Annotated in this window: 114 protein-coding genes, 4 tRNA genes and 1 pseudogene (2 of these 119 only partly in view); 35 read left to right on the plus strand and 84 right to left on the minus strand. The window is 71.9% G+C overall.

The annotated features are described in order from the left end of the window. Both J3P30_RS05060 and J3P30_RS15085 read right to left on the minus strand, forming a co-directional pair. A protein-coding gene (locus tag J3P30_RS05060; RefSeq protein ID WP_210479870.1) for a hypothetical protein crosses the window boundary here: on the minus strand, positions 1-316 show its beginning. 329 nt of this gene lie to the left of the window's left edge; 316 of the gene's 645 nt are visible here — the first part of the coding sequence; it begins with the start codon at positions 314-316; the stop codon falls past the left edge of the window. A 59-nt stretch (positions 317-375) separates the two neighbouring features. After that, on the minus strand, positions 376-882 hold the full coding sequence (locus tag J3P30_RS15085) for an amino-acid N-acetyltransferase (RefSeq protein WP_307807400.1): 507 nt from the start codon (positions 880-882) through the stop codon (positions 376-378). A 153-nt stretch (positions 883-1,035) separates the two neighbouring features. Between J3P30_RS15085 and J3P30_RS05070 the strand changes: the two genes are divergently transcribed. Next, positions 1,036-2,712: an amylo-alpha-1,6-glucosidase gene (locus J3P30_RS05070; protein ID WP_246852710.1), complete on the plus strand. Its 1,677-nt coding sequence runs from the start codon at positions 1,036-1,038 to the stop codon at positions 2,710-2,712. On the opposite strand, the gene J3P30_RS05075 is transcribed toward J3P30_RS05070, so the two are convergent. From J3P30_RS05075 to tilS, 16 genes are all read right to left on the minus strand, one after another. Further along, a complete protein-coding gene (locus J3P30_RS05075) occupies positions 2,702-3,673 on the minus strand; it encodes a helix-turn-helix transcriptional regulator (RefSeq protein WP_210479873.1) in 972 nt (323 codons plus the stop codon). The genes J3P30_RS05070 and J3P30_RS05075 overlap by 11 nt on opposite strands. 161 nt (positions 3,674-3,834) lie before the next feature. Next, positions 3,835-6,327 (minus strand): ATP-dependent Clp protease ATP-binding subunit, encoded by a 2,493-nt coding sequence (locus J3P30_RS05080; RefSeq protein WP_210479874.1) that lies wholly within the window; start codon positions 6,325-6,327, stop codon positions 3,835-3,837. A gap of 132 nt (positions 6,328-6,459) precedes the next feature. After that, positions 6,460-6,633 (minus strand): hypothetical protein, encoded by a 174-nt coding sequence (locus J3P30_RS05085; protein ID WP_210479875.1) that lies wholly within the window; start codon positions 6,631-6,633, stop codon positions 6,460-6,462. A 50-nt stretch (positions 6,634-6,683) separates the two neighbouring features. After that, complete coding sequence (locus J3P30_RS05090) at positions 6,684-6,830, minus strand: hypothetical protein (protein ID WP_210479876.1); 147 nt, start codon at positions 6,828-6,830, stop codon at positions 6,684-6,686. A gap of 13 nt (positions 6,831-6,843) precedes the next feature. Next, complete coding sequence (gene lysS / locus J3P30_RS05095; RefSeq protein ID WP_210481872.1) at positions 6,844-8,289, minus strand: lysine--tRNA ligase; 1,446 nt, start codon at positions 8,287-8,289, stop codon at positions 6,844-6,846. A 158-nt stretch (positions 8,290-8,447) separates the two neighbouring features. Next, positions 8,448-9,323, minus strand: a complete 876-nt coding sequence (gene panC, locus J3P30_RS05100) for a pantoate--beta-alanine ligase (RefSeq protein WP_374058540.1) — start codon at positions 9,321-9,323, stop codon at positions 8,448-8,450. After that, complete coding sequence (locus J3P30_RS05105) at positions 9,320-10,066, minus strand: DUF2520 domain-containing protein (protein WP_210479877.1); 747 nt, start codon at positions 10,064-10,066, stop codon at positions 9,320-9,322. The genes panC and J3P30_RS05105 overlap by 4 nt, the downstream gene beginning before the upstream one ends. Then, positions 10,066-11,613: a PH domain-containing protein gene (locus J3P30_RS05110; RefSeq protein ID WP_307807401.1), complete on the minus strand. Its 1,548-nt coding sequence runs from the start codon at positions 11,611-11,613 to the stop codon at positions 10,066-10,068. Before J3P30_RS05110 ends, J3P30_RS05105 begins: the two co-directional genes overlap by 1 nt. Beyond that, a complete protein-coding gene (locus tag J3P30_RS05115; protein ID WP_210479878.1) occupies positions 11,610-12,092 on the minus strand; it encodes a PH domain-containing protein in 483 nt (160 codons plus the stop codon). Before J3P30_RS05115 ends, J3P30_RS05110 begins: the two co-directional genes overlap by 4 nt. Positions 12,093-12,096: 4 nt before the next feature. Beyond that, positions 12,097-12,576 (minus strand): DUF3180 domain-containing protein, encoded by a 480-nt coding sequence (locus J3P30_RS05120; RefSeq protein ID WP_210479879.1) that lies wholly within the window; start codon positions 12,574-12,576, stop codon positions 12,097-12,099. Continuing rightward, on the minus strand, positions 12,573-13,409 hold the full coding sequence (gene folB / locus J3P30_RS05125; protein WP_210479880.1) for a dihydroneopterin aldolase: 837 nt from the start codon (positions 13,407-13,409) through the stop codon (positions 12,573-12,575). Before folB ends, J3P30_RS05120 begins: the two co-directional genes overlap by 4 nt. After that, complete coding sequence (gene folP / locus J3P30_RS05130) at positions 13,406-14,221, minus strand: dihydropteroate synthase (protein WP_210479881.1); 816 nt, start codon at positions 14,219-14,221, stop codon at positions 13,406-13,408. The genes folB and folP overlap by 4 nt, the downstream gene beginning before the upstream one ends. Then, positions 14,214-14,789: a GTP cyclohydrolase I gene (gene folE, locus J3P30_RS05135; protein ID WP_210479882.1), complete on the minus strand. Its 576-nt coding sequence runs from the start codon at positions 14,787-14,789 to the stop codon at positions 14,214-14,216. Before folE ends, folP begins: the two co-directional genes overlap by 8 nt. Then, the gene (gene ftsH / locus J3P30_RS05140; protein WP_210479883.1) at positions 14,789-16,795 is read right to left on the minus strand and encodes an ATP-dependent zinc metalloprotease FtsH; all 2,007 of its coding nucleotides are present in this window, start codon (positions 16,793-16,795) and stop codon (positions 14,789-14,791) included. The genes folE and ftsH overlap by 1 nt, the downstream gene beginning before the upstream one ends. Before the next feature lie 74 nt (positions 16,796-16,869). Continuing rightward, on the minus strand, positions 16,870-17,433 hold the full coding sequence (gene hpt / locus J3P30_RS05145) for a hypoxanthine phosphoribosyltransferase (protein WP_210479884.1): 564 nt from the start codon (positions 17,431-17,433) through the stop codon (positions 16,870-16,872). Then, positions 17,420-18,457: a tRNA lysidine(34) synthetase TilS gene (tilS, locus tag J3P30_RS05150; RefSeq protein ID WP_210479885.1), complete on the minus strand. Its 1,038-nt coding sequence runs from the start codon at positions 18,455-18,457 to the stop codon at positions 17,420-17,422. Before tilS ends, hpt begins: the two co-directional genes overlap by 14 nt. Before the next feature lie 68 nt (positions 18,458-18,525). Here tilS and ppa point away from each other — a divergent pair, with 68 nt between their 5' ends. Then, the gene (ppa, locus tag J3P30_RS05155) at positions 18,526-19,032 is read left to right on the plus strand and encodes an inorganic diphosphatase (protein ID WP_210479886.1); all 507 of its coding nucleotides are present in this window, start codon (positions 18,526-18,528) and stop codon (positions 19,030-19,032) included. A gap of 181 nt (positions 19,033-19,213) precedes the next feature. On the opposite strand, the gene J3P30_RS15090 is transcribed toward ppa, so the two are convergent. Together J3P30_RS15090 and J3P30_RS15535 are read right to left on the minus strand one after the other, a co-directional pair. After that, positions 19,214-20,731 carry a C40 family peptidase gene (locus tag J3P30_RS15090; RefSeq protein WP_246852711.1) on the minus strand — a complete coding sequence of 506 codons (1,518 nt, stop codon included), beginning with the start codon at positions 20,729-20,731 and terminating at the stop codon, positions 19,214-19,216. After that, entirely contained in the window at positions 20,724-22,001 is a 1,278-nt protein-coding gene (locus J3P30_RS15535; protein WP_210479887.1) for a peptidoglycan DD-metalloendopeptidase family protein, read from the minus strand. Before J3P30_RS15535 ends, J3P30_RS15090 begins: the two co-directional genes overlap by 8 nt. Before the next feature lie 171 nt (positions 22,002-22,172). Between J3P30_RS15535 and J3P30_RS05170 the strand changes: the two genes are divergently transcribed. The 3 genes from J3P30_RS05170 (at position 22,173) to J3P30_RS05180 (ending at position 22,476) form a co-directional block, all read left to right on the plus strand. Then, a tRNA-Glu gene (locus tag J3P30_RS05170) sits at positions 22,173-22,245 on the plus strand. Positions 22,246-22,279: 34 nt separating this feature from the next. Continuing rightward, a tRNA-Asp gene (locus J3P30_RS05175) sits at positions 22,280-22,353 on the plus strand. A gap of 47 nt (positions 22,354-22,400) precedes the next feature. Beyond that, positions 22,401-22,476 (plus strand) — tRNA-Phe (locus J3P30_RS05180). Between the two features lie 427 nt (positions 22,477-22,903). On the opposite strand, the gene J3P30_RS05185 is transcribed toward J3P30_RS05180, so the two are convergent. The 3 genes from J3P30_RS05185 to J3P30_RS05195 all read right to left on the minus strand — a co-directional run bounded on the left by J3P30_RS05185 (position 22,904) and on the right by J3P30_RS05195 (position 25,147). Next, on the minus strand, positions 22,904-23,560 hold the full coding sequence (locus J3P30_RS05185) for a hypothetical protein (RefSeq protein ID WP_210479888.1): 657 nt from the start codon (positions 23,558-23,560) through the stop codon (positions 22,904-22,906). 142 nt (positions 23,561-23,702) lie between these two features. Continuing rightward, the gene (locus tag J3P30_RS05190) at positions 23,703-24,989 is read right to left on the minus strand and encodes an FAD-dependent oxidoreductase (protein WP_307807402.1); all 1,287 of its coding nucleotides are present in this window, start codon (positions 24,987-24,989) and stop codon (positions 23,703-23,705) included. Continuing rightward, complete coding sequence (locus J3P30_RS05195; protein ID WP_210479890.1) at positions 24,950-25,147, minus strand: ferredoxin; 198 nt, start codon at positions 25,145-25,147, stop codon at positions 24,950-24,952. The genes J3P30_RS05190 and J3P30_RS05195 overlap by 40 nt, the downstream gene beginning before the upstream one ends. A 176-nt stretch (positions 25,148-25,323) precedes the next feature. Between J3P30_RS05195 and J3P30_RS05200 the strand changes: the two genes are divergently transcribed. Next, a complete protein-coding gene (locus J3P30_RS05200; RefSeq protein ID WP_210479891.1) occupies positions 25,324-25,605 on the plus strand; it encodes a hypothetical protein in 282 nt (93 codons plus the stop codon). 15 nt (positions 25,606-25,620) lie between these two features. Here the strand turns inward: J3P30_RS05200 and J3P30_RS05205 are convergent, their stop codons facing one another. Continuing rightward, positions 25,621-26,907: a glycosyltransferase family 2 protein gene (locus J3P30_RS05205; RefSeq protein WP_246853014.1), complete on the minus strand. Its 1,287-nt coding sequence runs from the start codon at positions 26,905-26,907 to the stop codon at positions 25,621-25,623. 436 nt (positions 26,908-27,343) lie between these two features. Here J3P30_RS05205 and J3P30_RS05210 point away from each other — a divergent pair, with 436 nt between their 5' ends. Continuing rightward, positions 27,344-28,501 carry an SDR family oxidoreductase gene (locus J3P30_RS05210; RefSeq protein ID WP_210479893.1) on the plus strand — a complete coding sequence of 386 codons (1,158 nt, stop codon included), beginning with the start codon at positions 27,344-27,346 and terminating at the stop codon, positions 28,499-28,501. Between the two features lie 3 nt (positions 28,502-28,504). Here the strand turns inward: J3P30_RS05210 and epsC are convergent, their stop codons facing one another. From epsC to recQ, 8 genes are all read right to left on the minus strand, one after another. After that, on the minus strand, positions 28,505-29,041 hold the full coding sequence (gene epsC / locus J3P30_RS05215) for a serine O-acetyltransferase EpsC (RefSeq protein WP_210479894.1): 537 nt from the start codon (positions 29,039-29,041) through the stop codon (positions 28,505-28,507). Then, positions 29,042-29,977 (minus strand): cysteine synthase A, encoded by a 936-nt coding sequence (cysK, locus tag J3P30_RS05220; protein ID WP_210479895.1) that lies wholly within the window; start codon positions 29,975-29,977, stop codon positions 29,042-29,044. A 41-nt stretch (positions 29,978-30,018) separates the two neighbouring features. Then, positions 30,019-30,540, minus strand: coding sequence for a DUF308 domain-containing protein (locus J3P30_RS05225; protein ID WP_282593763.1), 522 nt, complete (start codon positions 30,538-30,540; stop codon positions 30,019-30,021). A gap of 274 nt (positions 30,541-30,814) precedes the next feature. Then, entirely contained in the window at positions 30,815-31,735 is a 921-nt protein-coding gene (locus tag J3P30_RS05230) for a cation diffusion facilitator family transporter (protein ID WP_210479897.1), read from the minus strand. Between the two features lie 38 nt (positions 31,736-31,773). Then, the gene (locus tag J3P30_RS05235; protein WP_210479898.1) at positions 31,774-32,649 is read right to left on the minus strand and encodes a neutral zinc metallopeptidase; all 876 of its coding nucleotides are present in this window, start codon (positions 32,647-32,649) and stop codon (positions 31,774-31,776) included. A gap of 109 nt (positions 32,650-32,758) precedes the next feature. Further along, positions 32,759-34,306, minus strand: a complete 1,548-nt coding sequence (locus J3P30_RS05240) for an ATP-dependent DNA ligase (RefSeq protein ID WP_210479899.1) — start codon at positions 34,304-34,306, stop codon at positions 32,759-32,761. A gap of 69 nt (positions 34,307-34,375) precedes the next feature. Continuing rightward, positions 34,376-34,948, minus strand: a complete 573-nt coding sequence (locus J3P30_RS05245; RefSeq protein WP_246852712.1) for a GNAT family N-acetyltransferase — start codon at positions 34,946-34,948, stop codon at positions 34,376-34,378. After that, on the minus strand, positions 34,948-36,792 hold the full coding sequence (gene recQ / locus J3P30_RS05250; protein WP_210479900.1) for a DNA helicase RecQ: 1,845 nt from the start codon (positions 36,790-36,792) through the stop codon (positions 34,948-34,950). The genes J3P30_RS05245 and recQ overlap by 1 nt, the downstream gene beginning before the upstream one ends. Before the next feature lie 111 nt (positions 36,793-36,903). Between recQ and J3P30_RS15540 the strand changes: the two genes are divergently transcribed. After that, the gene (locus J3P30_RS15540) at positions 36,904-37,764 is read left to right on the plus strand and encodes an EamA family transporter (RefSeq protein ID WP_210479901.1); all 861 of its coding nucleotides are present in this window, start codon (positions 36,904-36,906) and stop codon (positions 37,762-37,764) included. A gap of 2 nt (positions 37,765-37,766) precedes the next feature. Here the strand turns inward: J3P30_RS15540 and J3P30_RS05260 are convergent, their stop codons facing one another. The 3 genes from J3P30_RS05260 to J3P30_RS05270 all read right to left on the minus strand — a co-directional run bounded on the left by J3P30_RS05260 (position 37,767) and on the right by J3P30_RS05270 (position 44,768). Then, a complete protein-coding gene (locus J3P30_RS05260; RefSeq protein ID WP_210479902.1) occupies positions 37,767-39,395 on the minus strand; it encodes a hypothetical protein in 1,629 nt (542 codons plus the stop codon). An 82-nt stretch (positions 39,396-39,477) separates the two neighbouring features. Then, positions 39,478-41,487: a DEAD/DEAH box helicase gene (locus J3P30_RS05265; protein ID WP_210479903.1), complete on the minus strand. Its 2,010-nt coding sequence runs from the start codon at positions 41,485-41,487 to the stop codon at positions 39,478-39,480. 206 nt (positions 41,488-41,693) lie between these two features. After that, a complete protein-coding gene (locus tag J3P30_RS05270) occupies positions 41,694-44,768 on the minus strand; it encodes an efflux RND transporter permease subunit (protein ID WP_210479904.1) in 3,075 nt (1,024 codons plus the stop codon). A 103-nt stretch (positions 44,769-44,871) separates the two neighbouring features. On the opposite strand from J3P30_RS05270, the gene J3P30_RS05275 reads away from it, so the two are divergent. Continuing rightward, complete coding sequence (locus J3P30_RS05275) at positions 44,872-45,693, plus strand: DUF4097 family beta strand repeat-containing protein (RefSeq protein WP_210479905.1); 822 nt, start codon at positions 44,872-44,874, stop codon at positions 45,691-45,693. Further along, positions 45,690-46,316, plus strand: a complete 627-nt coding sequence (locus J3P30_RS05280; protein WP_210479906.1) for a PadR family transcriptional regulator — start codon at positions 45,690-45,692, stop codon at positions 46,314-46,316. Before J3P30_RS05275 ends, J3P30_RS05280 begins: the two co-directional genes overlap by 4 nt. Positions 46,317-46,458: 142 nt before the next feature. Here J3P30_RS05280 and J3P30_RS05285 read toward each other — a convergent pair whose 3' ends face one another. After that, positions 46,459-47,688, minus strand: a complete 1,230-nt coding sequence (locus tag J3P30_RS05285) for an NAD(P)-binding domain-containing protein (protein ID WP_210479907.1) — start codon at positions 47,686-47,688, stop codon at positions 46,459-46,461. A gap of 150 nt (positions 47,689-47,838) precedes the next feature. On the opposite strand from J3P30_RS05285, the gene J3P30_RS05290 reads away from it, so the two are divergent. Both J3P30_RS05290 and J3P30_RS05295 read left to right on the plus strand, forming a co-directional pair. Then, entirely contained in the window at positions 47,839-48,030 is a 192-nt protein-coding gene (locus J3P30_RS05290; protein WP_210479908.1) for a DUF3073 domain-containing protein, read from the plus strand. Positions 48,031-48,117: 87 nt separating this feature from the next. Next, a complete protein-coding gene (locus J3P30_RS05295) occupies positions 48,118-48,762 on the plus strand; it encodes a DUF6518 family protein (protein WP_210479909.1) in 645 nt (214 codons plus the stop codon). Between the two features lies 1 nt (position 48,763). Here J3P30_RS05295 and purM read toward each other — a convergent pair whose 3' ends face one another. Beyond that, on the minus strand, positions 48,764-49,867 hold the full coding sequence (purM, locus tag J3P30_RS05300; protein WP_210479910.1) for a phosphoribosylformylglycinamidine cyclo-ligase: 1,104 nt from the start codon (positions 49,865-49,867) through the stop codon (positions 48,764-48,766). A gap of 88 nt (positions 49,868-49,955) precedes the next feature. On the opposite strand from purM, the gene purF reads away from it, so the two are divergent. Beyond that, positions 49,956-51,413, plus strand: a complete 1,458-nt coding sequence (gene purF / locus J3P30_RS05305) for an amidophosphoribosyltransferase (protein WP_210479911.1) — start codon at positions 49,956-49,958, stop codon at positions 51,411-51,413. A gap of 127 nt (positions 51,414-51,540) precedes the next feature. Here the strand turns inward: purF and J3P30_RS05310 are convergent, their stop codons facing one another. Beyond that, on the minus strand, positions 51,541-51,969 hold the full coding sequence (locus J3P30_RS05310) for a hypothetical protein (protein ID WP_210479912.1): 429 nt from the start codon (positions 51,967-51,969) through the stop codon (positions 51,541-51,543). Beyond that, positions 51,966-52,346: a sterol carrier family protein gene (locus J3P30_RS05315; protein WP_210479913.1), complete on the minus strand. Its 381-nt coding sequence runs from the start codon at positions 52,344-52,346 to the stop codon at positions 51,966-51,968. The genes J3P30_RS05310 and J3P30_RS05315 overlap by 4 nt, the downstream gene beginning before the upstream one ends. Positions 52,347-52,416: 70 nt before the next feature. Here J3P30_RS05315 and purD point away from each other — a divergent pair, with 70 nt between their 5' ends. The 5 genes from purD to purQ all read left to right on the plus strand — a co-directional run bounded on the left by purD (position 52,417) and on the right by purQ (position 56,594). Beyond that, a complete protein-coding gene (gene purD, locus J3P30_RS05320; protein WP_210479914.1) occupies positions 52,417-53,694 on the plus strand; it encodes a phosphoribosylamine--glycine ligase in 1,278 nt (425 codons plus the stop codon). Next, on the plus strand, positions 53,688-54,533 hold the full coding sequence (locus J3P30_RS05325) for a phosphoribosylaminoimidazolesuccinocarboxamide synthase (RefSeq protein WP_210481877.1): 846 nt from the start codon (positions 53,688-53,690) through the stop codon (positions 54,531-54,533). The genes purD and J3P30_RS05325 overlap by 7 nt, the downstream gene beginning before the upstream one ends. A 91-nt stretch (positions 54,534-54,624) precedes the next feature. Further along, positions 54,625-55,518 carry a VOC family protein gene (locus J3P30_RS05330; protein ID WP_246852713.1) on the plus strand — a complete coding sequence of 298 codons (894 nt, stop codon included), beginning with the start codon at positions 54,625-54,627 and terminating at the stop codon, positions 55,516-55,518. Between the two features lie 132 nt (positions 55,519-55,650). After that, complete coding sequence (gene purS / locus J3P30_RS05335) at positions 55,651-55,905, plus strand: phosphoribosylformylglycinamidine synthase subunit PurS (RefSeq protein ID WP_210479915.1); 255 nt, start codon at positions 55,651-55,653, stop codon at positions 55,903-55,905. Then, positions 55,902-56,594: a phosphoribosylformylglycinamidine synthase subunit PurQ gene (purQ, locus tag J3P30_RS05340; RefSeq protein WP_210479916.1), complete on the plus strand. Its 693-nt coding sequence runs from the start codon at positions 55,902-55,904 to the stop codon at positions 56,592-56,594. The genes purS and purQ overlap by 4 nt, the downstream gene beginning before the upstream one ends. Here purQ and J3P30_RS05345 read toward each other — a convergent pair. Next, the gene (locus J3P30_RS05345; protein ID WP_210479917.1) at positions 56,591-57,010 is read right to left on the minus strand and encodes a DUF1801 domain-containing protein; all 420 of its coding nucleotides are present in this window, start codon (positions 57,008-57,010) and stop codon (positions 56,591-56,593) included. The two genes, purQ and J3P30_RS05345, sit on opposite strands and share 4 nt — an antisense overlap. 64 nt (positions 57,011-57,074) lie before the next feature. Between J3P30_RS05345 and J3P30_RS05350 the strand changes: the two genes are divergently transcribed. Then, the gene (locus J3P30_RS05350) at positions 57,075-57,824 is read left to right on the plus strand and encodes an HpcH/HpaI aldolase/citrate lyase family protein (RefSeq protein ID WP_210479918.1); all 750 of its coding nucleotides are present in this window, start codon (positions 57,075-57,077) and stop codon (positions 57,822-57,824) included. Between the two features lie 126 nt (positions 57,825-57,950). Here J3P30_RS05350 and J3P30_RS05355 read toward each other — a convergent pair whose 3' ends face one another. Next, a complete protein-coding gene (locus J3P30_RS05355; protein WP_210479919.1) occupies positions 57,951-58,550 on the minus strand; it encodes a PadR family transcriptional regulator in 600 nt (199 codons plus the stop codon). Positions 58,551-58,694: 144 nt separating this feature from the next. Between J3P30_RS05355 and purL the strand changes: the two genes are divergently transcribed. Then, positions 58,695-61,001, plus strand: a complete 2,307-nt coding sequence (gene purL, locus J3P30_RS05360) for a phosphoribosylformylglycinamidine synthase subunit PurL (RefSeq protein ID WP_210479920.1) — start codon at positions 58,695-58,697, stop codon at positions 60,999-61,001. 106 nt (positions 61,002-61,107) lie between these two features. Here the strand turns inward: purL and J3P30_RS05365 are convergent, their stop codons facing one another. The 7 genes from J3P30_RS05365 to J3P30_RS05395 form a co-directional block, all read right to left on the minus strand. Continuing rightward, positions 61,108-61,542 carry an ester cyclase gene (locus tag J3P30_RS05365; RefSeq protein ID WP_210479921.1) on the minus strand — a complete coding sequence of 145 codons (435 nt, stop codon included), beginning with the start codon at positions 61,540-61,542 and terminating at the stop codon, positions 61,108-61,110. 200 nt (positions 61,543-61,742) lie between these two features. Further along, positions 61,743-63,185 carry a DHA2 family efflux MFS transporter permease subunit gene (locus tag J3P30_RS05370; protein ID WP_246853025.1) on the minus strand — a complete coding sequence of 481 codons (1,443 nt, stop codon included), beginning with the start codon at positions 63,183-63,185 and terminating at the stop codon, positions 61,743-61,745. Positions 63,186-63,244: 59 nt separating this feature from the next. Then, complete coding sequence (locus J3P30_RS05375; RefSeq protein ID WP_210479923.1) at positions 63,245-63,814, minus strand: PadR family transcriptional regulator; 570 nt, start codon at positions 63,812-63,814, stop codon at positions 63,245-63,247. Between the two features lie 30 nt (positions 63,815-63,844). Beyond that, on the minus strand, positions 63,845-64,165 hold the full coding sequence (locus J3P30_RS05380) for a chorismate mutase (protein WP_246853026.1): 321 nt from the start codon (positions 64,163-64,165) through the stop codon (positions 63,845-63,847). A gap of 30 nt (positions 64,166-64,195) precedes the next feature. Beyond that, positions 64,196-64,828: a GNAT family N-acetyltransferase gene (locus tag J3P30_RS05385; protein ID WP_210479925.1), complete on the minus strand. Its 633-nt coding sequence runs from the start codon at positions 64,826-64,828 to the stop codon at positions 64,196-64,198. A gap of 1 nt (position 64,829) precedes the next feature. Further along, positions 64,830-66,116, minus strand: a complete 1,287-nt coding sequence (locus J3P30_RS05390) for an adenylosuccinate synthase (RefSeq protein WP_210479926.1) — start codon at positions 66,114-66,116, stop codon at positions 64,830-64,832. After that, on the minus strand, positions 66,098-66,817 hold the full coding sequence (locus tag J3P30_RS05395) for a TrmH family RNA methyltransferase (protein ID WP_210479927.1): 720 nt from the start codon (positions 66,815-66,817) through the stop codon (positions 66,098-66,100). The genes J3P30_RS05390 and J3P30_RS05395 overlap by 19 nt, the downstream gene beginning before the upstream one ends. Positions 66,818-66,874: 57 nt before the next feature. Between J3P30_RS05395 and J3P30_RS05400 the strand changes: the two genes are divergently transcribed. From J3P30_RS05400 to J3P30_RS05410, 3 genes are all read left to right on the plus strand, one after another. Next, positions 66,875-67,837 carry a quinone oxidoreductase gene (locus J3P30_RS05400; protein ID WP_210479928.1) on the plus strand — a complete coding sequence of 321 codons (963 nt, stop codon included), beginning with the start codon at positions 66,875-66,877 and terminating at the stop codon, positions 67,835-67,837. Positions 67,838-67,855: 18 nt separating this feature from the next. After that, positions 67,856-68,734, plus strand: coding sequence for a site-specific DNA-methyltransferase (locus J3P30_RS05405; RefSeq protein WP_210479929.1), 879 nt, complete (start codon positions 67,856-67,858; stop codon positions 68,732-68,734). A 119-nt stretch (positions 68,735-68,853) separates the two neighbouring features. Then, positions 68,854-69,651, plus strand: a complete 798-nt coding sequence (locus J3P30_RS05410; protein ID WP_210479930.1) for an HAD-IIA family hydrolase — start codon at positions 68,854-68,856, stop codon at positions 69,649-69,651. A gap of 9 nt (positions 69,652-69,660) precedes the next feature. Here J3P30_RS05410 and J3P30_RS05415 read toward each other — a convergent pair whose 3' ends face one another. Both J3P30_RS05415 and pyrE read right to left on the minus strand, forming a co-directional pair. Then, positions 69,661-70,323 (minus strand): hypothetical protein, encoded by a 663-nt coding sequence (locus J3P30_RS05415; RefSeq protein WP_210479931.1) that lies wholly within the window; start codon positions 70,321-70,323, stop codon positions 69,661-69,663. A gap of 2 nt (positions 70,324-70,325) precedes the next feature. Further along, positions 70,326-70,874, minus strand: a complete 549-nt coding sequence (gene pyrE, locus J3P30_RS05420) for an orotate phosphoribosyltransferase (RefSeq protein WP_210479932.1) — start codon at positions 70,872-70,874, stop codon at positions 70,326-70,328. Positions 70,875-70,933: 59 nt separating this feature from the next. On the opposite strand from pyrE, the gene J3P30_RS05425 reads away from it, so the two are divergent. Then, positions 70,934-71,770: an exodeoxyribonuclease III gene (locus J3P30_RS05425; protein WP_210479933.1), complete on the plus strand. Its 837-nt coding sequence runs from the start codon at positions 70,934-70,936 to the stop codon at positions 71,768-71,770. Positions 71,771-71,866: 96 nt separating this feature from the next. On the opposite strand, the gene J3P30_RS05430 is transcribed toward J3P30_RS05425, so the two are convergent. After that, entirely contained in the window at positions 71,867-72,253 is a 387-nt protein-coding gene (locus J3P30_RS05430) for a hypothetical protein (RefSeq protein WP_210479934.1), read from the minus strand. A gap of 20 nt (positions 72,254-72,273) precedes the next feature. Then, the gene (locus tag J3P30_RS05435) at positions 72,274-73,194 is read right to left on the minus strand and encodes an AEC family transporter (protein WP_210479935.1); all 921 of its coding nucleotides are present in this window, start codon (positions 73,192-73,194) and stop codon (positions 72,274-72,276) included. Here J3P30_RS05435 and J3P30_RS05440 point away from each other — a divergent pair. The 3 genes and pseudogenes from J3P30_RS05440 to J3P30_RS05450 all read left to right on the plus strand — a co-directional run. After that, positions 73,132-73,635 (plus strand): annotated as a pseudogene (locus J3P30_RS05440) (DUF6264 family protein); the annotation flags it as partial. The gene J3P30_RS05435 and the pseudogene J3P30_RS05440 overlap by 63 nt on opposite strands. Positions 73,636-73,784: 149 nt before the next feature. After that, positions 73,785-75,161: a DUF6421 family protein gene (locus tag J3P30_RS05445; RefSeq protein ID WP_246852715.1), complete on the plus strand. Its 1,377-nt coding sequence runs from the start codon at positions 73,785-73,787 to the stop codon at positions 75,159-75,161. A gap of 49 nt (positions 75,162-75,210) precedes the next feature. Then, entirely contained in the window at positions 75,211-76,257 is a 1,047-nt protein-coding gene (locus J3P30_RS05450) for a low specificity L-threonine aldolase (protein WP_307807405.1), read from the plus strand. Positions 76,258-76,327: 70 nt separating this feature from the next. On the opposite strand, the gene J3P30_RS05455 is transcribed toward J3P30_RS05450, so the two are convergent. The 3 genes from J3P30_RS05455 to J3P30_RS05465 all read right to left on the minus strand — a co-directional run bounded on the left by J3P30_RS05455 (position 76,328) and on the right by J3P30_RS05465 (position 78,365). After that, a complete protein-coding gene (locus tag J3P30_RS05455; RefSeq protein WP_210479936.1) occupies positions 76,328-77,380 on the minus strand; it encodes a zinc-dependent alcohol dehydrogenase family protein in 1,053 nt (350 codons plus the stop codon). A gap of 107 nt (positions 77,381-77,487) precedes the next feature. Further along, positions 77,488-77,892 (minus strand): DUF1304 family protein, encoded by a 405-nt coding sequence (locus J3P30_RS05460; protein ID WP_210479937.1) that lies wholly within the window; start codon positions 77,890-77,892, stop codon positions 77,488-77,490. Then, on the minus strand, positions 77,889-78,365 hold the full coding sequence (locus tag J3P30_RS05465) for a cupin domain-containing protein (RefSeq protein ID WP_210479938.1): 477 nt from the start codon (positions 78,363-78,365) through the stop codon (positions 77,889-77,891). The genes J3P30_RS05460 and J3P30_RS05465 overlap by 4 nt, the downstream gene beginning before the upstream one ends. A gap of 88 nt (positions 78,366-78,453) precedes the next feature. Between J3P30_RS05465 and J3P30_RS05470 the strand changes: the two genes are divergently transcribed. Next, on the plus strand, positions 78,454-79,488 hold the full coding sequence (locus J3P30_RS05470; protein WP_210479939.1) for a helix-turn-helix transcriptional regulator: 1,035 nt from the start codon (positions 78,454-78,456) through the stop codon (positions 79,486-79,488). A gap of 14 nt (positions 79,489-79,502) precedes the next feature. Here the strand turns inward: J3P30_RS05470 and J3P30_RS05475 are convergent, their stop codons facing one another. Next, a complete protein-coding gene (locus tag J3P30_RS05475) occupies positions 79,503-80,231 on the minus strand; it encodes an aspartate/glutamate racemase family protein (protein ID WP_210479940.1) in 729 nt (242 codons plus the stop codon). Position 80,232: 1 nt separating this feature from the next. Then, positions 80,233-81,837 (minus strand): NCS1 family nucleobase:cation symporter-1, encoded by a 1,605-nt coding sequence (locus tag J3P30_RS05480; protein WP_210479941.1) that lies wholly within the window; start codon positions 81,835-81,837, stop codon positions 80,233-80,235. Between the two features lie 108 nt (positions 81,838-81,945). Between J3P30_RS05480 and J3P30_RS05485 the strand changes: the two genes are divergently transcribed. Beyond that, positions 81,946-82,623: a helix-turn-helix domain-containing protein gene (locus J3P30_RS05485; RefSeq protein ID WP_210479942.1), complete on the plus strand. Its 678-nt coding sequence runs from the start codon at positions 81,946-81,948 to the stop codon at positions 82,621-82,623. 40 nt (positions 82,624-82,663) lie between these two features. Here the strand turns inward: J3P30_RS05485 and J3P30_RS05490 are convergent, their stop codons facing one another. The 7 genes from J3P30_RS05490 to dnaK form a co-directional block, all read right to left on the minus strand. Then, entirely contained in the window at positions 82,664-84,829 is a 2,166-nt protein-coding gene (locus J3P30_RS05490; RefSeq protein WP_210479943.1) for an ATP-dependent Clp protease ATP-binding subunit, read from the minus strand. A gap of 62 nt (positions 84,830-84,891) precedes the next feature. Continuing rightward, on the minus strand, positions 84,892-85,365 hold the full coding sequence (locus J3P30_RS05495; protein ID WP_210479944.1) for a DUF2017 family protein: 474 nt from the start codon (positions 85,363-85,365) through the stop codon (positions 84,892-84,894). Continuing rightward, complete coding sequence (clpS, locus tag J3P30_RS05500; protein WP_210479945.1) at positions 85,362-85,646, minus strand: ATP-dependent Clp protease adapter ClpS; 285 nt, start codon at positions 85,644-85,646, stop codon at positions 85,362-85,364. The genes J3P30_RS05495 and clpS overlap by 4 nt, the downstream gene beginning before the upstream one ends. Before the next feature lie 11 nt (positions 85,647-85,657). Further along, complete coding sequence (locus J3P30_RS05505; RefSeq protein ID WP_210479946.1) at positions 85,658-86,086, minus strand: heat shock protein transcriptional repressor HspR; 429 nt, start codon at positions 86,084-86,086, stop codon at positions 85,658-85,660. A gap of 3 nt (positions 86,087-86,089) precedes the next feature. Next, positions 86,090-87,076: a DnaJ C-terminal domain-containing protein gene (locus J3P30_RS05510; RefSeq protein ID WP_210479947.1), complete on the minus strand. Its 987-nt coding sequence runs from the start codon at positions 87,074-87,076 to the stop codon at positions 86,090-86,092. Between the two features lie 25 nt (positions 87,077-87,101). Next, positions 87,102-87,737, minus strand: coding sequence for a nucleotide exchange factor GrpE (locus J3P30_RS05515; protein ID WP_210479948.1), 636 nt, complete (start codon positions 87,735-87,737; stop codon positions 87,102-87,104). A gap of 3 nt (positions 87,738-87,740) precedes the next feature. After that, complete coding sequence (dnaK, locus tag J3P30_RS05520) at positions 87,741-89,594, minus strand: molecular chaperone DnaK (protein ID WP_210479949.1); 1,854 nt, start codon at positions 89,592-89,594, stop codon at positions 87,741-87,743. 237 nt (positions 89,595-89,831) lie between these two features. On the opposite strand from dnaK, the gene J3P30_RS05525 reads away from it, so the two are divergent. Then, positions 89,832-91,208, plus strand: a complete 1,377-nt coding sequence (locus J3P30_RS05525) for an MFS transporter (RefSeq protein ID WP_210479950.1) — start codon at positions 89,832-89,834, stop codon at positions 91,206-91,208. Positions 91,209-91,299: 91 nt separating this feature from the next. On the opposite strand, the gene J3P30_RS05530 is transcribed toward J3P30_RS05525, so the two are convergent. Genes J3P30_RS05530 through J3P30_RS05555 form a run of 6 tightly spaced genes read right to left on the minus strand, consistent with a single transcriptional unit; the run spans position 91,300 to position 96,276 of the window. Beyond that, complete coding sequence (locus J3P30_RS05530; protein WP_210479951.1) at positions 91,300-92,157, minus strand: prenyltransferase; 858 nt, start codon at positions 92,155-92,157, stop codon at positions 91,300-91,302. Further along, positions 92,150-92,467: a lycopene cyclase domain-containing protein gene (locus J3P30_RS05535; protein ID WP_210479952.1), complete on the minus strand. Its 318-nt coding sequence runs from the start codon at positions 92,465-92,467 to the stop codon at positions 92,150-92,152. The genes J3P30_RS05530 and J3P30_RS05535 overlap by 8 nt, the downstream gene beginning before the upstream one ends. Further along, positions 92,464-92,784: a lycopene cyclase domain-containing protein gene (locus tag J3P30_RS05540; protein ID WP_210479953.1), complete on the minus strand. Its 321-nt coding sequence runs from the start codon at positions 92,782-92,784 to the stop codon at positions 92,464-92,466. Before J3P30_RS05540 ends, J3P30_RS05535 begins: the two co-directional genes overlap by 4 nt. After that, positions 92,781-94,355, minus strand: a complete 1,575-nt coding sequence (crtI, locus tag J3P30_RS05545) for a phytoene desaturase family protein (RefSeq protein WP_210479954.1) — start codon at positions 94,353-94,355, stop codon at positions 92,781-92,783. The genes J3P30_RS05540 and crtI overlap by 4 nt, the downstream gene beginning before the upstream one ends. After that, complete coding sequence (locus J3P30_RS05550) at positions 94,352-95,215, minus strand: squalene/phytoene synthase family protein (protein ID WP_307807406.1); 864 nt, start codon at positions 95,213-95,215, stop codon at positions 94,352-94,354. Before J3P30_RS05550 ends, crtI begins: the two co-directional genes overlap by 4 nt. Beyond that, a complete protein-coding gene (locus tag J3P30_RS05555) occupies positions 95,212-96,276 on the minus strand; it encodes a polyprenyl synthetase family protein (protein ID WP_307807407.1) in 1,065 nt (354 codons plus the stop codon). Before J3P30_RS05555 ends, J3P30_RS05550 begins: the two co-directional genes overlap by 4 nt. 28 nt (positions 96,277-96,304) lie before the next feature. Between J3P30_RS05555 and idi the strand changes: the two genes are divergently transcribed. Then, entirely contained in the window at positions 96,305-96,844 is a 540-nt protein-coding gene (gene idi / locus J3P30_RS05560) for an isopentenyl-diphosphate Delta-isomerase (RefSeq protein WP_210479955.1), read from the plus strand. A gap of 1 nt (position 96,845) precedes the next feature. Here the strand turns inward: idi and dcd are convergent, their stop codons facing one another. Then, positions 96,846-97,451, minus strand: a complete 606-nt coding sequence (dcd, locus tag J3P30_RS05565; protein ID WP_210479956.1) for a dCTP deaminase — start codon at positions 97,449-97,451, stop codon at positions 96,846-96,848. Between the two features lie 57 nt (positions 97,452-97,508). Between dcd and J3P30_RS05570 the strand changes: the two genes are divergently transcribed. Next, a tRNA-Gly gene (locus J3P30_RS05570) sits at positions 97,509-97,579 on the plus strand. 24 nt (positions 97,580-97,603) lie between these two features. Here the strand turns inward: J3P30_RS05570 and J3P30_RS05575 are convergent. From J3P30_RS05575 to J3P30_RS15105, 3 genes are read right to left on the minus strand one after another with little or no spacing between them, the layout of a single operon-like run. Beyond that, entirely contained in the window at positions 97,604-98,878 is a 1,275-nt protein-coding gene (locus J3P30_RS05575; protein ID WP_307807408.1) for a nucleotide sugar dehydrogenase, read from the minus strand. A 28-nt stretch (positions 98,879-98,906) separates the two neighbouring features. Beyond that, the gene (locus J3P30_RS05580) at positions 98,907-99,641 is read right to left on the minus strand and encodes a polysaccharide deacetylase family protein (protein WP_307807409.1); all 735 of its coding nucleotides are present in this window, start codon (positions 99,639-99,641) and stop codon (positions 98,907-98,909) included. Then, complete coding sequence (locus J3P30_RS15105) at positions 99,638-100,624, minus strand: glycosyltransferase family 2 protein (RefSeq protein ID WP_246852716.1); 987 nt, start codon at positions 100,622-100,624, stop codon at positions 99,638-99,640. Before J3P30_RS15105 ends, J3P30_RS05580 begins: the two co-directional genes overlap by 4 nt. 321 nt (positions 100,625-100,945) lie before the next feature. Here J3P30_RS15105 and J3P30_RS05585 point away from each other — a divergent pair, with 321 nt between their 5' ends. Together J3P30_RS05585 and J3P30_RS05590 are read left to right on the plus strand one after the other, a co-directional pair. Next, positions 100,946-101,392 carry a DUF4383 domain-containing protein gene (locus J3P30_RS05585; RefSeq protein WP_210479959.1) on the plus strand — a complete coding sequence of 149 codons (447 nt, stop codon included), beginning with the start codon at positions 100,946-100,948 and terminating at the stop codon, positions 101,390-101,392. Between the two features lie 73 nt (positions 101,393-101,465). Next, the gene (locus J3P30_RS05590) at positions 101,466-102,011 is read left to right on the plus strand and encodes a hypothetical protein (RefSeq protein WP_210479960.1); all 546 of its coding nucleotides are present in this window, start codon (positions 101,466-101,468) and stop codon (positions 102,009-102,011) included. Here J3P30_RS05590 and J3P30_RS05595 read toward each other — a convergent pair. Further along, positions 102,005-103,309 (minus strand): ATP-dependent RecD-like DNA helicase, encoded by a 1,305-nt coding sequence (locus J3P30_RS05595; RefSeq protein ID WP_210479961.1) that lies wholly within the window; start codon positions 103,307-103,309, stop codon positions 102,005-102,007. The two genes, J3P30_RS05590 and J3P30_RS05595, sit on opposite strands and share 7 nt — an antisense overlap. Before the next feature lie 68 nt (positions 103,310-103,377). Here J3P30_RS05595 and J3P30_RS05600 point away from each other — a divergent pair, with 68 nt between their 5' ends. Next, the gene (locus tag J3P30_RS05600) at positions 103,378-104,400 is read left to right on the plus strand and encodes a hypothetical protein (protein ID WP_210479962.1); all 1,023 of its coding nucleotides are present in this window, start codon (positions 103,378-103,380) and stop codon (positions 104,398-104,400) included. Positions 104,401-104,412: 12 nt separating this feature from the next. On the opposite strand, the gene J3P30_RS15545 is transcribed toward J3P30_RS05600, so the two are convergent. The 9 genes from J3P30_RS15545 to J3P30_RS05645 all read right to left on the minus strand — a co-directional run. Next, positions 104,413-106,320: a cytochrome c oxidase assembly protein gene (locus J3P30_RS15545; protein WP_210479963.1), complete on the minus strand. Its 1,908-nt coding sequence runs from the start codon at positions 106,318-106,320 to the stop codon at positions 104,413-104,415. Between the two features lie 86 nt (positions 106,321-106,406). After that, a complete protein-coding gene (locus J3P30_RS05610) occupies positions 106,407-106,688 on the minus strand; it encodes an HU family DNA-binding protein (protein ID WP_210479964.1) in 282 nt (93 codons plus the stop codon). A gap of 108 nt (positions 106,689-106,796) precedes the next feature. Then, positions 106,797-107,102, minus strand: coding sequence for a 30S ribosomal protein S14 (rpsN, locus tag J3P30_RS05615; RefSeq protein WP_210479965.1), 306 nt, complete (start codon positions 107,100-107,102; stop codon positions 106,797-106,799). Positions 107,103-107,105: 3 nt separating this feature from the next. Further along, positions 107,106-107,273 carry a 50S ribosomal protein L33 gene (rpmG, locus tag J3P30_RS05620; protein ID WP_210479966.1) on the minus strand — a complete coding sequence of 56 codons (168 nt, stop codon included), beginning with the start codon at positions 107,271-107,273 and terminating at the stop codon, positions 107,106-107,108. Beyond that, a complete protein-coding gene (gene rpmB / locus J3P30_RS05625) occupies positions 107,273-107,509 on the minus strand; it encodes a 50S ribosomal protein L28 (RefSeq protein ID WP_210479967.1) in 237 nt (78 codons plus the stop codon). Before rpmB ends, rpmG begins: the two co-directional genes overlap by 1 nt. A 274-nt stretch (positions 107,510-107,783) precedes the next feature. Next, positions 107,784-108,170, minus strand: coding sequence for a Fur family transcriptional regulator (locus J3P30_RS05630; protein ID WP_210479968.1), 387 nt, complete (start codon positions 108,168-108,170; stop codon positions 107,784-107,786). Next, positions 108,167-109,033 carry a metal ABC transporter permease gene (locus J3P30_RS05635; RefSeq protein WP_210479969.1) on the minus strand — a complete coding sequence of 289 codons (867 nt, stop codon included), beginning with the start codon at positions 109,031-109,033 and terminating at the stop codon, positions 108,167-108,169. Before J3P30_RS05635 ends, J3P30_RS05630 begins: the two co-directional genes overlap by 4 nt. Then, positions 109,030-109,875: a metal ABC transporter ATP-binding protein gene (locus J3P30_RS05640; RefSeq protein ID WP_210479970.1), complete on the minus strand. Its 846-nt coding sequence runs from the start codon at positions 109,873-109,875 to the stop codon at positions 109,030-109,032. The genes J3P30_RS05635 and J3P30_RS05640 overlap by 4 nt, the downstream gene beginning before the upstream one ends. Next, positions 109,872-110,061, minus strand: partial view of a metal ABC transporter solute-binding protein, Zn/Mn family gene (locus tag J3P30_RS05645; RefSeq protein WP_210479971.1) — the 3' portion only. 773 nt of this gene lie beyond the right edge of the window; 190 of the gene's 963 nt are visible here — the last part of the coding sequence; its start codon lies beyond the right edge, outside the window — the gene reads right to left on this strand; its stop codon occupies positions 109,872-109,874. The genes J3P30_RS05640 and J3P30_RS05645 overlap by 4 nt, the downstream gene beginning before the upstream one ends.

The raw sequence follows: 110,061 nt of genomic DNA on the forward strand, positions 1-110,061 counted from the left end.
GCGGCAGCTCCTCGGTGCCGTAGGTCGTCTTGTCCGTCACCGCCGTCACCGAAACCTGACCCGGCGCACACGCCGCGATCGCGCTCGGGTCCGCCGCAGCGGTGGGGGTGGGGGTGGCCGCCGGAGCGGCGGACGGCTCTGCGGCGGCCGTGGAATCGGGAGAGGGAGAGGGGTCCGCGGGGGCTGCGTTCGCCCCCGGCCGGACCACGATGAGGACGACGACCGCGATGGCGGCGATCAGGCCGAGCAGCACGAGAATCCGCCGGCGCCAGTACACGGAGGCGGGCTGCGGGCCTACCGGGTTCCGGAAGGACATGCGGTCAGGTTAGACACGGCCGCCGCCCGGACCCGGCATTCTGCCGGAGAGTCCCCGGTTCAGAGGTGCTTGACCATCCGCGTGTTGCCCAGGGTGTTCGGCTTGACCCGGGCGAGATCGAGCGCCTCGGCCACGCCCTCGTCCGCGGAGCGCACGAGTTCCGCGTAGATGTCCGGGCTGACGAGGCTCTCGCTGATCGCCGAGAAGCCGTGCCGGCCGAAGAAGTCGACCTCGAACGTGAGGCAGAACAGGCGGGAGAGGCCCAGCTCGCGCGCCTTCTCCTCGAGGCGCTCGAGGATCGCATGGCCGACGCCCCTGCGCAGGTGGCCCGGAGCGACGGCCAGCGTGCGGACCTCGCCGAGGTCGTCCCACATCACGTGCAGGGCGCCGCAGCCGATGAGACCGCCGTCCTCGTCGACCGCGACCACGAACTCCTGCACCGCCTCGTAGAACGCGACCAGCTCCTTGCCGAGGAGGATGCGCTGCTGCACGAGCGGCTCGACGAGGGCGAAGATCTGCGGCACGTCACCCGTCCGCGCGGGGCGCACGGAGAAGGAGGCGGTCACCGGCTCATTCTCCCGGTCGGCGCCCGCGGCCGGAAATCCCTGGCGGGAGAGCGGCGAGTGCCGCGGTCCGTCCCGGAGGATGGAGGAGGACGCGCCGCCGAGCCGAAAGCTGCACGTTCGCGCCCCCCCGACCGGACCGATCCGAGGACGACGATGCCCTACGACCTCCGTCACGTTCCCTTCTCGGCAGCGGGCTCCTACCTCGCGCTGTCCTACCTGTCCGGGCACGACCAGGTGTCCAGCACGGTCTCCCTCCGCACGGTGCGCGGAGGTGTGCAGCACCGCGAGCTGCTCGAGCTGCATCCGCTCGTGGCCGGAGCGGAGGCGTCCGCAGAGGCGGAGTTCACGCCCGAGCGGCTCCGCCTGCGTGCGGGCGAGGGCGACATCGAGGTCCGCTTCGCCGATCCGTCCGTCCTCCGGCTCGCCGCGTCCGGGGTCGGCCTCCTGCTCAGCGCGAGGGCGCCGAGCCCGTACGACACGCTCGTGCAGGTGTCAAACAAGGAGTGGCGCTATCTCCACTTCGCCTCGGGCACGACCCTCCTCCTGCGCGTCGTGGCGGGAGCGGCGCGATCCGAGTCCACCTGGGACGGACTGCGCAGTCCCCTCGTCCGGATCGTGGCCGATCCCGGCACCGTGGTGGAGGTCGAGGAGCTGCGCAACGAGCCGGAGCTTCCGGAGCGCTCCGACGGCGGCCCGGACGGTGTCCCGGGATTCCCCGAGTGGCTCGAGGGCGCGCCGCCCGCACCGTCACACCTGGCCGAGGCGCGCGAGCTCGCCGCGTACGTGACCTGGTCGTCCCTGGTGGGGCGCTCCGGTCACCTGCGGCGGCCATCCATGTACATGTCCAAGAACTGGATGGTGAACGTGTGGAGCTGGGACCACTGCTTCAACGCGCTCGCGCTGCGCGACCGCCTGGTGCTCGCGCGGGACCAGCTCCTCACGATCTTCGACCACCAGAGCAGGCACGGGAACCTCCCCGACTCGATCAACGACGGGACGCGCACCTACACCTTCACGAAGCCGCCGGTGCACGGATGGGCCCTGCTGCGGCTTCTCGAGCGCGGGTCAGTGGGCGAGAGCTGGCTGCGCGAGGCCTACCCGCCGCTCGCCTCGTGGACCGAATGGTGGCTGCGCGAGCGCGTCGCGCCGGGTCGCCGCCTGCCGCACTACTACCACGGCAACGATTCGGGCTGGGACAACAGCACCGTCTTCGCCGCGGGGGTGCCGGTCGAGTCCCCCGAGCTCGCGGCCTTCCTCGTCCTGCAGACGGAGGCACTTGCGATCGTCGCGGGAAAGCTCGGCGACGACGAGGCGGCCCGGCGGTGGACGGAGACCTCGAGCGGGCTGCAGGCCGCGCTGCTCGACGAGCTGTGGACGGGGGACCGCTTCCTGGCCCGCAGCGCGCTCACCGGCGAGGCGGTCCCGTCGGAGTCGCTCCAGCTGCTCCTGCCGCTCGTGCTCGGCCGCCGGCTGCCCCGCGAGGTGTTCGGGGCGGCGGTCGAGCGCCTGCGGACGGGCGGCTTCCTCACCGAGCACGGACCGGCGACCGAGGCCGTCTCGAGCCCGCTCTACGAGCCGGACGGCTACTGGCGCGGGCCGATCTGGGCGCCGTCGACCCTCCTGCTCGTGGACGGGCTGCGCGACGGCGGCGAGCTCGAGCTGGCGCGGGGCATCGCCGAGGGCTTCTGTGCGATGGTGGCCGAGTCCGGGATGGCCGAGAACTTCGACGCGGTGACCGGAGCGGGCCTGCGCGACCGCGCGTACTCGTGGACCGCGAGCGTGTTCCTGGTGCTCGCGTCCGACTACCTGCTGCCGCCGGTCAGCGACTGAGGGTGGTGCCGGGCGTCACCTTGTACACGGCCTTGTAGGCGCGCGAGAAGGCGCTCGGATCGGCGAAGCCCCAGCGCAGCGCGATCTCGCGAACCGTGCTGCCGCGCCGCGAGACGAGGTCGGCGTGCGCGGCATCCAGCCGCACCCGGCGCAGGTGCTCGGCGGGCGTCCGCCCCTCGGGCGAGTGCGCCTGGAAGGCGCGGAGCAGGCTGCGCGTGGGAACCCCCGCCGCCTGGGCGGCGTCGTCGATCGTGACCGGCAGCGAGGCGTGGTCCTCGAGGAACCGCACCCCGCGGTGGTAGGCGTTCGTCTGCGCCATGACGGTCCGGAACCGCCGCTCCTGGTCGCCCATCAGAGCGAAGGACTCGAGGGTCGCGACCGCCATGCTGCGGAACAGGGACGCGCGCATCATCGGATGCTCAGCCGCTCCCTCGGCGACGAGCTTCCAGGTGATCTCCTGAGCCTTGGTCCAGAACGCCGCCAGCTGCGGCGAGAGGGGCCGCGGGCCCGCGAACTGCACGCGGAACTCGTCGTCGCCGTACAGGGTGCGGGCGGTGTCCTCCAGCCGGGCGCGGTCGATCGTGGCGACCTGGAGCGCGGCGTCCTCCATGACGACGGTCGCCGACCCAGGGTTGTTCGGGAGGACGGGGCCTGGGGCGAGGGCGATGCGGTCGGTCTGGTCCCCGCCCGCGTTCCGGTAGTCGTAGCGCAGCCGGCCGGAGGTGGTCCACACCACGGTCACCGCGTCCTCCTCGCCGACTCCGGCGAGGACGGTCCCCCCGATCGACAGCGACGCCAGGCGGAGGCCCGGGAAGCCGTACGCCTCGTGGGTGTAGGCCAGCGGCTCCTCCGCGTCGGGCGCGAGCATCGCGACCGTGGGTCGGACGCTGCGCATGGCGGCGTTGGCGGAGGCGAGGTCGTCGGCCTGGAACAGCGCGTACTTGGTCGCGGCGGGTGGCATGCCTCCCCCTTTCTCAGCTGGTCGGTCCCTAGGCGGACCGGCCAACAATACCTAGTGAGCGATCGGCATCCGAGGGCTGGACCCGGGGAAGCGCTGGGAATCTGAAGACGACGAAGCGGGACCGGCCGGGGCCGATCCCGCTTCGCTGCGGAGGGAGAGTCCTACTCGCCCGTCGTGAGCTCCGCCTTGGCGGCGCCCGCCACGGCCATCTCGCCGCGCTTGCCGGTCGTGAAGACGAACTGCCCGTCCGCGAAGTCCACCTGGACGTGGTCGCCCGAGGTGAGCTCGCCGTGCAGGATCTTCTCGCTCAGCCGGTCCTCGATCTCGTGCTGGACGGCGCGGCGCAGGGGCCGGGCGCCCAGGGCGGGGTCGAAGCCGAGCTTGATGAGCTGGCGCTTGGCGGCCTCGCTGAGCTCGACCGTCATGTCGCGGTCGAGCATGCGGACGCCGAGACGCTTGATGAAGAGGTCCACGATCTGCAGGAGCTCGTCCTGGGTCAGCTGCGGGAACACGATCATCTCGTCGACGCGGTTGAGGAACTCCGGCTTGAAGTGCTTCTTGAGCTCCTCGGTCACCTTCGCCCGCATCCGGTCGTAGCCGGTCTGCGTGTCGCCCTCCATCACGAAGCCGACCGGGCCACCGGCGATGTCCTTCGTGCCGAGGTTGGTCGTCATGATGATGACGGTGTTCTTGAAGTCGACGACGCGGCCCTGACCGTCGGTCAGGCGTCCCTCCTCCAGGATCTGGAGGAGCGAGTTGAAGATGTCCGGGTGCGCCTTCTCGATCTCGTCGAAGAGCACGACGCTGAACGGCTTGCGGCGCACCTTCTCGGTGAGCTGGCCGCCCTCCTCGAAGCCGACGAACCCGGGAGGGGCACCGAACAGCCGCGAGACGGTGTGCTTCTCGCCGTACTCGCTCATGTCGAGGGAGATCAGCGCGTTCTCGTCGTCGAAGAGGAACTCCGCGAGCGCCTTCGCGAGCTCGGTCTTTCCGACACCCGTGGGCCCGGCGAAGATGAACGAGCCGGACGGACGCTTCGGGTCCTTCAGGCCGGCGCGCGTGCGGCGGATCGTCTTGGCGAGGACCGAGATGGCCTCCTCCTGGCCGATGACGCGCTCGTGCAGCGCCTTCTCCATGAAGATGAGCCGCGAGCTCTCCTCCTCGGTGAGCTTGAACACCGGGATGCCGGTCGCCTGCGCGAGCACCTCGGCGATCAGCCCCTCGTCCACCTCGGCGTGCGTCGCGATGTCGCCCGACTTCCACTTCTTCTCGAGGCGCAGGCGCTCGGCGAGGAGCTGCTTCTCCTCGTCGCGCAGGCCGGCGGCCTTCTCGAAGTCCTGGTCCTCGATCGCGGTCTCCTTCGCGGCGCGGACGACGGCGATCTTGTCGTCGAACTCGCGCAGCTCCGGCGGCGCCGACAGGATCGACAGGCGCAGGCGGGCGCCCGCCTCGTCGATCAGGTCGATGGCCTTGTCCGGCAGGAAGCGGTCCTGGATGTAGCGGTCCGCGAGGTTCGCCGCGGCGACGATGGCGCCGTCGGTGATCGACACCTTGTGGTGCGCCTCGTAGCGGTCGCGGAGGCCCTTGAGGATGTTGATCGCGTGCGGCAGCGACGGCTCGTTCACCTGGATCGGCTGGAACCGGCGCTCGAGCGCGGCGTCCTTCTCGAAGTGCTTGCGGTACTCGTCGAGCGTCGTGGCGCCGATGGTCTGCAGCTCGCCGCGCGCGAGGAGCGGCTTGAGGATGCTCGCCGCGTCGATCGCGCCCTCGGCGGCACCCGCGCCGACGAGCGTGTGGATCTCGTCGATGAAGGTGATGATGTCGCCGCGGGTGCGGATCTCTTTGGTGACCTTCTTGAGGCGCTCCTCGAAGTCGCCGCGGTAGCGGGAGCCGGCGATGAGCGAGCCGAGGTCGAGCGTGTAGAGCTGCTTGTCCTTCAGCGTCTCCGGGACGTCGCCGCGCACGATTGCCTGGGCGAGGCCCTCGACGACCGCGGTCTTGCCGACGCCCGGCTCACCGATGAGCACCGGGTTGTTCTTGGAGCGGCGGGACAGGATCTGCATTACCCGCTCGATCTCCTTCTCGCGCCCGATGACCGGGTCGAGCTTGCCCTCGCGCGCGGCCTGGGTGAGGTTGCGGCCGAACTGGTCGAGGACCTGCGAGCCCTGCTGGGCGGCCTGCTGGTTCTCGCCCCCTACGGCGATCGCCTCCTTGCCCTGGTAGCCGGAGAGCAGCTGGATGACCTGCTGGCGGACGCGGTTGAGGTCCGCGCCGAGCTTGACGAGCACCTGGGCGGCGACGCCCTCGCCCTCGCGGATGAGGCCGAGCAGGATGTGCTCGGTGCCGATGTAGTTGTGGCCGAGCTGGAGCGCCTCGCGGAGGCTCAGCTCCAGCACCTTCTTCGCCCGCGGCGTGAACGGGATGTGCCCCGTCGGCTGCTGCTGGCCCTGGCCGATGATGTCCTGGACCTGCTCGCGCACCGCGTCGAGCGAGATGCCCAGCGACTCGAGAGCCTTCGCCGCGACGCCCTCACCCTCGTGGATGAGGCCGAGCAGGATGTGCTCGGTGCCGATGTAGTTGTGGTTCAGCATCTTGGCCTCTTCCTGGGCCAAGACGACGACACGGCGGGCTCGATCGGTGAATCTCTCGAACATGTCACTCTCCCCCGACGCCGTGCAGGGGGACGGCGTCGATACAGCAAGGTTAACGACGGGGATCACCGGATCATCCGCTGTTCGCTGGCGGCGTGACCCCTTGTCGGCCCCGTTTCTCCGTGGAGCGCCGGATCAGGACGAGGGGGACCGGGAGGCGAGGCGGGCGCGCTCCTGCGCCTCGATCTTCGCCTGCGCCTTCCGCTCGTGGCGGTCGATGCGGATGATCGACCAGAGGATGAACCAGAAGATCAAACCGACGACGATGGTCGGCACGATGCCCCAGATGGCTCCCCAGACGCTGTCCATGACCCGATCAGGATACGCCCCGGAAGCAGGGGGAATGCCGGGTGCGGGGTCTACCGGCCGCTGAGGATCCCGATGATCCCGGTCACCAGCAGGTAGGCGCCGAAGCCGCCCACGACGAGCCACACCGCGATGCGGGTCATCGACGGGCCCTCGGGCTTGTCCTTGTCGCGGAACGGATCCTTCGGCAGCTGGTTCACGGGGCTCCTCGGGTCACTTGACGAGGGGGAAGAGGATCGTCTCGCGGATGCCGAGGCCGGTGAGCGCCATGAGGAGCCGGTCGATGCCCATCCCCATCCCCCCGGTCGGCGGCATGCCGTGCTCGAGGGCGCGGAGGAAGTCCTCGTCGACGCGCATGGCCTCCGGGTCCCCGCCGGCGGCAAGGCGCGCCTGCTCGAGGAAGCGCTCCCGCTGGATGACCGGGTCGGTGAGCTCCGAGTAGCCGGTGGCGAGCTCGAAGCCGCGCACGTAGAGGTCCCACTTCTCGACGACGCCGCGCCGGCTCCGGTGGTCGCGGACGAGGGGCGACGTGTCCACGGGGAAGTCCCGCACGAAGGTCGGGGCGGTGAGGCCCGGCTTCACGTGGTGCTCCCAGAGCTCCTCGACCCACTTGCCCCGCAGGGGGTGCTCGAGCTCGATCTCGGCCTCCGCCGCGAGCTGCTCGAGCCGGCCGAGCGGGGTGGCGGGTGTGATCTCCTCGCCGACGGCCTCGCTGAGGGACTCGTACATCCCGATCCGCGCCCACTCGCCGCCGAGGTCGTACTGCGTCCCGTCGGCCCAGGTCACGACCGTCGAGCCGGCGACCGCGAGGGCGGCCTTCTGCACGAGCTCCTGCGTGAGGTCGGCGATGCCGTTGTAGTCCGAGTAGGCCTGGTACGCCTCGAGCATCGCGAACTCGGGCGAGTGCGTGGAGTCCGCGCCCTCGTTGCGGAAGTTGCGGTTGATCTCGAAGATCCGCTCGAGCCCACCGACGGCGGCGCGCTTGAGGTAGAGCTCGGGCGCGATCCGCAGGTAGAGGTCGGTGTCGAAGGCGTTGCTGTGCGTGATGAAGGGCCGCGCCGTGGCGCCGCCCGGCTGCACCTGCAGCATCGGCGTCTCGAGCTCGAGGAAGTCGTGCTCGGCGAAGGTCGCGCGCAGGGACGCGACCACCGTCGCGCGGGCGCGGACGGTCTCCCGCGCCTGCTCGCGGACGATGAGGTCGAGGTAGCGAGCGCGGACGCGGGTCTCCTCGCTGAGCTCGGCATGCAGGTTGGGCAGCGGGCGCAGCGCCTTGGACGCGATCGCCCACGACGACACGAGGACGGACAGCTCGCCGCGGCGGGAGGCGATGACCTCCCCGGCCGTCTGCACGAGGTCACCGAGGTCGACGAGGTCCTTCCACCGCTCCAGCGACTCCTGGCCCACCTCCGCGAGGCTCAGCATCACCTGGAGGCGCTCGCCCTCCCCCGACTGCAGGGCGGCGAAGACCAGCTTGCCGGTGATCCGCTGGTGCACGACTCGGCCGGCGAGGCTCACAGTGACGGCCGTGCGCTGGTCGGGCTCGAGGTCGCCGAAGCGGGCACGGACGGCGCCGATGGTGTCGGTGACCGGGACGCCCACCGGATAGGCCTCGGCCCCCTCGCCCAGGAGTCGGCGCCGCTTCTCCAGGCGGACCGCCATCTGCTCGCTGACCTCGGCCTCGGTGGGCTCGGCGGCAAGGGACTGGTCGGTCACGCGGGATCTCCTCGGCGGTGGTGGGGCCCGTCCACGCTACCGCGCGCCGGGACGAGGTCCGCCCCCTCGGGCGGCGCAGGAGACCCGGCGCGACGGCGACCCGGTCAGGCGAGGACGATGAGCTCGTTGTCGATCAGGCGGGTGCCGCCGACGGTGGCGGCGATGACGGCGAGAGCGCGCCCGCGGTGGTCGTCGTCGACCGGCTGGAAGGTGGCGGGGTCGACGATCGCGAGGTAGTCGAGCTGCACGAGCGGCTCCCCCATCAGGGCCGACTGGGCCGCGGCGACCGCCGCGTCGACGCCCCGATCGGCGGCGGAGGCCGCCGCCTCCAGCGCCGAGGACAGCGCGCGGGCCGCGATCCGGGCCCGTGGATCGAGCCGCCGGTTGCGGCTGGAGAGCGCGAGGCCGTCTGACTCCCGCACGGTCTCGACCACCTCGACGGTCACCGGGAAGTCGAGGTCGCGCACCATCCGCTTCACCAGGAACACCTGCTGCGCGTCCTTCTGCCCGAAGACGACCACGTCGGGCCCGACGATGTTGAGGAGCTTCGCCACGACGGTGAGGACGCCCTCGAAGTGCCCGCGCCGGCTGCGCCCCTCGAGGTCGTTCGCCACCGGTCCCCCGGTGACGCGGACGACCGTGGGCCCGTCCGGGTACATCGCCCGCTCCGTCGGGGCGAACACGAGGTCGACGCCTTCCCCGGCGAGCGCGGCGACGTCGGCCTCGAGGTCCCTCGGGTACAGCGCGAGGTCATCCGGCTGGCCGAACTGGAGCGGGTTGACGAAGATCGACACCACGACGATGTCGGCGAGGGAGGCGGCATGGCGGACCAGGGCCAGGTGACCGTCGTGGAGCGCCCCCATGGTCGGGACGAGCGCGACGCGCGGCGTCGGGGTGCCGCGCTGCGCGGCGGCGGCGCGGGCGGTGCGCACCGCGGAGCGGATGGCGTCGATGTCCGACGCCACGACCGGGCCGGTCACTGGTCCTCCCGCAGCTCGTCGAAGCCGTCAGGGGGAAGATCGGCCAGATCGATGCTATCCGGCTGGGCCCGGCTCAGCGCGTCCTCGACGGTCGACCGCGCGAGCGAGCTGAGCACCCGACCGGGTGCCTCGACGCCGAGGCCGGAGAGGATGCGTGCCGCCTGCTCGATGACCGAGCGCGAGAAGGTGGACACCGTCTCGATCGCCTCGGCGTAGACCGGCCGGTCCTCCTCGGCGATCAGGACCGGCTCGCCGCCCATCTCGACGACGAGGGCCTGTCCGATGGGCTGGACCGGCGTGGGCGCCGTGACGGCGAACCAGGTCTCGGCGAGGCGGGTGAGGTCGAGGCTCGTCCCCGTGAAGGACATCGCCGGATGGATCGCCAGCGGGATCGCGCCGGCGGCCGTGGCCGGCGCGAGGACGCGGGTGCCGTACCGCGCGGCGGTGTGCACGACGAGCTGACCGGCCTGCCAGCCTCCTGTTGCGGCGAGGCCGTCGACGAGGCCGGGGAGCTCATCCGGGGGGACGGCGAGGAGCACGAGCTCGCTGCGCTCCACGACCTCCGGCACGGGGAGGATGGGCACGCCCGGCAGGAGGGCCTCCGCCCTCTCGCGGTTCGCGGTCGAGATCGCCGATATTCCGGTGACGGCATGTCCCGCTCCGGCGAGCGCCGCTCCGAGCACGGCGCCCACGCGACCCGCGCCCACCACGCCGACTCCGAGGCGCCCGGATCGGGCGCGCATCAGACGGCTCCCCTCGCCGAGTTCCAGCGGTGGGTCGTGTCGGCGGCGCCCGAGGTGACCGCGGCGGCCGCGAGGTCCTGGAACAGGACGACCGCGGTGCCCTGGTCGATGACCTCGAGTCGCGGCAGGATCGGGCCTGCCACGGTGTGGGCGTGCAGCCCGGCGAGCCCGAGCGAGCGCTGCAGCGGCCCCTGGACCAGCGCCACGCTCTGCAGGCGGGCCTGGGGGACGAAGACGAGCGAGCGCCAGACCGCCCCGCGGCGCAGGACGAGCTCGGACGCGGTGAGGGTGAAGCCGGTCCGGCGCCAGGAGAACGGCCGCAGCCAGCGGGCCCGCTGCGGCGCGTTGACGAAGCCGTCCTCCCCGCCGCGGCCGATCATCCCCGCCTCGAGCAGGTGTCCCCCGGGGTCTTCGCCGGGAAGGTCGGGAAGGACGAGCGCGAGGACCCGCGCGACGTCGGCCCGCGTGCCGACCGGGAGCAGCGTGGTGGCGGGGGTGGCGCCGCCGGAGCCGAGGCGCGTGCTCGCGAGGTTCGTCGTGATCTGCCACCACCCGGCGGGACGCCACAGCAGCGGCTGCCGGACGGAGATCGCGTGGATGCGGCCCGGTGGGATCGTCTGGTTGCTCGTCGACAGGAGTCCGTGCCCGACCCGGACCCCGTTCGGCGTGCCCGCGATGCTGTAGCGGAGGCTGCGGGTGAACCGGTTCACGAGGAAGCCGCCCATGCCGATCACGGCGGGGAACGCGCCGAGCAGGAAGAACCAGTTGCCGGAGAGCACGGCCCACGGCACTCCGAGGCCGAGGAACAGCACGAGGAACACCGTCGCCTCGCTGAGGAGCAGGGAGCCGACGATCCGCCCGGGCGGGATGTGCACCACCGACTCGGGCGGCGCCTCCGCGGGATCGAGCTCGGGCGCGAGGAGCTCGCCGACGCGGCGCTCGAGGAGGCCCGTGCGCGCCTCGGCGACGGCCTCGGCGCCGCCTCGCTGCGCGCCCGACGCGAGCGTGAGCACGTCCCGGCGCAGGGCGTCGGCGGGTGCCGATCCGAGGTAGGCCAGGCGCACGTTCGCGTCCTGGCCGGCCACGGACACCTCGAGCCGCGCGGCGCCGAAGAGCCGGGCGAAGAACGGGCGGCTGATGCTGATGCCCTGGATGCGGTCGAGGCGCGCCTGGCGGTGCGTGCGGAACAGGATCCCGGACCGCATCTCGACGACCTCGTCGGTGACCCGGAACTGGTGGAAGCGCCAGGACAGGTAGAAGCCGACGAGCCCGACCAGGAGCAGGGCGATGACGATCCCGAGGGCGGGGAGCAGCAGCCCGCGATCGATCAGCAGGTCGATCGGGTCCTCCTCCTGGAACCCGACGACCAGCTCGAGGAAACGGTCGCGGAAGTTCGCGACGAGGAGGCCGAGCACCGCGAGGAACGCCACCCCGCCGCGCAGGAGCGGGGTGGCCGGGTGCAGACGGTGCCACCGGCCGTCCGCGAGGGCGCCCGGTTCGGTCGCCGGCGTCCCTGCCGCGAGGGGCAGATCGGGAGTGTCCGTCACAGCCCGACCCGGCGCGTCTCGGCGAGCTCGACGAGACGGTCGCGCAGCTCCTCGGCCTCCGCCTCGGGAAGGCCCGGGATCGTCACCCCCGTCGCGGCCGCGGCCGTGACGAACTTGAGCTCGGAGAGGCCGAGGGCCCGGGACAGGGGCCCCCGGTTGATGTCGATGAGCTGCATGCGGCCGTAGGGGATCGCGACGAAGCGCTGGAAGAGCAGCCCACGGCGGAACAGCAGGTCGTCCTCGCGGAGCTGGTACCCGTAGGAGCGGACGCGCCGCGGCACCACAGCCATCATGGCGAGCGCGATGAGCGCGGCGGCGCCGAACACCGCGGCCATGAAGCCGATGCCGACGACGTACGCTCCGACGGCGAGGGCCCCGGCGAAGAGCGTGCTGCCGGCGGCTCCCGCCAGCTCCACGCCGATCTGCTTCGGGGAGACCCGCCTCCACTCGCCGGCGGCCGGCTCCACCCCTGTCACCATGCGCCTATTCTCTCGGCAGATCGAGGGCGGGCGTCGCCTCCGCCTCGTCCTCCGGCGGGAGCCGGCACCAGTGCTCGACGAGCAGCCCGCACCCGACGAGCGCCGCGGACGCGAGGATCGTGACCGCGGTCGCGAGGAGCGCGCCGACCGGCGGCAGGACCGGCCTGCTCAGGAAGTAGATCCCGACGCCGATCGCCATGCCGCCGAGGAGGGAGCCGGCGAGCGTCGACGCCTTCGCCAGGAGCAGCACTCGCATCGCCCGGAAGGGGTCCACGCGGCGCCGGGCCTTGCCCTGGAGGAGCTGGCGGATGGGCCACCCCGCGGCGACGACGGCCGCGCCGATCGCGGCGAGCGCCACCGGGAGCGTGTACGGCGGGACGAGAGCCGGGCGCCCGCCGGCGGCGAGGCCGACCTCGAGCAGCCAGCCGAGCACCGCTCCCGCGACGGCGAGGGCGGCCGGCAGGGCGAAGCCGGTCCGCCTCATGCGTCCGCCCCGGTGAGCGCTGCGAGCAGAGCATCCACCCGGCCCACGCCGGGGAGGACGGCGTCGGGATCCGCCAGGAGCCACGGACGGAGCACGAACTCGCGCTCGGCCGCGCGGGGATGCGGCAGCTGCAGTTCCCCGGAGCTAGTGCGCCGGTCGCCGTAGGCGATGAGGTCGAGGTCGAGCGTGCGGTCCCCCCAGCGCTCGGTGCGCTCGCGCCCGTGCGCGCGCTCGATCGAGAGGAGCTCCCGCAGGAGCCGCCGGGGCCCGAGGTCGCTCAGGCCGACGACGACCTGGTTCAGGTACCCGGGCTTGCCGGGATCCTCTCCGGCGAGGGTGACGGCGACGGTCTCGAGGGCCGGCGACTCCGCGGTCACGGTGAGGCCGGGGAGGGCTCGGAGCCGCTCGACAGCGGAGGCGAGCAGCGCCTGCCGATCCCCGAGGTTGCTGCCGAGCGCGATCACGACGGGCTCGGGCCGGACCCGGCGGATGACGACGCTCACGTCCTCGAACGCTACCGTGATCGGCGCGTGCGGCTTGTGCACCGTCACCCGCACTTCGCGGACCCGCTCGTGGCGAAGCACGGTGTCCGCGATCCGGGCGGCCAGGGTCTCGATCAGGTCGACGGGGTCGCCGGCCACGACGGCGGCGACCTCCTCCGCCAGCTCGCCGTAGTGCACGGTGTCGCTCACGTCGTCCGACGCCGCGGCCGCGCGCAGGTCCACCCTCAGGTCGAGGTCGATGAGGAAGTCCTGCCCCTCGGCGCGCTCGTGGGCGAGCACGCCGTGACGGCCGAACACGCGCAGCCCGCGCAGGCGGATGCGGTCGCTCACGCGGGCACCCCCCGCCACGCGTCGACGACGTCGAGCGCGGCCGCGGTTCCCGCGACGTCGTGGACGCGGACCGCCCACACGCCCTGGAGCGCGAGCAGCGCACTGGTGACGGCGGTGGGGAGGTCACGCGCGGCCGGGTCCTCGGCCCCCGAGAGGGACGGCAGGCCGCCGAGGAACCGCTTCCGGGAGACGCCGACGAGGAGGGGATGACCGAGCTCCTGGAGCGCGCCCAGGCCGGCGAGCACACGCCAGTTGTGCTCGGACTCCTTGGCGAAGCCGATGCCCGGGTCGAGCACGATGCGATCGGCGGCGATCCCCTGGTCGATCAGCGCCTGCACGCGCGCGGCGAGCTCGTCGCGCACTTCGAGCACCACGTCGTCGTAGACCGCTCGGGCGGACATGGCCGCGCTGTGCCCGCGCCAGTGCATGACGACGAACGGGACGCGGGCGGACGCGACGACCTCGGGCATGGCGGGGTCGGCCAGCCCGCCCGACACGTCGTTGACGATCCCGGCACCCGCGGCGAGCGCGGCGCGGGCGGTGTCCGCGTTCATCGTGTCGATGCTCACGCGAACCCCCTGCTCGGCGAGCGCGGCGACGACGGGGAGGACGCGACGCTGCTCCTCCTCGGCAGCCACGCGCCCGGCGCCGGGCCTCGTCGACTCCCCGCCGATGTCCACCCAGTCCGCGCCGTCGGCGACCAGCCGCAGTCCCTGCCTCACCGCGGCATCGGGGTCGGCGAAGCGGCCGCCGTCGCTGAACGAGTCGGGCGTGACGTTGAGGATGCCGAAGACGAGGGGCCGCTCAGGCATCCCGGCCTCCACCGGTGAGGAGCGCGAACGCCTCGGCGCGCAGAGCGGGGTCGGCGAAGTCCCCACGGGCCGCCACGGTGACGGCCGAGGCGCCGGCGGTCCGGGAGCCGCGCGCCCAGAGGCAGGAGTGGGACGCCGAGAGGACCACCAGCACGCCGCGGGCGGCGAGGCCCGCCTCCACCGCGGTCGCCAACTCCTCGGTGAGCCGCTCCTGGAGCTGCAGCCGGGAGGCGACGGCGTCCACGGCGCGGGCGATGCGGCCGAGCCCGGCCACGCTGTCCCGAGGGAGGTAGGCGACGCCCGCGGTGCCGGCGAACGGCAGCAGGTGGTGCTCACAGACGGACCGGAAGGGGATGTCGCGCAGCGCGACGGTCTCGGACGGCGGCTCGGCGAGCGCGACCGTCCCGTCCGCGAGGATCGCCGCGGCGTCCACGTCCGTCCCCGACAGCATCTCGGCGTACGCCTCCGCGACGCGGCCGGGGGTGCCGGCGAGGTCCGGGCGGTCGGCGCCGAGCGCGGCGAGGAGCTCTTCGACGGCGGCCCGGGCCCGGGCCTCGTCGAAGGGCACTAGGCGGTGGCGGGTCGCGGCTTGATCTTCGGCCGCGCCCGCGTCGGGCCGCTCGGCTCGGAGTCGACGCCGCCGTCGACGGCGCCCGCGTCGATGGGCGCCTTCGGCCGCGGCATCTGGACGGCGGGCAGGTCGGACACGGGCCGCTTGTCGCTGGAGAGCCACTGCGGCCGCTCCGGGAGCTTCTTCACGTCGGCGAAGATGTCTGCGAGCTGGTTCTGGTCGAGGGTCTCCTGCTCGAGCAGCGCGAGCGCGAGCCGGTCGAGGATCTCCCGGTTCTCGGTCAGCACCTGGTAGGCCTCGTCGTGCGCGCTCTCGATGAGCGTCCGCACCTCGGCGTCCACGAGCTCCGCGACCTCCTCGGAGTAGTCGCGCTGGTGGCCCATGTCACGGCCGAGGAACATCTCGCCCGAGGACTGCCCCAGCTTGACCGAGCCGACCCGGGCGCTCATGCCGAACTCCGTCACCATCTTCCGGGCGGTGCCGGTGGCCTTCTCGATGTCGTTCGAGGCGCCGCTCGTCGGGTCGTGGAAGACGATCTCCTCGGCGACTCGCCCGCCCATGGCGTAGGCGAGCTGGTCGAGCAGCTCGTTGCGGGTGACCGAGTACTTGTCCTCGAGCGGCAGCACCATCGTGTAGCCGAGCGCGCGGCCGCGCGGGAGGATCGTGATCTTCGTCACCGGATCGGTGTGGTTCATCGCGGCCGCGACGAGGGCGTGACCGCCCTCGTGGTACGCGGTGATGAGCTTCTCGTTGTCCTTCATCACGCGGCTACGGCGCTGCGGTCCCGCGATGACGCGGTCCACGGCCTCGTCGAGCGCGCGGTTGTCGATGAGCTGAGCGCCCGAGCGCGCGGTGAGCAGTGCCGCCTCGTTGAGGACGTTCGCGAGATCCGCGCCGGTGAAGCCGGGCGTCTTGCGGGCAAGGACCTCGAGGTCCACGCCCTGGGCCATCGGCTTGCCCTTCGAGTGCACCTCGAGGATCTTCTGCCGGCCCTTGAGGTCGGGGGCGTCGACGCCGATCTGGCGGTCGAAGCGGCCCGGGCGGAGCAGGGCGGGGTCGAGGATGTCGGGGCGGTTGGTCGCCGCGATGAGGATGACGTTGGTCTTGACGTCGAAGCCGTCCATCTCGACGAGCAGCTGGTTGAGCGTCTGCTCGCGCTCGTCGTGCCCGCCGCCGAGGCCGGCGCCGCGGTGGCGGCCGACCGCATCGATCTCGTCGACGAAGATGATCGCGGGCGCGTTGTTCTTGGCCTGCTCGAACAGGTCGCGGACGCGGCTCGCGCCGACGCCGACGAACATCTCGACGAAGTCGGAACCGGAGATCGAGTAGAAGGGGACGCCCGCCTCACCCGCGACGGCGCGGGCGAGCAGGGTCTTGCCGGTGCCGGGAGGGCCGTAGAGCAGGACGCCCTTCGGGATGCGCGCGCCGAGCGCCTGGAACTTCGCGGGCTCCTTGAGGAAGTCCTTGATCTCCTGGAGCTCCTCGATCGCCTCGTCGGCGCCCGCGACGTCCTTGAACGTGACCTTCGGGCTCTCCTTGGAGACGAGCTTGGCGCGGGACTTGCCGAACTGCATGACGCGGTTGCCGCCGCCCTGCATGCCGGAGAGCATCAGCCAGAAGAAGGCGCCGATGAGCAGGAGCGGCAGGAGGAAGCTGAGCGCGGACCAGAACCAGCTCGGCTGCGGGACCTCGTCGTCGAAGCCCTCCGACGGGCTGGACGCGTCGACCGCAGCGATGACGTCCTCCCCACGGGGAGTGACGTAGTAGAACTGCACCTGCTTGCCCAACTCGGGATCGGCGCGCTGCAGGGTGATGTCGACTCGGTTGTCGCCGTCGATGATCTTGACGGCGGAGATGTTGTCGCCTTGGAGCAGCTCGAGACCCTGCTGGGTGGTGATCTGCCGATAGCCCGAGCCGGTGAGCAGGCTCGACCCCACCCACACGACGATGACCGCGATCACGATGTAGAGGATCGGGCCTCGGAAGATGCGCTTCAGGTCCATGATGCGACAAGGGTACAGCCCGGTTTCTGGGCCTCATCCGGTTGTTTCCCTAGGGCGAACCCGGAGACGCCCCCCTAATCGGAGGGCGTCGAGTACACGTGCGGCGCGAGGATCCCGACGCCCCGGAGGTTCCGGTACCGCTCGGCGTAGTCGAGCCCGTATCCGACGACGAACTCGTTGGGGATGTCGAAGCCGATGTACCGCGGATCCACCCGCATCTTGGCGGCCTCCGGCTTGCGGAGGAGAGCACACACCTCGACCGACTTGGGCCCGCGGGAGCGGAGATTCTCGAGCAGCCAGGAGAGCGTGAGCCCCGAGTCGATGATGTCCTCGACGATGAGCACCTGGCGGTCCTGCAGGTCGGTGTCGAGGTCCTTGAGGATGCGGACGACGCCGGAGGACTGCGTGCTCGAGCCGTAGGAGCTGACCGCCATCCAGTCCATCTGCACGGGAAGGGTGAGCTCGCGGGCCAGGTCGGCCATGACCATGACGGCGCCCTTCAGGACGCCGACGAGGAGGAGGTCCTGCCCCGCGTAGTCCCGCTCGATCTCCCGGCACATCTCCGCGATCCGCGCCTGGATCTGCTCCTCGGTGAACAGGAGGTCGACGAGGTCGTCCTGGATCTCAGCGGGGATCATCGGGGGGCGTACCTCCAGGCTCGTGGTGCGGACCGGGCGCGGCGGAGAAGCACAGACGCCCCTCCCGTCGCTCCACTGTAATCCCGGGGAGGAAGACGGCTCCCTGACCGTGCCAGTCGCTGACCAGCCGCGCGACCGCGAGGGTTTGCGCTCTGCTCGGCGTGACGCCGAACTCGTTCTCCACGGCGAGCCGGATCACGCGCTGGCGGAGGGCGGGCGGGTTCGCCTCGAGGGCGGCCACCGGGAGGGCGATGCCCGCCTCGGCGTGCTCCGCGATCTCGATCACCCACTCGTCGGCGAGCGCGTCGAGGGCGGCGGCGTCCTCCCGGAGCTGCTCGGCGGTCCGCGCGAGGGCCTCCGCGACGCCGGGGCCGAGCTCGCGCTCGAGGACCGGCAGCACCCTGCGACGGACGCGGACGCGGCGGTAGCGCTCGTCCGCGTTGTGCGGGTCCGTCCAGGGCTCGAGGCCGAGGTCCGCGCAGCAGGCCTCGGTGGCGCTGCGCGGGATGTCGAGGAGCGGGCGGAGCCACGGCGGGCTGTCGGTGCGCATGCCGGCGAGGGAATCCGGGCCGGAGCCGCGCGCGAGACCCAGGAGGACCGTCTCCGCCTGGTCGTCGCGCGTGTGCCCGAGCAGGACCCGGACGGCGCCGGTCGCCTCCGCGGCCTCCCGGAGGGCGCGGTAGCGGGCGTCGCGCGCCGCGGCCTCGGGCCCGCCTGGACCGTCGACCGTCACCCGGACGACGAGGACGGGATCGAGTCCCAGCGCCTCCGCCTCGTCGCGGGCGCGCCGGGCGACGTCCGCCGATCCGTCCTGGAGGCCGTGGTCGACGACGACGGCGCCCGCACGGAATCCCGCCCGGGGAGCCTCGAAGGCGGTGGCGGACGCCAGGGCCAGGGAGTCCGCGCCCCCGCTCAGCGCCACCAGCAGCAGCCGCGCGTCACCGGCGCCCAGGGGCGCGAAAGCGGTGCGGACAGCCCGGCGCACGTCGGCGATCGCCGGCGTCAGACGTGGCCGGGAGGGCATCCACTAACGTTATTGCGTCCGCGGACACCTCCCCATCCGCCCATCCGACTCTCAGGAGAGCCCCCGTCATGGCTGAGTACGACGTCGTCATCGAGATCCCCAAGGGGAGCCGCAACAAGTACGAGGTCGACCACGAGACGGGGCGGGTGTACCTCGACCGCGTCCTCTTCACGAGCTTCGTCTACCCCGTCGACTACGGCTTCTTCGAGGACACGCTGGGCGGCGACGGCGACCCGCTCGACGCGCTCGTGCTGCTCGAGTACCCGGTCTTCCCGGGCGTGGGCGTGAAGGTCCGCCCCGTCGGCGTGCTCAAGATGAGCGACGAGGCCGGCATGGACGAGAAGATCGTCGCCGTCCCCTACAAGGACCCGCGCTGGACGCACATCCAGGACCTCGACGACGTCCCGCAGCAGACGCGCAACGAGTTCGAGCACTTCTTCGCCCGCTACAAGGACCTCGAGCCCGGCAAGTGGGTCAAGGTCGAGGGCTGGGAGGGCGCCGAGGCCGCCGAGCGCCTCGTCGTGGAGGCGCAGGAGCGCTACCGCCAGACCGGCGGCCACGTCCCCGGCAACTGACGCTTCCCCCCTCCCTCCCCCGCTCAGCAGGAGGGTCCCTCTCGCTCAGCAGGAAGGTCGGTACCTCAGCAGGAGAAGAACGTGCGTTTCCGCCTGCTCAGGTACCGGTCTGCCTGCTGAGCGGAAGCTACCCGTCTGCTGAGCGGATGCGAGGTTCCTGCTGAGCGAGCGGGTGGCGGCATCAGGCGCCGGGACGGGCCACGTAGGCGACCCGGTCGCCGTTGCGGACCGGGACCTCGCGGACCGGGACGCCCGCGTACGGGGCCTCGACCATCATCCCGCCGCCCGTGTAGAGCGTCACGTGGTACATGTCGCCGCCGCCCGAGCTGTAGAAGATCAGGTCGCCCGGCTGGCGCTGCGCGTAGGGCACGAGCCGGCCACGCGCCGCCGCGTAGTTGTACTGGTTCGTCGCCGAGTGCGTGCCGATGTAGATCCCGGCCGAGGCGTACGCCGCCTTCGTGAGGCCGGAGCAGTCCCACTCGTCGGGCCCGTACCCCGCGAGCCGGTAGCGGTCGCCGATCTGGGCGCGCGCGAAGGCGATCGCCGAGGCCGCCGCTCCGGGAGAGGGGGCGGGCGGCGCGGGGACGGCTGGAGCGGGCGGGGGCGGGGGCGGGGGCGTCCCGCCGCCCGTCGCCGGCGGAGCCGTCGAGCCGCCACCGGAGGTGCCGCCGGTCGCGGGTGGCGGCGGAGGAGTGGTGGCGCCCGAACCGCCGGTCGAGCCGGTGCCGGTCGAGCCGGTGCCGGTCGAGCCGGTGCCGCTGGAGCCGGAGCCCGGAGAGCCGGAGCCGGTCGATCCCGTGCCGGAGGAGCCTGTGCCGTTCGAGCCGCTCCCCGACGAGCCCGTCCCCGACGAGCCCGAGCCCGCGGAGCCGCCGGATCCGGATCCGACGGACGGGACGGGGGCCACAGTTCCGCCACCGGCTCCCGGGCGCGTTCCGATGAGGCTCTGCCGGTAGGCGGCCTCCGCCTCGGCGGTGGAGTCCTTGAGCAGCGCGAGCTGGGCGTAGAGCTCGCCCTGTCGCGCCTGCTGCTCGCCGAAGGCGGCCTGAGCCGCCGCCGCCGCCTCGCCCGCCGCGTCGAGCGCCTCCTCCGCCTCCCGCGCCAGCCGCTCGCGCTCGATGCGCGCCTCGCGCGCCTGCTCACCGAGCGAGTCCGCAAGGTTGCGATCGCTGAGGGCGGCGGCGTAGATCGTCCGCGACTGCTCGCTGAGCTTGCCCATCGCCGTGAGCTGGTCGAGCAGCCCCTCCGCCTTCGCGTCGAGCGCGAGGTTCAGACCGAGGTCGCCGCCCGCCGTCCGGGACAGGTGGGCCGCGATGAGGCCCGCGCGCATCTTCGAGATCGAGGCCCGCTGCTCCGCATCGGCCGACGCCTCCACGAGCTCCTCCTCACGAGAGGTGGCCTTCAGGAAGCCGTCGTGCGCGAGGCGGAACCGCTCGTCCGCGATCTGCTGCCGTCGCCCGGCGTCCGCGGCGGCGTTCTCGAGGCCCGTCAGCAGCTCGTCGATCGCGTCGATCTCGGCCTGCGTCGCCGCCTCGTCGCGCTTCGCGTCCTGGATCTCCTCCCAGGAGGGGTAGTCCGGCGCCGCCTCGGCGCTCACGACCCCGACCGACGCGGTCACGGCGCCGATGGCGACGGCGGAGAGCGCCATCTCGGGCCGGAGGACCCTGCTGCGCCGCAGCGGCCAGCGGCGCTCAGCCAAGCGGCGCACCGCGCGCGCTCATGAACGGCACCGGGTCGATCTGGCTTCCGTCGACGCGGACCTCGTAGTGCAGGTGGCATCCGGTCGAGGCACCGGTGCTTCCGACGGCCGCGATGACCTGACCCGCGGAGACCTGGTCGCCGACGCGGACGTAGGTGCCGCCGTTCTGGATGTGTGCGTAGCCGGTGCTGACGCCGTCCCCGTGGCGGATGAGGACCCAGTTCCCGTAGGTGCCGAGAGGGCCCGCGTACTGCACCGTGCCGCCGGTGGCGGCGTAGATGTTCGAGCCGCAGGAGGCGCCGATATCGGTGCCGCCGTGGATGGGGTTCGCGCCGGCGGGCCGTCCCGGGCGAGGACCGTAGTGGTCGGTGATGCGGCCGGCGGCGGGCTTCGCCCAGCCCTGCGAGCTCAGCTGGCCGCGGTCGCGGGAGCTGCTGGCCCCACCGCCGCCGCCGCTGCTGGCCGCGGCAGCCGCGCGCCGTGCGGCCTCGGCACGCGCGGCCTCCTCGGCCGCCTTGCGCCGCGCCTCCACGCCCGCCTGGTAGGCGGCGGTCGTCTGGGCGGTCACGTCCCGGAGCGCGGCGAGCTGCTGCTCGAGCACGATGTTGAGGTCCTCCTGCTCGGCGAGCACCTGCTGGGCGGCCTCGTTGGCGGCGATCGCCTCCTGCATCAGCCGCTCGGCCTCGACCCGGAGCTTCTCGCGCTCGTCGCGGGCGACCTCCGCCTGATCCGTCAGGGACTGCGCGGTGTTCTGCGCGGCCAGCGCGGCGGCATAGACACCCTCGTTGATCTGGGTGAGCTTGCTCGCCTGGCCGAGGCGGGCGAGGAGCTCGTCCGCTCCCCCGTCGCTCTCGAGGAACAGGTTCGCGCTCAGCTCGGCGCCGCCACCGGAGCGGTACAGCTGGGCGGCGAGCATGCCGGCCCGCGCGTTGGCGGTCTCGGCCTCGGCGGCGCTCTGATCGGCCTCGGCCTGGAGCTGGTTGGCCTTGTAGTCGGCGGCGTCGAACGCGTTCTGGGCGGCCTGGTACTCGGCGCCCCGCTGCTCGGCGACGGCCTGCGTCTCGGCGACCTTGCGCTGCGACTCGGCGATGAGCCCCTCGATGCGCGCGATCTCGGCCGCCTTCGCGGATTCGTTCTTCTTCGCGGCCTCGACGTCCTGCCAGGTCGGGTAGTCGACGGCCCACGCCGGAGACGCCACCCCGCCGACGACCGCGGCGAGGACGACGACTACTGCAGCACCGAAACGGCGCGCTGATGCACCTCTGCTCACCCCGATCACCCCGCTTCCAGTCAACCTTCGAGAGCCGATCGACGGTAACTCCCCGTTCACGGGGCACGCGTCGGAGGACCCGGCGCGGCGCGATCGGCGGCATCGCCCTCGGATTGGGCGAGAACACCATCCTGCCCTATGCTTGACCGTCGTTGAGTTCTCACGGGATTCGGCCCCATCGTCTAGTGGCCTAGGACGTCGCCCTTTCACGGCGGTAACACGGGTTCGAATCCCGTTGGGGTCACAGGCCCTAGACTGAGAACCACACAACAGAACATGGCCCTGTAGCGCAGTTGGTTAGCGTGCCGCCCTGTCACGGCGGAGGTCGCGGGTTCAAGTCCCGTCAGGGTCGCGAGATGCGGCGAGAGCCGCGTTCACGCGTCGGGCATCCCGGCACTCGGCTCTGTAGCTCAGTTGGTAGAGCGCACGACTGAAAATCGTGAGGTCACGGGATCGACGCCCGTCGGAGCCACCAGAAGAAGCCCGGTTCGCCGGGCTTCTCCCATGTCAGCCGGAGGTCCGGCGACGCTGAGCCGTGATGATCGACCGGCATCTTCCTGCTGGACGTTGAGGCGGCCTTGCAGCTGCAGCTGGGGGCGGTTGTCGGAGGCAGCGCCGGCGCACAACGCGACAGCCTCGTTCGTTCTCGTACTCGGATGCGCTCGCGGGCTCGCTCACGCGAGACTGCTACGTGCGCGTTCGGGGCCGGGGGCACGACCTGGCGGACCGCGTCGCCGAATCCGCCCTCTCCGTCACCTGACGGCCACCAACCGCCACCTGGCTATGCCCGTCCTGGTTTGCGCATCCGTCGTTCGGTCAGGGTGCGGAGGACGCCCGGAGGCTCGTGACCCCAGGAGTCGGCGAGGTCGCGCCGCTGTCTCCAGGTCAGGTGCGGTCGGTCGTCATCCCGCGAACTCGAATTCGAGCGTGATGGCGGGGTCGATGGCGGTGATGATGCCCGAGTAGAAGACGCGCGCCTGCTCTTCGAGGACGGGACGGAAGCCGTCGAGGTGCGAGTCCACCGCCTCGGCAGTGAGCACCTGCTCGATGACCTCGAACTTGTCGATCTCGGGCGTTGTCCAGCTGAGGATGCCGTTCTCCTCCTTCGCGATCGAGACGTCGGGATTCTCGTACCCGAGGAAGGCGAAGGCCGGGATCGAGACGAGGTAGGCGTTGTCGCCGGTCCTGGTGATGGACACGTCCCCGCCCTCCACGCCGAACTTGGCGTCGTACTCGTAGCGCAGCAACATCGCCCTCTCACTGCCGGGCACAGTGAACAGCCCGAACACATCGAGGCCGTCGCCGCGCTCCTCGATGACGTCGGTGACTCCGGCGGTCACCAGGATGACCTGCTCCTCGCGGGTGATCGAGCGGATCACCTGTGTGTCGCGCGACTCCGCCGCGCCGAGGAACTTGCCCACGGTGAGACCGGCGAAGGCGGTTGCGGCCAGGAGCAGGAGCACAAGAACGACGAGCAGGATCTTCGCCCATACGGGAGTCTGCCTCGCGAGCTTGGGCGCGGACGGGGTCGCCGAAGGCGGCGAGGCCGTAGTCGTCATGCGATGCTGTCCCCCAGGTGCATGCGGCGATGTGCCGCGTGAAATCTATCCGTTCACGGCGCCGCTCACGTTGGGCGCGCTCATGACGGCCGCACCGGTGCGCTGGCGAACGCCGAGCGGCAGCTGCAGCTGCAGCAGCGGATCAGGCCGGCTCTCCGATCGCGACATGCCCGTAGCGGGACACTTCCTCCCGGAACTTCATGACCTCGGAGCGCATTCCGATGCCGCAGACGCCGACCATGCGCGCGCCGACGAAGTAGCCGTACACGCACTCGCCGTCGGTCCGCCCCGCCAGCAGCTCCATTCGGTCCGCCAGGGCGGGCAGCCCGTAGGCGAGGAGGTGGATGTCGTACTGGTCGCTCCAGAAGGACGGAACCGGGGCGAACCGCTCCGCGATCGCCGCATCCACGTCGGGATCCTCGGCCAGCTGCATCGCGAGGATCCGGCTGGCCCTCTTGGCCGTCTCGGTCGGGATGTTCCAGTGCTCGATCGACGCAGGGACGTCTCCGTAGATCGCGTTCGGGAAGCGGGCGACGTCCCCGACGGCGAAGACGTCGACCCAGGGGCGTCCGTCGGCTCGCAGCACGCGCATCGCCGAGTCCGTGCGCAGGCCCTGGTCCACGTCCACGTCGTTCCCGTGGAGCCACTCCGTGTTGTGCAGGGACCCGATCGCCTCGACGAGCACCTGGCAGGCGACCTCCGACCCGTCCGCGAGTCGCACGCCCTCAACTGCGTCCTGTCCCAGGGCTTCAGCGACGTGGGTCCCCAGGCGGAAGCGGACGCCGTGCGCCTCGTGACGGCGCATGAGCTCCTCGGCGAGCGCCGGCCCCAGGGGTCCGAGCATCGGGAGCTTCCCGGAGCCGACGACGGTCACCTCGCATCCGAGCTGCCGAGCGGTCGCCGCCACCTCGCATCCGACGAAGCCCGAGCCGGCGATCACGACCTGCGTGCCGGGGGTCAAGGCGTCGCTCAGGGCGCCGGCGTCATCGAGGGTGCGCAGTGCGAACGTCCCGGCCAGCCCCTCCGTGCGAGCGGACAGCCGCTTGGGCCGGAGCCCCGTCGCCACGATGAGCGCCCGGTAGGGCACCTCCGTCCCGTCCGCGGTGCGGACGAGCCGCCTCTCGAGGTCCGCCGACGCGATGCGCGTGCCCAGTCGCCAATCGACGTCCGCCGTCGCCGCCCGCTGGGGAAAGGCGACGGACGCGTGCGTCACGTCTCCTCCTCCGAGGACGTCCTTCGACAGGGGAGGTCGGTTGTACGGCGCGTGCGGCTCGTCGCCGAAGACGGTGATCGGGCCGGCGTACCCGGACCGCCGGAGCGCTTCAGCGCTTCGCAGACCTCCGAGCGATGCTCCGACGATGACTACGGGCAGGAGGCCCACCTCAGCGCCTACCTCCCGGAGACCAGTGAGATCGCCTGCATCGGGCACACGTCGATCGCGGCCTCGACGTTCTCCAGCTCGGAGTCGTCGACCACCGGGGTGTACTCCATCTCGTCCTTGGCATTGAGGACGAACACGTTCGGGGCTTCGAGGACGCACTGCCCGAAGTTCTGACACTGCGTCCGATCAACGTCGACCTTCAACATCTGGGACCTCCGTAACTCGATGAGCGCAAGGACGATCGTGCCACGGGTTGTCCGACAGGGCTCTGAAGAGGCCGACCGGCCGCCACGGTCATGGCACGCGCATGGTCGACAGCACCGGCCGTGTGCCCCGTTCTCGGGCTGTCAGTGCGCCTCCGCGCGCCCGTAGGGTCGGCGCCATGGGGGAAGTTCTCGTGGTGCCGCGCGCCCGGAATGCCGAGCTCGCCGACGACGCGACCGCGCGCTGGACCATGCCGGCTGCCGGCCACGCCGCCTCCGGCGCCTCCCCCGTGAGGAGAGCCCTCCGGATCGCGCTGATCGCCGCTGCGGTCCTGCTGCTGGCGACGGTCTTCCGGGGCTGGCTCCTCACCGCGCTCGTCGTGACCGTGGTGTGCGCTCCACTGGTGCTTCTGCCGATGCGCCGAGCCTCCGGAAGGACCGGGCCGCGGCGGACGCCGTGACGCCCGCCGCCGCCGCTACTTCTGCACGACGTGGAAGCCGGCGACCGGCTTGACGATCGCCAGCAGCACGCCCGCCGCCTCCATCGCGCTGAAGACCGGCATCCCGACGATCTGGATCGCGGTCCAGCCCATGCGAGTCACCGGATTCGTGATCCCGTGCTCGTCGAGGTTCGCCCGCAGCCCCACGACGTAGAGCGTCGTGAAGGACGCGAAGGAGAAGTTCGCGAGGAACCGGATCCAGGGCTCGACCTCGAAGCCGAAGAAGGCGTGGAAGATCGTGTAGAGCATCGCGAAGGGCGCGAAGGTCCACAGGATCGTGTTGGTCGCGATGCTGAGCCGCCAGCGCAGCTTGACCGGAGCGTGCAGGGAGACCTTCATGAGGCCCTGGTACCAGCGCCGCCTCTGCTTGACGAAGTCCGAGAAGCTGCGCGTGGACTGCTCCTCGAGGTAGCCCTCGACCCAGCGGGCCCGTCCTCCCTGCTCCATGAGCACGAGCGCCCAGAAGGCGTCCTCGGTGATGGAGCCGTCGGGTCCGAAGTCGAATCCGACCCGCTTCTCGACGTCGTTCCGGACGACGATGTAGCTGCCGTGCAGGCCGAAGAGCGTGCGCCCGATCCGGTGCTGGAAGTGGAACCGGGCGAAGTCGTCGCCGGTCCGCACGTTGTCGGCCAGGGTCAGGACGGGATGACGCTCCCAGTCACGGTGGTACAGGATCGCGCCCTGACCCACGCGCAGGCGCCCGCTCGCCTCCTCCTCGCGGATCATCTTCGCGATGCCCTTGATGCCGGACGAGGTCGGCTGGGTCTCCTCGTCGAGGTGGACGAGCCACGCGTCGTCCGGGACGTCGGAGTGCTCGAGCGCGTACTGCAGGGCCCGCGCCTTGTACAGCGAACCCTTCGGCGTCGTGTATTCGGGATCGATGACGAGATAGCGGATGTTCTCGCCCTGCGGGAATTCGGCACCGACGGCGTGCTCGATGACGACCTCGACGAGATACGGGAAGAGCGGCGACCGCTCCATCTCGGTGACACACCGGCGGATGGTGTCGCTCACCGCCTCGACGTTGGTGCCGCGGGTCACGATGCGGAACACGACGAGCTTGTCGATCGGCGGGACCTCGTCGAGGTCCTCGGGCTGACGGAAGCTGAGAAGGCCGCAGAGCCCGAGGATCCCCGGGATGACGGCGCCGAGCCAGACGACCGCGCCGGCCGCCCAGATGTGCTCCCACACTGTTCCCGGCCGGGCCGTGTTCGGCCACAGCAGGTCCTGCAGGAGATAGAGGGCCACGATCATCACGATCATCGTCACGACGACGCGCAGCCGGTATCCGGAGAGGAAGGCGACGCGCCAATCGCGGCGCGGCTCTCGGACAGCCGAAGGGGTGATGCGGTCGAGACGACGGGAATAGCCGGAAAGGATGCTGTCGGGCTCGCGGAAATGGGCAGGGAAGGACTCCCTGTGCAATGCGGACATGAATGCCTGCCAGGAGTGGGTAAGCGATCGGGAAATCACGGCTTCGGGTAAGCCGGAGATCGAGGCTTCGGGTAAAACCTCGAAGCACAGGCAACTAGATATGCCACTGCCGGGGCAAGCAGACAGGTCTGTGCACTTGGTCGGGAAACGCCCCCCAATTCGCGGGGTCCGGAGACGGACGAGGAGGTCCTGCGGCTCCCCCCGCAACCCATTGACCCTCCCCCGCATCCGGGCTGACGCTGGACCTTCGACCAGAGGAGGACGTATGCCGCGCGAGAGAAAAGTCGCCGTGATCACCGGAGCGTCGAGCGGGATCGGACGGGCCGCCGCCCTCCGCTTCGCGGACAAGGGGTGGGCCGTGGTGCTGGGGAGCCGGCGGGAGGACGCGCTCACCGAGCTCGCCGAGGAGTGCCGCGCACGCGGCGGCGACGGCATCGCCGTGCCGACGGACATGTCGAACGCCGGCGCGGTCCAGGCGCTCGCCGACGCGGCGGTGCAGCGCTACGGCCGGATCGACGTCTGGGTCAACAACGCGGCCGTGGGCATCTACGGGCCGTTCCTCGACATCCCCCTGGACGACTTCCGGCGGCTCATCGATGTGAACGTCATGGGCTACGTCTACGGGGCCCGAGCGGCGCTCGAGGTCATGACGGGACAGGGCCGCGGCGTGCTGATCAACGTGTCATCGATCGTCGCCGAGGTCCCCGGCCCGTACACGGCCCCCTACGCCATGTCGAAGGCCGCCGTCCGCTCGCTCAGCACGAGCCTGCGCCAGGAGCTGTGGCTGCAGGGTCAGAAGAAGATCAAGGTCGCCACCGTGCTGCCCGCGACGATCGACACCCCCTTCTTCCGGCACGCCGCCAACTACTCGGGGCGAAAGGTCGTCGCGATGCCGCCGGTCTACAGCGCCGACAAGGTCGCTCTCGCCATCCGGGACCTCGCCAAGGCGCCCCGGGACGAGGTCGTCGTAGGCGGCGTCGGCAAGGCGATGGTCAAGCAGCACCGCGTCACCCCCGGCACGGTGGAGGCGCAGATGGCGGTGCAGGTCGACAAGACCCACCTGTCACGGAAGGAGTCGGCCGCCGACACGGCCGGGACGCTGTACCAGCCCGTGACGGACCCCTCCGACCCGGAGGTGGGCGGCGGCTGGCACGGGAAGACCCGGACCGCCCGCCGCGGTCTGCTGACCTGGGCGGGTCTCCTCGGCGGCGGGCTGCTCGCGTCCCGCCTCCTGCGGAGCGGCACGCCGCTCAGCCTCGTGGGCAGCGCGGCGCTCGCGAAGGGGCTGAAGCTGGCTCCGGCGCCCGTCCGGCTGGTCGGCGGCGCCGCCCTCGCCAAGCGGCTGAAGCGCGCGCCGGCGCCGGTGCGGGTCGTCGGCCGAGCCGCCCTCGCCAAGCGCCTGCTGTCGGCTCGCGCCCGCTGACGCTCAGCCTCCCGAGATCCTGTCGGCCTCGGCCCTGCGGGGCCGGGGCACGGCGGGGACCCCGACGAGCAGGGACGCCGGAGGCGCGTCGGAGAGCACGACGGCCCCCGCGCCGACGTGGCAGTCGTCACCGATCGTGATGGGACCGAGGAGCGCCGCCCCGGCACCGATGACGACGCGGTCGCCCACGGTGGGATGCCGCTTTTCGTGCCGGAGGCTCGTGCCGCCCAGCGTGACCCCGTGGTACATGAGCACGTCGTCGCCGATCTCCGCGGTCTCCCCGATGACGACGCCCATGCCGTGGTCGATGAACAGCCGGCGTCCGATGCGGGCTCCGGGATGGATCTCGATCCCGGTGAGGAACCGAGCGAGTTGGGACAGCATGCGCGCCGGCAGCCGCAGGCCCGACCTCCAGAGGCGGGAGCTGAGCCGGTGGGCCCAGACCGCGTGCAGGCCGGGATAGGTGAGCGCGACCTCCGCCCTCGTCCGAGCAGCGGGATCGCGTGCCAGCGCGCTCGCCACGTCCTCGCGGACGCCCATTCAGCCCGCGAGGTCCTGGTAGAGCACCGTCGACAGGTAGCGCTCCCCGTAGCTCGCGAGGACCACGACGATGGTCTTGCCCTCGTTCTCCGGGCGCTTCGCGAGCTGGACGGCGGCGTGCACGGTGGCGCCCGACGAGATGCCGGCGAGGATGCCCTCCTCCGCGGCGAGGCGGCGCGCCATGGCCACCGACTCGTCGATGTCGACGTCGATCACCTCGTCGTACACCTCGCGGTCGAGGATCGGCGGCACGAAGTTCGCGCCGATCCCCTGGATCTTGTGGGGACCCGGCTGGCCGCCGTTGAGGATGGGCGACTCCTTCGGCTCGACCGCGACGACGGTCAGGCCCTCCTTCTGCTCCTTGAGGTAGCGGCCCGCTCCCGTGATCGTGCCGCCGGTGCCGATGCCGGAGACGAACACGTCGACCGCGCCGTCGGTGTCCTCCCACACCTCGGGGCCCGTCGTCGAGTAGTGGACGGCGGGGTTGGCCTCGTTCTCGAATTGGCGCGCGCGGACGGCGCCCGGCGTCTCGGCCACCAGCTGCTCGGCGCGGGCCAGCGCGCCCTTCATGCCCTCCGACCCGGGAGTCAGCACCAGCTCGGCGCCGTATGCGCGCAGAAGCATGCGTCGCTCGGTGCTCATCGTCTCCGGCATGGCGAGCACGATCTTGTAGCCGCGGGCGGCGCCCACCATGGCGAGGGCGATGCCGGTGTTCCCGCTGGTCGCCTCCACGATCGTCCCGCCGGGCTTCAGCTCGCCCGACGCCTCCGCGGCATCGACGATGGCGATGCCGATGCGGTCCTTGACGCTCGCCGACGGGTTGTAGAACTCGAGCTTCGCCAGCACGGTGGCGGCAGCCCCGTCCGTCACCCGGTTCAGCCGGACGAGGGGGGTCCGGCCGAAGGCGCCGGTGATGGACGAGTGGATGCGGGCCAAGGGCCTTCCTTCCGAGAGAGGGACTGAGGGGGAGAGGGGGTCTATGCGGTCCGCGCCCTGCGCGGGATCATCAGCAGCGTCGTGACGCTGACCACGATGAGCAGGACGGCGCCGATCGTGACGAGGGCGGCGACGCCCGCGGCCGGGAGCACGAACATCGCCACGCCGGCTGCGATCGAGACGATGCCGCTCACGAAGCCGAACCAGCGGGGCCGGATCGCGTGCTTGAGCCCTGCCATGAAGTCGATGACGCCGTCGACGATCCAGCCGATGCCGATGACGAAGGCGAGCACGATGAGCGAGCCCCACGGATCGAGGAGGCAGAGCACGCCGGTGATGACGACGAGGACCCCGAGGATCGCGCTGAGCCAGCGGAGCGGAGCTGAGAGCTCCTCCGCGGTCACGGACGCCATGATGCGGAAGATGCCCGCGGCGACGAGGAAGCTGCCGAACAGGACGGCGACCGTGAACAGCGTCGCGCCGGGGAAGATCAGCCCGATGACGCCGAGCAGAATGCCGATCACCGCGATGGCGACGATCTGGCCCCTGTGCACGCGGCTCATCCACGGGCGGTCCGTCGTAGTGACCGGAGACGGAGGAGTGGTCGTCATCACTGTCCTTTCCTCGGCGGGGTCGTGCCCAGTCTGTCAGTCGCGCCCCCGCTCGCGCAGTCGGCCCGGTCTGCACGCTCTGCGCGGTCTGCACGGATCCGGCGATCGGGCCGGCACGCCGAGTTGAGCCGTGTCTCGGACGGCGTGTCGGCGATTCCGCCGGATCCGTGCAGTCCCGCCGGATCCGTGCAGCGCCGGATCCGTGCAGCGCCGGGTCCGTGCAGGCTCAGGTGCGAGCGGGCTGGAGCACCGCGGGCTCGAGGTAGATGATCCGGGCGACGGGGACCGCCTCTCGGATGCGGGCCTCGACCGCGTCGACGCGGGCCGTGATGTCGTCGAGGGTGACGGCGGCCGCCATCGACACCTTCGCGGCGACCAGGAGCTCGTCCGGGCCGACGTAGAGCGTCTTGGCGTGGACGATCGAGTCCACCTCCGGTCCCTCGAGGATGGCGGCCCGGATCCTGTCCATGTCGCCGGGGTTCGCGCCCTCGCCGATGAGCAGGCTCGCCATCTCCAGCCCGAGGATGACCGCGACGGCGATGAGGAGCACGCCGATCAGGATCGTGCCGATGCCGTCCCAGTAGACGTCGCCCGTGGCCCAGGCGAGGCTGACGCCGAACAGCGCGAAGACCAGGCCGAGCAGCGCGGCGAGATCCTCGAGGAGCACGACCGGGAGCTCGGGGGCCTTGGATCGGCGGACGAACTCGACCCAGGACTGGTTGCCGCGGACGTGGTTCGACTCGACGACGGCCGTGCGGAGGGAGAACGACTCGAGGACGATCGCGATGAGCAGCACCACGACGGGCAGCCACGGGACCTCGAGCGGGTGCGGGTGGGTGAGCTTCTCCACGCCCTCGTAGAGGGAGAAGATCCCGCCGACCGAGAACAGGATGATCGCGACGATGAAGGCGTATACGTACCGGCTCCGGCCGTAGCCGAAGGGGTGCTCGGGCGTCGGCGCCCTCCGAGCGCGGCGGCCGCCGATGAGGAGGAGCAGCTGGTTCGTGGAGTCGGCCAGCGAGTGCACGCCCTCCGCGACCATCGACGCCGAGCCGGAGAAGAAGGCCGCGATGAACTTCGTGACTGCGATGCCGAGGTTCGCGAGCAGGGCCGCGATGATTGCCTTGGTTCCTCCGGATGCACTCATGCGCTCATTCTTCCCTTCCGCGCGTCCTCGTTCGGCACTCAGGGCACCTCGACCGCGAAGGTGTCGCACGCCGTTGCGCCACCCTGGTAGCCGGTGAGGAACCACCGCTGGCGCTGCTCGCTCGACCCGTGCGTCCACGTGTGGGAGTTCGCGTCCGTCCCCTGGATGCGGTCGTCGCCGACCGCGGCCGCGGCGCTGAGGGCGTCGCGGATCTGGGCATCGGTGACCGGCTCGAGGAGAGGCCGTCCGGACGGGTCCTCCGTGCCCGACGCCGCAGCCGTCCACGCGCCGGCGAAGCAGTCCGCCATCAGCTCGACCCGCACGCCCGCCGACGTCGGGCCCGTCTGCCCGTCGCGGGACCGCTCGAGGATCCCCAGCTGGTTCTCGATGTGGTGGCCCCACTCGTGGGCCACGACGTACAGCTGCGCGAGGGGGCCGCCGCTCGACCCGTACCGGGTGCGGAGGTCCTCGTAGAAGCCGGTGTCGATGTAGATGGACGTGTCGGCGGGGCAGTAGAAGGGCCCGACGGCCGAGGTCGCGCTGCCGCAGCCCGTGTCGGTGCTCCCCGAGAAGAGGAAGAAGCCGGGCGTGACGTAGTCGGTGAGACCGATCGTCGGGGCCGCCTCCGCCCAGTAGTCGTCGAGCGAGGTGGCCGCGCCGACCATCCGGCACTCGACCGACTCGTTGGCGTCCTCACCGGTCTGGCACTGCTCGAGCGCCTGGTCCTCGCTCTGCGTCCCGCCACCCGGCACCCCGCCGCCGCCGACCAGGCCGGTCAGGTCGACGCCGAGGAGCTGGGACGCGAGGAAGATCACGATCACGCCGAGTCCGCCGGCTCCGGCTCCGACTCCCGCGGCCCGGCGACGCCGCTTCACCTTGCTGGGGTCCAGCCGGGCGCCGTCGTTGAAGGTCATGGGGGAGACGGTAGCGGGGCGCCGCCGCCGACCACGGGGATCGGCGGAGGGGTTGACGACTCCTGGGGTCCTGCCTCAGTGGCGCCTCGGCGCGGCGGGGGCGGTGCCGTCAGGGGCCGGGCTCAAGAGGGCCGGCGAGCGAGCGGACGGTGTCGATCGTGTCGGCCTCGCCGGCCGTCTTGTCGTCGCGGTAGCGCAGCACCCGGGCGAAGCGCAGGGCGAGTCCTCCGGGATAGCGGCTGGAGCGCTGCAGCCCGTCGAAGGCGATCTCGACCACCTGCTCGGGCCGCAGCCGCACCGTCCAGCCGTCGTCCTCGACGGCGAGCTCCGTGAAGCGCTCCGTCTGCCACGCGAGCATCTCGTCGGTCATGCCCTTGAACGTCTTGCCCAGCATGATGAAGCCGCCCGCCGGGTCCCGGGCCCCGAGATGGATGTTCGACAGGAGGCCGCTGCGCCGGCCCGATCCGCGCTCCACGGCCAGGACGACGAGGTCGAGCGTGTGCCGCGGCTTCACCTTGACCCACGCGGCGCCCCGGCGGCCGGCCTCGTAGGCGGATCCACTGTCCTTGACGATGACGCCCTCCTGGCCGGCGCCCACCCAGCGAGCGAAGGCGTCCTGGGCCTCGGCGGCGTCGGTCGTGACCACCCGGTCGACGAGATGTCCCGGCGCGACGGCGTCGAGGAGCGCGAGCCGCTCGGTCAGCGGGACGTCGAGCAGGTCCCGCCCGTCGAGGTGCAGGACGTCGAAGAAGAAGGGCGTCAGAGCCGTGGCGGCGGCGATCTCGGCGTCGCTCGTCGCCGTGCGGGCGGACGTCTCCTGGAAGGGCCGGGGCCGCCCGTTCGCGTCCAGGGCGAGCGCCTCCCCGTCGAGCACCGCGGCCGTCACGGGCAGCCCGCGCACCGCGGCGACCAGCTCGGGCACGCGCGACGTGATGTCGTCGAGGCTCCGGGTGTACACGCGCACGTCGTCGCCATCCCGGTGCACCTGGATACGAATGCCGTCGAGCTTGGCGTCGACGACGACCTCGCGCCCGCCGAAGCCCGCGACCGCCGTCGCCACGTCGGGTGCGGACGCGGCCAGCATCGGGCGGACGGGCCGGCCGACCGTCAGGCTGAACGCCGACAGGGCCGCGAGCGCGCCCTCCGGCGAGCCGGCGGCGAGCGCCGCCTCCGCCACCGGCTCCGTGGCGCCCGCGAGCATCGCCGCCCGGCGCACCGCATCCGCCGGCACCCCCGCCGCCTCGGCGACCGCGTCGAGGAGCAGGGCGTCGAGGGCGCCCTGGCGCAGCTCACCGGTCACGAGGCCGCGGAGGAGCCGCTGCTCCTCGGCGGTCGCCGCCGCGAACAGCTCGGCGGCGAGCGCGGAGCGGGCGGTGCTCGAGCCGGAGCCCGACAGCGCCGCCATGCGATCGAACGCGGCGTCCACCGCGAGCACCTCGAGCGACGGCTTCGGCGCCGGGGCGGGCAGGGAGGCGAGCGAGCGCCAGCCGAGCCCGGTGCGGCGCTGGCGCAGCTCGCCGCTCAGATAGCGCGCAACGACGGGCACCTCGTCCGCTCCCGTGCGGCGCAGGAGGTCCGCGATCAGCGCGCGCTTCCGGAGCCGGGACGGCGTCGCGGCGAGGGCGGACGAGGTCGCGGCGACGTCGGCGAGCAGCACAGTGCCATCATGCTGGGCGACGGCGCCGCGTGCACGGGAGCGCAACGGCAGCGGATCCGGCCGGAACGATCAGGCGCCGAGGTCCCGGCTCCGGTCGTCCCGCGCCTCGGCCGACCGCGGCAGCCGGTACAGGACGTGTCGGCGCAGGGGATGACCGGCCGGCAGCGCGGGGTGGTCGAAGTCCTCGCGGGGGTCGGTCGTCATCCCCAGGCGCCGCATCACGGCCGTGGACCGGGCGTTCCCGACGGCGGTGAACGACACGATCTCCTCGAGGCCGAGCTCGCGGAAGCCGAACGCGACCGCCGCCTGCGCCGCCTCGGTCGCATAGCCGTGCCCCCAGACCGGCCGGGCGAGGCGCCAGCCCACCTCGATCGCCGGGGTGAAGTGCGCCTCGAAGCGCGGACGGGCGAGACCGGTGAAGCCCACGAAGCCCGCGTGCGGCCCGTCGAGGACCTCGACCGCCCACAGCCCCCACCCGTGCTCGTCCAGGTGCTGCCGGGCTCGCTGGGCGAGCGCATCGCTCGCCGCCCGGTCGAGCGGGGCGGGGAAGTGGCGCATGACCTCCGGGTCGGCGTTGAGGTGCGCGAAGGGCTCGAGGTCCTCCTCCCGCCACTGGCGGAGGAGGAGCCGGGCCGTGCGCATCAGGCGCCGAGGACCCCGAGGAGGGCGTCCCCGTACCGCTCGAGCTTCGCCTGCCCCACGCCCGTGATGCCGGACAGTGCGGCCAGATCCCCGGGACGGACCGTCGCGAGCTCGCGGAGGGTCGCGTCGTTGAAGACGACGTAGGCCGGCACGCCCTGCTCGCGGGCCTCGCCGGCGCGCCACTCGCGCAGCCGCTCGAACAACGGCCCGGCCTCGGGCGGCAGGTCCGCGGCCGGCTTGCGCCCCGAGGACCGGACGCGGTCGGGACGATCCGGATCCTTCCGGAGGAGCACCTGGCGGGCTCCGGAGAGCACCTCGGCGCTGCCGGCGGACAGGACGAGCGTCCCGTAGCCGTCCTCGGTGACACCGAGGAGGTTCTGGGCGAGCAGCTGCCGGAGGACGCCGCGCCACTGCTGCTCCGAGAGGTCCCCGCCGATGCCCCAGGTCGCAAGTCGCTCGTGCCCGTGCTGCCGCGTGCGGGGCGTCTCCTTGCCGCGGAGGATGTCGATGATCTGGCCCCCGCCGAACCGCTGCCCGCGCTCGCGCTGCAGACGGACCACGGTGGAGAGGAGCTTCTGCGCGGGGATCGTGCCGTCCCAGGTCTCGGGCTTCTGGAGGCACGTGTCGCAGTTGCCGCAGTCCCCCGAGGCCTCCTCGCCGAAGTACGCGAGCAGCCGGGACCGGCGGCACTCGACGGTGTCGCAGAGCGCGAGCATCGCGTCCAGGTTCGCGGAGAGGCGGCGCCGATGGGCCGCGTCGCCCTCGGAGGTGTCGATCATCCGGCGCTGCTGCACGACGTCCTGCAGCCCGTACGCGAGCCAGGCGGTCGAGGGCAGCCCGTCGCGGCCCGCCCGGCCCGTCTCCTGGTAGTACCCCTCGACGGACTTCGGCAGGTCGATGTGGGCTACGAAGCGGACGTCCGGCTTGTCGATCCCCATGCCGAACGCGATGGTCGCGACCATCACGATCCCCTCCTCGCGGAGGAAGCGCTGCTGGTTCCGTGCACGGACGCGGGCGTCGAGTCCGGCGTGGTACGGCATTGCCGGGATGCCGTTCGAGGCGAGGAAGTCGGCCGTCTGCTCGACGCTCGCCCGTGAGAGCGCGTAGACGATGCCGGCGTCGCCCGGATGCTCGGTGCGCAGGAACTGCAGCAGCTGGCGGCGCGGGTCCGCCTTGGGCACGATCCGGTACTGGATGTTCGGGCGGTCGAAGCTCGAGATGAAGGAGGAGGCGCCGTCGAGGCGGAGCCGGTGGACGAGCTCCCGGTGGGTGGCGCGGGTGGCCGTGGCGGTGAGCGCGATGCGGGGCACGGTGGGCCAGCGCTCGCCGAGGTCGCCGAGGGTCAGGTAGTCCGGCCGGAAGTCGTGGCCCCACTGGCTGACGCAGTGCGCCTCGTCGATGGCGAGCACGGAGAGCCCGCCCCGCGCCGCCACGGTGTCGAGGAGCCGCCGCGTGGACTCCAGCGCGAGCCGCTCCGGCGCGACGTAGAGGAGGTCGACCGCGCCCTCGAGCAGAGCCCCCTCGACCCGGGAGCGTTCGCCGGCGTCCTGCGTCGAGTTGAGGAACTCCGCACGCGTGCCCACGGCGCGCAGGGCGTCGACCTGGTCCTGCATGAGCGCGATGAGCGGCGAGACGACGACGCCGGTGCCCGGCCGGGCGAGTGCCGGGATCTGGTAGCAGAGCGACTTGCCGCCCCCGGTCGGCATCAGGACGACGGCGTCGCCCCCCGCCGTGACGTGGTCGATGATCGCGGCCTGGTCCCCGCGGAAGGCGTCGTAGCCGAACACCGAGCGGAGGATCTCGAGGGGCTCCCTCTCGAGGACGGCGTCGGGCATGCGGGCCATGGTAGCCCGGCCCTCGGACGGCGCCGGCCGCTCCGGCGGAATGCGGAGAACCGGACCGCGTCTTCCGCACAGCGGACTCGGAGCGCCTGCTCGTACTGGAAGGATGGGAGGGTGTCGGCCCTCCTCGCCGCGCTCTTCGGTGTGGCGGGCGCGATCGTCTACGGCGCCGCGGACTTCTTCGGCGGGCTGGCGTCCCGGCACATCGGGGCGGTGCGCGCCGCCGCCCTGGCGGCCCTCTCCGGCCTCGTCGTCCTCGTGCTGGCGCTCCCGCTGCTCGGCGGCCACTGGTCGACCGAGGCTCTGCTGACCGGGGCGCTCTCCGGGGTGGCGGGGGCCGTCGCGCTGTCCCTTCTGTACGCGTGCCTCGCCATCGGGCCGATGAGCGTGCTGGCGCCCATCACGGCACTCGTGTCCGCGGTCGTACCGATGGGCTGGGGCTTCGTCCTCGGCGAGCGCGTCGGCCCTCTCGGGTCGATCGGACTGGCCGCCGCCCTGGTCGCGGTCGTGCTGGTCGCGCTCGTGCCCGAGCGCACCGCGGCCCGCGCCACGCTGCGCGGCGTCGCGATGGCGGTCGGCTCCGGCACGATGATCGGCGTCTTCCTGGTGCTGCTCGACGCGGCCCCCGACGACTCCGGGATCGTGCCGCTGCTCGCGAACCGGACTGCGAACGCCCTGCTGATGGCGACCGCGGTCGCGGTCCTGGCGATCCGCCACCGGAGCGCACCGCTGCGCGGCCCCGGCCGGGGGCTCGAGCTCGCGCTCCTCTGCGGCGCGCTCGACGCCGTCGCGAACGCGCTGCTGCTCGCGGGCGTCCGCACCGGCGAGCTCACGGTCGTGTCCGTGCTCACCGCCCTCTATCCGGCCGGAACGATCGTGCTGGCCGCGCTCGTCCTCAAGGAGCGGATCAGCAGGGTGCAGGCGGCAGGCCTCGTGCTCGCCCTCGGCGCCGCGGTGCTCCTCGCGCTCGGTTAGTCCTACTGGTAGGTGACGAGGTCCGGCGCGGGGACCACCTGGGCCATGGTCTCCTCGGGCGAGAGCACGGGCGCGTCCTCGTCGTAGAAGTTCTTCCAGCCCCACCACTGGATGAGGGACCCCTCCCGCAGCGTGCGCCAGGTGTCCTGCTTCGCGGGCTGGGACCCCTGCCCGTCCGCGTGCACGAGGACGGTCGCCGCCGGGCTGGCGAGATTGACGCGCTCACGATCCGGGAGCATGTCGAGCCGGAACTGGTGCAGGACGAGGAGCTTGGGCGGGAGCGACAGCCGGTCCGTCAGCTCCTCGAGGTACGCGATCACCGTGTTGACCTCGTCGGCGCCGACGTTGCCGATCTGCACGAGGTGCACCTGGTCGGGCCCGATCCGCCACTCGGGGTCCAGAGCGAGGCCGACATGGGGGTAGGCGAGGAGCTCCTCGTACTGGCGCGCCTGGGTCGCGAAGTCGGTGCGCCCCGGCTGAAGGTCGAGCACGACGTAGAGGCCCTGCCTGCCCGCCTCCTCCACCCACGGCTTGATCGTGGCGATGTCGATCTCGTTCGAGTAGTTCCCGTCGGGACCGGCGGAGGCGGAGGCGACGCTCGAGATGATCTCGAACGAGGGGACGACGGTGCGCGTCGTGAGGGCCTGGTACGGCGCGGCGTGCGAACGGGCCCGCTCGATGCTCGCGCCGAGGTCCTGCTCGCCGAGCACCCCGAGGACGGGCGCGCCGGGAGTGCCGTAGATGGCGACGAGCATGTGGTTCGGGAACAGCAGCTGCCCACCGCCCGGGAGCTGCCATCCGGAGCGGGCGGTGCGGACCTTCCAATCGAGGCGGGCGTCGTCGGCGAAGGCCGCCCCCACCGCGAGGACGCCGGACGTCCCCTCGGCGCTCAGCGCGGAGATCGCGGCCTCGGAGCGCTGCGGGTTCGGGTCGTCCGCGGGCAGGAGCACGACGCGCACCCCGGCGGCGCGAGCGGTGGCGGCGGCGGAGAGCTGCGCAGGTTCGTCGACGAGGAGCGCCACCGACGTGGTCGCGGGCTCCGCATCGGGGATGCGCGGCAGCCGGGCCGTCGGTTCCGGAGAGGCGTCGCCCGCATCCTCGGCCTCGAGCAGGCAGGGCTGGCCAGGGTCGAGAGCGGCGACGGCCGCGAGCCCCGGTTCCGCCTCGCAGGCCGCGAGCCGGACGCCGAGGGCGCGGGACGCGTCCTCCGCCGAGCCGGGAAGCGGGACGAACTCGACGCCGGAGATCTCCTCCACGTCGCCGGCGACCACCGCCCGCTCGGCGCCCAGGCGCTCGAGCTCCTCCTGCACGGCGTCGTCGTCGCCCACCTCGAGCAGCGGAACGCCGAGCGCGACCGCGGCCGATGCGGCCGTCGGCAGCAGCGCGTCGCCCGCCGGCGCGAGCACGGCGGCAGGCGCTGCCGAGTAGAGGGCGCGGCTCATCGCGACGGAGGCGGCGGAGGCGTCCGACTCCGCGACCAGCGTCAGGCCGTCGGCGGGCGCCGCGAGCTCCACGGGCGGAAGCTCCGTCGGAGTGGGGGTCGGAGTCCCGCCGGGCAGGATCGAGCAGCCACTCACAGCCAGGACGGCCGCGAGACCGGCGAGGCGCAGCCAGCGCATCCGCACACCCATCGGCGGCAAGACTAGACGCCGGGGCGGGGAGGTCGGGAGCGCCACGCGTCCCGCTCCCCTCCTCCCGGCCCTTTTCCCAGCGTCAGGGTGAGACGAGCTCCGCGGGAAGGTCGCCGCCGGCGGGGATCACGGTGACCTCCGCCTCGATCTCCGCGCGGTCGAGCAGCTCCTCGAGCCGCCGGCGTCGGGAGCGCGCGATCAGCGTCACGACGGTCCCCTGGCGCCCGGCGCGTCCGGTGCGGCCCGAGCGGTGCAGGTACGTCTTGTACTCCTCGGGAGCGTCCGCCTGCACGACGAGGCCGATGTCGTCGACGTGGATGCCGCGGGCGGCGACGTCGGTCGCGACCAGCACGCGCACGCGGCCGCTCGTCAGCCGCTCCAGGTTCCGCGTCCGCTTGGCCTGGTTGAGGTCGCCGTGCAGGCTCGTGGCGGGCACCCCGGCGTCCATCAGGTCCTCGGCGAGCTGCTCGGCGAAGGCGCGCGTGCGGGCGAAGACGAGCGTCTTGCCGGGACCCGATGCGAGCTCCGTGACGAGGCGGAGCTTGTCCTTCTGGTCGATCAGCAGCACGCGATGGTCGATGGTCGAGGACGCCTGGTCCTCGCCCGCGACCTCGTGCACCGCCGGGTCCACGAGGAACTCGTTGACGAGCGCGGACACGGCTGCGTCGAGGGTGGCCGAGAACAGGAGCCGCTGCCCGCCGGGCCGCGTCCCCCGGAGGATCCGCTGCACCGGCTCGAGGAAGCCGAGGTCGGTCATGTGGTCCGCCTCGTCGAGGACCGCGATCTCCACTGCGCCGAGGTCGAGGTGCCCCTGCTCGGCGAGGTCCTCAATGCGGCCCGGGGTTCCGATGACGATGTCGACGCCGCGACGGAGCGCGCCCACCTGGCGCGCCTGCGGCACACCGCCGTACACCTGCGTGGTGAACAGGCCGACGCTGCGGGCGATCGGCTGGATGGTGTCGTCGATCTGGAGCGCGAGCTCGCGGGTCGGCGCGAGGATGAGCGCGCGCGGCGCCCGCCCGGCGGCACGCTTCGTGCCGGCGCCGGCCTGGAGGATGCGCTCGACGACGGGTGCGCCGAAGGCGATCGTCTTCCCGGAGCCGGTGCGTCCGCGGCCGAGCACGTCGCGTCCGGCGAGGACGTCGGGGATGGTGGCGGCCTGGATGGGAAAGGGCGACGACGCGCCGAGGTCGCCCAGGGCACGGACGATGTTGCTGCCGAGCCCGAGGTCGGCGAAGGTGACGCCCTGCGCCTCCTCCGCGTCGTGCGCGACGGCCTCGAGGCGCTCGTGCACGACGTCGTCGGCCTCGATCATGCGGCGCTCCGGGCGCCCGCTCGGCTCCGCACGCCGGGTGTGATCGGGGCGCTGACCGCGGGTCCGCTCCTGGAACTGCACGTAGCGCCGCTCGCGCTCGCCCGTTTCGCGGGGCTCACGCTGCGGGCGGCCGCTCTCGTCGCGGGGACCCCCGAAGCGCCGGCCCGCGGAGTCGCCGCCGGTGCGGCGCTCGGTGGGGCGGGCGTCCCGGTGGCCGAAGCGCCGGTCGTCGCGCTGCGCCGGGCGCCGGTCGTCCCGGTCCCCGAAGCGCCGGTCGTCGCGGTCGGCCCGGGGCCGCTCGTCGCGCTCCGCGAAACGCCGGTCCTCGCGCTGCGCCGGGCGCCGGTCGTCCCGGTCGCCGAAGCGCCGGTCATCGCGAGGCGCGGGGCGCCGGTCCTCACGGTCGCCGACGCGACGGTCGTCGCGGTCCGCGGACCTCCGCTGCGGACGCTCCTCCTCGGCCCGGCGAGGACGGTCGGCGCCGAACCGGCGGGCGTCGCCGTCGCGGCGCTCGTTCCCGGGCCGGTCCTCCGGGCGTCCGGGGCGCCACCCGGCGACGCGGCCCCTCGAGGGCCGGTGCTCGGGCGGGGTCCAATCGGGGCGGCGCTCGGCGCGCTCGTCCGGCCGTCCCTGGGCCTCGGCGCGGCGGGCGCTGCTCCAGCGGTTCTTGGCGGGCGCCTCGTCGGGACGGTGGCCGCGGTGCTTGGGGCTGATGCTGCCGGCCTTGCGGGCGCCGGAGCGCCCGGACGAGGCCGAGCGGGAGAAGTTCTGGGGCATGACGGAGAGGTCCGTTCCGGGAAGGGCCGCCGGACACGGCGGCGGGAGGGATCCCGGGCAGTCGCTGACCGGGCCGATCGAGAAGGATCCAGCGTTGCGCTGGCAGACCGGCCCCGAGTGACACACATCACTGCACCGGACGCACCGGCGCTCTCGTCACGAGCCGACCGGCCAACGATACGCGAGTCGGCTCCGCACCGCACCCCTCACGCTGGAACCGGTCTCCGGACCTCCTCGCGGCGGAGCCGGCGCCGCTCGCGCGGCCCCTCGAGGAGCGCGTACAGGCACGGCAGCACGACGAGCGTGAGCAGGGTCGAGGACGCGAGCCCGCCGACCACCACCAGCGCGAGCGGCTGCGAGATGAAGCCGCCGGTGCCCGTGAGGCCCGTCGCCATGGGCAGCAGGGCGAAGACCGTGGCGAGCGCGGTCATCAGGATGGGCCGGAGCCGTCGCGACGCCCCGGACAGGATGGCGTCGTTCACGGAGAGCCCCTTGTCCCGGTACTGGTTCACGAGGTCGATGAGGACGATCGCATTCGTGACGACGATGCCGACGAGCATCAGCAGGCCGATGAACGAGGACACACCGAGCGGGATGCCCGTGACGACCTGGAGGAGGAGCGCTCCGGTCGCGGCGAACGGGATCGACACGAGCAGCAGCAGGGGCTGGATCAGGCTGCGGAACGTCGCCACCATGACGACGTACACGATGAGGATCGCGACGAGCACCGCGATCCCGAGCTGCGAGAACGCCTCGCGCTGGTCGGCGCTGACCCCGCCCAGCTCGGCTCCCGCCCCTGCGGGCAGGTCCGCGCCGTCGAGAGCGGCCTGCACGGCGGTGTTCGCCGCGCTGAGGTCGTCGGACGCGGGGGTCACGGCGATCGTCGCGCTTCGCAGGTTGTCGGTCGTCGTCACCGTGGCCGGGCCCTGCACCTCCTCGACGGCGGCCAGGGAGCTGAGCAGCACCGGCCCTGCGGCCGTGGGCACCGGGAGCGCGGCGAGCGCCTCCCTCGTCGCGGGCGGGTCGGTCGGCGACAGGTAGATGGTGAGCAGCTGGTCGTCGATCGTCACGCGGCCGACCGTGCTCGGCAGGGTCTGCTGCGAGACGTAGCCCGCGAGCGCGAGCTCCGTGTACCCGGCGGCGGCCGCGGCCGCACGATCCACGGTGATCTGCACGTAGGGCCGCCCGGCCTCGAGGTTGCTGGACGCCTCGGCCACGGCGGGCAGGTCGCGGACGGCCTCGAGGACCTCGGTCGCGGCCGCGTCCAGCTCCTCCTGGCTGCCGGCGGTGACGTCCACCTCGATGTTGCTGGAGCCCGCGAAGCCGCCCGAAGCCTGGACGGAGAACGTCCCCGCGCCCTCCAATGCCTCGAGGCGCTCGCGCACCGTGCGCTGGAGGTCGTCCTGGTCCGCGTCCTCCTCGGTCGTGATCGAGTAGAGGGCCTGCGTCGAGCCGCCCCCGAAGAACGCGTCGCGCAGCGCGTTGCCGCTCGTGCCGATCGACACCTGCACGGTCCGGATCCCGCGGATCGACTGGAGCTCGTCCTCCGCGCGCCCGGCCGCCTCGTCCTGGACGTCGAGGCTCGTCCCCGGCTCGAACGCCTGAGTCACGGTGAGCGTGTTCTGGCCGCTCGAGCCCAGGAAGTTCGTCTTGAGCAGCGGAAGCAGGGCCACGGTGCCGCCGAGGATGAGGACGGCCGCGAGGATCGTCGCGAGCGGCCGGGCCAGGGTGAAGCGCAGCACCGGAAGGTAGGCCCGCTGAAGCCGGGTGAGGGTGTCCGGGGTCTCGTCGGGGACCCCCGCATGGCGGGACACGCGCCGCGCGCGCAGGAACCAGTAGGCGAGCACCGGCACGATCGTCAGCGACACGAGGAGCGACGCGAGCAGCGCGATGGTCACAGTGAGGGCGAAGGGCCGGAACAGCTCCCCGGTCGAGCCCTCGACGAAGGAGATGGGAAGGAAGACGGTCACCGTCGTGAGGGTCGACGCGGTGATGGCCCCGGCCACCTCCCGCACCGCTCCCGCGATCGCTGCGACCCGGGCGGCGCCGGTGGGGTCCGTGCCCGCCAGGTGCCGCTTGATGTTCTCGATCACGACGATCGAGTCGTCCACGATCCGGCCGATCGCGATCGTGAGGCCGCCGAGCGTGAGCAGATTGAGCGAGTAGTCGGCGAACTGCAGCCCGACCACGGTCATCAGGACGGACACCGGGATGGAGATCGCCGTGACGATCGTGGCGCGCACCGACAGCAGGAACACGAGGATCACGAGGACCGCGAACACGAGTCCGAGGAGCCCCTCGGTGGCGAGGGACTCGATGGACCGCTCGATGTAGGGCGCCTGGTCGAACACGACGGTGTACGTGGCGCCGCTGAGGGCGGCCTCGAGTCCGGGCAGGGCGTCGCGCACCGCGCTCGAGACCTCGACGGTGTTCGCGTCCGGCAGCTTCGTGACGGCCACCGTGAGCGCGGACTCGCCGTTCACCCGGGAGATGGTGGTGACGGGATCGTCCACGAGGGCGACCGTGGCGATCTCGCCGAGGGTGGCCGCGGGGCGGGCCCCGAGCACCGGGAGGGCCGCGATCTCGTCGACCGAGGAGAGCCGCGTGCCCGCCTGCACGGACAGGGTCGTCCCCTCCTCGGTGAGCGGACCGGCCGGCACGAGGACCCCGCTCGAGGAGAGGGCCTGGCGGATGGCGTCGGGGCCGACCCCACGCGCCGCGAGCGCGGCGACGTCCGGCGTGATCGTCACGCGCTGCCCGGACGCACCGGTCAGGGCCGCGGACCGGACGCCCTCGAGATCCTCGAGCTCGGGGAGGACGAGCCGCCGGAGGTCGTCCGCGCTCGCTCCCGCCACCGCGACCTGGATGACCGGGAAGTCGGCGATGCTTCCGCTCAGCACCTGCGGATCGAGCCCGGCCGGCAGTGCCGAGCGGATGCGGCCCACAGCCTGCGCGATCTTGTTCTCCGTCGAGGCGAGGTCGATGCCGTACTCGAAGGAGGCGGCGACGACGGAGCGTCCCGAGCTCGAGGTCGCGGAGGTCGACTCGAGACCCGCGATCCCCTGGATGGCCTGCTCGATCGGGATGCTCACGCTCTGGTTGACGATCTCCGGCGAGGCACCCTCGTAGCTCGTCACGACCGCGAGCTGCGGGAACTGGATCGACGGGATGAGCTCCTGCTTGAGCGAGGTGAGCGCGAGCCCGCCGAACACGGCCGCCACGACCGTGACGAGGGCGATGAGGGCGCGGTTCTTGAGACTCGCGACGGCAAGCAAGTGCACGTCACGGATTATGGCCGATCGGTATGCACGGCTCTTGCGGCCGTTCAAGACGCGATATATCGTTTTTCCGCGTAACGCGATATATCGCGAGGAGGGAGCTTCGATGGCTCAGGAGAAGTGGCTCGTCAGCGGGCCGAAGGTCCTCGACCTGCCCGTGGTCCGGTCGGTCAAGATCAGTCTCATCGCAGGCCGCGTCGACGTCCTCGGGACGGACGAGCCGACCGCCCGGGTCGAGGTCTCCGAGGTGCACGGCCGCGACCTGCTCGTCAGCATCGACGGCGACCACCTGGAGATCGATCACCCCCAGCTGCGCTGGGACAACCTCGTCGACGTCTTCCGGTCCGTCACGGGGAAGGCGAGCGCGACGGTCAGCGTGCTCGTGCCCCGCACCGTGTCCCTGCGACTGGCCGTCGTCAGCGCCGACGCGCTCGTGAGCGGGATGCAGACGCCGGCTCGGCTCAGCACGGCCTCGGGCAGCATCATGCTCGACGCGAGCGCCGGCGACGTCGAGCTGAACACCGTGAGCGGTCCCCTGTCGGTGCGGGACCACCGGGGAGCGGTGGCGGCGCGCACGGTCTCCGGCGACGTGTCGGCGTCCGGCGTGCTGACCTCCTTCTCGTGTGACGGCGTGAGCGGCGACGTCTTCGTCGACGCCGCCGGCGTACCGGACAAGATCGACACGAACACGGTGAGCGGCGCCACGACGATCCGGCTCCCCGAGGGAGTCGGGGCTCGCTACACGATCAACTCGGTGAGCGGCACGGCCCAGCTCGACGACCGGGTCTTCCGCGGCATCCGCGGCATGGGGCAGAGCTGGGCGACCGGCGACCTCTCGGGACGCTGGACCGACGTGAAGTGCAACTCGGTGTCCGGCGACATCGTCGTGGTGCGCGCGGCCACGGCCGGCAGGGAGACGGTCGCGTGAGCGTGTTCGGGCACGGCCGGCTCCGGCTCTACCTGCTGTCCCTTCTCGAGGAGCGCCCCCGGCACGGCTACGAGCTCATCCAGGCGCTCGAGGAGCGCTCGGGCGGGACGTACTCGCCGAGCGCCGGCACGGTCTACCCCCGCCTCGCCAAGCTCGAGGAGGAGGGCCTCGTCCGGCGCGAGTCCGACGGCCGGCGCACGGTGTACGCCATCACCGAGCAGGGGCGACGGGAGCTGGACGCCCGCCGTGGCGAGCTCGCCGGGATCGAGGACGACCTGACCGACTCGGTACGGCGCATCGCGGACGAGGTGCGCAGCGGCGTCGACCAGGCGATGCGGAGCCTGCGGGCAGAGCTCGCCGCCGCCGCCGCGTCGGCACGCGGGGAGGCCGCGCGCACCGGAGGACACCCGGCGTCCGCGCCTCCGGGACCGGACGCGTCCTCGGCGGAGGCGGCCCGTCGCGCGCTGCACTCGGCGGAGGTCGCGCTCGCCGACTTCCGGCACGGCGTCCGGGCAGACCTTCGGACCGCGGCGGCCCGCGGCGCGATCCCGGCCGACGTCGTCCCCCTGCTCGAGGAGCGGCTCGCCGCGCTGCGGAAGGAGATCGGGTCGCGCCTGCCGTGACGCGGGGCCGCCGCGTGTGCGACCCGGGCCGATTCGGCGGATCCGGGCCGGAACGGCGGCCCGGATCGACCGGAACGGCCCGGGAAGCCAGCGGGTGCCGTCCGGAGCGCGAGTTCGGGCGGGGGCGACCCCGGCAGGGGGGTCAGTCGTCGGCGAAGAAGCGAGCCAGGGTCGACACGGCGTCGTTCGCCGGTGCGGTGTCCTCGCGGAAGGTGATGGGCACCTCAGCGGTGGAAGGGCGGAAGCTCCCGCGCGCGCGGCTGGGCTGCGGCGGTCCCTGCGGAGGCCGGGGCGGCACGCGATCGCCGACGGCGGCGAAGACCTGGCGCGCGACCTGCCGACCGGAGCGGTTCGCCCCGATCGTGCTCGCGGTCGGCCCATACCCGGCGAAGAATATGCGCGCGTCCCGCTCGGCGGCGCCGGTGGAGACGACGATGCCGCCCTCCTTCTCGTGGAGGCGCAGCGGGCTCAGGTGCCGGACGTCGGGCCGGAAGCCGGTCGCCCAGATGATCGCGTCGATCGGCTCGCGGGTGCCGTCCTCCCACACCGCCTCGTGTTCCTCGAGCCGCGCGAACATCGGCCGCGGGTCAAGGACGCCGCGGTGGATCCCCGCCGCGATGCGCCGGGTCTTCGGCACCCCGGTGCCGCTGACGATGCTCGGCAGGGCGCGCCCTGCCCGTGCGGCCGCGTCCTGCGCGGCCACCGCGGTCACCGCGTCCTCGAGGTCGAGCGTGCCGTGGTCGAGGTAGTCCACCGGCCGCCGGGTCACCCAGACGGTGCTCTCCGCGACTCCCTCGAGCTCGAGGAGATGACCGATCGCAGACGTCCCGCCGCCGACGACCAGCACGCGCTGGCCCCGGAAGTCCTCGGCCGAGCGGTAGCTCGCGGTGTGCAGCTGACGTCCGCGGAAGCGCTGGACGCCCGGATAGTAGGGCACGAAGGGGGAGCCCCACGTTCCCGTCGCGTTGACGACGACGTGCGTCGTGATCTCGCCCGCGTCCGAGCCGACGACGAGGTCGGCTCCGCGGTTGAAGACGGCGCTCACCGAGACCGGGCGGCGGACCCGGAGGTCGTAGAAGGTCTCGTAGCGGCTGTAGTAGTCCGCGACGACCTCGCGCGCGGGCCGGCTCCGGTCGGCGTCCTCGAAGCTGATGCCGACCGCCTTCATGCCGGGAAGGTCATGCACGCGATGCGCGGAGCCGAGGCGCAGGGATTCCCAGCGGTGCTGCCACGCGCCCCCGGCCGAGGGTCCCTGATCGAGGAGGAGGAAATCCGTGCCCGCGCGCATCCCCAGTCGCTGCAGGTAGTACGCGACCGAGAGGCCGGCCTGGCCGGCGCCGATGATCACGACGGACGTGGACTCGTCCAGCACATCCCCTCCTATGGCCCCTGGGACGGTGGACCCGTCCCATCGTGCCTCATGGGCTGCGTGCTAAAGTAGCGCAGAGTTTTTCCGCATTCCCTGTTTGAGGACCGCCGCAGCATCTGCAGCCCGGCGAAGATTGGTGAGGGGGTCACGCATATGGGGCGCGGCCGTCAAAAGGCGAAGCACACGAAGGTCGCTCGCGAGCTGAAGTACTACAGCCCGCAGACGAACTACGACGCGCTCGAGCGTGAGCTCACCGGGCATTCGAGCCACGACGAGAACGGCGATCTCGACAAGTGGGCCGAGTACGTCGAGGACGACGGCCAGGAGCGGTCCCAGACCGCCTGACCGGACGCAGAGCCGGATCGGTCTGGTCGGACGCGGATCCCGACTCGCCTGCCCGACCCCGTCACTGTCCCGCTGTAGCGTCTCGGCGTGACCTCTGCCGACTCCGCTCTCGCCCGTCCCATGGCCCGCGGGTCATGGACCAGGGTGCTGCTCATCGTCGCCCTCGCGGCGACCGTCGTCGGCGCACTGACCTCGGTCGGCCAGCAGTTCCTTCCCGATGCGCTGCGGCCCCTGTCGAACTCCGCGTCCGGCTGGACGATCCCCGTCGCAGCGTCCGTGTACCTGGCCCGCCCGGCGTTGCGCCTGGCCCCGCTGCTCGGAGTGCTCGGGTTCACGGCGACCAACCTCGGCTACGCCGCGGCATCGAACCTTCGCGGCCACCCCTACGATCCCGGCTTCTGGCTGATCGTCGGCCTCCTTGCGGGTCCCCTGGTGGGAGGAGCCGCTGCGCTCCTGCACCACCGCGAGCGCCGGTGGGCCGCGGTCGGCGCCGGGCTGCTCGCGGGGATCCTGGCGGGAGAGGGCGTCTACGGACTGACGACGGTCGCCGACACGACGGGAGCCGCGTACTGGTGGGCGATCCTCGCCATCGCCGTCGTCGCGCTGGCCGCGTTCTCGGCCCGCCGACTCGTCCGCCCTCCCACGATCGCCATCGCGGCGGCCGTGCTCGTGGGAACGGGCAGCGCGTTCTTCGTCGGCTTCCGCTGGGCGCTGCCGGCGCTCCTCGGCTGAGTCAGCCGGCGGAGTACGTCCCGACCAGCCGCACGGCTCCGCCGTCGACGCCCTTGGCGCCCTGCTCGAACCCGTCGAGGCTCCGCGGGGCCGTCGAGACCGTGCCCGCCTGCCACGCCTCCACGCCGTGGGCGGCCAGCGTCGCCGCCACCTCGCCGGCGAAGTCCGCCTCGACGATCGCGAACATCCCGATGCCGAGGTTCCACGTGCCCTCGTGATCCTCGAAGCGCGACCGGCTGAGGTCGGTGAGCACCCGGAACACCGGGGACGGCGCCCATGTGCCGCGGTCGAGCTCGGCCCACGCGCCCCTCGGGAGCACGCGCGCGAGGTTCGCGGCGATCCCGCCTCCCGTCACGTGGCTGAAGGCGTGGACCGCCTCCCCCGCGACGGGATCGCGGAGCAGGTCGAGCAGGACGCGCGCGTACAGCCGGGTCGGCTCGAGCAGCGCGAGGCCGACGGGACCGTCGAGGTCGTCGACGCGGTCCGTGTACGAGAGCCGCGCGTCGGCCAGGATCTTGCGCACCAGCGAGAAGCCGTTGCTGTGCAGGCCGGAGGAGGCCATCGCGATGATCGCGTCCCCGTCGCGGACCCGCTCGGGGCCCAGCACGTCGTCCGCCTCCACGACGCCGACCGCGGCACCGGCCAGGTCGTAGTCGTCGGGTCCCATGAGGCCGGGATGCTCGGCCGTCTCGCCGCCGACGAGTGCGGTTCCGGTCGCGGCGCACGCCTCCGCGACGCCGCGGACGATCTCCGCGATCCGCTCCGGGACGAGCCGCCCGCAGGCGATGTAGTCCGTCAGGAACAGCGGCTTCGCCCCGACCACCACGATGTCGTCGACGATCATCCCGACGAGGTCCTGGCCCACCGTGTCGTGCTTGTCGAGCGCCTGAGCGATGGCGACCTTGGTGCCCACGCCGTCCGTGCCGGTGGCCAGCAGCGGCCGACGGTAGCCGAGCAGCGCAGAGGCGTCGAAGAGCCCCGCGAACCCGCCCACTCCCCCGATCACCTCAGGGCCGTGCGTGCGGCCGACCGCCTCGCGCATGAGCTCGACGGCCCGGTCCCCGGCCGCCGTGTCGACCCCGGCCGCGGCGTAGCTGTCGCTCATTCGATCTTCCGTTCGGCCGTTCACTCGTCCGGCGCATGGCACACTTGGTCGGTAAGCCCCCACTCTATGGTCTGGAGCTCCTCGCCGAATGTGCGGCATCGTCGGCATCGTCTCTTCTGAGCCGGTCAACCAGCTCGTCTACGACAGCCTCCTTCTTCTACAGCACCGGGGTCAGGACTCCACCGGGATCGCCACGATCGACGGCAGCACCGTGCACATGCGCAAGGCCCGCGGTCAGGTGCGCGAGGCCTACCGGACCCGAGACATGCGCGCCCTCCCCGGCACAGCCGGTCTCGGTCATGTCCGCTACGCCACCAAGGGCTCCGCCGCGAACGAGGAGGAGACCCAGCCGTTCTACGTGAACGCGCCGTACGGGATCGTCCTCGTCCACAACGGCAACCTCACGAACACGCGGGAGCTGACGGACGAGCTCTACCGGATCGACCGGCGGCACCTCAACACGTCGTCCGACACCGAGCTGCTCATCAACATCCTGGCCAACGAGCTTCAGGCGCAGATCGCCGGCACGGAGCTCGACCTCGACCAGCTGTTCACCGGGGTCTCACGCGTGCACGAGCGCGTCGAGGGCTCGTACGCCTGCATCGCGCTCATCGCCGGCCACGGCCTGCTCGCGTTCCGCGATCCCTACGGCATCCGGCCGCTCGTCCTCGGCCGCAAGCCGCTCGGCTTCGTGGGCTTCGAGTGGATCGTCGCGTCGGAGACCGTCGCACTGGAGAGCCAGGGCTACGAGATCGTCCGCGACGTCGAGCCCGGCGAGGCCGTGTTCATCACGATGAGCGGCGAGCTGCACACGCGGCAGTGCGCGGCGAACCCGACGCTCGTGCCGTGCTCCTTCGAGTACGTGTACCTCGCGCGTCCCGACTCCGTCATGAACGGGATCTCTGTTTACGACGCCCGCCTGCGGCTCGGCAACCGCCTCGCCGACACCATCGAGCGGTACACGCCGCGCGGCGACATCGACGTGGTGATGCCGATCCCCGACTCGTCCCGCCCGGCCGCGATGCAGGTCGCGCGGAAGCTCGGGGTGGAGTACCGCGAGGGCTTCTACAAGAACCGCTACGTCGGCCGGACGTTCATCATGCCGGGGCAGGCCGAGCGGAAGAAGTCGGTGCGGCAGAAGCTCAACGCGATGGGCTCGGAGTTCAAGGGCAAGAACGTCCTCATCGTCGACGACTCGATCGTGCGCGGCACGACCTCGAAGGAGATCGTCGACATGGCGCGCAGCGCGGGGGCGAACAAGGTGACGTTCACGTCGGCCGCTCCGCCAGTCCGCTACCCGCACGTGTACGGCATCAACATGCCCTCCCGGCGGGAGCTCGTCGCCTACGACCGCAAGATCCCGGAGATCGCCCTGGAGCTCGGCGCCGACTACCTCATCTACCAGGAGGTCGACGACATGCAGTCGGCCATCCTGGAGGGCTCTCAGGTGAAGGACCTCGAGAAGAGCTGCTTCGACGGCCGCTACGTGACGGGCACCGTCACGGAGGAGTACCTCCGCTGGGTGGAGCGCACGCAGCTGAGCTGACGCGGCCTAACGCCGGTCCGCTCCCGTCCCGTCCGCCTGTCCGTCGAGATGCCATCTGGTGCTCTCATCCGCGCCGGATGACAGCATCAAGTGGCATTTCGGCGGGTGTGGGGACGCGGGAGAGGGGCTACGCGCGGGGCGGGAGCCCGTCCGGCGCCACGTCGCCGGGCGGCACGTCGCTCGGCGCACGGTCGCTCGCTGCGTCGCCGGGGGCGGAGTCGCCGGGTTCGCCGGCATCCGGCGCCGGGTCCGCGGGCGGTGCCACCGTGACCTCGCGGACCGCGCCCACCTCGCGGATGCGGCGCTGCGAGGCGCGGTCGAGGATCAGGGCGACGACGCCGCCCAGGGCCCCGCCGAGCACGATTCCCAGCACGAGCAGGAAGCCGAGCACCTGCGTCGGCGGGTACTCGCTGTTCTCGGGGAAGGCGAAGGTGAGCACGAGGGCCACGACCGCCCCGAGCAGGGCGCCCGCGAGCAGGAAGTTGGCGATCTTCGGCGAGCGGCGGACGCGCACCTGCTCGGTCGGCTGATCCTGCGGCTCCTGCGGGACGCTCATGCTCGGGCCCCCAGTGCGGCGATCGGAGGCAGCGGCAGCCACCCGGTGAGGTCGGCGCGGGAGCCGGACGCCGACACCCGGTGCGAGGCGAGCGCCTCGGCCCAGTCGAGCGACCCCGCGGCCAGCGCGAGCCACGTCTCCGGGTCCGTTTCGATCACGTTCGGCGGTGTCCCGCGGGTGTGCCGTGGCCCCGGAATGCACTGGACGGCCCCGAACGGCGGGACCCGCACCTCCACGGTGCCGCCCTCCGCTCGCTCCGCGAGCAGCTGCAGGGTGTAGCGGACGGCGGTCGCCACGACCGGGCGGGGCGCGTCACCGCGCAGCGCGGAGAGCACCGCCGGCTCTCCGACCTCGGCCGCGATCCTCGCCCGTCCCATCCCTCCACGCTAGCCAGGGCGGCAGACCCCTCCAAACCCGTGGGGGCGGCCCGGCCGATAGCCTGAGCGGGTGCGGATCCTCGTCCTCGGTTCCGGCGCGCGCGAGCACGCCATCGTCGATGCCCTCCTCGCCGACCCGGCCGGCCACGAGGTCCTCGCCTCCCCCGGCAACGCCGGCATCGCTCAGGTCTGCGAGTGCGTCGACATCGGCGACATCGCCGACGACGAGGCGGTCGCCGACTATGTGATGGGGTCGACGATCGACCTCGTCGTCATCGGTCCCGAGGCGCCGCTCATCGCGGGCGTCGCCGACGCGATCCGCGAGCGCGGCATCCCCGTGTTCGGCCCCGGCCGCGCGGCCGCCGCGCTCGAGGGCAGCAAGGCGTTCGCCAAGGCCGTCATGGCGGAGGCCGGCGTGCCGACCGGACGCGCTCTCCGCGCCGCGACGCTCGCCGAGGCGGAGGAGGCGCTCGACGAGCTCGGCGGCCCGTACGTCGTGAAGGCGGACGGCCTGGCCGCCGGCAAGGGCGTCCTCGTCACCGAGGACCGCGCCGCCGCCCTCGCGCACGCGACCGCCTATCTCGAGCGCGGCTCGGTGCTCGTCGAGGAGCACCTCACGGGCCGCGAGGTCTCCCTCTTCTTCCTCTCGGACGGCCACAGCGTCCTCCCCCTCTCCCCCGCTCAGGACTACAAGCGCCTCCTCGACGGCGACCAGGGCCCGAACACCGGCGGCATGGGCGCCTACTCCCCGCTGCCGTGGCTCTCGGACGCCTTCGGCGGCGAGGAGGCCTTCGTGCGGACGGTCCTCGAGACGGTCGCGCTCCCCGTCGTGCGCCGCCTCGAGCAGGAGGACACGCCCTTCATCGGGCTCCTCTACTGCGGCCTCATCGTCGAGGGCGCCGACATCCGCGTCATCGAGTTCAACGCCCGGTTCGGCGACCCGGAGACGCAGGTCGTCCTGCCGCGCCTCGCCACTCCGCTCGGCCGGCTCCTGTTCGCCGCCGCGAGCGGGGAGCTCGAGGGGATGCCGTGGCCCGAGTTCCGGGACGAGGCCGCGGTGGGCGTCGTGCTCGCGAGCGAGGGCTACCCCGACGCTCCCATCACGGGCCGCCCGGTGTACGGCTTCGGCGACGCCCTCGGCGTCCCCGGCGTCCGCATCTCCCACGCCGCGACCGCAACTCGGGAGGGCTCGGACGACCTCGTCACCACCGGCGGCCGGGTCCTGACGGTCGTCGCACTCGCCGAGGACTTCCGCGAGGCCCGGTCGCGGGTGTACCAGGCGGTCGACGCCCTGGACCTCGAGGGCGGGCAGTACCGCACCGACATCGCGGCCGAGGCGGCATCGTGACCCTGCCCGGCTGGGAGCACGTCTACTCGGGCAAGGTCCGGGAGCTCTACCGTCCCGCCGACGGCGCCGGCGACCGCCTCCTGGTCGTGGCATCGGACCGCGTGAGCGCGTTCGACCACGTCCTGGAGCCGGGCATCCCGGAGAAGGGGGTGCTGCTGACCCGGCTGAGCCTGTGGTGGTTCGACCGCCTGGGCGTGCCGGACCACCTGATCCAGCCGCAGAGCGTCCCCGACGAGGTCGCCGGCCGCGCGATGCTCGTGAAGGCGCTCGAGATGTACCCGATCGAATGCGTGGTGCGGGGCTATCTCACGGGCAGCGGATGGGCCGAGTACCGGGAGACGCAGAGCGTCTGCGGGGTTCCGCTGCCGGCCGGCCTCTCCGACGGGGACCGGCTCCCCGAGCCCATCTACACACCCGCCTACAAGGCTCCGCAGGGCGAGCACGACGAGAACATCACCTTCGAGCGGACGGTGGAGCTCGTGGGCGAGGAGCGCGCCGACGAGCTGCGCCGGCTCTCCCTCGAGGTGTTCGCGACGGCCTCCGCGATCGCCGAGGAGCACGGCGTCCTCCTCGCGGACACCAAGTTCGAGTTCGGCGCCGAGCCCGACACCGGTGCGACGGTGCTCGCGGACGAGGTGCTGACGAGCGACTCGAGCCGCTACTGGGATGCCGAGGAGTGGCATCGCGGGGTTCGGGGCCGGAGCTTCGACAAGCAGATCGTCCGCGACTGGCTCGCGGCGAACTGGGACCGGACGGGGACGCCGCCGCGGCTGCCGGACGAGATCGTCGAGCGCACCGCCGCCCGCTACCGCGAGCTGATCGACCGCTTCGGCGCCTGACCCTTCCTCGCCGGCGGAGGCGGCGTCCGTCCTGCGGTGCTCAGCATGCCGAGGACGGAATGCGCCGTCGCCCGCGGCTGTTCTTCCTGCCATGACGACTGCTCAGGAGCGGAACGAGGACGTGCTCGCCGCCGACACCGGCATGGGGGCCGTGACGCTGAAGGTCGCGGACCTGGACCGGATGATCGCGTACTACCGCGACGGGGTCGGGCTGGACCTCCTCGCGCAGCAGGGCGACCGCGCCGAGCTCGGCCGCGCGGGGCGCCGCGCCCTCGTCCTCGAGCAGCGGCGGGAGCTCCGTCACGCCTCGCCGTCGCAGGCCGGGCTGTACCACACGGCCTTCCTGTTCCCGGATCAGGCCGACCTCGCCGCCTCCGTGTACTCCGTCGCGAGACAGCATCCGGCCTCCTTCACCGGCAGCTCGGACCATCTCGTCAGCAAGGCGCTCTACTTCGACGACCCCGAGGGCAACGGCGTCGAGCTGTACTGGGACCGGCCGCGCAGCGAGTGGCAGTGGCAGGGGTCCCGCGTCGCGATGGCGACCATCTACCTCGACCCGAACCGCTTCCTCGCCGAGAACCTGACCGAGCAGGGCGCCGAGCGCGGCGTGCAGGGGGATGCCGGGGTCGGCCACGTGCACCTCAAGGTCGGCGACATCGCGGCCGCGAAGGCGTTCTACGTCGACACGGTGGGCTTCGAGGTGACCGCGGAGTTCGGCGGATCGGCCCTCTTCGTGTCGGCCGGCGGCTACCACCACCACCTGGGCATGAACTCCTGGCACAGCGCCGGCGCCGGCACGCGGACCCCGGCCCTCGGCCTCGGCGAGGTCTCCATCACCGTTCCGACCCTCGACGACCTCGGCGCTCTCCGCGAGCGCCTGACGGCGCGAGGGGTCCAGCAGCGCGACACGGGCGACGGCCTCAGCTTCGACGACCCGTGGGTCAACCAGGTCCACGTCACGGTCGCCCCGCCCGCCGCACTTTGAGCGACTTGCCGGGAAATCGCGGTTGAGGGGGCGCGGAGCCCGATTTTCCGGCAAGTCGCGTCGTGCACGCGGCCGCTGGGGACGCAGGAACGGCCGGTAGAATCGGACGGTCCCGAAACGGAAGGTGGCAGGTTGCCGACCATCGTCGTCGAAGTCATGCCGAAGGCCGAGCTCCTGGACCCCCAGGGCAAGGCGGTAGCCGGAGCCCTGCGGCGCCTCGGCAAGTCCGAGTTCTCGTCCGTCCGCATCGGGAAGCGATTCGAGCTCACCGTCGACGGCCCGGTCGACGACACCGTCCTGGCCGACGTGCGCGACATCGCCCAGACCCTGCTGTCGAACGGCGTCATCGAGGACGTCGTCGCGATCCGGACGGAGGACGACCGGTGAGGATCGGTGTCATCACCTTTCCGGGATCTCTGGACGACCGGGACGCCGCCCGCGGCATCCGCATCGCGGGCGCCGAGCCGGTTCCCCTCTGGCACGGCGACCACGACCTCCAGGGAGTCGACGCGCTCGTGTTGCCCGGCGGCTTCAGCTACGGCGACTACCTCCGCTGCGGCGCCATCGCTGCGCACTCGCCGATCATGACCGAGGTGATCGAGGCGGCGAACAGCGGGATGCCCGTGCTCGGCATCTGCAACGGCTTCCAGATGCTCACCGAGGCGCACCTGCTGCCCGGCGGCCTCATCCGCAACGAGGCGGGCGCCTTCGTCTGCCGCGACCAGCGCCTCCGCGTCGAGAGCACGAACACCCAGTGGACCTCCGCGTTCGAGGAGGGCGAGGAGATCGTCATCCCGCTGAAGAACGGCGAGGGCGGCTACATCGCCGACACCGCGACGATCGAGCGCCTCGAGGGCGAGGGCCGCGTGGTGTTCCGCTACCTCGGCGCCAATCCGAACGGCTCGATCAACGACATCGCGGGCGTGGCTAACGAGCGCGGGAACGTCGTCGGCCTCATGCCGCATCCGGAGCACGCCGTCGAGCCGGGCTTCGGTCCCGACACCGCCGCCGCGATGCGGTCCGGCGTGGACGGCCTCCGCTTCTTCCAGTCGGTCCTGCAGACGGTGCTCGCCTAGCCCGAGCCCGGCGTGCTCTCCGCGGCGTGCTTCGCCGCCTTCGCCACCAGGCGTTCCAGGACGCCGCGGTCGATCCGGTCGAGCCGCGTGACGTAGAGGCATCCCTTGCCGAGCCTGTGCGGTCCCAGCTCCTCGAGCAGCGGCTCCTCCTCGGGGCGGTAGGACGGGAAGAGCCCGTACAGCGTGATGGCCGCGGCCCGCGGGGCGAAGCCCACCACGAACGTGTCGCCCTCCCGGCCGCTCGCGTACCGGTAGTGCAGGTCGCCGACCCCCACGATCCCGCCGTTCCAGAGCCGGGCCGGCAGCCCGGAGCTCCGCTCGAGCATGTCGCGGAGCTCCCTCGCCTCCGCGCGGCGTCGCTCGTCCGCGACGGACTCCACGAACTCGGTCACCGGATCCGTGCTGGTCTCGCTCATGCAGCGAACGGTACCGCCGGGGTCCGACACGGGGAACGGTCCTTCGGCGCGACATAATCCGGGGATGGAGAACAGACCGTCGGCGGGCATGTGGTGCCTGCTCGGGGAGAGCGGGACGACCGCCCGCGTCGCGCAGGCCGGCTACGACTGGGTGTTGCTCGACGGGCAGCACGGCGCGTTCGACCGGTCCCGCGTCACCGACGTCCTCCGTCATCGCACGGACGCGTGGTCGCGGGTGCTGGTGCGCCCCCCGGGCCTCGACACCGCGTCGATCGGCGCGGCCCTGGACGCGGGCGCCGACGGAGTCGTCGTCCCGCTCATCGACAGCGCCGCCGATGCCCGGGCCGCGGCCGACGCCGCCCTCTACCCTCCCGCCGGCCGGCGCAGCTGGGGACCGCTGACGCCGATGTGGGGCCGGGACGCACCGCCGCCGGACGCCGCCAACCGGCGAATCGAGCTGTGGGTGATGATCGAGACGCGAGGAGCCCTGGACGAGCTCGACGCCATCGTCGCGACGCCGGGTGTGACCGCCGTGTTCGTGGGGCCCAACGACCTGTCGCTCGCACTCGGCATCACGATGGACGAGCTGCTCGCGGACTCCCGCGCGAACGCTCCGCTCACCCGGATCGTGGCCGCATGCCGCGGCGCGGGGATCCGCTGCGGCGCCTACGCGGCCGAGCCGGCCATGGCGGCGCGGTTCGCCGAGCTCGGCTTCGACGACCTCGCCGTGGCGACCGACGTCGCCGCGCTCGACGCGGGCGCCGCCCTGCTGAAGGGACACGGCGCCGCTTCGCCGCGGCCCGCCTCGTACTGAGCCAGGCCTGGCCAGGCCGCTGCATGTTCCGTCGAGTGCGGTGCCTGCCGACGAGCGCGGCCTGAGCACGGCCCGCGTTCGTCGCCTCGGCGCGCTCGGCCCGCGCTCGGCCAGTCTCCGGGTCCGCTACTCCGCGAGCATCCCGTACAGCGACTTCCGCAGCTGGTCCATCTGCTGGATGGCCGCCGCGCGCTGCTCGGGGGTCGCGTCCGACGAGAACTGCCGGACGGCCTTCACGAGCTTCATGAAGCTCGTCCAGAACGGGTCGTCGGCCTCGGGCTCGCCGCCCGGCAGGCCGCCCCAGGCGGCCTGGAGCCCGTCCGCGTGCTCCTCGACGTAGTCGCGGCCGGCATCGGTGAGCGTGTACTCGCCTCCGCGCACGTCCGTGCCGCTCACGACCAGGCCCTCGTCCACGAGCTGCTGCAGGGTCGGATACACCGAGCCGGGGCTCGGGCGCCAGCGTCCCTCGGTCCGCTCGTGGATCGAGCGGATCAGGCCGTAGCCGTTCGAGGGCCTCTCGGCGAGGAGCGACAGCAGGACGAGACGGACGTCGCCGCGGCGGGCGCGACCGCGGCCGCGGGGACCGAAGCCCGGGCCGAAGCCGGACCCGAAACCGGGGCCGGGGCCCCAGCCGTGCCGGCCCGGGCCGAAGGGGTGACCGAAGCCGTCGGGACCTCGGCGGGGGATGCGACCGCGGTGACCGCGGTCGGGGAAATCGGGGTGCATGGCTGCCTTCTCTCGGGTTCGATCGCGCGGTTGCCCGGACGACACAGTAACGATATATCGGTACTTATCACGACACAAGGACGGGCTCCGGAGCCGGGCCGCCTAGAATCGGTGGGTTCCCATCGCGAGCTGAGGAGTCCGACCGTGCCCGAGACCTCGCTGCAGGCTCCCGTCATCGACACCGTGGAGCGGGCGGCCGAGACCCCGGACCGCGAGCAGCCCTACGGCGCACTCGGCCTCAAGGACGACGAATACGCGCGCATCCGCGAGATCCTCGGCCGCCGCCCGACGAGCGGCGAGCTGGCCATGTACTCCGTGATGTGGAGCGAGCACTGCTCCTACAAGAGCTCCAAGGTCTGGCTGCGGCAGTTCGGCCAGAAGGTCTCCCCCGCCATGAAGAAGAACCTCATGGTCGGGATGGGCGAGAACGCCGGCGTGATCGACATCGGCGAGGGCTGGGCGGTCACGTTCAAGATCGAGAGCCACAACCACCCGAGCTACGTCGAGCCGTTCCAGGGCGCGGCGACGGGGGTCGGCGGGATCGTCCGCGACATCATCTCGATGGGGGCACGTCCGGTCGGCGTCATGGACGCCCTCCGCTTCGGGGCGGTCGACTCGCCCGACACCGCGCGCGTCGTCCACGGGGTCGTCAGCGGCATCAGCTTCTACGGCAACTGCCTCGGCCTGCCCAACATCGGCGGCGAGACCTGGTTCGACCCGGTGTACCAGAGCAACCCCCTCGTCAACGCCCTCGCGGTCGGCGTCCTGCGGCACGAGGACCTCCACCTCGCGAACGCGCGCGGCGTCGGCAACAAGGTGGTCCTCTTCGGCGCACGCACGGGCGGCGACGGGATCGGCGGCGCGTCCATCCTCGCGTCCGACACCTTCAGCGAGGGCGGACCGACGAAGCGTCCCGCGGTACAGGTCGGCGACCCGTTCGCCGAGAAGGTGCTCATCGAGTGCTGTCTCGAGCTGTTCCGCCAGGGGCTCGTGGAGGGCATCCAGGACCTCGGCGCGGCCGGCATCAGCTGCGCCACGGCGGAGCTCGCGAGCAACGGGGACGGCGGCATGGCCATCGACCTCGACCAGGTGCTCCTCCGCGACCCCTCGCTGACGGCCGAGGAGATCCTCATGTCGGAGAGCCAGGAGCGGATGATGGCGATCGTCCGCCCCGAGAAGCTGGACGGCTTCCTCGCGCTGACCGAGAAGTGGGACGTCGAGACGAGCGTGCTCGGCGAGGTCACGGACACGGGCCGGCTGCGGATCACCTGGCACGGACAGCTCATCGTCGACGTCGACCCCCGCACCGTCGCGGTCGACAGCCCGGTCTACGAGCGGCCGATCAGCCGCCCGGCCTGGATCGACGCGGTGAACGCCGACACGGCCGCCGCCCTGCCCCGCCCCGAGGACGGCGACGAGCTCCGCGAGCAGGTCCTCCGGCTCCTCGGCAGCCCCAACCTCGCCGACAAGAGCTGGATCACGGATCAGTACGACCGGTACGTGCTGGGCAACACCGCGCTGAGCTACCCCGACGACGCCGGCATGATCCGCGTCGACGAGGCCTCAGGGCTCGGCTTCGCGATCGCGACGGACGCGAACGGCCGCTACTGCTACCTCGACCCCTACCAGGGCGCACAGCTGGCGCTGGCCGAGTCGTACCGCAACGTGGCCGTCACCGGGGCCACCCCGGCGGCGGTCTCGGACTGCCTCAACTTCGGCAGCCCCGAGAACCCCGAGGTGATGTGGCAGTTCTCCCAGGCGGTGACCGGCCTGGCCGACGGCTGCCTCGCGCTCGAGGTGCCCGTCACCGGCGGCAACGTGTCCCTCTACAACCAGACCGGGGACCAGCCGATCCACCCGACGCCCGTCGTCGCGGTGCTCGGCGTGATCGACGACGTCGCGCGCCGCATCCCGTCGGGCTGGCAGGACGAGGGCCACAACCTGTACCTGCTCGGCACCACCTCGCTGGAGCTCGACGGCTCCGCCTGGGCCGGGGTGGTCCACGACCACCTCGGCGGCCGGCCGCCGGCCGTCGACCTGGAGCGCGAGAAGGACCTGGCCGCGCTGCTGGCCGCCGCGGCCTCCGAGTCGCTCCTCGGCTCGGCGCACGACCTCGCCGACGGGGGCCTCGCGCAGGCGCTCGCCGAGTCCGCGCTGCGGTTCGGCGTCGGCGCCCGCATGTGGCTCGGCGAGCTGTGCGAGCGCGACGCCATCGACGCGGCGACCGCCCTGTTCAGCGAGTCCACCGGCCGGGTGCTGGTCTCGGTGCCGCGCGAGGACGACGTGCGGTTCGTCGGTCTGTGCGAGGGCCGCGGCTACCCCGTCCTGCGCATCGGCGTCACCGACGGGTCGGGACCGGACGCGGCGATCGAGGTCCAGGACCTGTTCCGGATCCCGCTCGACGAGCTGCGCGTCCGCTGGACGGCCACGCTGCCCGCCCACTTCGCCTGAGGCCGGACTCCGCCGTCTCGCCGGCATCCCGGGCCGTTCCGGTCAGGACGGGCCGGAACTCCGGCCCGGAAGCACCGGAACGGCCCGAGTCGCGTCGGCGCCGGGCTCACTGGGCAGCGGCGCCGCCACTCCCCACCAGCTCACCGCGGGCCTGAGCCACGAGCTGATCGATCGGCAGATAGACCCGCAGCACGGTGATCTTCGCGGCCGCGACCTCGTAGAAGACGGAGTAGGGGACGCGGACCGTGTTGCCCGAGGGCGCGACGCCGCCGAACTCGCCGGTATGCGTGCCGGCGAACACGAACTCGGCCGCCGCGCCTCGCTCGCCCACGAGCACCTCGCCGACCTCGGGATGCGCATCGAACGCGACCTCGTGAAGGAAGCGGATCGTCTGCTCCACCTCCTGCGCGCCCCGGATCCTCATGTCGGACCAGAGGACCTCGAACAGGACGTCCTCGGCGAAGTACCTCCCGTAGTCCCCCCGGGCGGACAGGGCATCCAGATACCCCTCCATCGTCTCGCGCACCTGCTCAGTGGACATGGGACTCTCCCTCCTGGCCGTCGCGGGGCGCGACGGTCGGCCCCACCGTGCCACCCCGAGCGGCGACCGATCAGGGCCCAACGACCCGGCCGGCTCGCCCGCCGCCGCACATCCCGGGCCGATCCGGTGAATGTGGGCCGGCGTGCCGGCCCGGATCCGCCGAAGTGGCCCGGGTTGCGGGCAGCCGACGGACGCCGGGGTCAGGGGGCGGGCGCCGCCTCTGCCTTCGGCGCCGGCGCCTCGGCCCCCCACGCGCGGTTCGGCGCGGGCTTGGCGAAGAAGAGGACGACGACGGCGCCGACGAGTGCGATCGCGGCGGGCAGCAGCAGCGACTGTCCCATCGCGGCCGCGAACCCGTCCTGCAGCGCGGCCGGCAGCGTGGCGGCGCCGAACTCTGAGGCGCCCGCCGTCGCGCCGGACGGCAGTTCGGCCGCGAGGCGGGCCTCCATGAGCACCGCGATCCCCGCGCTGCCGAGCACGGCGCCGACCTGCCGCGTGGTGTTGTAGACCCCGGACCCGGCGCCGGCGACCTGGCGGGGCAGGTTCCTCGTCGCGGTGTTGGAGATCGGGGACCAGATGCCGGCGTTGGCGAGACCGAGTAGCGCGTTCGGCAGGAGCAGCAGCCACACGGGCGTGTCCGGCCGCAGCAGCACGGCGTACCAGGTGAGCGCGACCGCGAGGAGGATCATCCCGCCGAGGGCGAGGTTCCGCGGGTTCGTCCGGTCGACGAGCTTGCCGACCACGGGCGCGAGCACGATGCCGAGGACGGCCGTGGGGACGAGCATGAGCGCGCTCTGGGTGGGCGTCATCCCGCGCACCGTCTGGAAGTAGAAGATCAGCGGAAGCGACATGCTCGTGACGCCGAAGCCGACCGTCGTGATCGCCGCGTTCGCCAGCGAGAAGTTGCGATCGCGGAAGAGCGCGAGGGGCAGGAGGGGCTCGCCCCGGCCGAACCGCTGCCAGAGGACGAACAGCGTGAGGACGACGAGCCCGGCGATGATGAGCGACCACACGGAGATCGGCCCCGCGATGACGCCCCAGTCGTACGTCTCCCCCTCCTGGATCCCGAAGACGAGCAGGAACATGCCCACCGCGCTGAGGACGACGCCGAGCAGGTCGAAGCGGTGCGGGTGGGTGGGCAGGTTCGGGACGTTCCGCAGCACGAGGACGAACGCGAGGACCCCGACCGGCACGTTGAGGAAGAAGATCCACTCCCAGCCGAACCCGTCCACGAGAAGGCCGCCGAGCACGGGTCCCACCAGGGTCGCGACGCCCGCGGTGGCGCCCCAGAGGCCCATCGCCGCGCCTCGGCGGTCCGGGGGGAAGATGCGGGTGATGACGGCCATCGTCTGGGGCGTCATCATCGCAGCGCCGAGCCCCTGGACGACGCGCGCGGCGATCAGCATCTCGATGCTGTCGGCGAGGCCGCACCAGGCCGAGGAGAGCGTGAACACGGTCAGGCCGCCGAGATACAGCCGCTTGGGGCCGAAGCGGTCGCCCAGCCGGCCCGTGATCAGCAGCGGCACGGCGTAGGCGAGGAGGTACGCGCTCGTGACCCAGATGACGGCGTTGATGTCGGTGTCGAGTCCCCGCAGGATGGCCGGGTTCGCGACCGAGACGATCGTCGTGTCCACGAGGATCATGAAGAACCCCAGCACGAGCGACCAGAGCGCCGGCCAGGGACGGATGTGCGGATCCACTGCTACTCCTTCTGCCAGTCCAGGTCGCCGGCGGAGATCCGCTCGAGCAGCCGCTCGAGCCAGTCGATGTGGGCGCGCAGCATCGCTCGCTCGTGGTCCAGGTCGATCCAGTACCGCCCGGGGATCTGGCGCTCCGAGAGCCGGCGCGCGTCGTCGTCGAGGGCGGAGGCCGTGGCGCGGAGTGCATCGAGTCGTCGGCCGAGCAGCCGCAGCACCTCCTCGGCCGGCAGCGTGTGCGCCTGGCTGAGGGCGAGGGGGAACTCGGGATACTCCTCGCCGCGCCTCTCGAGCATCGACGCGACGCGACGGAGGAGGGCGGCCCGGCCCGCCTCCGTGATCCGATAGGTGGTGCGCTCGGGACGGTTGCCGCCGCGGTCCGTGCCCGCCGCCTCCACGAGGCCGTCCCGGCTGAGCCGGTCGATGGTGTGGTACAGCGAGCCGGGACGCACCTTGACCCGGCGGTCGTCCTTCCGCTGCAGCATCAGCTGGTACATCTCGTACGGATGCATCGGCCGCTCCTCGAGCAGTGCGAGGGCGGAGACGCCGAGGGGCGTGAGCGACGGTTCTTCCATGCGAATTATTCCGAATGGAATATACCAAAATCAGCCGGCGGGGCGCTCCGCGGTCGACGAGGCGATCCGCTCGTGGTGGTGGATGACCTCGGCGACGACGAAGCTGAACCACTTCTCGGCGAACGCCGGATCGAGGTGCGCCTCCTCCGCCAGTGCCCGGAGCCGCTGGACCTGCTGGCGCTCGCGCTCGGGATCCGCCGCGGGCAGCCCGTGGGCGGCCTTCAGCTCACCGACCCGCTGCGTGAACTTGAACCGCTCGGCCAGAAGGTGGGTGAGGGCAGCGTCGATGTTGTCGATGCTCTGGCGGAGGGAGAGCAGGTCGGCGAGGACGGCCTGGTCGTCGCCGCTCAGCGGCTGGTCGGAGAGACTCACCCCTCGACCCTAGCCGCGGCCTCCATCGCCCCGCCCGGGCCGACCGGAACCGAGCCGGCGCTCGAGGCCCGCGCGGACCTCCGGCCACTCGTCCACGAGGATCGAGTAGACGGCGGCGTCCCGCCAGGATCCGTCCGCGCGCCGGCGGTCGCGTCGCGTGATGCCCTCGAAGACCGCGCCGAGGCGGAGGATCGCGGCCCGCGAGCGCTCGTTGAGGACATCGGCCTGGAGCTTGACCCTGCCGAATCCGCTCGCGAACGCATGACCGAGGACGAGGAGCTTCGTCTCCGGGTTCACCTCGGTGCCCCAGACCTCGGGCGAGTACGCCGTCCACCCGAGGTGCGCGTGCTCGTTCCCGAGGTCGAGGTCCCCGAGCGTCGTCGTCCCCACGACACTGCCGTCGGCCTTCCGGAGGACCGCGTAGCTGATGCCCGCGCCCTCCCACTGGTAGTAGCCCTCGGCGAACTCCGTGAACCCCTCGAGCGTGTCCCGGTATCCCGCGGGCCCGCCGCCGTAGCCGCCCGCGAACACCTCCGGGCGGCCGATCGCGCGGAAGAGCCCGGACAGGTGGTCGCGGGTCAGCGGCTCGAGGCGCACGAAGCGTCCCTCGAGCGGCACGCGCGCCGGCTCCCGGGCGGTCACGTCAGTCGAGCAGGTCGTGACGGACGACGATCTCGTCCCGCGCGGGACCGACGCCGATCGCCGAGAACCGGGAGCCGCTCATCTCCTCGAGCGCGAGCACGTAGTCGCGGGCCGCGCGCGGCAGGTCGTCGAACTCGCGGGCGCCGCTGATGTCCTCGCTCCAGCCGGGCAGCTCCTCGTAGATCGGCTTCGCGTGGTGGAAGTCCGACTGCGAGACCGGCACCTCGTCGACCCGCATGCCGTCGACGTCGTACGCGACGGCGACCGGGATGCGCTCGAGGCCGGTCAGCACGTCGAGCTTCGTCAGGACGAAGTCGGTCACGCCGTTGATCCGGGCGCTGTAGCGGGCGATCGGGGCGTCGTACCAGCCCGTTCGGCGGGGGCGGCCGGTCGTCGTGCCGAACTCGAAGCCGCGGCCGCGCAGCCACTCCCCGCTCTCGTCGTGCAGCTCGGTGGGGAAGGGACCGGCGCCGACGCGGGTCGTGTAGGCCTTGACGACCGCAATGACCCGGTCGAACCGGTTCGGGGCGACCCCCGATCCGGTCGCGGCCCCGCCGCTCGTCGCGTTCGACGACGTGACGAACGGGTAGGTGCCGTGGTCCACGTCGAGCATGGTCGCCTGGCCGCCCTCGAAGAGAACGGTCTGCCCCTCGTCGAGCGCGCGGTTCAGGACGAGCGACGTGTCCGCGACCATCGGGCGCAGCCGGTCGGCGTACGAGAGGAGGTCGTCGACGATCTCCTCGGGGCTGATCGCGCGGCGGTTGTACACCTTCAGGAGCAGGTGGTTCTTCTGGTCGAGCGCTCCCTCGACCTTCTGGCGCAGGATCCCCTCGTCGAAAATGTCCTGCACCCGGATGCCGACCCGGTTGATCTTGTCGGCGTACGTCGGGCCGATGCCCCGGCCGGTCGTGCCGATCTGCCGCTTGCCCAGGAAGCGCTCGGTGACCTTGTCGATGGTCCGGTGGTAGTGGGTGATGACGTGGGCGTTCGCGCTCACCAGCAGGCGGGAGACGTCGACGCCGCGAGCGCTCAGCGCGTCCAGCTCGTTGAAGAGCACCTCGATGTCGACGACCACGCCGTTCGCGATCACCGGGACGACGCCGTCGCTGAGGATGCCGGACGGCAGCAGGTGGAGCGCGTACTTCTTGTCCCCGATGACGACGGTGTGCCCGGCGTTGTTGCCGCCGTTGAACTTGACGACGTAGTCGACCCTGCTGCCGAGCAGGTCGGTCGCCTTGCCCTTGCCCTCGTCGCCCCACTGTGCGCCGATCAATACGACCGCGGGCATGTGATCCCCTCACGTCTCTCGCTTGAGCCCCTAAATCCTAGTGGCGCGCTCCGTCGCGCATCCGAGCCCGCTCTGCCCAGGGCGTGCGTGCGGATCCACTCGTGCATGACGATCGCGGCGGCTGCCGAAGCGTTGATCGAGCGCGTGGACCCGAACTGCGGGATGTCGACGACGGCGTCCGCTGCGGCGAGCGCCTCGGGAGTGAGGCCCGGACCCTCCTGGCCGAACAGCAGCACGCAGCGCTCGGGGAGCGCGAAGTCCTCCACATGGACGGAGCCGGGCACGTTGTCCACCGCGACGAGCGGCAGCTGCTCGCCCCTCGCCCACGCGACGAGCTCGTCGATGGTCGCGTGATGCGTCACGTGCTGGTAGCGGTCGGTCACCATCGCTCCCCGCCGGTTCCAGCGGCGGCGCCCGACGATGTGCACGGCGCTCGCGAGGAACGCGTTCGCGGTGCGGACGATCGAGCCGATGTTGAGGTCGTGCTGCCAGTTCTCGATCGCGACGTGGAACGGATGGCGCCGGGCGTCCAGGTCGGCGACGATCGCCTCCATGCGCCAGTAGCGGTACCGGTCGACCACGTTGCGGCTGTCGCCCCGCTCGAGCAGCTCCGGGTCGTACTGCTCGCCCGTCGGCCACTCGCCCGCCCAGGGCCCGACGCCCGCCGTGCTCTGCTCCACGCTCGGCTGCGGCTTCCCCATGCGCCCAGGCTACGGCGCGTGCCTAGGCTGGAGGCCTGGACCGAGGAGGGACGAGCGATGGCCCGAGCGATCGTGATCGAGCACACCGGCGGACCGGAGGTCCTCGAGCTGCGGGACGTCGAGGTCCCGTCGCCCGGCCCGGACGAGCTCCTGGTCCGCGTCGCCGCCACCGGCGTCAACTACATCGACACGTATCACCGTTCCGGCATCTACCCGGTCCGCTTCCCCTTCACCCCGGGCGGGGAGGCCGCCGGAACCGTGGTCTCGGCGGGAAGCGGCACCGGCTTCCGGGAAGGCGACCGCGTCGCCACGGCCGAAGCGCGGGCGGCCTACGCCGAGTACGTCCTCGTCCCCGCGGAGAAGGCCGTCCCCATCCCGGTCGGGGTGGACGACCACACCGCCGCCGCCCTGCTCCTGCAGGGCCTCACGGCGCACTTCCTGTCCACGTCGACGTTCCCGGTCGGGCCCGAGCACACCGTCCTGCTGCATGCCGGGGCCGGCGGCGTCGGCCTGCTGCTGACCCAGCTCCTGAAGCGCCGCGGCGCCACCGTGTTCACCACGGTCGGGAGCCAGGAGAAGGCGCAGCTGTCGCGCGAGGCCGGCGCCGACCAGGTGCTGCGCTACGACGGCTTCCGGGAGCACGTCCGCGAGCTCACCAACGGACGCGGCGTCGACGTCGTCTACGACGGGGTCGGCAGGAACACGTTCGACGAGTCCCTCGGCTCCGTCGCCGTGCGCGGCCTGCTGGTCCTGTTCGGCGCGGCGTCCGGCCCGGTCCCGCCCGTCGACCCGCAGCGCCTCGCGGCGGCGGGGTCGGTGTTCCTCACCCGCCCGACGATGGGGCACTACCTGCGGGACTTCGAGGAGCGGTCTTGGCGGGCCGGCGAGCTCTTCGGCGCGGTGCAGGACGGCAGCCTCACGGTCCGGATCGGGGCCACCTATCCGCTGGAGGAGGCGGCCCGCGCCCACGAGGACCTGCAGGCGCGACGCACCACCGGGAAGCTCCTCCTTCTCCCCTGATCCGCATAGGGTCGGCACGTGTCCGACCCGCTGCCCGCCGCTCCCGGCGGCCTGTGGACTCCCGACGGGCCGGACCTCGTCGTGCACGGCGACAACCTCGACGTGATCGCCCGCCTGCCCGACGGCGCGTTCCGGCTCGTCTACCTCGATCCGCCGTTCAACACGGGACGCACCCAGTCGCGGACCACGCTCCGGACGGTCCGCTCGGCGACCGGCGACCGGGTCGGATTCCAGGGCGCGAGCTACGAGACGATCCGGGGCCGGGCCTTCTCCTACGACGACCGCTTCGCCGACTACTGGGCGTTCCTCGAGCCGCGGCTGGCCGAGGCGTGGCGGCTGCTGGATGCCGAGGGCACGCTCTACCTGCACCTCGACTACCGGGAGGTGCACTACGCGAAGGTGCTCCTCGACGGGCTCTTCGGCCGCGACTGCTTCCTCAACGAGATCATCTGGGCCTACGACTACGGGGCGCGCTCGACCAGGCGCTGGCCCGCCAAGCACGACACGATCCTCGTCTACGTCAAGGACCCGTCCCGCTACCACTTCGACTCGTCGGCGGTCGACCGGGAGCCGTACATGGCGCCGGGGCTCGTGACGCCCGAGAAGGCCGCGCTCGGCAAGCTGCCGACGGACGTCTGGTGGCACACGATCGTCTCGCCCACGGGCCTGGAGAAGACGGGGTACGCGACGCAGAAGCCCGTCGGCGTCCTGCGCCGCATCGTCGCCGCGTCCAGCGCGCCGGGCGACTGGGTGCTCGACTTCTTCGCGGGCAGCGGCACGACGGGCGCGGCGGCGCGCGAGCTCGGCCGCCGCTTCGTCCTGGTCGACTCCAGCGCCGACGCCGTCGCGGTGATGCGCGAGCGCCTCGGGGACGACCTCCGGTTCGTCTCCGCCTGACACCGGGCGCTCACCCGCCTTCGCTAGGGTCGGAGGCGAGGCGCGGGTCTTGCGGACACGTCACGCCCGGCAGCGGGACGGCGGATGTCCGCAGCACCCGCTCGACCCGGAAGGACCCGATGACCCGCCGAGACGACATCGACTGCTGGCTCACCGACATGGACGGCGTGCTGGTGCACGAGAACCAGGCCATCCCGGGCGCGTCCGAGCTAATCCAGCAGTGGACGGATCAGGGCGCGCCGTTCCTGGTGCTCACGAACAACTCGATCTTCACGCCGCGGGACCTGAGCGCCCGCCTCCGCGCGTCCGGCCTGATCGTGCCGGAGGAGTCCATCTGGACCTCAGCGCTCGCGACGGCGGACTTCTGCGCGTCCCAGATGCCGGGCGGGAGCGCGTTCGTGATCGGCGAGGCCGGCATGACGACGGCCCTCCACGAGGCCGGCTTCATCATGACCGAGACGGACCCCGACTACGTCGTCATCGGCGAGACCCGCAACTACTCGTTCGAGGCGATCACCAAGGCCATCCGGCTCATCAGCACGGGGTCCCGCTTCATCGCGACGAACCCGGACGCGACGGGCCCGAGCCCCGAGGGACCGCTGCCCGCGACGGGGGCGATCGCCGCCCTCATCAGCAAGGCGACCGGCAAGACGCCCTACGTCGTGGGGAAGCCGAACCCGATGATGTTCCGGTCGGCGATGAACAGGATCGGCGCGCACTCCGAGAACACCGCGATGATCGGCGACCGGATGGACACCGACATCGTCGCGGGCATCGAGGCGGGTCTGCACACCATCCTCGTCATGACGGGGATCAGCGACCGCGCGGAGATCGAGCAGTACCCGTTCCGGCCGAGCGAGGTCATCGACTCGGTCGCCGACCTGCTGCACCGGGAGCCGGTCGAGGTCGAGCTGTGACGTCGGCCGCTAGACGGGCGCCGCAACGCTTCCGGTGAGCGGCTGCCCCGAGCCGCGGAAGACGAAGCAGAACCAGCTGCGGTCCCCCTCGCGCCACTGCTCCTCCCCCGCGGGGTAGGCCGCCTGCCACTGCAGGTCCCCGTACTGCCCCGCCGCGACGGGGTCGAGCACCTCCGGACGGGTGCAGAGCAGGTTGAGCTCGGAGGTCAGCGCGTCGGGACCGGGATAGGGAGCCGCGATGTCCCCGGGGAACGTGCCGCGGGCGACCAGCTGAGCGGGATGGGGCTGGGCGCAGTCGACGACGGTGAACTCGCGGTCCCAGGGTGAGGCGAAGGGGTCGATGCACTCGCCGCCGCCGAGCTCGTCCCACTCGTAGGTGCCGGGCGGCACGGGACCCGCGGGCGCCGGAGCGAGCGTGGGCGTCGGGCTCGGGGTGGGCGCGGGAGTCGGCGACGAGGACGTGGGAGCAGGCGCCGGCGGTGGAGCCGGACGGAGCCGCGTGCCGAGGAAGAACGCGAGCGCCAGGCCGGAGAGGGCGAGCACCGCGACCGAGACCAGCACCACCGCGCGGGAGCGCCGGCGGTCGTCCGCCGTCGCTCGCCCGGCCTCCGGCATCCCCGGGTCGAGGTCCGCGGGCGCCCGTCCGGGGAGGGCGCCCTGCGGATCCGGCACCGCTACTCCAGGCCGAGGTCGGCGAGCCCGATGGCCGCCCGGTACGGATAGCCCTCCGCCTCGATGCGCTCCCGGGCTCCGGTGTTCCGGTCCACCACGACCGCGACCGCGGCGATCTCGGCGCCGACCTTCTGCAGCGCCTCGATGGCCGCGAGCGGAGAGCCGCCCGTCGTGGACGTGTCCTCCACGACGACGACCCGCTTGCCCTCGAGGTCCGGCCCCTCCACCTGGCGGCCGCGGCCGTGGTCCTTCGGCTGCTTCCGCACGACGAACGCGTCGTACGCGGCGCCTCGGGCGGCGCCCTGGTGCAGGACCGCCGACGCGATGGGATCCGCGCCCATGGTCATCCCGCCGACGGCGGCGACGTCCGGGATGTCGGCGATCAGGTCGAGCATGACCTGACCGATGAGCGGGGCGACCCGGTGGTCGAGGCTGACCTTGCGGAGGTCGACGTAGTAGCTCGCCTTCTTGCCGCTCGTCAGCGTGAAGTCGCCGTGGAAGACGGCCTCGCGGCGGATGTAGTCGATCAGCTGGTCGCGCGCGTCGGTCACGCGCTCCAGCCTAGGGCGGCCGCCGGAGAGCGTCGGGGGCGCCGGGTAACGTGGGCTCCATGCGGGTGGCCACATGGAACGTCAACTCGATCCGCGCCCGGGTGGACCGTGTCGTCGACTGGCTGAAGCGCGAGGACGTCGACGTGCTCGCCATGCAGGAGGTCAAGTGCCGGGCCGACCAGTTCCCGGTGATGGCCTTCACGGAGGCCGGCTACGACGTCGAGACGAACGGCACGAGCCAGTGGAACGGCGTCGGGTTCGCCAGCCGGCTCCCGATGGAGGAGGTCACCAACGGCTTCCCGAGCATGCCGGGCTTCGGCGCCGCGGGCGAGGACGGCGTCCTGGCCGCCGAGGCCCGCGCGATGGGGATTACCGTCGAGGGCATCCGCCTCTGGAGCCTCTACGTGCCGAACGGGCGCGAGGTCGGTCACGCGCACTACGACTACAAGCTGGACTGGCTCGCGAAGCTGCGCTCGGACACCGAGCGCTGGCTCGCCGAGAACCCGGACCAGCCGCTCGCCCTCATGGGCGACTGGAACATCGCCCCGCTCGACACCGACGTGTGGAACATCCACGTCTTCGACGGCTCCACCCACGTCTCCCCGCCGGAGCGGGCGGCGTTCGCGGAGTTCCAGCGCATCGGCATGACCGACGTCGTGCGGGACCTCGTCCCCGAGGGGTTCACCTACTGGGACTACAAGCAGCTGCGCTTCCCCCGCAACGAGGGGATGCGGATCGACTTCATCCTCGGCTCCCCGGCCTTCGCCGAGCTCGTGCAGGGCGCGGCCATCCACCGCAACGAGCGCAAGGGCACGGCGCCGAGCGATCACGTGCCGGTCGTCGTGGACATCGCGCTTCCCGAGGAGCTGGACGCCGACCGCCCGATGATCTTCTGACCGAGGCGCGCACCGGAACGGCAACCGCAGCGACGAACGGCAACCGCCTCCGGTTGCCGTATGTCGTGGGCGTTGCCGTTCCCGGCCCGGCCGGCGTCAGGCGAGCGCGACCAGCAGCGCGAGCACGGCGAGGACCGTCGCGACGGGGGTCATCACGTACCGCTCGGGCTTGCTCCGCGAGATCAGGTTCAGCGGGATCCCGAGCACGAGATAGGCGAACACGATCCACATGAGCACCCGCACGACGGGATCCACGGCGGAGGGCAGCAGGTCGAGCAGCCCGACGCGCTCCAGCGCCAGCAGCGCGAACGCGGCGTAGAGCACGATCGAGACGACGCTCCCGATGCGCTTCTGCCGCGGCAGCACCCGGTCCTGCCCGCCCCACGCCAGGTGGCCGAGCGGGGCTCCCGCGATGAGCGCGATCTGGAAGACGGCGAGGGCGGCGAGGATCACGCAGAACAGGACGGCGGCGACGGCGGGCACCGACCGAGCGTAGGGCACCCCTAGGGATGCAGGACGAGCGCCACGAGCAGGAGCACGGGAAGGGAGCCCACCGTCGTGAGCAGCACGGTGTCCCGGGTCACGATGAGCCCCCGGTCGAAGCGCTGGGCGTAGTTGAACACGTTCTGTGCGGTCGGCAGCGCGCCGAGCACGGTGACGGCGTAGAGCTGCTCGCCCTCCAGACCGAGCGCGATCCCGGCGAGCGCGGCGACGGCCGGCATGACGGCGAGCTTCAGGCCGGTCGCGAGCAGGATGTCCCGTCTGCCCGAGCCGGGCGCGAGGGGCCGCTGCCCGTGCAGTGACATCCCGAACGCGAGCAGCATGACGGGCACGGCCGCGGCACCGACCAGCTCGAAGGGCTCGAGGAGCGCCTCCGGCGGACGGATCTCCGCGAGGGACAGGGCGACGCCGAGCGCCGAGCCGATGAGCAGTGGATTCCGCACCGGCTGCAGCAGGATGCGCCGGGCCGACACGGAGCCGTGGGTGGAGACGTCGAGGAGGGTCAGCGCGACGGGGGCGAGGACGAGCAGCTGCAGCAGGATGACGGGCGCCGAGTACGCGGGGTCGCCGAGGACGTACACGGCGACCGGCAGGCCGATGTTGCCCGCGTTCACGTAGCCGGAGGCGAGCGAGCCGAGGACCGCCTCCGGGAGCCGCCGCCGCCAGAGGAGCAGCGCGACGGCCGCGAACAGCAGCGCCGACGCCACCGCCGCGATGGCTGAAGCGAGCAGCAGCGAGGAGAAGAGGCTCCGCACGTCCGCCTCGAGGAGGACCGTGAAGAGGAGGCACGGGGACAGCACGAAGAACGCGAGGCGGCCGAGGACCGTCCTCGCGCCGGAGCCGAGCAGGCCGGCGCGCCCGATCGCGTAGCCCACGGCGATGATCGACCCGATGATGGCGAACCCGATGAGCACACCAACCATCGCCGGGATCCGCTCCGTTCTTCCGGGAGGGATCCCCTCCCCCGCTACTCTCTCACCATGACGACGTATGCGGCCGCGCAGGGTCCCGTGCACGGTCCGCGCCCGGTGCGCACGTGGGATCTCGTCCTCTCGATCGTCCTGCTGTCGCTGTCCGTGCTCCTCGGCCTGCTCCTGCTCGTCATGTCGCCCTTCCTGGTCATGGCGAGCGACCCCTGTGGAGCGGCGTTCGAGTGCGACAGCGACCTCATGGGAGCGGGGTTCCTCGTCGCCCTGATCGGGCCGCCGCTCGTCCTCGTCGCGGGCATCGTCACGACGATCGTGCTCCTCGTACAGCGCCGCCTGGCCTTCTGGGTGCCCCTGGTCGCCAGCGCCGTGGCGATCGGGGTGTTCGTGCTCGGCGCCGCCATCGTCATCTCCGGCGTCCCCGGCGCCACCTTCTGAGCTCCGCTCCCGTTCCCGCCCGCCGGGGCGTCCGTCGACCTCCCGCGCAGGAAAGCTGCGCAGAGCACAACGAAACGAACCACGGACGCAACCTGCGCGCGCCCGGTCCGTCAATAGCCTCGGTCTCACGCCGAGACGACGGAGGAGAGATGGACGCGACATTGACGAGGACGACCCGCCGGACCGGCTCGGTCGACCCCGCCGCCTCCGCCGACTGGACGCTGCTCAAGGAGGCCGTGACGGAGCTCCGCGCACTCCAGCAGCGCGACGGGGCGCTGTTCGAGGAGGCCGACCGAGACCGGGCTGCGGTGCTCGTGGAGCGTCTGGATGCGGCGGTCGCGGCGCTCGCGCCGCTCTTCCCGCACGACTCGGACTACCTTGAGGCCGTGCGCGCCGACCTCACGGCCTGGTGCGCAGGCGGATTCGGCGTGCCCGACTTCACCCGGTCGCTCGTCGCGTTCCGGCCGGAGCTGAACCGGGTGGACGGGCTGCAGCACCTCGTCCTGTTCCCGATGTACACGCAGAACGGGAGCACCGACCGCGTCTTCGAGGCCGTGCTGATCGAGGTCGTCTGGCCCGCGTTCGTGGCCGAGCTCGAGGCGTCGTCCTTCTCCAACCCGATGTTCGTGCCGATCCGGTTCCTCGACTTCACCGCGGGCTACGACACCAACTCCGCCGTGCTGTTCCCCGAGACCGTCGCGACGGGACCCGTGCCGCCCGCCTTCACCTGGGGCGCGATCTTCGCCGACCGGGAGGCGGCCCGGTTCCGCCGGGTCGTCCGCCGTGCCGCGGAGATCACCCGTCTCGAGCTTCCCGAGGACGCGGAGCGGCTGCTGGGCGACCAGCGCCTCGCCGAGGAGACCTTCGTGCTCTGGGACCTCATCCACGACCGGACCCACATGCGCGGAGACCTCCCGTTCGATCCGTTCATGATCAAGCAGCGGATGCCCTACTTCCTCTACTCGCTGGAGGAGCTGCGGTGCGACCTCACGGCCTTCCGGGAGGCGGTGCGCCTCGTCCGTGCGGAGGACACCGATGCCCTCACCCGGGATCGCGCCCGGCTCGCCCAGTACGCGATCCTCTTCGACCGGCTCTTCCGCTTCCCGCTCACGGGCAGCCGCGTGCGCAACTACGACGGGCTGGGCGGTCAGCTCCTGTTCGCCTGGCTCCACCAGCGGCACGTCCTGCACTGGACCGACACGCGCCTCACGGTCGACTGGCCCGAGGTCCCGGACGCGGTCGTCGCGCTCTCCGACGCGATCGACGGCCTCTACTGGTCCTCGATCGACCGCCCGAAGACCGCGCACTGGCTCGCGGCGTACGACCTGGTGCGGGGGACGCTCGCGCCGCATCCGGCGTCGCGCTGGGCGCGCGGGCTTCCGGACGAGGTCCTGTCGGGGCCCCCGAAGGGGATGACGGACGCCGTCCTCGACGACGAGTTCCCGCTCTCGATGTTCTACGAGGCGCTCGGCAGGAAGCTGGGCGACGTCCTCGCGTCGACGTCCGGGATCACGGGGCGCGACTGAGAGAAGCAGCCGGGTCCGAGGCCGCTCCGGCATCGGAGAGGATGTATGCGTGAGACTGCATGACCCCGCCGTCCGGACCTTCGCCAGCGACAACTACGCCGGGGTGCACCCGGAGGTGCTCGCGGCGCTCGCGGACGCGAACGGCGGCCACCAGGTCTCCTACGGCGAGGACGCGTACAGCGGCCGGCTCGCGGAGGTCGTGAAGGAGAGCTTCGGCGAGCGCGCCGAGACGTTCCCCGTCTTCAACGGGACGGGCGCGAACGTCGTGGGCCTGACGGCGATGATGCCCCGGTGGGGCGCCGTCATCACGACCGGCACCGCCCACATCCACACCGACGAGGCCGGAGCGCCGGAGCGCGTGAGCGGGCTCAAGCTGCTCCCCGTCGGGACGCCCGACGGCAAGCTCACGCCGGAACTCATCGCCACGGAGGCATGGGGCTGGGGCGACGAGCACCGGGCCCAGCCGCTCGTCGTGAGCATCACCCAGAGCACCGAGCTCGGCACCGTCTACTCGGTCGACGAGATCCGCGCGGTGACCGAGTACGCCCACGAGCACGGCATGGCGGTGCACATGGACGGCGCCCGCATCTGGAACGCCGCCGCAGCCCTCGGGGTCTCGCTCCGCGAGTTCACGACCGACGCCGGCGTGGACGTCCTCAGCCTCGGCGGCACCAAGAACGGGCTGCTCGGGGCCGAGGCGGTCGTCGTCCTGAACCCGGACCGCGCCGAGGGGATCCTGTACCTCCGCAAGCTCAGCATGCAGCTCGCAAGCAAGCTGCGGTTCATGAGCGCGCAGCTGCTCGCGCTGTTCGAGGACGACCTGGGCCTGCGCTCGGCGGCGCACGCCAACGCGATGGCGCAGCGCCTGCGCGAGTCCCTCGAGGGCACGCCGGGCCTGTCCTTCTCCCAGCCGAGCGACGCGAACGCGGTGTTCGCGGTCCTCGACAACGCTGCCGCCGACCGGATCCGCCGGCGCTACCGCTTCTACGACTGGGACCGGGCCGCCGGCCAGGTCCGCTGGATGTGCTCCTTCGACACGAGCGAGGAGGACGTCGACGCGTTCGTCGCGGCCGTCCGCGAGGAGCTCGCCCGCTGATCCCCCCGAGATGCCACCTGGTGTCGTCATCCCGCGGAAATGGGGACACCAGGTGGCATCTCGACGGGGGTCACGGGCGGAGGAGGACCTTGATCGCTCGGCGCTCGTCCATGGCGCGGTACGCCTCGGGGGCCTCGCGGAGCGGCAGCTCCAGGTCGAAGACGCGGCCGGGACGGATGCGGCGGGCCAGCACGTCGGGCAGCAGCTCCTCGACGTAGTTGCGGACCGGCGCGATGCCGCCGCGGACGCCGACGTTGTCGTCGAACATCGTCCGGACCGGCAGCTCCGGGCCGCCGTTCGGCACCCCGACGAAGCCGACCATGCCGCCCGGCCGGGCAGAGCGCAGCGCCTGGTCCATGGACTCCGCCGTGCCGACGCACTCGAGGACCGCGTCCGGCCCGATCCCGTCGAACAGCTGCTTCACGCGGGCGATGCCCTCGTCGCCGCGCTCCTCGACGATGTCGGTCGCCCCGAACTCCCGCGCGACGGCCTGCCGGGGCGCGTGGCGCGACATGGCGACGATGCGGGAGGCGCCGAGACGCTTGGCCGCGAGGATCCCGCACAGCCCGACCGCTCCGTCACCGACCACCGCGACCGTCGATCCCTCGCGGACGTCCGCGCTCACCGCGGCGTGGTGGCCGGTGCCCATCACGTCCGACAGGGTCAGCAGGTCCGGGATCAGGTCGTCGTCCGGCATCCCGCCGGGCACGACCGCGAGGGTGCCGTCGGCGTGCGGCACCCGGACGCGCTCGCCCTGCCCGCCGTCCGCGAACGCGCCGCGCCGGTCCTCGGAGCCCCACCAGCCCCCGTCCAGGCACGAGGTGCTCACGCCGTTGCGGCAGTTGATGCAGGTCATGTCGCAGTCGTAGAAGGGGGCGATGACGAAGTCGCCGATGGTCACCCGGCCGACCTCGGGTCCGACCTCCTCGACGACGCCGATGAACTCGTGCCCGATGCGCGACGGCCGCTTGGTCCGGGTGACACCGCGGTACGGCCAGAGGTCGGAGCCGCAGACACACGCGGCCACGACGCGCACGATCGCGTCCCCGCCGGTCCCGAGTCGCGGATCCGGCACCTCCTCGACCCGGATGTCGCGTTCGCCGTGGATGATCGTCGCCAGCATCCTTCGACCCTATTGGCTGGCGGGAACGACGAAACCCGCTCCCGAAGGACCGGGGTCTCGTGCTATCCCCTGCTTCGCGGCGTGCCCGGGCGAGACGGTCTCCCTCCTCACCCGGCGAGAGCGAATGCCACCAGTGCGACGAGCGGCAGGACGCTCGATGCCACGGTGCCCAGAACGCTGCCCCCGCGCGGTCGCCAGTAGCCGAGCAGGTCCGCCACCGCCATGGCGAGGCTGGACAGGAGCATGTACCAGCAGGCGACCAGGACGATCGTGCGACCGACGACCGCCTCGCCGGTCTGCAGGACGACCAGCCCGACGATGGCGCCCACCGCAGCGAGCAGGTTCCGGAACCCGACGACGAAGGCCCACAGCCGCACGTCCTCGACGTTCTTCGTCTCGACGTGCAGGAACCGCCGTGCACCGGCCCGCCCGTAGAAGAACATCTCCAACGGGGCGACGCCGATGAGGATCAGCGCGTTCACCAGGGCTGCGACCTGGGTCACGGCGTTCATCGCGACCCACCTCCGGGCGGGTCGAAGCCGGGGACGGTGACGTCGTGCCGGGCGAGCACCTGCTGGAGCTCGCCCATGGCCTCCTCGAGCGGCCGGTCTCGCGGCACCGTGGCGTCCAGGTCGGCGTGGAACCGGCCCATGGCGTCGCTCTGGCTGATGGCCAGGAACCGGACGGACGGAGTGAGCACGGTGAAGGTGTGCAGGGCGTTCGGCGGAATGGCCGCCGAGGCGCCCGGCGTGAGCTCGTAGCCCTCGTCCTCGACCTGGACCAGCATCCGGCCCTGCAGCAGGTAGTAGGCCTTGGCCCAGTTCGTGCGGTGCAGGGGCGTCGCCGGCCCGCGGGGCGCGTCGACCTCGAACACCTCGTACGCGCCGGCGGTGTGGGCGGCGTCGATCTTGACGGTGAGCACTGCGTCCGGAGCGGCCAGCTCGACACCGGCCCCGGCGGCGGAGTACTGGACGGAATGCGTCATGGCGGCGACGCTAGGACCGGCCCTGCCGCGCGTCGATCCCAGATTTCTGGGGATGTCCGGCCGCCCGCGGTGGTCGCATACTGGAGCCATGTGGGAGGACCGGGCCCACCGCGCCCGGCGCGACATCGCCGCCCTCGCGGCGTCCGGACTGGGAGTCAGCGAGCTGCACGCCGCTGCCATGGACGTCGTCGCCCGCTCCGTCGGCACCGAGCTCACCTGCTGGGCCACCATCGACCCCGAGACGCTGGTGATCAGCACCATGACCAACGGCCCGACCCGGATCCCGGTGGAGTACGAGCCGCGGCTGGCCGAGTCCGAGTACGGCTCCGACCAGCCCCACTCCTTCGCCGGGCTGGCCCGGCGCGGCTCGACGGTCGCCAAGCTGTCCGAGCTGCCGGAGCGGGACCGGCGCCGCAGCACCCGGCTGCAGAACGTCTGGCGGCCGCTGGGCGTGGACCAGGAGCTGCGGCTGATGTTCCTGGCCGACGGGGTCTGCTGGGGCGCGGCCGGCATGGTCCGGTGCGGCAGCGACTTCACCGCCCGGGAGACCGACTACCTGGCCGCGCTGGGTCCCGCCCTGGCGGCCGCCACCCGGCTCGCCGTGCGGAGCGAGGCGCACGGCCACTCCGCGGCGGCCCGCCCGGCGGTCGTGGTCGTCGGCGCCGACGGAACGCTACGGTCCAGCACGCCGGCCGCCCGGGAGTGGCAGGACCGGTTGGACGGCATCGCTCCGGCCCGGTTCGCGCTGATGATGCAAGTGATGGCGAGCGGTGCCCGGAGCGCGGCATCCGGCGGGTTCGCGGCCCGCATCCGCGACGCCGAGGGCGAGTGGGCCGCCCTGACGGCCAGCCCCCTGCTCGGCGAGGACGCGGACGAGGTGGCCGTGGTCATCGAGCCGGTCAGCGCCGACCAGCTCGTCGGGCTGCTGCTGGCGGCGTACGGTCTCTCGCCGCGGGAGCGGGAGGTGTGCCACGAGGTGATGGCCGGACGGTCGACGGCCGAGATCGCCGCCTCGCTGTTCATCTCGGTCAACACCGTCCAGGATCACCTCAAGTCGATCTTCGCGAAAGTCGCCGTGCGCAGCCGCGGGGAGCTCGTCGCCCGGCTGAGGCCGGCCGCCTGAGGACCAGTCCTCGGTCAGGCGAGGGCGAACCCCGCGAGGAGGCCGGACATCTCCTTCCGCGGCGGGCGGGCGTACTCGCTCCGCCGCGACGTGGTGACCCCTGCTCGGGCGAGAGCGGTCACGAACCCGACCGCCGCGACGACCCCGTCCACGACCGGCACGCCGACCGCATCGGCGATGGCCGCCTGCAAGGACGCCATCCCCGCACAGCCGAGCACGATCACGTCGGCCCCGTCATGATGCACCGCGTGCCGGCTCAACGCGGTCAGCTCCTCCTGGACCCGGTCGTCCTCGAGGTCGAGCACGGGGATGTCCGACGCGAGGATCGACCGGCACGCCCGCTCGAAGCCGTACCGCTGCACGAGGTCCTCCGCGCGCCCCACCGTGCGGGTGAGGGTGGTGACGACCGAGAAGGACCGGCCGACCATCGTGGCGGCGTGCATGGCGGCCTCCGCGATCCCGAGCACCGGGGCCGACGCGAACTCGCGCGCCGCATCCAGCCCGGGGTCTCCGAAGCAGGCGAGGACGTAGCCGTCCGTTCCCCGTGCGTCCCCGAGCGCGATCTGCTCGAGGACGCCGGGCACGGCGAGCGCCTCCTCGTAGTGGCTCTCGATGGACGCGGGGCCCATCGTCGGGTGGACCGCCGCCACCTCGACCCCGGGTCCCGCGGCGGCCCGGGCGGCCGCGCCGATCCGCGACGTCATCGCGGCCGAGGTGTTCGGGTTGATCACCGTGATGTGCATGTCAGCGGGGCTCCGCGCCGTCGTTCACGCCCTCACCGGGCTCGAGTCGGACCATGCGCGGGTTCACCCGCTCGAGGACCCAGAACAGGACGAAGCCGAGCCCGCAGCCGATGAACCAGCTGTAGTTGCCCAGCCAGGTCGCGTCCGGGCCGCCGAGGTCGACGACCGTCTTCGGGAGCACCGCGGCCGCCACCGAGACCGCGCCCGCGATCGCGACGGTCCACACGGCGTTCCCGTTGTACCCGCGAGTGAACCAGTACCGCCCGGTGGGGGACATGGAGTACATGTCGTCCACGGCGATGCGCTGCCGCGCGACGAGGTAGTACCCGCAGATCAGGATGCCGAAGAGCGGACCGATCAGCGCGCCGAGGACGCCCAGGGTGTAGTGGATCGCGTCGCTGTTGCTGTACCAGTTCCAGGGGGTCAGCAGCACCGATCCGACGGCCGCGATCATGCCGCCCGCACGCCAGCTGATCCGCTTCGGGCTCACGTTCGAGAAGTCGAAGGCGGGCGCGATGAAGTTCGCCACGATGTTGATGCCGACGGTCGCGATGACGAACGTGAGCCCGCCCAGGAGGATCGCGAACGGGGTGTCGATGCGCTCGACGGTCGCGATGGGGTCCGTGATGAGCTCGCCGAAGACGGGGACGGTCGCCGACGCCGTGATCACCGTGAGCAGCGAGAAGAACAGGAAGTTGATCGGGAGACCCAGGAAGTTGCCCCGGCGGACGGCCTTGAAGCTCTTGCCGTAGCGCGAGAAGTCGCCGAAGTTCAGCATCGGGCCGGAGAAGTAGCTGACGACGATCGCGATCGCCGAGAGCATCACCGGGATCGACTCCCAGAACCCGAGGGGCGAGCCCTCGGAGAGGTCGAGGGTGATGTTCTCCCAGCCGGCCTGGCTCACGAGGTAGACGGCGAGCACGAGCATGACGACGTAGACGGCCGGTCCCGCGAAGTCGATGAAACGCCGGATCGTCTCCATCCCGCGCCAGAACAGCGCGGCCTGCGCCACCCAGAGGATCGCGTAGGAGATCCAGCCGAGGGCCGACAGCCCGAGGAAGCCCACCTCGAGGAGCGCCGCGGAGCCGGGCAGGAACTTCAGGAAGACGATGTTGAGGGCCTGCGCCGCGAGGAAGGTCTGCACCCCGTACCAGGCGACCGCGATCAGCCCGCGGATGATCGCGGGAATGTTGGCGCCCAGCACCCCGAACACCGCCCGGTTGATGACGGGGTAGGGCACGCCCGTCTTCTGGCTCGGCTTGGCGACCAGATTGGTGAAGACGTTGACGATCACGATGCCGATCACCAGGGCGAGCAGGACCTGCCAGCTCGCGATCCCGAGCGCGAAGAGGCTCCCAGCGGTCACGTAGCCGCCGACCGAGTGCACGTCCGACATCCAGAACGCGAAGATGTTGTAGGTCCCCCACCGCTGACGGGCGAGCGGGGCGAGGTCCTCGTTCGTGAGGCGGTCGTGGTACTCCGGCTTGACCAGGCCGGCGCCGGCGGGATGCTCGCCGGCGTCAACCAGGTCTGCGGGCCCGACCCGGACGGCGGTGGGAGGGGCGGGATCGAGCGCCTCCACGGGCGCTGCGGTTCGAGCGGTCATGAGGCTTCTCCAGAGTGGGACGTGCGGGGACGTGACGACTCTGTGAACCTATGGGTTAACACTTCGCCGGAGATTTCCCGCATGTAACCGCCGTGTGAAACTTGCACGGTGACCATCGCGGGACGATCAGAGGCGCCGCCCGGAAGGGCCGAGGTGCTCGAGTCCCGTCCCTCGCCGATGGACGGCTTCGACCCGGAGCAGCTCGGGAGCCGGCTCCGCGCGCTGCGGGAGCTGCGCGGGCTCTCCGTCCGCGAGCTCGGACGACGGCTCGGCATCTCCGCGAGCGCGGTCTCGCAGATCGAGCGCGGCCTCATGACCCCGTCGGTCAACCGGCTGCTCGCCATGGTCACGGCCATGGAGGCGAACCTCAGCGACGTGTTCGACGCGTCGGCGACTCCGGCGCACGCGACGCCGTCGGAGCCCGCGGCGGCGTCCGGCTATGTGCTCTCGCGAGGTGCGGCCGCTCCCGTCGAGCTCGACGGGGGAGTCCTCTTCCGGAGCCTCGCGCCCACGTCGACGCGCGGCGTCGACTTCTTCGAGTCGACGTATCCCCCCGGCGTGCACGCGGGCGGGAGCCACGAGCGGATCACCCACAGCGGGTACGAGGTGGGCACCGTGACGAGCGGGACGCTCACCATCCAGTTCCCGGACGGGACCGTCGAGCTCGGGCCGGGCGACTCCATCACCTTCCCGTGCGAGCTGCCCCACCGCATCGGCAACAGGCACGACGAGCCCGCCGTCGCCACCTGGCTGATCGTCCACGAGGCGGGGGGCTCGCAGACATGACGAAGCCCCCGGTCCCGAAGGACCCGGGGCTTCGGCTGGATCAGGCCTGCGCGAACTCGAAGCGGCCGACGGCGAGCGCGTCGCCTCCGGGCGCCACATCCACCCGCACGGTGTCCCCGTCCCGGACCTCGCCCGCGAGGAGGGCCCGCGCGAGCCGGTCGTCGATCTCCTGCTGCATGAGGCGGCGCAGCGGCCGGGCCCCGTAGATCGGGTCGTAGCCGCGGTCGGCCAGCCAGGCCCGCGCGTCCGGCGTGACCGCGAGCTGCAGCCGGCGGTCGCCGAGCCGGCGCTCGAGCCGGTCGATGTACAGCTCGACGATCTGCCCGAGGTCCTCAGGCGTGAGGGCGGAGAACACGACGATGTCGTCGAGCCGGTTGATGAACTCCGGCTTGAACGTCTGTCGCACGAGCGCCTGGACCGCCGCCTCCTTCTGCTCGGCGGGGACCGAGGGGTCGACGAGGTACTGGCTGCCGAGGTTCGACGTGAGGATCAGGATCGTGTTCCGGAAGTCGACCGTCCGGCCCTGGCCGTCGGTGAGTCGGCCGTCGTCGAGGACCTGGAGCAGCACGTCGAACACCTCGGGATGCGCCTTCTCGACCTCGTCGAACAGGATCACCGAGTAGGGACGCCGGCGCACGGCCTCCGTCAGCTGGCCGCCCTGGTCGTAGCCCACGTACCCGGGAGGGGCGCCGACGAGGCGCGACACGGAGAACTTCTCCCCGTACTCGCTCATGTCGATGCGGACCATGGCCTTCTCGTCGTCGAAGAGGAACTCCGCGAGCGCCCGCGCGAGCTCCGTCTTGCCGACACCGGTCGGCCCCAGGAACAGGAAGGATCCGGTCGGCCGGCTGGGGTCGGAGATGCCCGCCCGGCTGCGCCGGATGGCATCCGCCACCGCGGCGACGGCGCGACGCTGGCCGATGAGCCGGCGGCCGATCTCGGCCTCGAGGCTCAGCAGCTTCTCCGTCTCGCCCTGCAGCAGGCGGCCCATCGGGATGCCGGTCCAGGCGGCGACGACCGCGGCGATGTCCTCGTCCGTCACCTGATCGTTGACCATCCGCGGCTCGTCCGGGTTCTCCTCGGCCTGCTCGGCCTCGCGGAGCTCCCGCTCGATGACCGGGATCTCGCCGTAGAGCAGGCGGGACGCCTCCTCCAGGTCGCCCTCGCGCTGCGCCCGCTCGGCGCGGATGCGGAGGTTGTCGACCTTCTCCTTGAGGTTTCCGACCCGGTTCAGGTCGGCGCGCTCGCGCTCCCACCGCGCCTCGAGGGCCTTCAGCCGCTCCTGCCGGTCCGCGAGGTCCGCGCGGAGCTTCTCGAGCCGGGCCTTGGAGGCCTCGTCCTTCTCGCGCTTGAGGGCGAGCTCCTCGAGCTTCAGGCGGTCGACGGAGCGGCGGAGCTCGTCGATCTCGACGGGGGCGGAGTCGATCTCCATGCGCAGCCGGGACGCGGCCTCGTCGATGAGGTCGATGGCCTTGTCGGGCAGCTGGCGCGCGGTGATGTAGCGGTGGGACAGGGATGCCGCGGCGACGAGGGCGGAGTCCGCGATGGACACCTTGTGGTGCGCCTCGTACCGCTCCTTCAGTCCGCGGAGGATCGCGACGGTGTCCTCGACGCTCGGCTCGCCCACGTAGACCTGCTGGAAGCGCCGCTCGAGCGCGGCGTCCTTCTCGATGTACTCGCGGTACTCGTTGAGCGTCGTCGCCCCGATCATCCTGAGCTCACCGCGCGCGAGCATGGGCTTCAGCATGTTCGCCGCCGCGACCGAGCCCTCGCCGCCGCCGGCACCCATGAGGGTGTGGAGCTCGTCGATGAAGGTGATGATCTGGCCGTTCGACTCGTTGATCTCCTTCAGGACGGCCTTGAGCCGCTCCTCGAACTCGCCCCGGTACTTCGCACCGGCGATGAGGGCCGAGATGTCGAGCATCACGAGCTGCTTGTTCTTGAGCGAGTCCGCGACGTCGCCCGCGACGATGCGCTGGGCGAGGCCCTCGACGACCGCGGTCTTGCCGACGCCCGGCTCACCGATGAGCACGGGGTTGTTCTTGGTGCGGCGGGTGAGCACCTGGCTCACGCGCCGGATCTCGGCATCGCGGCCGATGACCGGGTCGAGCTTGCCGCTGCGGGCGACCTCGGTCAGGTTGATGCCGTACTGCTCGAGCGCGCTCTGCTGCTCCTCTTGCTGCCGCGCACCCTGGAAGTTCGCCATTGTTCTCCTCTTCGGGGTTCAGGGAAAGTCTGTCACAGTAGTTGAGTCGTCGCGACTCAAGTTTATTCCGAGCTCGGCTCGGCCAGGTCCTGTTCGGAACCGTCGAGCACGTCGAGCAGGTCGGACAGGAGCCAGCCGAGCCAGTCGGAGATCTCCCGGAGGGCGGGATCGGGGTCGACCGCCGACCGCTCCGCGAGCACCAGCCGCAGGTCGGTCAGTCCCCGCAGCCACAGCGCAACCCGCTCGGGAGGCAGCCGGACCGGATCCGGGGAGCCGAGATCCTCGAGCATCGCCTCGGCGGACTCGACCTTGACCCGGGTCAGCCGGGGCCGGGCGAAGCTCGAGAACTCGCGCGCCGCCTCGCGGTCCTCCGGGTAGGCGGTGGGGAGCAGCCGCAGCAGCGCGCGGTCTCCGGGCGCCTGGTCGGCCGCGCCGAGCAGCACGGTCAGGTCGCCGCAGAGGTCCTGGAGCAGGCGGCGCTCCCACGGGCGGAACGTGCGCTGGACGCCGTCGCCGGCGGGAGCGAAGCCGCTCACCGCTCGACCGGCCGGAGGGTCGCGAGCAGGCCGTAGCCGTGCATGGCCTCCACGTGGCGCTCCATGGCCTCGCGGCTCCCGGTCGCGACCACCGCGGATCCCTCGTGGTGCACCTGCAGCATGAGCCGCTGCGCCTCGGGCTTCGGATAGCCGAAGTGGGTGCGGAAGACCCACGTGACGTAGGTCATGAGGTTGACCGGGTCGTCCCACACGACGGTGTCCCACGGCGGGCCGAGGCGGAGATCCTCCTCGGTGCGAATCTCCTCGAGCACGTCCGCCATGTCGCCGCCCCTCACTCCACGGGTCCGCCGGGCCGCCACACCATGAGCTCGGTCCTGCGGCTCGTGCGCATCCCGGCGCGCAGCGGCGTCACGCCGTCGTCGCCGACCGCGAAGACCCGCCGGCCGGGACGACGCAGGAGCTCGTCGGCGAGGGCGGACTCGAGCTCCCGGACGCGGTCCCGCAGCGCGGTCACCTCGTTCTCCAGCTCGAGGATCCGGCGGATGCCCTCGAGGCTGACCCCCTCGGCCCCCAGGCGGGCGACCTCGCGCAGCTGCGCCACGTCCCGCATCGAGTACCGTCGCGACTTCCCGGCCGTGCGCCGGGGCGACACGAGGCCGATCCGGTCGTACTGACGGAGGGTCTGCGGATGCATGCCGGCGAGCTCCGCCGCCACCGCGATCGCGAAGAGCGGCGTGTTGGCCATCTCCTCCGGCTGCATGCGTCAGACCCCCCTCGCGCGCTCGAGCAGCTCCCTCCGGGGATTCTCGGCGGGGCCGGCGGCGACGAACTTCTCGAGCAGCTCCCGCTGCTCCGGTGTGAGCCGGGCCGGGACCACGACCTCGATGCGGGCGAGCAGGTCGCCCGTCCCCTTCGAGGTGGAGACCCCGCGGTCCTTGACGCGCAGGACCTTGCCGCTCGAGGTGCCGGGTGCCACCTTGAGCCGCACCGGCTCGCCGCCGAGGGTCGGGACCTCGATGGTCGCCCCGAGCGCGGCCTCGGCGAACGTGACGGGCACGGCGACCTTGAGGTCGAGGCCCTCCCGCTCGAACACGGGGTGCTTGCGCACGGCGACGGTCAGCACGAGGTCGCCGGGCTCACCGCCGTCCGGGCTGGGCTCGCCCTTGCCGCGGAGCTTGATCTTCTGCCCGTCCTGGACGCCGGCCGGGATCTTGACGTTGAGGGGACGGCCGTCCGCGCCCTGCAGGCGCACGGTGTCGCCCTTGGTCGCGGTGACGAAGTCGATCGTCGTGCTCGCCGTGACGTCCCGGCCGGGGGTGGGGCCGCCGAACCCGCGGAAGCCGCCGGTCGGCTGGCCGAAGCCGCCCCCACCCCCGCCGAACATGCTGAAGATGTCGTCGAAGTTGCCGTTCGAGTAGGCGCCGCGACGGCCTCCGCCGCTTCCGGCGAACATGCCGCCGAAGACGTCCTCGAAGCCGCCCTGGCCGGTGCCGCCCGCCGCGAACCGGGCTCCGGACCCCATCGCGCGGATCTGGTCGTACTCCCGCCGCTGCTGGGAGTCGGAGAGCACCGAGTAGGCCTCGCTGATCTCCTTGAACTTCGCCTCAGCGGCCGCGTTCCCCGGGTTGGAGTCGGGGTGGAACTGCCGCGCCAGCTTCCGGTACGCCTTCTTCAGGCTCGCCTCGTCGGCGTCCTTCCCGACGCCGAGCACCTTGTAGAAGTCCTTGTCGAACCAGTCCTGGCTTGCCAATTCTGCAATCCCCTCTCTGGAGCCGTCAGTCGGCCGGGGTGTCGACGACGACCTTGGCCGCCCGCAGCGTCACGTCGCCGATGCGGTAGCCCCGCTCGATGACGTCGGCCACGGTGGGCGCGGTCACCTCGGGGTTCGGCTTCTGGAAGAGCGCCTCGTGGTGGGCGGGGTCGAAGCTCTCGCCCGCCTCGCCGAAGCCGACGAGCCCGATCCGCTCGACGCTCGCGCGCAGCTTCTGCGCGATCGTCGTGAGCGGGCCGCCCTCGGTGAGGTCACCGTGCTTCTCCGCCCTGTCGAGGTCGTCGAGCACCGGAAGCAGCAGGCGCACTACGTCACCGACCGCGCGGTCGCGCTCGATCTGGCGGTTGGCCTCCGTGCGCCGGCGGTAGTTCGCGTACTCCGCGCTGACGCGCTTCAGGTCCGCGAGGTGCTCGTCGACCTGCTCGGTCGGGGCGGTCGAGCCGGCCGCCGTCCCGGCGGAGACGTCCTCCAGGAAGGAGAGGTCCTCCGGCGAGAACGCGTCGTCACCGCCGTTCTCGCCCGTCGGGGTCTCGATATCCGGTCCCTCCATCGACACGAACTCCGGTCCCCCGGAGGGGTCGCGCGGGTTCTCCGCGCGACCCTCCGGCTCCGGCTGCTTCTCGTCATCCTTGTCGGCCATGGACTACCTCTTGCTGTCCTCGTCCTCGTCCACGACCTCGGCGTCGACGACGTCGTCGTCGGACGCGCCGGCCGAGGAGCCGCCGTCACCCGCCGACGCGGGGCCGGCCTGCGCGGACGAGTAGATGGCCTGGCCCAGCTTGGTCTGGCTCTCGGAGAGGCGGTCGAACGCGGTCTTCACGGCCGCGTCGTCGTCCCCGGCGAGCGCGCTCTTCAAGCTGTCGACGTCGCCCTGGACCTCGGACTTGACGTCCTCGGGGAGCTTGTCCTCGTTGTCCTTGATGAGCTTGTCGATCGAGTAGACGAGCTGCTCGGCGTTGTTGCGGACCTCGGCGGCCTCGCGGCGGCGCTTGTCCTCCGCGGCGTGCTCCTCGGCCTCGCGGACCATGCGCTCGATGTCCTCCTTCGGCAGCGAGGAGCCGCCGGTGATCGTCATCGACTGCTCCTTGCCCGTGCCCTTGTCCTTCGCGGACACGTGCACGATGCCGTTCGCGTCGATGTCGAAGGTGACCTCGATCTGCGGGACGCCGCGGGGGGCCGGGGCGATGCCGGTCAGCTCGAAGGTGCCGAGCGGCTTGTTGTCACGGGTGAACTCGCGCTCGCCCTGGAAGACCTGGATCGCGACGGACGGCTGGTTGTCGTCCGCGGTCGTGAAGGTCTCGCTGCGCTTAGTCGGGATCGCGGTGTTGCGGTCGATCAGCTTCGTCATGATCCCGCCCTTGGTCTCGATGCCGAGCGACAGCGGGGTGACGTCGATGAGGAGGACGTCCTTGCGCTCACCGCGCAGGACGCCGGCCTGCAGGGCGGCGCCGACGGCGACGACCTCGTCCGGGTTGACGCCCTTGTTGGGCTCCTTGCCGGTCTCCTCCTTGACGAGGTTGCTCACCGCGGGCATGCGGGTGGAGCCGCCGACGAGGACGACGTGGGCGATGTCGGCGACCTTGATGCCGGCCTCCCGGATGACGTCCTGGAACGGCTTCTTGGTGCGGTCGAGCAGGTCCTTCGTGAGGTCCTCGAACTTGGCGCGGGTGAGCGTCTCGTCGAGGTTCGCGGGGCCGTTCTCGGTGAGGGACAGGTAGGGCAGCTGGATGCTCGTGGTCGTCGAGCTCGACAGCTCCTTCTTCGCCTGCTCGGCGGCCTCCTTGAGGCGCTGCAGCGCGATCTTGTCCTTCGAGACGTCGACGCCCGTCGTCTCCTTGAAGCGCTGGATCAGCCACTCGACGACGCGCTGGTCCCAGTCGTCGCCACCGAGGCGGTTGTCACCGGCCGTCGCGCGCACCTGGATGGTCGAGAAGTCGTCGTCCTTGCCCACCTCGAGCAGGGAGACGTCGAACGTGCCGCCACCGAGGTCGAAGACGAGGATCAGCTCGTCCTCACGGCCCTTGTCGAGGCCGTACGCGAGCGCCGCCGCGGTGGGCTCGTTGATGATGCGGAGGACATTGAGGCCGGCGATCTCGCCCGCCTCCTTGGTCGCCTGCCGCTCGGCGTCGTTGAAGTACGCCGGGACGGTGATCACCGCGTCGGTGACGGTGTCGCCGAGGTACTGCTCCGCGTCCCGCTTGAGCTTGGCGAGGATGCGGGCCGAGATCTCCTGCGGGGTGTACCGCTTGCCGTCGATCTCCGTGGTCCAGCTGGTGCCCATGTGACGCTTCACGGACGAGATGGTCCGGTCGACGTTGGTCACCGCCTGACGCTTCGCCGTCTCGCCGACGAGGACGTCGCCGTCCTTGGTGAACGCCACCACCGAGGGGGTGGTGCGGGAGCCTTCCGCGTTCGCGATGACGACGGGCTCGCCACCCTCGAGGACGGAGACCACGGAGTTGGTGGTGCCGAGGTCGATGCCTACTGCGCGTGCCATGTGTTGTCGTTTCTCCTGTGTGTTGCGTTCGGGGAGCCGCTCCGGTTCCCCGGTCGAAGCCTACGGTCTAGTTGAGTCGCCGCGGCTCAAGTTTATTCCCAGGAGGAAGGGTGTCAACTTGATGTGGACCGGGGTTGAGCCTAGTGGACTCAATCGTCCGGCGCCCATCCGCATCCGCCCCCGGACGTGGGGCAGGGCGATCGCGGACGGTCCGCCCTCCGCGGCTACGTTGAGCGCATGACGACATCCGCGCGGGGCGAGGCGGCCACCGCGACGACCGGGCTCGAGCTGCAGGAGGGGCGGACGATCCCCCGCCGCCAGGTGCTGGCGTGGGCGCTCTGGGACTGGGCGGCCCAGCCGTTCCAGTCCGTGATCCTCACCTTCATCTTCACGGCGCTGTACCTGACGACCGACGTATTCCTGGATCCCGAGGTCGCCGCGCTCGGCGAGGGGGACCCCGCCTACGAGGCCGCCATCGCGGGCCTCGCGAGCGGTCTGGGACTCGCCGGCACGATCGCCGGTGTCATCGTGGCCCTCCTGGCTCCGGTGCTCGGCCAGCGCAGCGACGGCACGGGACGGCGGAAGCGCTCCCTCGCGATCAGCACGGGTCTCCTCGTCGCGGCGATGGCCTCCCTGTTCTTCGTCCAGGGCGCCCCGGCGTACTTCGCGCTCGGGGTGTCCCTCGTCGCGATCGGCAGCGTCTTCAGCGAGATCGCGGGCGTCCACTACAACGCGATGCTCGTGCAGGTGTCGACGCCGCGGACCGTCGGCAGGGTCAGCGGCCTCGGCTGGGGCTTCGGCTACCTGGGCGGGATCCTCGCGCTCGTCCTCGTCGTGATCGCGTACTCGGCGGACTGGTTCGGACTGCCCGAGGACGCCGGCCTCCCCTTCCGGATGGTCGCGCTCGGCTGCGCCCTCTGGACCGCGCTGTTCGCGATCCCCATCTTCCTCACGGTGCCCGAGCTGCCGCCCGCCGAGCAGGCCGAGCGGGTGGGCTTCGCCCGCAGCTACGTGCTCCTCGCCCGGCACATCGCGGGGCTGTGGCGCTCGTCCCGCACGACGTTCTGGTTCCTCCTCGCGAGCGCGGTCTTCCGCGACGGCCTCGCAGGCGTCTTCACGTACGGCGCGGTGATCGCCTCCGCGGTCTACGGCTTCGGCTTCCTCGAGGTCGTCGTGTTCGGCATCGCCGCGAACCTGGTCGCGGGGATCGCGACGATCGCCTCCGGTCCGCTCGACGACCGACTGGGGCCGAAGACGGTGATCGTGGGCTCGCTCGTCGGCCTCGTCGTCGCCGGCCTCGCCGTGTTCGCCCTGCGCGACCTCGGCGACGTCGTGTTCTGGGTGGGCGGCCTCATCCTGTGCCTCTTCGTCGGCCCGGCCCAGTCGGCGAGCCGCTCCTTCCTCGCGCGGGTGACGCCGGCGGGCCGGGAGGGCGAGGTCTTCGGCCTGTACGCCACGACGGGCCGCGCGGCGTCGTTCCTGGCCCCGGCCCTGTGGACCCTCCTCATCGCGGTGTCCGGAGTGACCGCGTTCGGCATCCTCGGGATCGTCGCAGTGCTGCTCGCGGGCCTCGTCCTCATGCTCCTGGTGCGGGTCCCCTCCCCCGCCCGCTGACCCTTGCCGCCTCGGGCCCTCGAAATGCCACCTGGTGCTCCCATCCGGGCGGAATGGGGACACCAAGTGGCATCTCGAGGGTCGCGCGGGGTCAGCGGAGGGCGGCGTACCAGATCAGCAGGAGGGTGACCGGGAAGCCGACCGCGTAGTTGAGCCACAGGAAGCGGCGCCACCCGGCGTTCGCGCGCTCGGCGTTCACATCCGTCACGCGCAGGAACGGGACCACGTTGAGCGCGTACGGGAGGGCGAGGACCGCGGCGAGCGGTCCCGGCCAGTCGGTGAGCAGGAGCAGCATGCCCGCGGCCAGGTAGGCGGCGAGCGCGAGCAGCACGGTCCGGCGGGCCCCGATGACCGTGGCGACCGACGCGATCCCGCCCGCGCGATCGGCCGCGACGTCCTGCACCGCCCCGAATGCGTGACTGGCGACGCCCCAGAGGAAGAACGCCGCCAGGAGGGCGATCAGGGCCGGCGTCGACGCGGCTCCGGCGAGCGCGAGTCCGTACACCGCCGGGCTCACGAAGTGCGTGCTCGAGGTCACCGAGTCGAGGAAGGGCCGCTCCTTGAACCGGAGGACCGGCGCGCTGTAGGCGAGCACCGCGAACAGGCTGACGGCGAGCGCCACCCAGGAGGCCGGCCCGCCGAGGAGGACGAGGACGACGAGGAACGGCACGTTCGTCACGACGACCGCCCAGAGCGTCGCCCGGTGCAGGCGGCGGTCCAGCACGGCGCCCTCGACGCCGCCCTTCCGCGGGTTCCGCAGGTCGGACTCGTAGTCGAACACGTCGTTGATGCCGTACATCGCCAGGTTGTACGGGATGAGGAAGTACAGGGTGCCGACGATCATCGCCGCGTCGACGCGGCCCGCGGTGAGGACGTATGCCGCGGCGAAGGGGTAGGCGGTGTTCACCCACGAGAGCGGGCGCGACGAGAGCAGCAGCGCCCTAAGCACGCGCCCTCCGCAGGAGCACCCACAGCGAGGGCAGCGCGATCGCGGCGGCGACGGCGTACGCGAAGTCCTCGACGGGGGCGAGGCCGATGCGCAGGCCGCTGATCCGGTCCTCGGCGTAGTAGAAGATCCCGAGCCCGATGAGGACGTTGTCGAACACCGCGGTGAGGACGAGGACCACGGCGAGCGCGAGTCCGATCGCCGCACCGATCGGCGCCCTCCCCCTGCCGCGGCGCTTCGCCACCACCAGGGCCGCGACCAGCAGGGCGACGGGCAGGACGAGGAAGACGGCGTTGAGCAGCAGATAGGTCACCGCGTCCTCCTCTCGAGCAGCAGGGCGGCTCCCGCGAAGGCGTTCATGCTGACGTAGCAGAGCAGCGCCAGGAAGAAGACCTCCTCGAGCGGCAGCTCCGGGGCGAGCATCACGCCGGTGAGCAGGGGCGACCCGCCCCGGAAGAAGATCCCGAGGCCGATGCCCGCGAGGTCCCAGGCGAGGAAGAAGAGCATCCCGGCCACGAGCACGATCGCCGCCGTGCGGGCGTCCCTCGCGAAGAACAGCCGGAACCGGACATCGAGCAGGACCATGCAGGCGAGCGAGACGAGCAGCGCGGCGAGATACAGGACGCTCACGCCGGAGCCCCGAGCGGCTCCGGCAGGGGTCCGGCGGAGACGTCGCCGCGGAGGCGCTTGACCACGAGCTCGGCGCTGATGAGGCACATCGGCAGCCCGATGCCGGGGATCGTGGACCCGCCCGCGTAGACCAGACCGGTGACCCTCTTGCTGACGTTGCCGGCCCGGAAGAAGGCGCTCTGCCGCAGCGTGTGCGCCGGGCCCAGCGCACTCCCCCGCCACGCGCCGATGCGGTCGGCGAGGTCACCGGGGGCGATAGTGCGACGCAGCACGACGCGGGAGGCGAGGTCCGGGATGTCCGCCCAGCGGGCGATCTGCTCGAGCACGAGGTCGCCGAGGCGTTCCACCCGCTCGTCGCCGCCGTGGCCGATCGCGGGATCCGCGGGGACGGGGACCAGAACGAACACGTTCTCGTAGCCGGGCGGCGCGACCGACGGATCCGTCGCGCTCGGCTTGCAGACGTAGAGGGATGCCGGATCGGGAATGGACGGGTCGCGGCCGAAGATCGCGTCGAAGTTGGCCCGCCAGTCCTTGGCGAAGAGCAGCGTGTGGTGCCCGAGCCGAGGCAGCTCGCCCCGCACGCCGAGGTGCAGCAGGAGTGCGCCCGGGCCGGGCACCCGCCGACGCCACCAGGACTCCGGGTAGGTGCGCAGCTCCGGGGGAAGCAGCCGCGTCTCGACGGCATGGAGGTCGCACGCGGCGACGACGGTGCCCGCGGGGATCAGCTCCTCCCGGCCCTCGGCGTCCCGGACGCGGACGCCGATGACGCTCGGGCGGGCGCGGCCGATCGGCTTCGTCACGATCTCGGTCACCCGGGCGGAGGTGCGGATCGTGACCCCCGCCGACTCGGCGAGGCCGGCGATCGTCTCGATCACCCGCACCAGCCCGCCCCGAGGGTATAGGACGCCGTCCTCGAGATCGAGGTGGCTCATGAGGTGGTACATGCTCGGCGTCGCGAACGGCGAGGAGCCGAGGAACACGGCCGGGTAGCCGAGCAGTTGGCGGAGCCGCGGATCGCGGAACCGCCGCGCGACGAACGCGTCCAGGGGCCGGGTCAGCAGCCCGAGCAGGCGGCCGAGCGAGCCGCGCACCTCACCCGAGAAGACGGGCCGGAGGTCCGCGAAGGTCGTGTAGAGGAAGCGCTCCTTGGCGAGGCGGTACACCTCGGCGGCCGAGTCGAGGTACTCCTCCAGGGCACGACCGGCACCGGGCTCCACGCTCTCGAACAGCGCGACGTTCTCCGCCCGGGTCGCCCCCACGCGGAGTCGCTCCGCCGGCTCACCGTCCCGGGGCTCGTAGAGGATGTCGTACCCGGGGTCGAGGCGCACCAGGTCGAGCTGCTCCTCGGCGCTGGTGCCCATCAAGCGGTAGAAGTGGTCGAACACCTCGGGCATCAGGTACCAGGACGGGCCCTCGTCGAACCGGAAGCCGTCGAGCTCGAGCATGCTCGCGCGTCCCCCGAGGCGGTCGCGCGCCTCGAGGAGCGTGACGTCGTACCCCTCCCGGGCGAGCAGGGCGGCCGTCGCGAGGCCGCTCACCCCTCCCCCGATGACGGCCGCGCGCTCCCTCACGCTCGGCGTCCCGGTGCTGCGGCCAGGCTCGCCGCGAGGACACGGACCTTGACGAGCTGCGGAACGCTCACGCGCTCGGCCGCGATCAACGCGGCCGGCGTGCGGCGCAGCCGCCTCGACAGCTCCGCGAACAGCCCGTGCGCGGCGGCGACCGCCCGGCGATGCCGGCGCGGAAGCAGCGGGATCACCGAGGCGGCCTCCTCCAGGTCGCGGTCCAGGTCGTCGAGCAGGCGGTCCTTGGCGTCCTCGTCGAACTCGCTCACGCGCACCCCCGGGAAGTAGCTGCGGCCGAGCGCGCCGAAGTCGGCGGAGAGGTCGCGCAGGAAGTTGACCTTCTGGAACGCCGCGCCGAGCGCACGCGCTCCCCGCTCGAGCCGCTCGCGCTCCCGCGGCTCGCGGCCGTCGAGGAAGACGGCGAGGCACATGAGCCCGACCACCTCCGCGGACCCGTAGACGTAGGCCGCGAAGGACTCGTCCGTGTGCTCGGTGGCGCTGAGGTCGGCGCGCATGGACGCGAAGAACGGAGCCGTGAGATCGGTCCCGATGCCGGTGCGGCGCGCGGTGCGGGCGAAGGCGTGCACGATGAGGTTGACCGAGTAGCCGGTGCGCAGCGCCTGCTCCACGTCGGCTTCGAGCGCGTCGAGGTGCCGCGACACCTCGTCGAGGCCGAGACCGGCGGCCGACGCGACGCCGTCGACGATCTCGTCGGCGACCCGGACCAGCGCGTAGATGTTGCCGATGTCGATCCGGCTCCGCGAGCCGAGCAGTCGGGACGCCATCCCGAACGAGGTCGAGTAGCGCCGCAGGACGGTCCCTGCGGCGTCCTCGGCCGCCCGGTCGTAAAGCTCGAGCGGGGTCACCGGACGCGGTCCCGGGCTTCTGCCGCGAGCGGGGCGAGCCTCTCCGCCACGGGCGCCGGGAGGCGGTCCAGGGCGCGGAGCGCCTCCTCCGCCATCCGCGCCGCGAGGCCCCGCGTGAAGGTCTCGGCACCGCACGCGGAGAGCGCGGCGCGGACCTGCTCGGCCTCCTCGGCAGCGAGGTCGGACTTGCCCAGGTACCGATGTATGCCCGGCCACGCATCCGTCGTCGCCGCGAAGGCGATCGGGACGGTCCGCTTGCCCTCGCGGAGGTCCCCGTGCGTGCTCTTGCCGGTCTCCCGCTCGTCCCCGAACACGCCGAGCAGGTCGTCCGTCGCCTGGTACGCGATGCCGAGGCTGCGGCCGAACTCGCCGAGCGCCCGCTGGTGGTGATCGGCCGCGCCCGCCAGCATCGCGCCGGCCTGCAGCGGCGCCTCGAACGTGTACACCGCGGTCTTCAGCCGCTCCATCTCGACGACCTCCTCCACGGTCGGGACCGTGGCCGAGATCGAGAAGTCGACGTCCATGAGCTCTCCGGCGGCCGACGAGAAGACGGCGTCGTCGAGGAGCCGCAGCATCCGCTCCCTCAGCCGAGGCGGGAGCCCGTCGTGGTCGATCACCCGATAGGCGCCCGTGAGCGCGAGGTCGCCGGCGATGATCGCGGTCGACATGCCGCGGTGCTCGGCGGTCGGGATCGGGATCCCCGCAGTCGTGGCGTCATCGCGGTAGTGGCCGGAGACGTTGGTCGTCCCGCGACGCGTGAAGTCGCGGTCGATGACGTCGTCGTGGACGATGAGGGCCGTGTGCAGGAGCTCGAACGCGGCGGCGACATGCGCGGCCGCGTCGCCGTTCCTGCCCCCGAATCCCTCGTAGGCGTCGAGGACGAGCCGGGGACGGAGTCGCTTCCCGCCGACCGTGCTGCTCTCGAGCGTGGACCACAGGGCGCCGTAGGCGGCACCGATCTCGCGTGCCCGTGCCCCGGCCAGTCTGAAGAAGCTCTCGAGGACGGCGTCCACCGCCTCGAGCCGGCCGGCGATGGCACCGGCCCCCGGGGACGCTTCCACCCGGTCAGTGTGACATACGGTGATCCAGATGAATCCGATCGAGGAGCTCGTCGTCCTCGTCGACGACGAGGGGCGGCCCATCGGCGAGGCGCCGAAGAGCAGCGTCCACAGCGCCGAGACACCCCTGCACCTCGCCTTCTCCTGCCACGTCCGGGACGGGCGAGGCAAGATCCTCGTGACGCGTCGCGCGCTCTCCAAGCGCACCTGGCCGGGAGTGTGGACGAACTCGTTCTGCGGTCACCCCGCCCCCGGCGAGGACGTGACCGAGGCCGTGATCCGCCGCGCTCGCCAGGAGCTCGGCATCGAGCTGGACGACCTCGAGCTGGTGCTGCCGCACTTCCGCTACCGCGCGGTCGACGCGTCCGGGGTCGTCGAGCACGAGCTGTGCCCGGTCTACGTGGCGCGCGTCCGCGGCGACGTCGAACCGGACCCGGCGGAGGTGGTCGAGTGGAAGTGGGTGGACGAGGCCCCGCTCACGCTCGCCGTGGAGAGCGCCGGATGGGCGTTCAGCCCCTGGCTGGCGCTTCAGCTGCCCGAGCTCGCGGCCGCCGCGGCGCGGAGGGGCTGACTCAGCCGCCCACCCTCCCGGCGTCCCGGACCGAGACGTCGGTGCGCAGGAAGTTGACGTGCGAGCGCGACGCCGTCGGTCCCCGCTGCCCGTGGTACCGGGACCCGTAGCGCCCGCTGCCGTAGGGGTGCTCGGCGGCGGAGGTCAGCCGGAAGAAGCAGAGCTGGCCGATCTTCATCCCGGGCCAGAGCTTGATCGGGAGCGTCGCCACGTTGCTGAGCTCGAGGGTCACGTGCCCCGAGAACCCGGGATCGATGAACCCCGCGGTCGAGTGCGTGAGCAGCCCGAGCCGCCCGAGCGAGCTCTTGCCCTCCAGCCGCGCGGCGATGTCGTCCGGCAGCGTCACGAGCTCGTACGTCGAGCCGAGGACGAACTCGCCCGGATGGAGGATGAACGCGGAGTCCGCCCTGGTCTCGACGAGCCGCGTGAGGTCCGGCTGGTCCTCGGCCGGGTCGATGTAGGGGTACTTGTGGTTGTCGAACAGCCGGAAGTACCGGTCGAGCCGCACGTCGAAGCTCGAGGGCTGGAGCAGCTCCGGGTCGTGGGGATCCAGACCGATGCGCCCTGCGGCGATCTCCGAGCGGATGTCACGATCCGAGAGCAGCACACGGTTACCTTAGCCGCTCCCCTACAATGGAGGCCGTTGCGTCTGCGGGCGCACCACGCGGGTGTAGTTCAATGGCAGAACTCCAGCTTCCCAAGCTGGTAGCGCGGGTTCGATTCCCGTCACCCGCTCCGATTCCCTCGACCGCGGGAGCGTCAGAGCCGCTCCACGTGGGCACCGCGCAGCCGGTTCCGCGTGTCGAACACGGTGATCGACGCGTTCTGCAGCCCCTCGTAGTCGATGTCGTCGTGGTCCGTCAGCAGGATCGCGAGGTCGTAGTCGGCGTAGTCGACGTCCTGCGGCGACACGCGCCGCACGTCCGCGGGCCAGTGGTGGTCCTCGACGTGCGTGTCGACGGCGGACAGGTCGGCCGCGTACTCGTGCAGGAGGTCCACCAGGTGAAGAGCGGGCGACTCGCGGATGTCCCCGGTGTTCCGCTTGTAGGCGAGACCGAGGAGCAGGACACGTGCGCCCCGCAGCGACCGCTCGGAGTCGTTGAGCAGCCGGCTCACCCGCTGCAGCACGTAGGCCGGCATGTTGTCGTTGACGTCGTTGGCGAGCTCGACGAAGCGGAAGTTCTTCCCCAGCTTCCGCCGAACCTGCCAGGAGAGGTAGCTCGGGTCGACCGGAAGGCAGTGCCCGCCGACTCCGGGGCCCGGGGTGAACTTCATGAAGCCGAACGGCTTGGTCGCGGCGGCGTCGATCGACTCCCAGACGTTGACGCCGAGGGAGTTCGCGAAGACGGCCAGCTCGTTCACCAGCGCGATGTTGACGTGGCGGAAGGTGTTCTCGAGGAGCTTCGCCATCTCCGCCTCGCGGGGCGAGCTGACGGGCACGGTCGTGTCGACGAGCGACCCGTAGAACTCCTGCACCCGGGCGAGCGAGGCGGGATCCGTCCCGGAGACGATCTTCGGCGTCTCCCGCAGACCCCACTTGGTGTTGCCGGGGTCGATGCGCTCGGGGCTGTATCCGACGAACAGGTCGGTGCCGGTCGTGAGCCCCGATCCCTCCTCGAGGATCGGCACGAGGAGCTCCTGCGTGGTCCCCGGGTAGGTGGTGGACTCGAGGACCACCATGGCGCCGGCCTTCAGCAGCGGCGCGAGCGAGTGAGCGGCGCTCTCGATGAACGAGAGGTCCGGGAGGGTCTCCTTGAGCGGAGTCGGAACGGTGATCACCGCGACGTCGAAGCCGTCGGCGACGCTGTAGTCCGCCGTGGCCCGGTAGCGGCCCGACTCCAGCGCCGCCCGGAGCTGCTCGTCCGAGATGTCGTCGACGTGCGACGTGCCCGAGCCGATGGAGGAGACCCTGCGCGGGTCCAGGTCGATGCCGACGACGTTGTAGCCGACTTCGACGGCCCGCATGGCCACGGGCAGGCCCACATAGCCCTGGCCGATCACGGCGACCGTCGTGTCGCGCGGTTCAGCGGTCACAGTCTTCCCTTCCATTCGATGTCCTTCTTCAGCGCCGGAACCAGAGCCCGCGCGTGACCGTTCCCGAGGCCAGAGCGTTCGACAGCGACGTCGCCCGCAACCCCAGACTTCCGTAGGCATCGAGGACGAGCCCGGCCAGCTGTCCCCGGTCGAGCTCGGGGCGGTTGCCGCCGTGCCCGCCGTCCTCGACCTCGGCGTAGCCGTCGTGGGAGAGCACGATCGCGCCGCGCTCCGCTCCCCGGAGGACCCGCCGCAGCCGCTCGTCGGTCGTCCCAGGCCGGGAGTCGGCGGCGCTCGGACCCCAGAGGACCGGCTCCAGCCCGGCCGACTGCACTGCGCGGAAGGAGGTGAGGGACTGGAGCCCGTACGGCGGACGCAGCCAGCGCACCTCACGGCCGACCGCGTCCTCGAGCTCGGCCTTCGCGCGGGCCGTGCGCTCGAGCACCTCCCGGTACGACATCCGGGAGATGGCCCGGTGGTCGATGCCGTGCAGGGCGACCTCGTGCCCCTCGGACACGACCTCGCGCAGGAGGGCCGGATACCGGCGCACCCGGGTCATCAGGACGAAGAACGTCGCCCGAGCACCTCGCGACGCGAGGACCGGAAGTATGGCGTCCGTGCCGCCCGGCTCAGGGCCGTCGTCGTAGGTGAGGACGAACTCCGGATCCTCGGTGCGGACGGCGACGACGGAACCCAAGGGTCCCCCGTGCGAGCGGAGCCACCGACGGACGCCCGTCGGCACGAGTCGGGTGAGTGCGCTCACGCAGCGGCCGCCGCCGAGTGCGCGCTCGCGTAGGCCGCATAGGAGCGGCCGAGGCCTCCGGCGACCATCCCGGCGCCTCGGTAGGCGAGCCGCAGCCCCCGTGCTCGATGCCGCTGGGACCGCACGAGCCATCCGAGGAGGTGGCGGGCGCCGCCGGCCACGATCCGGCCGGCGCCTCCGCCGAGTGCTCGAAGGCGGATGACCAGCCGCTTGAAGGGACTCGGCTCGAGGCGGAGCCGGACCCCGACGGTCACGTTGCCGTGGCTGTACGCCCGCTTGAGAGCCCAGGCCCGGGTCTGGCGCTCGATCTCCACGGTGTCCTCGGTGACGGACTCGTTGCACCAGACCATCCGGGCGCCGGTGCGCTTGAGCGTCATGCTGAAGAGGGTGTCCGACCCGCCGCCGAGGCCGATGGTCTCGTCGAAGGTGACCCCGCTCGCTCGCACCTGGTCGAGGTCGAGGAGGAGGTTCCCCGTCGCGGCCACGGAGATCTCGGTCCCCGTCGCCTTCTCAGGCCTCTGGAACAGCCCGCTCGCCGTGACCCACGGATCGGCGTCCTCGGCGAAGATCGACACCACCCGGCCCATCACCGCCGCGGGACGGTCGAACGTCCTCCAGGTCTCGACGAGGGAGGACAGCCATCCGGGGCGCGGAAGCTCGTCGTCGTCGATGAAGGCGAGCAGCCGGAAGTCGGCCGACTCGACGAGTGCCCGGTTTCGAACGGCGGGGATGCCGCGCTTCGTCTCGACGGCATACCGGGTCGGCATGCCCGAATAGGCGGGCTCGACGACGGTGCGGGCGGAGCCGGTGCTGTCGTTGTCGACGACCACGATGCCGCCCGCCGATGCGAGTCCCTGCTCGCACAGCTCGGCCAGGTGCACGCCGACGAGCGGGAGCAGCTGCGCCAGCCGCTCCGGTCGCTTGAACGTCGGGATGGCGACGACGATGTTCGGGAGATCGCCGTCGGGCGCGTGAGCCTGCATTCCTACCTCGCGGTCGCAGCGCCGCCGTTTTCGGCGCAGTGCCCGCGACATTAGCAAAAGCCGAGTATTCCGCGGGTTTCCCAATGTGGGGGACAGAAGGCGCGGCTCGGGGTGGGGGGACGCCGCGCGGCAGCAGCAGACGAGGCGCCGCCGCCGCACTTCTACTGAGAAGAACGTCCCGGTTTGCTGTGAAATCGCACAGGGTGAAGCACCCTGTGGCAAAGGGCAAGCCCCTCCAAGAAACCTGCGCCAAACCGTAGCGTTTGCTGTGTCGAACACCTTGTGCGGCCCAGAGTCGCGCTCACAACGGAAGGTACGAAATTGAGCACAGCAACTGGCACGTCCAGGTCTCCTCTCACCCGTTCGCCCAACCGGCTGGTCGCCGTGATCTTCGGTGCGGTCTACCTCCTGGTGGCCCTCCTCGGGTTCCTCGTGACCGGCGGCGCGGACTTCGCCGGACCCAACGGCACGCTGCTCCTCGGCATCTTCGAGGTGAACTGGCTCCACAACATCGCTCACCTCCTGATCGGCGCTGCCCTGCTCATCGCGGGACTCAGCAACGTCCGGGCCGCCAAGTCCGTCAACGGGATCGTGGGCGCTGTCTACCTGCTCCTCGGCATCGTCGGCTTCTTCATCGTCGACACGCCCGTGGACATCCTCGCCCTCAACACCGCTGACCACTTCCTGCACCTCGCGACCGCGGTCGTCCTCCTGGGCGTCTCCATCGGCGCGGACAAGGACGTCGCCCGCTCCCGCGCGGCGATCTGACGCACTCCCCTTCCTGCGGCCGGCGCGCGAGCGCCGGCCGCACCCTTCCCCCTCACCTCCAGGAGGCGCGACAGTGATCGCCCTGACCCGGATCTGGATCGCCTTCGCCGCTCTCGGCGCCGGTCTGATCCATCTGGCCGTCGCCGCGGGAGCGCCGCCGGTCCTTCTCGCGGTCTTCCTCGTCCTCGGCGCCGCCGAGATCGCCTGGTGCGTCGCGACGATGGTCACCTCCCGCTTCCCTCTGCGGCAGCTCGCCCTGGTCGGCTCGCTGCTCCCCCTCGTCGCGTGGGCGTCGGCGCTCGTCCTCGGGGACGCCGTCGGCGCGACGGTCGAGAACCTGCCTCCGGTCGCGCTGGCCAGCGCGACGCTCCTCGACGTGGTGGTCGGGGTCGCGATGGCCGTGTCCCTCCGCCGCTCCCCCGACGCCTCACCTCTGCCGGCCGCCGAACCGGCCGCAGGCTGGACCGTGCTCGGCCTCACGGCGGGCGCCCTCGTCATGAGCGCGCTCACCCTTCCGGCCCTCGGGCAGACCCAGGCCGGCATCGACGCGATGAACGGGCCTCACGGCCACGGGCACTCCGTCGAGGTCCCCGGCGACGCCGGGCACGACGCTCACTGAGCGGAGGCCGACCCTCCAGTCGCCGCTCCGACCGGGACCCGGGCCGCGCTCGTCATGAACCGGATCACGTCCCGGTCGACGATGATGTCCCGTGGCACGAGCGGGCGGCTGAGGTACAGCCCCTCGATCGAGGTCAGCCTGCTGAGCGCGACGTAGGTCTGACCCGCCGAGAACACGCGGGAGCCGAGGTCGACGATCGCCGCGTCATAGGTCTTGCCCTGGGACTTGTGGATCGTCACCGCCCACGCCAGCCGCAGCGGGAACTGCGTGAAGTCGGCGACCACCTCGCGGTCCAGGCGCTTCGTCGCGGCCGAGTACGTGTAGCGATGCCGCTCCCAGGTCACCGGGAGCACCTCGTGCTCCTCTCCCCCGACCTCGACGGTGACCGTGTTGCGGATCCGGTGCACGATGCCCACCGTTCCGTTCACCCAGCGGCCGTCCGGGTCGTTCCGGAGGAACATGACGTGCGCACCCGGCTTCAGCTCGAGGGCCTCCTCCGCGGGGAAGGCGCGCCCGGCGAAGTCCCCGTTGACCTCCGCTCGCGCGGTCGACTCCCGGCCGGGCAGCGCGGCGAGCGCCCGCGCGTTGATGCGGTTGACGCTGTCGTTCCTCGTGGCGAGCGTGATGGGCGGCTGCTCGGGAACCGGCCGCGCTCCTGCCCCGTTCAGCATGCCGGCGATCTCGGCGGTCACGCGGCCGTGTCGCACCGCGTTCAGCATGACCTTGAAGCCGTCGTCCTGCTGACGGTGGATCTGCCGCAGCTCGAGGACCGAGAGCTCGGTCTCCTCCCACACCTTCGCGTCGAAGAACCACATCGAGCGGTAGTTGTCGGCGAAGTAGGCCCTCTCGTCGCCGTCGCCCGGAACCGGCGCGAGCTGGAACGGATCGCCGAACAGGACGACCTGCGCGCCGCCGAACGGCTCCTTCCGCTGCCGCGCCCACCGCAGGCGGCGGTCGACAGCGTCGAGCAGGTCCGCGTTCACCATGGAGACCTCGTCGATGACCACCGTGTCGATCGCGGCCAGCAGCTTGCGGAGGTCCCGGTCGTCGTCGAGGTCGCGATCGGCGATGACGCCGATCGGAAGCTTGAAGAGGGAGTGGATCGTCTGGCCGCCCACGTTCAGGGCGGCGACGCCGGTGGGCGCGCACACGACGAGCTGCTTCTCGCTGTGCCAGGACAGGTGGTTGAGGAGCGTCGACTTGCCGGTTCCCGCGCGGCCCGTGACGAAGATGTGCCGGCGCGTGCCCTCGATCGCGTCGAACACCGCCTGCTGCTCGGGGGACAGTCCGGGAAGCATCCGGTCAATCTACCTCCGCCGCCGCCGCTCCTCGGCGCCCCGCGCGAGAGCCGCCCTAGGATGGCGGCATGGGGGGCTGGGAGGGGGACGCCCGACGTGCCTCCCGACGGGACCTGACGCGCTGGATCGTGTTCCTCGCGCTCGTTCCCGTGGCGTTCACGGCGGTCGTCGTCGCCCTCAACTCGGGCATCTACAGCGCCGCGGGGTTCGTCGACCGCTACCTGGACGCACTCCAACGGCGCGACCTGGCGACCGCCCTCGAGCTGCCGGGAGTCGAGGTCCCGCAGGGCGTGTCCACCGCGGCCCTCCAGAGGGACGCACTGCCGGGGCTCGCCGGACACCGTGTGGTGTCCGACACCGACGAGGGCGGCGGGCTGCACCGCGTGCTCGTGGAGTACCGCGCCGGCGACTCCCCCGCTCGCACCGAATTCCTCGTCCGCGCCTCGGCGCCGACCTTCCTCGTCTTTCAGGGCTGGCGCTTCGAGGAGTCTCCGGTCGGTCGGCTCGCCGTGACGGTGCGCGGGGACGAGCACTTTCGCCTGAACGGCGAGCAGATCGAGGGAGCGGAGGAGGTCGGGCCCGGGGTGTGGGCGCTGGAGCTGGCCGTCCTGTCACCGGCCCGGCTCGTCCTCGATCACGACAGCCGCTACCTCACGGCGGAGGAGGTCGCGGTGGACGTCCCGAGTGCTTCGGCGCCGGCCGAGGCGACGGTGGAGGTCCGTGCCGGTGACGTCTTCGTCGAGACGGTGCAGGCGGAGGTGGACGAGTTCCTCGACGGCTGTGCGAAGCAGGAGGTGCTGCAGCCCGCCGGGTGCCCGTTCCGGAAGGTCCTCGACGACCGCATCCTGGGCGCCCCCCGGTGGTCGATCGCGTCGTATCCGCGGATCGGCATACAGCCTCAGGTGCTGGACGACGGCACCTTCGCCTGGACGGTTCCGCCTACGGAGGGCACCGCGCACATCCGTGTCAGCGTGCTGTCCCTGTTCGACGGATCGGTGTCGGAGCTGGACGAGGACGTCCCATTCCGAGTCGCGTACGTTCTCGCGCTCCGCGACGACGGCGGCCTCGACATCCGCGCCGTCCAGCCCTGACCCAGGGGGCCGTCAGCCGGAGCGCCCGGCCCTCTCGAGCATCGAGCGGTAGCGCGACTCCGGGGATCCGGCGGGACGCGGAGGGGCTTCCCGCCTCCGACGAAGCCCGACCGCACCGACGATCGCGAGGGGCAGCGCGGCGGCGACGAGAAGGACCGCTCCCCCGCGCCGCTGATCCTCGATGGCAGGACCGGGCCATCCCATCGCGCCGTACCAGTCCACGAGCAGGAGGGTGTCGCCGACGAGCAGCAGGACTCCCACCGCCGCCCACGACAGGGCACCGGCGACGGCCCCGAGAGCGGCGGCGCGTCCTCGGTGGAGGGCCGCCCCGACCACCAGGACCCCGGTGACGAGGAGGACCGCGACGACTGTCTGCCGCCCGGCCGCGTCGGTGACGAACCAGCGGAACGCGGGCGAGTACAGCAACAGCCACGGCGACAGCACAGCGACCACCGCGACGACGAGCGGGTGCGCGAGCGACCGGACCCATCGGGTGCCGCGCGCGAGCTCGACCCACTCCCGCACGCCGCGACTGCCGTCCGACCGTGGAACGGCGGCCTCCGCGAGCAGCCCGAACGGCGCCGCCGCGACGAGGAGGACGGGGATCAGCACGCCGAGCGCCGCCCCGGCCCCCATCTGAGCGCTGAAGAGGTGCCGTGCGTAGACGCCGACGCCGCCCGAGGTGACCGCGACGAGCACCAGGACACCGGCGAGCCAGGAGGCGGTCCGGGCCACAGGCCACCGCTCGCCCCGCCGGGCCAGCCGCACGACTCCCGCCAGGTAGTACGCGGCGGCGACGCCGGCGGCGACCAGCCACACGAGCTCGAGCCGGGCCTGCACGAGGAGCTGTGCGGGATCGAGCGGCGGCGGCAGGGCCTGGCCGGTGAGCACGGCGGCGGGCGAGTCGTCCGGAACGGCCGCCTCGTCGTCGACGGGCGGGGACGTGCGGGCCAGGGCGGCCGCGGTCCCCGTCGCGACTCCCATCACCGCGAGCTCGGCCACGACGAGCATCCAGAACCAGCGCGCCGCTCCCCCTTGTGCGCGCCGGACGATCCAGCGCCGGTGGACCGCGCCGATCGCTCCGAGGGCGAGCAGCGCCAGGACCTTGGCGACCACGAGCAGCCCGTACGGCGTCGCGAGCCGGTCGAGGGCCCCGATCCGGAGCTCCGCGCTGACGTACCCGGACACCGCGACCACGCAGAAGCACAGCAGGGCGAGCGCGGAGTAGCGTGCGACGACCTCGGCCAGCGTGGTCCCGAGCGTGCGGCGGAGGAGGAGGATCGTGAGGAGGCCGCCCAGCCACACGGCCACGAAGACGAGGTGCAGCGCAAGGGCCGCGACCGCCTCCTCGTGGGTTCCAGCACCCGCACTGTGGCCCTCCCCGGCGAGCGGCAGCACTGCGGCGACCGCGAGGGCGAGCACGAGGAGCAGGGCGGGCCGCGACCGGACGGCGAAGCACAGCACGGTGAGCGCGGCCGCGAGGAGGGTCGTGACGAGCCAGGCCTCCCCGGTGTCCACCGAGGTGAGGAAGAAGCCGAGCTGGGCGCCGAAGGTCTCGTCGAAGGACAGCGGCAGCCCCGTCACGCTGAGGAAGGTCAGCAGCCCGGTTACCGCCGCGGCGACGGTCCATACCCCGGCGGCCGCAGCGGCGATGTCGAGGGCGCGGCCGATCTCCCGGGATCCCCCGAGGACCAGTGCCACGAGCGCCAGGGCACCTAGGGTGACGGAGACCGCCAGGTCGACGATGAGCTTCCCGAGCGGGAGGCCGATGCGGACGATCGGACCGGGGTCGTCGACGAGGAGGGCCGCCGCACCTCCGCCGAAGGCGAGCGCGACGAAGAGGGCGAGGAGCGAGGCGGCGACCAGACCGCCGGTTCCGAGAAGGCGCGCCGCCGGTGCGTCGAGCGGTCCGGAAGGCACGACGGCAAGCCTAGACGGCGCGGTCGGCCGGGAAAGACGAAGGGGATGCGCTCTCGCGCATCCCCTCGTCTACTGGCGATCCCGGCTCAGCGGGCGGCGGCCTTCAGCTTGCTGCCGGCGCTGATCTTCACGCCCTTGCTCGCGGCGATCTCGATCGGCTCACCGGTCTGCGGGTTGCGACCCGTGCGCGCGGCACGCGAGGTCTGCTCCACGGCGAGCCACCCCGGGATGGTCACCTTGTCGCCCGCGGCGACGCTCTTGGCGAGGGTCGAGAACAGAGCGTCGAGCACGCCGTTGACGGCGGCCTGGCTCTGGCCGGACTCAGCCGCGACGGCGGCCACGAGATCGGTGCGGTTCAGCGATGCCATATAAGTCCTCCTCGGGACTGCGCCATCCTGGGAAAGACGGCCATCTGTCTTGTCGTGTATCACGATGGGGGCAGTTAGCCCAGCGGTCAAGGTTGACCGCCCAGTAACTTACCAGCTTGACTTCGTGATGCCCGGCAATTCGCCCCGATGGGCCATTTCCCGGAAACGCACTCGCGAGATTCCGAACTTCCGGATGTTTCCCCGAGGACGGCCGTCGACCGCGTCCCGGTTGCGCAGGCGGACCGGCGAGGCGTCGCGCGGCAGCTTCTGCAGGCCGACGCGGGCCGCCTCGCGCTGCTCGTCCGTCGACGTGGGGTCGACGAGCGCCTTCTTCAGCTCGGCGCGCTTCGCGACATAGCGGTCGACGACAACCTTGCGCTGCTCGTTGCGGGCGATCTTGCTCTTCTTGGCCATGCTTTACCGCTCCTCGCGGAATTCGACGTGCTTGCGGATCACCGGGTCGTACTTCTTGAGCACGATGCGGTCGGGGTTGTTGCGACGGTTCTTGCGGGTCACGTAGGTGTACCCGGTGCCGGCCGTCGAGCGGAGCTTGATGATGGGGCGGACGTCCTGCTGCTTGGCCATCAGATCTTCTCCCCACGGGCCAGGATGTCCTTGACCACGGACTCGATGCCACGGGCGTCGATCACCTTGATGCCCTTGGCGCTGACATTGAGCGTGACGTTCCGGCGCAGGGACGGCACGTAGTAGGTGCGCTTCTGCACGTTCGGGTCGAAACGGCGCTTGGTGCGCCGGTGCGAGTGCGAGATGTTGTGCCCGAAGCCTGGCGTGGCCCCGGTCACCTGGCAGACTGCTGCCACGGTTCCTCCTCAGATACCGCGGAGCCGAACGGCTCCGCCCAAGATCACTTGTCTGCACGCAGAACATCCCGCGAATGGAGATCGGGGGGAATGCGCACTGCACGGCCGGGTCGGGCCCGGACGGCCAAACGTCGATCTTACGGACTCGAGAGGCGAGCCGCAACCGAGCGGCGTCCTATCGCTCAGCAGGCATGCGTGGTCTTCCACAGCAGGAGCGGGCGCATTCCCGCCCTGCTGAACGGCACAAGTGCCTGCTGAGCGAGCGCCGGTGTCGTCAGCCTGCGGAGCAGGCGGGGCAGAGCCCGAACACGTCGATGATGTGGCGCGCCTCCGTGTAGCCGTGCCGGGCGGCGGTCGCGGCCGCCCACTCCTCGACGTCGTCGGCCTCGATCTCCTCGGTGCGGCCGCAGCTGCGGCAGATGAGGTGGTGGTGGTGCCGTGACGACGCGCACGCCCGGTAGAGCGCCTCGCCCTCGTCGGACTGCAGCGAGTCGGCGTCGCCCTCGACCGCGAGGTCCGCGAGCGCCCGGTAGACCGTCGCAAGCCCGATGGGCGAGCCGGACTCCCGGAGCGACGCGTGCAGCTCCTGCGCGCTGACGAATCCCGGCCGCTCGCCGAGAGCGTCCCGCACCGCCTGCCGCTGCCAGGTGTTGCGCTTCATCGCGCCCAGTGTAGGCGGCGGCCTCGGTGGCGAGCTGTGTCGACCAGGCGGCACACCAGGTAGATGGTGAACGAGATCGTCGTCACGTAGGGACTGATCGGGATGCTCGAGCCGAGCGCGAGCAGGATTCCGCCGACGGTCGACGTCGTCGCGAACAGCACGCTCAGACCGACCACCAGCGGGGGAGAGGTCGCGACCCGGAGCGCCGCCGCGGCGGGCGTCACGAGCAGCGCCAGGACCAGGAGGGCGCCGACGATGTGCAGCGAGACCGCGGTCGCGAGCGCCAGCAGCACCATGAACGCGATCGAGAGCCGCCGCACCGGGACTCCCCGTGCCGCCGCGACCTCCTCGTCGAGGCTCGCGAACAGGAGCGGCCGCCACATGAGGAGCAGGCCGCCGAGCACGATGACCGCGACGACGACCAGGGAGGCCAGCTGCGGATTGTCCACGGCCACGATCTGACCGGTCAGCAGGCCGAACTTGTTCGAGCTCCTCCCGGGATGGAGGGCGAGGAAGAGGATCCCGAGCCCGAGCCCGAACGGCATCAGCACGCCGATGATCGAGTTCCGGTCGCGGGCACGGGAGCCGAGCAGACCGATCAGGAGCGCTGCGATCAGGGAGCCTCCGATCGAGCCGGCCACGACGTTGACGCCGAGGAGCAGCGCCGCGGAGGCGCCCGCGAAGGACAGCTCGCTGATGCCGTGCACCGCGAACGCGAGGTCGCGCGCCATGACGAAGTAGCCGATCACCCCGCCGACGACCCCGAGCACGGCGCCCGCCAGGACCGAGTTCCAGAGCAGCGCGAGCAGCGCCCCGTAGTCGGAGAAGTCGAACAGCGTCGACCAGAGCTCGTCGAGGCTCACGCGTGGCCCCCCGTTCCGAGGCCCTCGTCGTCGCCGCTGCCGCCCGCCACCACGACGACGCGGCCGTGGACGTCGAGGACGTCCACGTGCAGGCCGTAGAGCTCCGACAGCACGGGTCCGGTGAGCACCTCCGACGGTGCGCCGAGACGGTGGCCGGCCGGGGCCAGGTAGAGCACCCGGTCGACCATCCCGAGGAGGGGATTCACGTCGTGCGTGACGAGCAGCACGCCCGCCCCGGCTCCCCGCCGGTACTCGTCGATGGCGTCGAGCACAGCACGCTGGTGACCGAGGTCGAGGGAGAGCAGCGGCTCGTCGCAGAGGAGGAGCTCGGGGGAGGAGACGAACGACTGCGCGATCCGGAGCCGCTGCTGCTCGCCGCCGGAGAGGCGCCCGACCGGTCGCGACGCGTAGTGCTGCGCGTCCACGCGCTCGAGCGCGGACCGCACGGCGCGCGCCTTGGCCGCCCCGCGCAGGGTGATCCCCGGCCGGGGGCCGTCGAAGCCGAGTCCCACCAAGTCCTTGGCGCGGAGGGGAGCGCCCCGGTCGAACAGCTTCTGCTGCGGCACGTATCCGATGCGCCCGCCCGCGCTGCCGGGAGGTCCGCCGAGCACCTGCGCGGTGCCGGAGGCGAGCTCGAGGCTGCCGAGGAGCACCCGGAGCAGGCTGCTCTTGCCCGCGCCGTTGGGTCCGAGGACCACGACGAGCTCTCCAGGGGAGAGCTCCAGATCGAGGTGCGACCACAGCGTGCGACCGCCGAGCTCGAGCGCGGCGTCGCGCACCGAGACGACGGGCGCCGCCGCCCGGGTCGACGGAACCGTCGTCGGGACCGTCTCCGTGCTCATCCCGAGACCGCGGCGGCCACCCGCTCCACGTTCCCCTCCATCCACGTGACGTAGTCCTCCCCCTCGGGGAGCGTCTCCGTGAAGGCGACCACCGGGATCCCGGCGGCCTCGGCGGTCTCGCGGACGCGCTCGGTCTGCGACGTCTCCGCCTGCTCGTTGTACGCGAGGAGGGCGATCCCGCCGCTC

The sequence above is a fragment of the Naasia sp. SYSU D00948 genome, assembly GCF_017916515.1.
In the GTDB taxonomy this organism is placed as follows: Bacteria; Actinomycetota; Actinomycetes; order Actinomycetales; family Microbacteriaceae; genus Naasia.

What these genes read in the sequence shown, in the direction of transcription:
- J3P30_RS05070 (WP_246852710.1), top strand. Translation starts at nt 1,036, where the DNA reads ATGCCCTACGACCTCCGTCACGTTCCCTTCTCGGCAGCGGGCTCCTAC.
- J3P30_RS05075 (WP_210479873.1), bottom strand. Translation starts at nt 3,673, where the DNA reads ATGCCACCCGCCGCGACCAAGTACGCGCTGTTCCAGGCCGACGACCTC.
- J3P30_RS05080 (WP_210479874.1), bottom strand. Translation starts at nt 6,327, where the DNA reads ATGTTCGAGAGATTCACCGATCGAGCCCGCCGTGTCGTCGTCTTGGCC.
- J3P30_RS05085 (WP_210479875.1), bottom strand. Translation starts at nt 6,633, where the DNA reads ATGGACAGCGTCTGGGGAGCCATCTGGGGCATCGTGCCGACCATCGTC.
- lysS (WP_210481872.1), bottom strand. Translation starts at nt 8,289, where the DNA reads ATGGCGGTCCGCCTGGAGAAGCGGCGCCGACTCCTGGGCGAGGGGGCC.
- J3P30_RS05105 (WP_210479877.1), bottom strand. Translation starts at nt 10,066, where the DNA reads ATGCGCGCCCGATCCGGGCGCCTCGGAGTCGGCGTGGTGGGCGCGGGT.
- J3P30_RS05115 (WP_210479878.1), bottom strand. Translation starts at nt 12,092, where the DNA reads ATGGTGACAGGGGTGGAGCCGGCCGCCGGCGAGTGGAGGCGGGTCTCC.
- J3P30_RS05120 (WP_210479879.1), bottom strand. Translation starts at nt 12,576, where the DNA reads ATGAGGCGGACCGGCTTCGCCCTGCCGGCCGCCCTCGCCGTCGCGGGA.
- folP (WP_210479881.1), bottom strand. Translation starts at nt 14,221, where the DNA reads ATGCCTGAGCGGCCCCTCGTCTTCGGCATCCTCAACGTCACGCCCGAC.
- ftsH (WP_210479883.1), bottom strand. Translation starts at nt 16,795, where the DNA reads ATGGACCTGAAGCGCATCTTCCGAGGCCCGATCCTCTACATCGTGATC.
- hpt (WP_210479884.1), bottom strand. Translation starts at nt 17,433, where the DNA reads ATGATCCCCGCTGAGATCCAGGACGACCTCGTCGACCTCCTGTTCACC.
- tilS (WP_210479885.1), bottom strand. Translation starts at nt 18,457, where the DNA reads ATGCCCTCCCGGCCACGTCTGACGCCGGCGATCGCCGACGTGCGCCGG.
- ppa (WP_210479886.1), top strand. Translation starts at nt 18,526, where the DNA reads ATGGCTGAGTACGACGTCGTCATCGAGATCCCCAAGGGGAGCCGCAAC.
- J3P30_RS05185 (WP_210479888.1), bottom strand. Translation starts at nt 23,560, where the DNA reads ATGACGACTACGGCCTCGCCGCCTTCGGCGACCCCGTCCGCGCCCAAG.
- J3P30_RS05195 (WP_210479890.1), bottom strand. Translation starts at nt 25,147, where the DNA reads ATGTTGAAGGTCGACGTTGATCGGACGCAGTGTCAGAACTTCGGGCAG.
- J3P30_RS05200 (WP_210479891.1), top strand. Translation starts at nt 25,324, where the DNA reads ATGGGGGAAGTTCTCGTGGTGCCGCGCGCCCGGAATGCCGAGCTCGCC.
- J3P30_RS05205 (WP_246853014.1), bottom strand. Translation starts at nt 26,907, where the DNA reads ATGATCGTGATGATCGTGGCCCTCTATCTCCTGCAGGACCTGCTGTGG.
- J3P30_RS05210 (WP_210479893.1), top strand. Translation starts at nt 27,344, where the DNA reads ATGCCGCGCGAGAGAAAAGTCGCCGTGATCACCGGAGCGTCGAGCGGG.
- epsC (WP_210479894.1), bottom strand. Translation starts at nt 29,041, where the DNA reads ATGGGCGTCCGCGAGGACGTGGCGAGCGCGCTGGCACGCGATCCCGCT.
- J3P30_RS05225 (WP_282593763.1), bottom strand. Translation starts at nt 30,540, where the DNA reads ATGAGCCGCGTGCACAGGGGCCAGATCGTCGCCATCGCGGTGATCGGC.
- J3P30_RS05230 (WP_210479897.1), bottom strand. Translation starts at nt 31,735, where the DNA reads ATGAGTGCATCCGGAGGAACCAAGGCAATCATCGCGGCCCTGCTCGCG.
- J3P30_RS05235 (WP_210479898.1), bottom strand. Translation starts at nt 32,649, where the DNA reads ATGACCTTCAACGACGGCGCCCGGCTGGACCCCAGCAAGGTGAAGCGG.
- J3P30_RS05245 (WP_246852712.1), bottom strand. Translation starts at nt 34,948, where the DNA reads ATGCGCACGGCCCGGCTCCTCCTCCGCCAGTGGCGGGAGGAGGACCTC.
- recQ (WP_210479900.1), bottom strand. Translation starts at nt 36,792, where the DNA reads ATGGCCCGCATGCCCGACGCCGTCCTCGAGAGGGAGCCCCTCGAGATC.
- J3P30_RS05260 (WP_210479902.1), bottom strand. Translation starts at nt 39,395, where the DNA reads ATGGGTGTGCGGATGCGCTGGCTGCGCCTCGCCGGTCTCGCGGCCGTC.
- J3P30_RS05265 (WP_210479903.1), bottom strand. Translation starts at nt 41,487, where the DNA reads ATGCCCCAGAACTTCTCCCGCTCGGCCTCGTCCGGGCGCTCCGGCGCC.
- J3P30_RS05275 (WP_210479905.1), top strand. Translation starts at nt 44,872, where the DNA reads ATGGCTCAGGAGAAGTGGCTCGTCAGCGGGCCGAAGGTCCTCGACCTG.
- J3P30_RS05290 (WP_210479908.1), top strand. Translation starts at nt 47,839, where the DNA reads ATGGGGCGCGGCCGTCAAAAGGCGAAGCACACGAAGGTCGCTCGCGAG.
- purM (WP_210479910.1), bottom strand. Translation starts at nt 49,867, where the DNA reads ATGAGCGACAGCTACGCCGCGGCCGGGGTCGACACGGCGGCCGGGGAC.
- purF (WP_210479911.1), top strand. Translation starts at nt 49,956, where the DNA reads ATGTGCGGCATCGTCGGCATCGTCTCTTCTGAGCCGGTCAACCAGCTC.
- J3P30_RS05310 (WP_210479912.1), bottom strand. Translation starts at nt 51,969, where the DNA reads ATGAGCGTCCCGCAGGAGCCGCAGGATCAGCCGACCGAGCAGGTGCGC.
- J3P30_RS05315 (WP_210479913.1), bottom strand. Translation starts at nt 52,346, where the DNA reads ATGGGACGGGCGAGGATCGCGGCCGAGGTCGGAGAGCCGGCGGTGCTC.
- J3P30_RS05330 (WP_246852713.1), top strand. Translation starts at nt 54,625, where the DNA reads ATGACGACTGCTCAGGAGCGGAACGAGGACGTGCTCGCCGCCGACACC.
- J3P30_RS05345 (WP_210479917.1), bottom strand. Translation starts at nt 57,010, where the DNA reads ATGAGCGAGACCAGCACGGATCCGGTGACCGAGTTCGTGGAGTCCGTC.
- J3P30_RS05350 (WP_210479918.1), top strand. Translation starts at nt 57,075, where the DNA reads ATGGAGAACAGACCGTCGGCGGGCATGTGGTGCCTGCTCGGGGAGAGC.
- J3P30_RS05355 (WP_210479919.1), bottom strand. Translation starts at nt 58,550, where the DNA reads ATGCACCCCGATTTCCCCGACCGCGGTCACCGCGGTCGCATCCCCCGC.
- J3P30_RS05365 (WP_210479921.1), bottom strand. Translation starts at nt 61,542, where the DNA reads ATGTCCACTGAGCAGGTGCGCGAGACGATGGAGGGGTATCTGGATGCC.
- J3P30_RS05370 (WP_246853025.1), bottom strand. Translation starts at nt 63,185, where the DNA reads ATGATCCTCGTGGACACGACGATCGTCTCGGTCGCGAACCCGGCCATC.
- J3P30_RS05375 (WP_210479923.1), bottom strand. Translation starts at nt 63,814, where the DNA reads ATGGAAGAACCGTCGCTCACGCCCCTCGGCGTCTCCGCCCTCGCACTG.
- J3P30_RS05390 (WP_210479926.1), bottom strand. Translation starts at nt 66,116, where the DNA reads ATGCCCGCGGTCGTATTGATCGGCGCACAGTGGGGCGACGAGGGCAAG.
- J3P30_RS05395 (WP_210479927.1), bottom strand. Translation starts at nt 66,817, where the DNA reads ATGGGGAAGCCGCAGCCGAGCGTGGAGCAGAGCACGGCGGGCGTCGGG.
- J3P30_RS05400 (WP_210479928.1), top strand. Translation starts at nt 66,875, where the DNA reads ATGGCCCGAGCGATCGTGATCGAGCACACCGGCGGACCGGAGGTCCTC.
- J3P30_RS05410 (WP_210479930.1), top strand. Translation starts at nt 68,854, where the DNA reads ATGACCCGCCGAGACGACATCGACTGCTGGCTCACCGACATGGACGGC.
- J3P30_RS05425 (WP_210479933.1), top strand. Translation starts at nt 70,934, where the DNA reads ATGCGGGTGGCCACATGGAACGTCAACTCGATCCGCGCCCGGGTGGAC.
- J3P30_RS05435 (WP_210479935.1), bottom strand. Translation starts at nt 73,194, where the DNA reads ATGGTTGGTGTGCTCATCGGGTTCGCCATCATCGGGTCGATCATCGCC.
- J3P30_RS05445 (WP_246852715.1), top strand. Translation starts at nt 73,785, where the DNA reads ATGGACGCGACATTGACGAGGACGACCCGCCGGACCGGCTCGGTCGAC.
- J3P30_RS05455 (WP_210479936.1), bottom strand. Translation starts at nt 77,380, where the DNA reads ATGCTGGCGACGATCATCCACGGCGAACGCGACATCCGGGTCGAGGAG.
- J3P30_RS05460 (WP_210479937.1), bottom strand. Translation starts at nt 77,892, where the DNA reads ATGAACGCCGTGACCCAGGTCGCAGCCCTGGTGAACGCGCTGATCCTC.
- J3P30_RS05465 (WP_210479938.1), bottom strand. Translation starts at nt 78,365, where the DNA reads ATGACGCATTCCGTCCAGTACTCCGCCGCCGGGGCCGGTGTCGAGCTG.
- J3P30_RS05470 (WP_210479939.1), top strand. Translation starts at nt 78,454, where the DNA reads ATGTGGGAGGACCGGGCCCACCGCGCCCGGCGCGACATCGCCGCCCTC.
- J3P30_RS05475 (WP_210479940.1), bottom strand. Translation starts at nt 80,231, where the DNA reads ATGCACATCACGGTGATCAACCCGAACACCTCGGCCGCGATGACGTCG.
- J3P30_RS05480 (WP_210479941.1), bottom strand. Translation starts at nt 81,837, where the DNA reads ATGACCGCTCGAACCGCAGCGCCCGTGGAGGCGCTCGATCCCGCCCCT.
- J3P30_RS05490 (WP_210479943.1), bottom strand. Translation starts at nt 84,829, where the DNA reads ATGGCGAACTTCCAGGGTGCGCGGCAGCAAGAGGAGCAGCAGAGCGCG.
- clpS (WP_210479945.1), bottom strand. Translation starts at nt 85,646, where the DNA reads ATGGCGGACGTGCTCGAGGAGATTCGCACCGAGGAGGATCTCCGCCTC.
- J3P30_RS05505 (WP_210479946.1), bottom strand. Translation starts at nt 86,086, where the DNA reads ATGCAGCCGGAGGAGATGGCCAACACGCCGCTCTTCGCGATCGCGGTG.
- J3P30_RS05515 (WP_210479948.1), bottom strand. Translation starts at nt 87,737, where the DNA reads ATGGCCGACAAGGATGACGAGAAGCAGCCGGAGCCGGAGGGTCGCGCG.
- dnaK (WP_210479949.1), bottom strand. Translation starts at nt 89,594, where the DNA reads ATGGCACGCGCAGTAGGCATCGACCTCGGCACCACCAACTCCGTGGTC.
- J3P30_RS05525 (WP_210479950.1), top strand. Translation starts at nt 89,832, where the DNA reads ATGACGACATCCGCGCGGGGCGAGGCGGCCACCGCGACGACCGGGCTC.
- idi (WP_210479955.1), top strand. Translation starts at nt 96,305, where the DNA reads ATGAATCCGATCGAGGAGCTCGTCGTCCTCGTCGACGACGAGGGGCGG.
- J3P30_RS15105 (WP_246852716.1), bottom strand. Translation starts at nt 100,624, where the DNA reads ATGCAGGCTCACGCGCCCGACGGCGATCTCCCGAACATCGTCGTCGCC.
- J3P30_RS05595 (WP_210479961.1), bottom strand. Translation starts at nt 103,309, where the DNA reads ATGCTTCCCGGACTGTCCCCCGAGCAGCAGGCGGTGTTCGACGCGATC.
- J3P30_RS05600 (WP_210479962.1), top strand. Translation starts at nt 103,378, where the DNA reads ATGGGGGGCTGGGAGGGGGACGCCCGACGTGCCTCCCGACGGGACCTG.
- J3P30_RS05610 (WP_210479964.1), bottom strand. Translation starts at nt 106,688, where the DNA reads ATGGCATCGCTGAACCGCACCGATCTCGTGGCCGCCGTCGCGGCTGAG.
- rpsN (WP_210479965.1), bottom strand. Translation starts at nt 107,102, where the DNA reads ATGGCCAAGAAGAGCAAGATCGCCCGCAACGAGCAGCGCAAGGTTGTC.
- rpmG (WP_210479966.1), bottom strand. Translation starts at nt 107,273, where the DNA reads ATGGCCAAGCAGCAGGACGTCCGCCCCATCATCAAGCTCCGCTCGACG.
- J3P30_RS05630 (WP_210479968.1), bottom strand. Translation starts at nt 108,170, where the DNA reads ATGAAGCGCAACACCTGGCAGCGGCAGGCGGTGCGGGACGCTCTCGGC.
- J3P30_RS05640 (WP_210479970.1), bottom strand. Translation starts at nt 109,875, where the DNA reads ATGAGCACGGAGACGGTCCCGACGACGGTTCCGTCGACCCGGGCGGCG.